Annotated in this window: 92 protein-coding genes, 1 pseudogene and 1 riboswitch (1 of these 94 cut by a window edge); of the genes and pseudogenes, 55 read left to right on the top strand and 38 right to left on the bottom strand. The window is 48.8% G+C overall.

The window, feature by feature from the left end; genetic code table 11:
- Positions 1–239 precede the first annotated feature (239 nt).
- Positions 240–494 (bottom strand): RNA polymerase sigma factor, encoded by a 255-nt coding sequence (locus ACHA8N_RS06490; RefSeq protein ID WP_147511031.1) that lies wholly within the window; start codon positions 492–494, stop codon positions 240–242.
- A 157-nt stretch (positions 495–651) separates the two neighbouring features.
- Here ACHA8N_RS06490 and ACHA8N_RS06485 point away from each other — a divergent pair, with 157 nt between their 5' ends.
- The 5 genes from ACHA8N_RS06485 (at position 652) to egtD (ending at position 5,250) form a co-directional block, all read left to right on the top strand.
- On the top strand, positions 652–1,188 hold the full coding sequence (locus tag ACHA8N_RS06485; RefSeq protein ID WP_393965150.1) for a GNAT family N-acetyltransferase: 537 nt from the start codon (positions 652–654) through the stop codon (positions 1,186–1,188).
- Positions 1,189–1,249: 61 nt separating this feature from the next.
- Positions 1,250–1,771: an NUDIX hydrolase gene (locus ACHA8N_RS06480; protein ID WP_393965149.1), complete on the top strand. Its 522-nt coding sequence runs from the start codon at positions 1,250–1,252 to the stop codon at positions 1,769–1,771.
- Between the two features lie 133 nt (positions 1,772–1,904).
- Positions 1,905–2,888, top strand: a complete 984-nt coding sequence (gene guaC, locus ACHA8N_RS06475) for a GMP reductase (RefSeq protein ID WP_034769871.1) — start codon at positions 1,905–1,907, stop codon at positions 2,886–2,888.
- 133 nt (positions 2,889–3,021) lie between these two features.
- Positions 3,022–4,293: an ergothioneine biosynthesis protein EgtB gene (egtB, locus tag ACHA8N_RS06470; RefSeq protein WP_393965148.1), complete on the top strand. Its 1,272-nt coding sequence runs from the start codon at positions 3,022–3,024 to the stop codon at positions 4,291–4,293.
- A complete protein-coding gene (gene egtD / locus ACHA8N_RS06465) occupies positions 4,294–5,250 on the top strand; it encodes an L-histidine N(alpha)-methyltransferase (RefSeq protein ID WP_393965147.1) in 957 nt (318 codons plus the stop codon).
- Positions 5,251–5,293: 43 nt separating this feature from the next.
- On the opposite strand, the gene ACHA8N_RS06460 is transcribed toward egtD, so the two are convergent.
- Both ACHA8N_RS06460 and ACHA8N_RS06455 read right to left on the bottom strand, forming a co-directional pair.
- Positions 5,294–5,632: a hypothetical protein gene (locus tag ACHA8N_RS06460; RefSeq protein WP_393965146.1), complete on the bottom strand. Its 339-nt coding sequence runs from the start codon at positions 5,630–5,632 to the stop codon at positions 5,294–5,296.
- Between the two features lie 97 nt (positions 5,633–5,729).
- Positions 5,730–6,839, bottom strand: a complete 1,110-nt coding sequence (locus tag ACHA8N_RS06455; RefSeq protein ID WP_393965145.1) for an NAD(P)/FAD-dependent oxidoreductase — start codon at positions 6,837–6,839, stop codon at positions 5,730–5,732.
- Between the two features lie 269 nt (positions 6,840–7,108).
- On the opposite strand from ACHA8N_RS06455, the gene ACHA8N_RS06450 reads away from it, so the two are divergent.
- The 3 genes from ACHA8N_RS06450 (at position 7,109) to ACHA8N_RS06440 (ending at position 9,654) form a co-directional block, all read left to right on the top strand.
- Positions 7,109–7,657, top strand: a complete 549-nt coding sequence (locus ACHA8N_RS06450) for a hypothetical protein (protein WP_028106133.1) — start codon at positions 7,109–7,111, stop codon at positions 7,655–7,657.
- A gap of 103 nt (positions 7,658–7,760) precedes the next feature.
- A complete protein-coding gene (corA, locus tag ACHA8N_RS06445) occupies positions 7,761–8,717 on the top strand; it encodes a magnesium/cobalt transporter CorA (RefSeq protein ID WP_393965144.1) in 957 nt (318 codons plus the stop codon).
- A gap of 13 nt (positions 8,718–8,730) precedes the next feature.
- Complete coding sequence (locus tag ACHA8N_RS06440) at positions 8,731–9,654, top strand: LysR family transcriptional regulator (RefSeq protein ID WP_393965143.1); 924 nt, start codon at positions 8,731–8,733, stop codon at positions 9,652–9,654.
- Between the two features lie 77 nt (positions 9,655–9,731).
- Here the strand turns inward: ACHA8N_RS06440 and ACHA8N_RS06435 are convergent, their stop codons facing one another.
- Together ACHA8N_RS06435 and ACHA8N_RS06430 are read right to left on the bottom strand one after the other, a co-directional pair.
- Positions 9,732–13,325 (bottom strand): dynamin family protein, encoded by a 3,594-nt coding sequence (locus tag ACHA8N_RS06435; RefSeq protein ID WP_393965142.1) that lies wholly within the window; start codon positions 13,323–13,325, stop codon positions 9,732–9,734.
- A gap of 254 nt (positions 13,326–13,579) precedes the next feature.
- On the bottom strand, positions 13,580–15,028 hold the full coding sequence (locus ACHA8N_RS06430; protein ID WP_393965141.1) for an NAD(P)H-binding protein: 1,449 nt from the start codon (positions 15,026–15,028) through the stop codon (positions 13,580–13,582).
- A 192-nt stretch (positions 15,029–15,220) separates the two neighbouring features.
- On the opposite strand from ACHA8N_RS06430, the gene ACHA8N_RS06425 reads away from it, so the two are divergent.
- The 4 genes from ACHA8N_RS06425 (at position 15,221) to ACHA8N_RS06410 (ending at position 19,004) form a co-directional block, all read left to right on the top strand.
- A complete protein-coding gene (locus tag ACHA8N_RS06425; RefSeq protein WP_393965140.1) occupies positions 15,221–15,604 on the top strand; it encodes a hypothetical protein in 384 nt (127 codons plus the stop codon).
- 279 nt (positions 15,605–15,883) lie between these two features.
- Positions 15,884–17,242: a phenylacetate--CoA ligase family protein gene (locus ACHA8N_RS06420; protein ID WP_393965139.1), complete on the top strand. Its 1,359-nt coding sequence runs from the start codon at positions 15,884–15,886 to the stop codon at positions 17,240–17,242.
- A gap of 403 nt (positions 17,243–17,645) precedes the next feature.
- Positions 17,646–18,377 (top strand): DUF5694 domain-containing protein, encoded by a 732-nt coding sequence (locus tag ACHA8N_RS06415; protein WP_393965138.1) that lies wholly within the window; start codon positions 17,646–17,648, stop codon positions 18,375–18,377.
- Positions 18,378–18,389: 12 nt separating this feature from the next.
- Entirely contained in the window at positions 18,390–19,004 is a 615-nt protein-coding gene (locus ACHA8N_RS06410) for a VOC family protein (protein ID WP_393965137.1), read from the top strand.
- Here the strand turns inward: ACHA8N_RS06410 and ACHA8N_RS06405 are convergent.
- Positions 19,001–19,573 (bottom strand): MDR/zinc-dependent alcohol dehydrogenase-like family protein, encoded by a 573-nt coding sequence (locus tag ACHA8N_RS06405; RefSeq protein WP_393965136.1) that lies wholly within the window; start codon positions 19,571–19,573, stop codon positions 19,001–19,003. The genes ACHA8N_RS06410 and ACHA8N_RS06405 overlap by 4 nt on opposite strands.
- A gap of 186 nt (positions 19,574–19,759) precedes the next feature.
- Here ACHA8N_RS06405 and ACHA8N_RS06400 point away from each other — a divergent pair, with 186 nt between their 5' ends.
- The 4 genes from ACHA8N_RS06400 (at position 19,760) to ACHA8N_RS06385 (ending at position 21,998) form a co-directional block, all read left to right on the top strand.
- Positions 19,760–20,395, top strand: coding sequence for a hypothetical protein (locus ACHA8N_RS06400; RefSeq protein WP_233550653.1), 636 nt, complete (start codon positions 19,760–19,762; stop codon positions 20,393–20,395).
- 314 nt (positions 20,396–20,709) lie between these two features.
- A complete protein-coding gene (locus ACHA8N_RS06395; RefSeq protein ID WP_147511045.1) occupies positions 20,710–20,907 on the top strand; it encodes a hypothetical protein in 198 nt (65 codons plus the stop codon).
- A 114-nt stretch (positions 20,908–21,021) separates the two neighbouring features.
- Entirely contained in the window at positions 21,022–21,417 is a 396-nt protein-coding gene (locus ACHA8N_RS06390) for an RDD family protein (protein WP_393965135.1), read from the top strand.
- Between the two features lie 77 nt (positions 21,418–21,494).
- Positions 21,495–21,998 (top strand): GNAT family N-acetyltransferase, encoded by a 504-nt coding sequence (locus ACHA8N_RS06385; protein WP_393965134.1) that lies wholly within the window; start codon positions 21,495–21,497, stop codon positions 21,996–21,998.
- A 105-nt stretch (positions 21,999–22,103) separates the two neighbouring features.
- Here ACHA8N_RS06385 and ACHA8N_RS06380 read toward each other — a convergent pair whose 3' ends face one another.
- Positions 22,104–22,292, bottom strand: a complete 189-nt coding sequence (locus tag ACHA8N_RS06380; RefSeq protein WP_393965133.1) for a type 2 periplasmic-binding domain-containing protein — start codon at positions 22,290–22,292, stop codon at positions 22,104–22,106.
- 114 nt (positions 22,293–22,406) lie between these two features.
- Between ACHA8N_RS06380 and ACHA8N_RS06375 the strand changes: the two genes are divergently transcribed.
- Positions 22,407–22,544 carry a hypothetical protein gene (locus tag ACHA8N_RS06375; protein WP_393965132.1) on the top strand — a complete coding sequence of 46 codons (138 nt, stop codon included), beginning with the start codon at positions 22,407–22,409 and terminating at the stop codon, positions 22,542–22,544.
- Between the two features lie 70 nt (positions 22,545–22,614).
- Here the strand turns inward: ACHA8N_RS06375 and ACHA8N_RS06370 are convergent, their stop codons facing one another.
- Both ACHA8N_RS06370 and ACHA8N_RS06365 read right to left on the bottom strand, forming a co-directional pair.
- Positions 22,615–23,103, bottom strand: coding sequence for an NUDIX hydrolase (locus ACHA8N_RS06370; protein ID WP_393965131.1), 489 nt, complete (start codon positions 23,101–23,103; stop codon positions 22,615–22,617).
- A 177-nt stretch (positions 23,104–23,280) separates the two neighbouring features.
- Positions 23,281–24,030 carry an SDR family oxidoreductase gene (locus ACHA8N_RS06365; RefSeq protein WP_393965130.1) on the bottom strand — a complete coding sequence of 250 codons (750 nt, stop codon included), beginning with the start codon at positions 24,028–24,030 and terminating at the stop codon, positions 23,281–23,283.
- Positions 24,031–24,178: 148 nt separating this feature from the next.
- On the opposite strand from ACHA8N_RS06365, the gene ACHA8N_RS06360 reads away from it, so the two are divergent.
- Together ACHA8N_RS06360 and ACHA8N_RS06355 are read left to right on the top strand one after the other, a co-directional pair.
- On the top strand, positions 24,179–24,568 hold the full coding sequence (locus tag ACHA8N_RS06360; protein ID WP_393965129.1) for a DUF402 domain-containing protein: 390 nt from the start codon (positions 24,179–24,181) through the stop codon (positions 24,566–24,568).
- 35 nt (positions 24,569–24,603) lie between these two features.
- On the top strand, positions 24,604–25,266 hold the full coding sequence (locus ACHA8N_RS06355) for an HAD hydrolase-like protein (RefSeq protein WP_393965128.1): 663 nt from the start codon (positions 24,604–24,606) through the stop codon (positions 25,264–25,266).
- A 74-nt stretch (positions 25,267–25,340) separates the two neighbouring features.
- Here the strand turns inward: ACHA8N_RS06355 and ACHA8N_RS06350 are convergent, their stop codons facing one another.
- From ACHA8N_RS06350 to ACHA8N_RS06340, 3 genes and pseudogenes are all read right to left on the bottom strand, one after another.
- Positions 25,341–26,045, bottom strand: a complete 705-nt coding sequence (locus tag ACHA8N_RS06350; protein ID WP_393965127.1) for a class I SAM-dependent methyltransferase — start codon at positions 26,043–26,045, stop codon at positions 25,341–25,343.
- On the bottom strand, positions 26,042–26,683 hold the full coding sequence (locus tag ACHA8N_RS06345) for a creatininase family protein (protein ID WP_393965126.1): 642 nt from the start codon (positions 26,681–26,683) through the stop codon (positions 26,042–26,044). The genes ACHA8N_RS06350 and ACHA8N_RS06345 overlap by 4 nt, the downstream gene beginning before the upstream one ends.
- A gap of 14 nt (positions 26,684–26,697) precedes the next feature.
- Positions 26,698–26,814, bottom strand: a pseudogene (locus tag ACHA8N_RS06340) (YciI family protein); the annotation flags it as partial.
- Positions 26,815–27,134: 320 nt separating this feature from the next.
- Between ACHA8N_RS06340 and ACHA8N_RS06335 the strand changes: the two are divergent.
- Both ACHA8N_RS06335 and ACHA8N_RS06330 read left to right on the top strand, forming a co-directional pair.
- On the top strand, positions 27,135–27,836 hold the full coding sequence (locus tag ACHA8N_RS06335; RefSeq protein WP_393965125.1) for a hypothetical protein: 702 nt from the start codon (positions 27,135–27,137) through the stop codon (positions 27,834–27,836).
- A gap of 78 nt (positions 27,837–27,914) precedes the next feature.
- On the top strand, positions 27,915–28,283 hold the full coding sequence (locus ACHA8N_RS06330) for a PH domain-containing protein (RefSeq protein ID WP_026832836.1): 369 nt from the start codon (positions 27,915–27,917) through the stop codon (positions 28,281–28,283).
- Positions 28,284–28,515: 232 nt separating this feature from the next.
- On the opposite strand, the gene ACHA8N_RS06325 is transcribed toward ACHA8N_RS06330, so the two are convergent.
- The gene (locus ACHA8N_RS06325; RefSeq protein WP_393965124.1) at positions 28,516–28,833 is read right to left on the bottom strand and encodes a hypothetical protein; all 318 of its coding nucleotides are present in this window, start codon (positions 28,831–28,833) and stop codon (positions 28,516–28,518) included.
- A gap of 86 nt (positions 28,834–28,919) precedes the next feature.
- A complete protein-coding gene (locus ACHA8N_RS06320) occupies positions 28,920–29,540 on the bottom strand; it encodes a serine/threonine protein kinase (protein WP_026832838.1) in 621 nt (206 codons plus the stop codon).
- A 143-nt stretch (positions 29,541–29,683) separates the two neighbouring features.
- Here ACHA8N_RS06320 and ACHA8N_RS06315 point away from each other — a divergent pair, with 143 nt between their 5' ends.
- Genes ACHA8N_RS06315 through ACHA8N_RS06295 form a run of 5 tightly spaced genes read left to right on the top strand, consistent with a single transcriptional unit; the run spans position 29,684 to position 33,923 of the window.
- Positions 29,684–31,162 (top strand): carboxypeptidase M32, encoded by a 1,479-nt coding sequence (locus tag ACHA8N_RS06315; RefSeq protein ID WP_393965123.1) that lies wholly within the window; start codon positions 29,684–29,686, stop codon positions 31,160–31,162.
- Positions 31,159–31,890: a glycerophosphodiester phosphodiesterase gene (locus tag ACHA8N_RS06310; protein WP_393965122.1), complete on the top strand. Its 732-nt coding sequence runs from the start codon at positions 31,159–31,161 to the stop codon at positions 31,888–31,890. Before ACHA8N_RS06315 ends, ACHA8N_RS06310 begins: the two co-directional genes overlap by 4 nt.
- A 12-nt stretch (positions 31,891–31,902) precedes the next feature.
- Positions 31,903–32,379 (top strand): hypothetical protein, encoded by a 477-nt coding sequence (locus ACHA8N_RS06305; protein ID WP_393965121.1) that lies wholly within the window; start codon positions 31,903–31,905, stop codon positions 32,377–32,379.
- Positions 32,369–32,938: a guanylate kinase gene (locus tag ACHA8N_RS06300; RefSeq protein WP_026832842.1), complete on the top strand. Its 570-nt coding sequence runs from the start codon at positions 32,369–32,371 to the stop codon at positions 32,936–32,938. Before ACHA8N_RS06305 ends, ACHA8N_RS06300 begins: the two co-directional genes overlap by 11 nt.
- A gap of 49 nt (positions 32,939–32,987) precedes the next feature.
- Complete coding sequence (locus ACHA8N_RS06295; RefSeq protein WP_393965120.1) at positions 32,988–33,923, top strand: aminoglycoside phosphotransferase family protein; 936 nt, start codon at positions 32,988–32,990, stop codon at positions 33,921–33,923.
- Between the two features lie 64 nt (positions 33,924–33,987).
- Here ACHA8N_RS06295 and ACHA8N_RS06290 read toward each other — a convergent pair whose 3' ends face one another.
- The 3 genes from ACHA8N_RS06290 to ACHA8N_RS06280 form a co-directional block, all read right to left on the bottom strand.
- Positions 33,988–35,025, bottom strand: a complete 1,038-nt coding sequence (locus tag ACHA8N_RS06290; protein ID WP_393965119.1) for a tetratricopeptide repeat protein — start codon at positions 35,023–35,025, stop codon at positions 33,988–33,990.
- Positions 35,026–35,098: 73 nt separating this feature from the next.
- On the bottom strand, positions 35,099–35,542 hold the full coding sequence (locus ACHA8N_RS06285; protein ID WP_026832844.1) for a MarR family winged helix-turn-helix transcriptional regulator: 444 nt from the start codon (positions 35,540–35,542) through the stop codon (positions 35,099–35,101).
- A 63-nt stretch (positions 35,543–35,605) separates the two neighbouring features.
- Entirely contained in the window at positions 35,606–36,685 is a 1,080-nt protein-coding gene (locus ACHA8N_RS06280) for a GTP pyrophosphokinase (protein WP_233550649.1), read from the bottom strand.
- A gap of 135 nt (positions 36,686–36,820) precedes the next feature.
- On the opposite strand from ACHA8N_RS06280, the gene ACHA8N_RS06275 reads away from it, so the two are divergent.
- Positions 36,821–37,960 (top strand): Six-bladed beta-propeller, TolB-like protein, encoded by a 1,140-nt coding sequence (locus ACHA8N_RS06275; protein WP_393965118.1) that lies wholly within the window; start codon positions 36,821–36,823, stop codon positions 37,958–37,960.
- Between the two features lie 204 nt (positions 37,961–38,164).
- On the opposite strand, the gene ACHA8N_RS06270 is transcribed toward ACHA8N_RS06275, so the two are convergent.
- A complete protein-coding gene (locus ACHA8N_RS06270) occupies positions 38,165–38,587 on the bottom strand; it encodes an organic hydroperoxide resistance protein (protein WP_026832847.1) in 423 nt (140 codons plus the stop codon).
- 107 nt (positions 38,588–38,694) lie between these two features.
- On the opposite strand from ACHA8N_RS06270, the gene ACHA8N_RS06265 reads away from it, so the two are divergent.
- Positions 38,695–39,129, top strand: a complete 435-nt coding sequence (locus tag ACHA8N_RS06265) for a MarR family winged helix-turn-helix transcriptional regulator (RefSeq protein ID WP_147511068.1) — start codon at positions 38,695–38,697, stop codon at positions 39,127–39,129.
- A gap of 21 nt (positions 39,130–39,150) precedes the next feature.
- Here the strand turns inward: ACHA8N_RS06265 and ACHA8N_RS06260 are convergent, their stop codons facing one another.
- On the bottom strand, positions 39,151–39,606 hold the full coding sequence (locus ACHA8N_RS06260) for a hypothetical protein (protein ID WP_147511069.1): 456 nt from the start codon (positions 39,604–39,606) through the stop codon (positions 39,151–39,153).
- A gap of 133 nt (positions 39,607–39,739) precedes the next feature.
- On the opposite strand from ACHA8N_RS06260, the gene ACHA8N_RS06255 reads away from it, so the two are divergent.
- The 4 genes from ACHA8N_RS06255 (at position 39,740) to ACHA8N_RS06240 (ending at position 43,616) form a co-directional block, all read left to right on the top strand.
- A complete protein-coding gene (locus tag ACHA8N_RS06255; RefSeq protein WP_393965117.1) occupies positions 39,740–40,243 on the top strand; it encodes a PH domain-containing protein in 504 nt (167 codons plus the stop codon).
- Positions 40,240–41,697 carry a PH domain-containing protein gene (locus ACHA8N_RS06250; RefSeq protein WP_393965116.1) on the top strand — a complete coding sequence of 486 codons (1,458 nt, stop codon included), beginning with the start codon at positions 40,240–40,242 and terminating at the stop codon, positions 41,695–41,697. The genes ACHA8N_RS06255 and ACHA8N_RS06250 overlap by 4 nt, the downstream gene beginning before the upstream one ends.
- A 35-nt stretch (positions 41,698–41,732) precedes the next feature.
- Positions 41,733–42,656 carry an alpha/beta hydrolase gene (locus ACHA8N_RS06245; RefSeq protein ID WP_393965115.1) on the top strand — a complete coding sequence of 308 codons (924 nt, stop codon included), beginning with the start codon at positions 41,733–41,735 and terminating at the stop codon, positions 42,654–42,656.
- Between the two features lie 162 nt (positions 42,657–42,818).
- Complete coding sequence (locus tag ACHA8N_RS06240; protein ID WP_393965114.1) at positions 42,819–43,616, top strand: protein phosphatase 2C domain-containing protein; 798 nt, start codon at positions 42,819–42,821, stop codon at positions 43,614–43,616.
- A 45-nt stretch (positions 43,617–43,661) separates the two neighbouring features.
- Here the strand turns inward: ACHA8N_RS06240 and ACHA8N_RS06235 are convergent, their stop codons facing one another.
- Positions 43,662–43,817 (bottom strand): hypothetical protein, encoded by a 156-nt coding sequence (locus ACHA8N_RS06235; RefSeq protein WP_393965113.1) that lies wholly within the window; start codon positions 43,815–43,817, stop codon positions 43,662–43,664.
- A gap of 145 nt (positions 43,818–43,962) precedes the next feature.
- Between ACHA8N_RS06235 and ACHA8N_RS06230 the strand changes: the two genes are divergently transcribed.
- The gene (locus ACHA8N_RS06230) at positions 43,963–44,556 is read left to right on the top strand and encodes a hypothetical protein (protein WP_393965112.1); all 594 of its coding nucleotides are present in this window, start codon (positions 43,963–43,965) and stop codon (positions 44,554–44,556) included.
- Positions 44,557–44,575: 19 nt separating this feature from the next.
- Complete coding sequence (locus ACHA8N_RS06225) at positions 44,576–45,796, top strand: hypothetical protein (protein ID WP_393965111.1); 1,221 nt, start codon at positions 44,576–44,578, stop codon at positions 45,794–45,796.
- 60 nt (positions 45,797–45,856) lie between these two features.
- On the opposite strand, the gene ACHA8N_RS06220 is transcribed toward ACHA8N_RS06225, so the two are convergent.
- The gene (locus tag ACHA8N_RS06220; RefSeq protein WP_393965110.1) at positions 45,857–47,338 is read right to left on the bottom strand and encodes a potassium/proton antiporter; all 1,482 of its coding nucleotides are present in this window, start codon (positions 47,336–47,338) and stop codon (positions 45,857–45,859) included.
- A 162-nt stretch (positions 47,339–47,500) separates the two neighbouring features.
- Here ACHA8N_RS06220 and ACHA8N_RS06215 point away from each other — a divergent pair, with 162 nt between their 5' ends.
- From ACHA8N_RS06215 to ACHA8N_RS06170, 10 genes are all read left to right on the top strand, one after another.
- The gene (locus tag ACHA8N_RS06215) at positions 47,501–48,373 is read left to right on the top strand and encodes an SDR family NAD(P)-dependent oxidoreductase (protein WP_393965109.1); all 873 of its coding nucleotides are present in this window, start codon (positions 47,501–47,503) and stop codon (positions 48,371–48,373) included.
- Between the two features lie 227 nt (positions 48,374–48,600).
- Positions 48,601–49,086, top strand: coding sequence for a GNAT family N-acetyltransferase (locus ACHA8N_RS06210; protein WP_393965108.1), 486 nt, complete (start codon positions 48,601–48,603; stop codon positions 49,084–49,086).
- A 74-nt stretch (positions 49,087–49,160) separates the two neighbouring features.
- Positions 49,161–50,210 carry an oxidoreductase gene (locus ACHA8N_RS06205; protein ID WP_393965107.1) on the top strand — a complete coding sequence of 350 codons (1,050 nt, stop codon included), beginning with the start codon at positions 49,161–49,163 and terminating at the stop codon, positions 50,208–50,210.
- 173 nt (positions 50,211–50,383) lie between these two features.
- A complete protein-coding gene (locus ACHA8N_RS06200; RefSeq protein WP_393965106.1) occupies positions 50,384–51,463 on the top strand; it encodes an SH3 domain-containing protein in 1,080 nt (359 codons plus the stop codon).
- A 176-nt stretch (positions 51,464–51,639) separates the two neighbouring features.
- Positions 51,640–53,310, top strand: a complete 1,671-nt coding sequence (locus ACHA8N_RS06195) for a DUF2339 domain-containing protein (protein ID WP_393965105.1) — start codon at positions 51,640–51,642, stop codon at positions 53,308–53,310.
- Positions 53,311–53,445: 135 nt separating this feature from the next.
- Complete coding sequence (gene efeO, locus ACHA8N_RS06190) at positions 53,446–54,276, top strand: iron uptake system protein EfeO (protein WP_147511081.1); 831 nt, start codon at positions 53,446–53,448, stop codon at positions 54,274–54,276.
- Between the two features lie 3 nt (positions 54,277–54,279).
- Positions 54,280–55,521, top strand: a complete 1,242-nt coding sequence (efeB, locus tag ACHA8N_RS06185) for an iron uptake transporter deferrochelatase/peroxidase subunit (RefSeq protein WP_393965104.1) — start codon at positions 54,280–54,282, stop codon at positions 55,519–55,521.
- Positions 55,505–57,187, top strand: coding sequence for an FTR1 family iron permease (locus tag ACHA8N_RS06180; protein ID WP_393965153.1), 1,683 nt, complete (start codon positions 55,505–55,507; stop codon positions 57,185–57,187). Before efeB ends, ACHA8N_RS06180 begins: the two co-directional genes overlap by 17 nt.
- Positions 57,188–57,283: 96 nt before the next feature.
- Complete coding sequence (locus ACHA8N_RS06175) at positions 57,284–57,745, top strand: general stress protein (RefSeq protein WP_147511083.1); 462 nt, start codon at positions 57,284–57,286, stop codon at positions 57,743–57,745.
- A gap of 326 nt (positions 57,746–58,071) precedes the next feature.
- On the top strand, positions 58,072–58,740 hold the full coding sequence (locus ACHA8N_RS06170; RefSeq protein ID WP_147511084.1) for a hypothetical protein: 669 nt from the start codon (positions 58,072–58,074) through the stop codon (positions 58,738–58,740).
- Here the strand turns inward: ACHA8N_RS06170 and ACHA8N_RS06165 are convergent.
- On the bottom strand, positions 58,726–59,574 hold the full coding sequence (locus ACHA8N_RS06165; RefSeq protein ID WP_147511085.1) for an alpha/beta fold hydrolase: 849 nt from the start codon (positions 59,572–59,574) through the stop codon (positions 58,726–58,728). The two genes, ACHA8N_RS06170 and ACHA8N_RS06165, sit on opposite strands and share 15 nt — an antisense overlap.
- Positions 59,575–59,687: 113 nt before the next feature.
- Here ACHA8N_RS06165 and ACHA8N_RS06160 point away from each other — a divergent pair, with 113 nt between their 5' ends.
- Together ACHA8N_RS06160 and ACHA8N_RS06155 are read left to right on the top strand one after the other, a co-directional pair.
- The gene (locus ACHA8N_RS06160; protein WP_393965103.1) at positions 59,688–60,692 is read left to right on the top strand and encodes a helix-turn-helix transcriptional regulator; all 1,005 of its coding nucleotides are present in this window, start codon (positions 59,688–59,690) and stop codon (positions 60,690–60,692) included.
- 155 nt (positions 60,693–60,847) lie between these two features.
- Entirely contained in the window at positions 60,848–61,174 is a 327-nt protein-coding gene (locus ACHA8N_RS06155) for a hypothetical protein (RefSeq protein ID WP_147511087.1), read from the top strand.
- Positions 61,175–61,398: 224 nt separating this feature from the next.
- On the opposite strand, the gene ACHA8N_RS06150 is transcribed toward ACHA8N_RS06155, so the two are convergent.
- From ACHA8N_RS06150 to ACHA8N_RS06095, 12 genes are all read right to left on the bottom strand, one after another.
- A complete protein-coding gene (locus ACHA8N_RS06150) occupies positions 61,399–62,373 on the bottom strand; it encodes a hypothetical protein (protein ID WP_393965102.1) in 975 nt (324 codons plus the stop codon).
- On the bottom strand, positions 62,370–63,416 hold the full coding sequence (locus ACHA8N_RS06145) for a DUF58 domain-containing protein (RefSeq protein ID WP_393965101.1): 1,047 nt from the start codon (positions 63,414–63,416) through the stop codon (positions 62,370–62,372). Before ACHA8N_RS06145 ends, ACHA8N_RS06150 begins: the two co-directional genes overlap by 4 nt.
- A gap of 1 nt (position 63,417) precedes the next feature.
- A complete protein-coding gene (locus tag ACHA8N_RS06140; RefSeq protein WP_393965100.1) occupies positions 63,418–64,326 on the bottom strand; it encodes an AAA family ATPase in 909 nt (302 codons plus the stop codon).
- Positions 64,327–64,475: 149 nt separating this feature from the next.
- Positions 64,476–64,691: a DUF3006 domain-containing protein gene (locus tag ACHA8N_RS06135; RefSeq protein ID WP_147511091.1), complete on the bottom strand. Its 216-nt coding sequence runs from the start codon at positions 64,689–64,691 to the stop codon at positions 64,476–64,478.
- A gap of 15 nt (positions 64,692–64,706) precedes the next feature.
- Complete coding sequence (locus tag ACHA8N_RS06130; protein WP_147511092.1) at positions 64,707–65,579, bottom strand: ComEC/Rec2 family competence protein; 873 nt, start codon at positions 65,577–65,579, stop codon at positions 64,707–64,709.
- Between the two features lie 2 nt (positions 65,580–65,581).
- Complete coding sequence (locus tag ACHA8N_RS06125; protein ID WP_393965099.1) at positions 65,582–66,133, bottom strand: histidine phosphatase family protein; 552 nt, start codon at positions 66,131–66,133, stop codon at positions 65,582–65,584.
- Between the two features lie 71 nt (positions 66,134–66,204).
- Positions 66,205–66,999, bottom strand: coding sequence for a DUF3307 domain-containing protein (locus ACHA8N_RS06120; RefSeq protein ID WP_393965098.1), 795 nt, complete (start codon positions 66,997–66,999; stop codon positions 66,205–66,207).
- Positions 66,996–67,643 (bottom strand): hypothetical protein, encoded by a 648-nt coding sequence (locus ACHA8N_RS06115; protein WP_393965097.1) that lies wholly within the window; start codon positions 67,641–67,643, stop codon positions 66,996–66,998. Before ACHA8N_RS06115 ends, ACHA8N_RS06120 begins: the two co-directional genes overlap by 4 nt.
- Before the next feature lie 235 nt (positions 67,644–67,878).
- On the bottom strand, positions 67,879–68,349 hold the full coding sequence (locus ACHA8N_RS06110) for an NUDIX domain-containing protein (RefSeq protein ID WP_393965096.1): 471 nt from the start codon (positions 68,347–68,349) through the stop codon (positions 67,879–67,881).
- A 328-nt stretch (positions 68,350–68,677) separates the two neighbouring features.
- Positions 68,678–71,083: a DNA topoisomerase IV subunit A gene (gene parC / locus ACHA8N_RS06105; protein WP_393965095.1), complete on the bottom strand. Its 2,406-nt coding sequence runs from the start codon at positions 71,081–71,083 to the stop codon at positions 68,678–68,680.
- Position 71,084: 1 nt separating this feature from the next.
- On the bottom strand, positions 71,085–73,046 hold the full coding sequence (gene parE / locus ACHA8N_RS06100) for a DNA topoisomerase IV subunit B (protein ID WP_026832880.1): 1,962 nt from the start codon (positions 73,044–73,046) through the stop codon (positions 71,085–71,087).
- A 167-nt stretch (positions 73,047–73,213) separates the two neighbouring features.
- Positions 73,214–73,615 (bottom strand): CoA-binding protein, encoded by a 402-nt coding sequence (locus tag ACHA8N_RS06095; protein WP_012370464.1) that lies wholly within the window; start codon positions 73,613–73,615, stop codon positions 73,214–73,216.
- Positions 73,616–74,061: 446 nt separating this feature from the next.
- Here ACHA8N_RS06095 and ACHA8N_RS06090 point away from each other — a divergent pair, with 446 nt between their 5' ends.
- The 7 genes from ACHA8N_RS06090 (at position 74,062) to ACHA8N_RS06060 (ending at position 83,038) form a co-directional block, all read left to right on the top strand.
- Complete coding sequence (locus ACHA8N_RS06090) at positions 74,062–75,102, top strand: tyrosine-type recombinase/integrase (protein WP_393965094.1); 1,041 nt, start codon at positions 74,062–74,064, stop codon at positions 75,100–75,102.
- 41 nt (positions 75,103–75,143) lie between these two features.
- Positions 75,144–77,774, top strand: coding sequence for a DEAD/DEAH box helicase (locus ACHA8N_RS06085; protein WP_393965093.1), 2,631 nt, complete (start codon positions 75,144–75,146; stop codon positions 77,772–77,774).
- Positions 77,775–78,123: 349 nt separating this feature from the next.
- A complete protein-coding gene (locus tag ACHA8N_RS06080) occupies positions 78,124–78,801 on the top strand; it encodes a 50S ribosomal protein L25/general stress protein Ctc (protein ID WP_393965092.1) in 678 nt (225 codons plus the stop codon).
- Positions 78,802–78,891: 90 nt separating this feature from the next.
- Positions 78,892–78,991: riboswitch (TPP riboswitch) on the top strand.
- Between the two features lie 105 nt (positions 78,992–79,096).
- Positions 79,097–79,672 carry an ECF transporter S component gene (locus tag ACHA8N_RS06075; RefSeq protein ID WP_026832884.1) on the top strand — a complete coding sequence of 192 codons (576 nt, stop codon included), beginning with the start codon at positions 79,097–79,099 and terminating at the stop codon, positions 79,670–79,672.
- Positions 79,669–81,228, top strand: a complete 1,560-nt coding sequence (locus ACHA8N_RS06070) for an ABC transporter ATP-binding protein (RefSeq protein ID WP_393965091.1) — start codon at positions 79,669–79,671, stop codon at positions 81,226–81,228. The genes ACHA8N_RS06075 and ACHA8N_RS06070 overlap by 4 nt, the downstream gene beginning before the upstream one ends.
- Complete coding sequence (locus ACHA8N_RS06065; protein WP_167498337.1) at positions 81,194–81,919, top strand: energy-coupling factor transporter transmembrane component T family protein; 726 nt, start codon at positions 81,194–81,196, stop codon at positions 81,917–81,919. Before ACHA8N_RS06070 ends, ACHA8N_RS06065 begins: the two co-directional genes overlap by 35 nt.
- Before the next feature lie 78 nt (positions 81,920–81,997).
- Entirely contained in the window at positions 81,998–83,038 is a 1,041-nt protein-coding gene (locus ACHA8N_RS06060; protein WP_393965090.1) for an NAD(P)/FAD-dependent oxidoreductase, read from the top strand.
- A 77-nt stretch (positions 83,039–83,115) separates the two neighbouring features.
- Here the strand turns inward: ACHA8N_RS06060 and ACHA8N_RS06055 are convergent, their stop codons facing one another.
- Positions 83,116–83,934: an alpha/beta fold hydrolase gene (locus ACHA8N_RS06055; RefSeq protein WP_393965089.1), complete on the bottom strand. Its 819-nt coding sequence runs from the start codon at positions 83,932–83,934 to the stop codon at positions 83,116–83,118.
- Positions 83,935–84,101: 167 nt separating this feature from the next.
- Here ACHA8N_RS06055 and ACHA8N_RS06050 point away from each other — a divergent pair, with 167 nt between their 5' ends.
- Together ACHA8N_RS06050 and ACHA8N_RS06045 are read left to right on the top strand one after the other, a co-directional pair.
- The gene (locus ACHA8N_RS06050; protein WP_393965088.1) at positions 84,102–85,346 is read left to right on the top strand and encodes a hypothetical protein; all 1,245 of its coding nucleotides are present in this window, start codon (positions 84,102–84,104) and stop codon (positions 85,344–85,346) included.
- Between the two features lie 2 nt (positions 85,347–85,348).
- Positions 85,349–86,572 (top strand): hypothetical protein, encoded by a 1,224-nt coding sequence (locus ACHA8N_RS06045; protein WP_393965087.1) that lies wholly within the window; start codon positions 85,349–85,351, stop codon positions 86,570–86,572.
- Position 86,573: 1 nt separating this feature from the next.
- Here ACHA8N_RS06045 and ACHA8N_RS06040 read toward each other — a convergent pair whose 3' ends face one another.
- The 3 genes from ACHA8N_RS06040 to ACHA8N_RS06030 all read right to left on the bottom strand — a co-directional run.
- Positions 86,574–86,804: a hypothetical protein gene (locus tag ACHA8N_RS06040; protein WP_147511102.1), complete on the bottom strand. Its 231-nt coding sequence runs from the start codon at positions 86,802–86,804 to the stop codon at positions 86,574–86,576.
- A gap of 113 nt (positions 86,805–86,917) precedes the next feature.
- Entirely contained in the window at positions 86,918–87,241 is a 324-nt protein-coding gene (locus ACHA8N_RS06035; RefSeq protein WP_028106201.1) for an antibiotic biosynthesis monooxygenase, read from the bottom strand.
- Between the two features lie 72 nt (positions 87,242–87,313).
- On the bottom strand, positions 87,314–87,625 hold the 3' portion of the coding sequence (locus tag ACHA8N_RS06030) for a hypothetical protein (RefSeq protein ID WP_393965086.1). It continues 300 nt past the right edge of the window; 312 of the gene's 612 nt are visible here — the last part of the coding sequence; its start codon lies off the right edge, out of view — the gene reads right to left on this strand; the stop codon is at positions 87,314–87,316.

Here is an 87,625-nt window from a genome sequence, read left to right as displayed (position 1 = left end):
AGTCACACTGATTATTACTACTGTGATCAATTTCATCGAGTCGAAAGTATACACTTTGTATCTCCACCGAACAACAATAATTACTTTATAATATATCACAGACAAATAAGAAAAGGAAGTAATGAACAAAAAAAAGGATAATCCGCCTAAAAAATATCCAATAGCCATGTACCGTTAAAAATAAAGGGATCATGAGATTCGCTTCGAATATAAAAAGCTATCCTCATTAAAACTTCAAATTAACTGACAGGCTGACGTGTTGATTTTGTTCGCTTCACAGCTGAAATTAAGTAACCATGTATGGAAGAATGACGACTGGGATTTTTCCAGATGTCGTGAAAGATTTGTTTTAATGTAAGTTGGACGTGTTGTTCATCCGGTACCATACGTGTAAGGACCACGTAAATCGATTTTTCGTACCGGTCATATAACAACTCGAGAGCTTGACTATTTTTTTGTTCAATTTGTTGGAATAATTCTCGATCCGTTTGCATGCTCTCCTCCTCATCAGTGTGTACATATGTTTTGTAAACACTTTGTTACTTATCAGATATCTTGTAATTTTCCCCAAAAAATAAATATCAAACACTTAAACTGCTTGATATCAAGATAATTAAAAAATCGATCGTTTAGAGGAAAGGAAGAGGCTATATGTCATCCATCACTTTACGCCATTACAAACCGGCGGATGCGCAGGCACTACTAGACTTGAATGTTAAAAACAGAAATCATTTCGAATATTGGATGCCGGTAAAACCGGTACCAGATTCCTATACTTTGGAGAAGTATAAAGAACGAATTCAACAATTGAAAGAAAATGCACAAGCTGATCGTTCTTACGCTTTTGGAGTTTTTTTAACAGAGTCGAATCAGCTGATTGGGGAGGTTTCGGCAGCTTTTGTGGAGCGTTCTCCGGCAGAGACGTGTATGATCGGGTATCAACTTGATCAGCAGTATAACGGGCAGGGGATCATGTCACTAGCTGTCCGCCAAGCTGCGCGTCTCTTGTTCGAGGAGTACCAGTTCCACCGTTTGCGGGCCGAAGTCATGCCCGAGAATATCGGATCGATCCGCGTCTTGGAAAAAGTGGGGTTCAGACAAGAAGGGATCGCAAAAAAGAGTTTGTTCATTAACGGTGCCTGGGAAGACTTCGTATTGTTTGCCCTATTAAAAGAAGAACTCGAATGAAGGGAAACGCTCGAGCACAGTCTTTTAGCCATACATCAGAATTGTCAAAGGAGAATGATTCATGCCCATGTCGACGTATTACCAGAATCTGCGTCAAAAAACAGGAAATCAATTGTTGTTCACGCCGTCTGTCGGTGCCATCATCCGCGATGCTTCCGGGCGAATCTTATTCCAAGATCCGGGAGGTCCGTTCTGGAGCCTTCCGGCGGGCGCAATCGAACCGGGCGAGCCGCCGGCAAAAGCGGTGATCCGCGAAGTATATGAAGAAACTGGATTGATTGTCCGTCCGGTCCGCTTGATCGGCTGTTTTGGAGGAGAGGCGTTTCGACTGACCTACCCGGATCAAAACCAGGTGGAGTATATCGCCTTTATTTTTGAGTGTGATGTGTTGGAAGGAACGTTAACAGCGATTGACGGTGAATCCAAACAACTGTGTTATTTTGACAGGAAAGATCGTCCACCCTTAGCGCTTCCTTATCCTGAGCATATTTTTGAAACAGGAACGGAAACTAGCTTTTTTGAATGGGAAGGAGCATGGATTGATCAATTAAAGGTGGAATACTCTATAAAAGACGAACATTGATGAAGTTTTGAATAGAAAAAATATGTTTTTTGGTGATTTTATTTTGACAAGCTTCCTAATGTTCGATATAGTATCCAAGTACGAACGTTACTATTTAATTAATAAAAAATATTCGTTATTTGGGGTGCTAGTGATGGATGTAGTATTTGATTATGAAGATATTCAATTAATTCCTGCAAAATCAATCGTAGGAAGCCGGTCGGAATGTGATACGACGGTTGAGTTTGGTGGACGACGGTTTAAGTTACCGGTCGTTCCGGCCAATATGCAGACGATCATTGACGAAAAAATTGCGACTTATTTGGCAGAGAACGGTTATTTTTATATCATGCATCGTTTCGAGCCTGAAACACGACTCGATTTTGTCCGGTCAATGCAAAAACGCCATTTGATTGCATCAATCAGCGTTGGCGTGAAAGCGGAAGAATATACATTCGTCGAGACGTTGGCACAAGAAGGCTTGACGCCGGAATACATCACGATTGACATCGCTCATGGTCATTCGGAAGCGGTCATTCGAATGATCCAACATATCAAACTGCTGTTACCGGACAGTTTTGTTATTGCTGGAAACGTCGGGACACCGGAAGCCGTTCGTGAACTGGAACACGCTGGAGCAGACGCGACAAAAGTTGGGATTGGTCCAGGTAAGGTGTGTATTACGAAAATCAAAACGGGATTTGGTACGGGAGGCTGGCAATTGGCAGCATTAAGATGGTGTGCCAAAGCGGCCAGTAAACCAATTATCGCTGATGGTGGCATCCGGACCCACGGCGACATTGCAAAATCGGTTCGTTTTGGGGCGACGATGGTGATGATCGGTTCGCTGTTTGCGGGACACGAAGAGTCTCCAGGTGAGACGCACGAAGTTGATGGACTACGCGTTAAAGAATATTTTGGTTCGGCGTCCGAGTTTCAAAAAGGTGAGAAAAAGAACGTCGAAGGAAAAAAAGTGTTTGTCGAACATAAAGGCAGCTTGTCAGAGACGTTGATTGAGATGGAGCAAGATTTACAGTCTGCGATTTCGTACGCGGGCGGTAACAAACTGCAAGCAATCAGGACTGTCGATTATGTGGTCGTCAAAAATTCAATTTTTAACGGCGATAAAGTGTATTAAGTCGGAGAAAGCGGCATCCTTCCGGGGTGTCGCTTCTTTTTTTTATTTTATTGAGAGCGCTTACTTGAAAGGGAAAAGGGTAAAGAGAATGGTGCATATTTTCAGAAAAATCCATTTAAAGGAGTGTTTTGAAGTGAGACTGGAAACCACGACTTACTTAGTAGACAAGTTTTCTGCTGTCCGCAATCAAACCTTAGCATTGATCGAACCGCTCGAACCGGAGGATTTTATTATTCAAGCCAGCCCGGATGTCAGCCCGCCGAAATGGCATATCGCACATACCACATGGTTTTTTGAGCGAATGATTCTCCAGGAATATGATGACCAGTATACGGTGTTTCATCCAAAGTATAACTATTTGTTCAATTCCTACTACAATTCGATTGGACCTTACCAACCACGTCATCAACGAGGTGTTCTGTCTCGGCCGACCGTTGAGGAAATACTTGCTTACCGAATGCATGTGGACAAAGCAATCTTGTCCCTGTTGCAACAAAAGCGAGAAACACTCGTTCAGCAAAAACTGGAGCAACTGATTGAAATGGGGCTGCAACATGAACAGCAACATCAGGAATTAATCCTAATGGACGTTAAGTACAACTTTTTCGTCAACCCCTTACTGCCTGCTTATCAAAATAAAACAGAATCTGAACGTACTCTGGACGTTGACGGTTCACCAACATTTAAACGGTTTGAAGGGGGACTCGTTGAAATCGGTCATGATGGTCAAGGGTTTGCCTTTGATAATGAAAATCCAGTCCACAAAACCTGGCTCAACCCGTTTGAGTTGGCAAGCCGACCGGTCACCAACCGTGAGTTTTTGGCATTTGTCGAAGCAGGCGGGTATGAACAGTCGGAGCATTGGTTGTCTGACGGGTTTCATGTCGTTAATCAACAAAGCTGGAAAGCACCTTTGTACTGGATGAAAAACGAACAGGGTGAGTGGTCCGTCTTTACCTTAAACGGAATCAAACCGTTATCTTTAGACGAACCTGTTTGTCATGTCAGTTTTTACGAAGCGGATGCCTACAGCCGCTGGTATGGAAAACGATTACCGACCGAGACGGAATGGGAGTACGTCGGACGGCAGGTTGAACAACGGGGGAATCTGATGGGAGAAGGGTCCTACCATCCTCGACCTGTCAGTTCCGATCTGCAAGAGATGACCGGCATGTTCGGTGATGTCTGGGAATGGACTGCGAGTGCCTATGCACCGTATCCGGGAAATCGGCCGCTTGAAGGGGCGTTAGGGGAATACAATGCAAAATTCATGTGTAACCAGATGGTGTTGCGAGGAGGCGCATGCGTGACGCCGGATGATCATATCCGCGAAACGTACCGTAATTTCTTTCCTCCGGATAAACGTTGGCAGTTCAGTGGTTTTCGGTTGGCAGGTGACCTTTAAATGAGTCAGCAGGTCAAAAGTTATGACATGTATACGAAGCAACACAACATGCGTCAGGAAGTGTTGTCCGGATTATCGCAAGACAAGAAGACACTTCAGGCAAAATACTTTTATGATCAAAGGGGGTCTGAATTATTCGAGCAAATTACGCGACAACCGGAATACTATTTGACGAGAACGGAACTCGAGATTTTATCGCAATATCAAGTGGCGATTGCCGATTGTATCGGACCGGTCCATACACTGATTGAGTATGGAAGCGGCAGCAGTCGGAAAATCAAAAGTCTGCTCAGCTCATTGCATCAGTTGGAGGCATATATGCCAATTGATATTTCCAAAGAGTTTTTGATTCAATCGGCGCATCAACTTTCGCAGGACTACCCGACTTTGGATATCAAAGCCGTATGTGGTGATTATTCGACGCCGCTGGTCCTGCCGATTGAAGACAAGCTGAAAAAAGTGATTTTCTTTCCCGGGTCAACCATCGGCAATTTTGATCCCGACGAGGCGGCTGCTTTTTTGAGTCGTTCGTGTCAACTGCTGGAAAAGGGTGACGGATTTTTGATCGGTATTGATACGAAAAAAGCGGCAAGTGTTCTCGACGAAGCCTATAACGATCAGGCGGGAGTGACGGCACAGTTCAATTTGAACATTTTACAGCATATCAATGAATCACTGGACGGAACATTTGACCTGACAAGGTTCGAACATGTTGCGTTTTATAATGAGGCGCTTGGCCGGATTGAGATGCATCTGAGGAGTCGGGTCGATCAACTGGTGACCGTCGCGGGTCTGACGTTTAGTTTTAAACAAGGTGAAACCATCCATACGGAAAATTCCTATAAGTACAGTGTGGATGACTTTCAAGTGTTGGCTAGACAAAATGGATTTACTCCGGTCACATATTTTACGGATCGAAACCAATATTTTAGTGTCCATTATTTAGAAAAGACATGACGATAAAAAAACGACCATCCGATGGCGGATGGTCGTTTCTTCGTCAGGTCAGTCGGCTTCCGTCCGGAATCGGGTGTTCCGGGCAGACCAACACGGGCATGAGCTGATCGAGAGAACCTAACTCGAGAATCCGACCGGATGAGCCGACGACGAGTCCCGGGACGTTCAGAGCGACAAGTGCTTGTTTGCCGATGATTTCTTCGTATTCAAAACGTGTTTCTTTCCAATCGAGGAACAAGGACTGTTGAAATTCTAGGAAATCGATCAGCAGTAACAGTAAAGCGGGTTCTTCGTCCGAAGTCCGAAGTGAACGAATTGTACCGACACGAATGTCGAGGGATTCCAGCTGATCAAGAGTCACAAAAGGTTTAATCGGATGCACATTCAACTCTCCTTTGATATCTCGAATTAAGAACGTTTGTTCTTGTTTATTAGCGGGTATAGACTATCAAGAAGGTAAAAGTTCGTTTGTTGTTCGCTCATTGAGGTAAATAATCCTCCAGATTGATATCGAGTTCTTGTCCTAACGCTAACTTCGCTAATTCACGCCCCAGATAAGGACCAATCGTTAAGCCGGAGGCTCCAAGTCCGTTTGCGACCAATACATTCGGATGAGTCGCGAGTCGTCCGATGATCGGTAAGGAATTACTGGTATAAGGACGAAGTCCGACACGCATCTCATTGATTTTCGAGTCTTCCAGTGCAGGGGCAACCGGCAAGGCACGTGTCAATAAAGCATGCATGCCCTTGACGGTTGGTTGGAGGTTATAGTCAAGCTGTTTCTCATGGGTAGAGCCGAGTGCCAATTTTCCATCCTCGATCGATACAAGGTACAGTCCACGTTGCCCCATGATGACAGGCCATTGTTCTGTCTGTTCCGCTGTGATGTCCAGATGGAGAATCTGCCCTTTTTCAGGACGGATGTCAAGTTCAAGATGCAACGGTTTCAATAACTCATTGACCCAGACTCCTGCCGTCAAGATGATTTGCTCCGCATAATGTATTTCATCATCAATTTGGACACCTTTCACTTGGCCATCCACGACGATTAACGCGGCATCTGCTTCGACCACCTTCGCCTGCTGTTTGAGGGCGCCGCGTTCTAATGCAGCACGTAACGCACGTCCGTCAACTCGTGCTCCGCCGGAAACGAATAATGCATCCTCGACATATTCAATCAACGGAAACATCTGTTGCACGCGATCAGCGGTCAAACGCTCGATTTGCTGAATCGCCGGCGCCTCGGGAAAACGATTTTCAGCAATGATCTGCATTTTTTCGATTTTTGATGTTTCGTGTAAAGCGATTGCGCCTACTTTTTGATAGCCGGTCGTCGTCTCACCAAGTGCCTCGAGTTCCGGAATCAAGATGTCATAATAATGAGCACCGTTATTGGCTAACCGATACCACGCCTTGTTCCGACGTTGCGTCATCCAAGGACAAATGATTCCGGCTGCGACATGCGTGGCACGACCTGCTTCTTTCCGGTCCACCAACAAGACGGATGCTCCTTCTTTCGCTAAATGATACGCGGTTGAGGTGCCGAGAATACCTGCCCCGATCACGATATGGCTGTACATGCTTTTCATCTCATTTCTAAAATAATCTAATTCAAGTGTAAAGAAAAAAACGGCAAAGAACAAATACGAGTGAACGGCTAAAAACAGCACATTCAAATATGGGGAATGATGGGAAAATAAAACTTTTTATCAGAATGTTTCGTATACTCAATATAAACCTACATTTTACACGAAATTTACGGTTAGAAGTTGCCTAATTCGGAAAGATACCCTTATAGGCATCACGTCCCGACATCATCGACTTGAGCATGGAGTCACCATTGAAGGAGGGGAAGGCAATGAACATTAGTCGCGCCATTGTACGCAAACGCTACACGGATCACACTTTGTTTTATTCTGCCATCCTAACTTGGAAGTTGCTTTTCTTCCTGCCCTTACTCATGTACGTCAATAGTGGGTCGGACCATGTTTTTCGTCTTTATTTTGTTCCTTATTTGACGGTCATTGTTTTATTTCGTGTCATGACCTACTTTGCCACGTATAAAGCTTCCTTTATGGAAATGACCGAGATGGGCTTATCTGTGTTCCTGATCATCGCAGATTTCTACTTGGTTGCGTTATTTGATATTCCATTACCGTTTGGGATGGTCATCATGTTGTTATCAATCTTGCATTTTACTGCTGCGTTCAGTCGTTTTCGTTGGTTTCGTCGTCGGCTTTGGCTCAACCGTCATTTGGAGATCTTGAATTTTCTGACCGATCATGGTGAGACGCCGATCAAGATTGCCGTGGTATCTGAAGACGAGATGCTTGTGACGACAAAAAGCGGCAAAGAGTTCACGTACCGTCATGTTTACTGGAACGGCTTTTACTTCGAACGCGGATAAAATAAAAAGACTGTAGACTCAGCGCTACAGTCTTTTTTTGATGGAAAAGGCATCGATTGTTTGCGATACTGAAGGCACAGTAACGAAAAGTAGGTGAACGTTTATGATACGTTGTCTTCTTGTGACGACCGATCATCAAGTTTTAGTGGATACGCATTTGAATCGACTTCACGAACCAAATATCAAGTGGTATTTTGTTGATTTTGACCAACCGACGGAGCATGAGAAACAACAGCTGGTGTCGGCATTTGATTTTCACCCGTTGGCGCTTGAGGACTGTTTTCAGTACTTGCAACGCCCGAAATTGGAATATTATGAAGGGTATAGCTTTTTTGTTCTGCATGCCTTAGATACGGAATCGCTAAAAGGGAAAGAAATTAATCTGTTTGCTAATGAGAAGTATGTCGTTTCTTACCATGAAGAACCATCAAGCGAGATTGATTTGGTGTTCAATACCTTTCAACGGATTCATGGCGACCATGAACACTGGACGATTGAGATTGTACATAAAATCATGGATAAGATCGTCGATGGCTATTTTCCAATCGTGCATGCATTGGAAGATAAGATTTTTTCACTCGAAGGACGTTACGAACAGCGCGGAAACGATAAACGCATCATGGAAGACATCTTTGATATTCGATCCGATTTGTTGGAAGTGGCGCGAACGATTTTACCGATGCGGGATTTGTTATACCGTGTCGTTGAATCAAGACGACTGGCGATCCATGCAAATAAAAAAGCCTTTTTCCAAGATATCTACGATCATCTGCTGAAACTCAACGACATGATCGAGTACAACCGCGAGATGACTTCCGAATTCCGGGACAATTTTATATCGCTCAATTCATACCGGATGAACAATATCATGAAGACTTTGACGATTTTTACGACGATTTTCATGCCCTTAACGTTTATTGCCGGAATTTACGGAATGAACTTTGAACATATGCCGGAACTGACGACGAAGTATGGCTATTTCTTTGCTTTAGGCGGAATGGCGATGATCTCGATTAGCATGATTGTGTATTTCAGAAAAAATCATTGGTTTGATGAGTGAGGGAGGAAAGCGGTTGGATATTCGACAATTACGATTTTTCACGACCATCGTGGATCAAGCGTACAATTTAACCCGAGCTTCAAAACACCTACATATTTCGCAACCTGCACTCAGCCAGCTGGTGCGCGATTTTGAAGAGTCAGAGCAAGTCGAACTGTTTGAACGTCATCATGGACGCTTGACCGGTCTGACCGATGCGGGTCGACAATTTTATGAAGACGCGTTAAAAGTGTTACGCCAACATCAAGTCATGATGGAGCATCTGCATGAACGATCCAATCTGATGCGAGGGAAAGTCCGGCTCGGCATTCCGCCTGTCATCTTACCGGTCCTGTTCTCGCAACTCATCCCGAAGTTGATGGCAGAACATCCGGGGATTGAGTTGGAAGTGATTGAAGAAGGGGCATTTGAATTAAAACGCCGTCTGTTGCTCGAAGAATTGGACTTAGCGATTTTGATTGAGCCGGGAGAGTCGTATGGAATCGAACGTTACCGGTTGATTGAAGATGAGGTCGTCGTCGCGGTCCGTCCCAGCCATCCGCTGAGTCAGCAACAGAACGTATCCTATCAAGAGTTGGCTACAGAACCGCTTGTCATTCTCAATGACAGCTTCATGTTGCATCATCAAATTCTGTCGCAGTTTCGAAACGTTCAGGTGGAACCACACATCTTTTTTACGTCCGGAGCTTGGGATTTGTTGATCGGGATGGTCCAGGAACTGGATGTCGTGTCGATTTTACCAGAACCGATTTTACGGTTTCATCATGCAGAAGATATCCGAATTCTTCCGTTTGACCCACCGATGTTATGGGACGTCTCTCTCAATCATTTGGCGGGAGTCGAACAACGGCCGCTCGTCCGTCACGTCCACGAGTATGTCTTACATTATTTTAAATCGTACTGGCCGCATCCTTCCGGTCGAGAGGGAACGGAATAAAAAAATCCCGGACGATTCGTGTCTCTTTCGATAAGAGGACGAAATCGGTCGGGATTTTTGTTGACGTTTGGCTGGTATCAAGACGAGGACGCCGGTAACAGCTGATTGATTTTCAGTTGGGCTTCTTTAAATGGAGCGAGCGGATTCGGAGCGCTCAAGGTATCGCGTTCGACCTCGATTTGCTTCCGTAACGTGTCTTGCAGTGCTGCATACATCGCATCGAGTAAGACGATGACGTGTTGATGGGCGATAGTACGTAATTGTTGTTCCTCGGAGTCCAGATATGCGGTGGCGTCCGGTTTCGTCATCTGCATCAAAGCGTCTTTTAATTGTTCTTTTTCGTTTCGTTCAAAAAAGACTTTGGCATTTCGGAAATACTGTTTCACGGATTCGTAAGGTGTTGGGTCAAGAAACGGTCCCGTAAAGCTTACCGCCGGCATTGAAAACGACTCGAATGGCGACAATTGGAAGGACGGGTTCAATTTCCTCGCAAACTGTTCTTCCTCTTGGAAACGTTGGTCCATGGCAGTTTTAATCCAATTGTCGATCCGGAAATGGGTCACTCGCAGTTCTTGTTCAAAATCATACCGCAAGAAGCCGAGCAATTCCTCCAAGGCTTGTTGTAAAGCCTGCTGTTTCGTGGCATTCGCAAACCGGACCGGATGATAGGCTTCTTTGAAGAAGTCCGGGAACCGGTAATAAATACGCTGATTGACATGGTGCAACAACTCATGAATTTCAGCAGCTAACGCATGCCGTAGCAAGTCGGGGCGATGATCCGCGAAATGTGTCTCAATCGTTGCCGTGATCTGGTCGAGTTCTTCCAGACGGCTCTCTTTTCGTGCAATATTGGATTCGGTTTGTGCAATCACTTGTCCCAACCGATGGACGGTTTTTTCCGTCTCATCCGATAAGGCTTGTAAGGCGAGCCCTTTCAGGTCTTGTTCCAAAAATTGATGGAACACTTCTTCGAATGCGGAAAGTCCGGATTGCTGGCTGTTTCCGGTCTGTTTTTCGGACAACGCCTGCAGGCTGGAGACACCGAACAGGCGCGGCGCCCGAATTCCGAACCGTTGCAATTCGGTCCCGACATACTGTAAGACGTCTTGCTTTTCGGACTCTTGACTAGCTAAATCAATGGCATTGACGATAAAAAACATCTTGTCGAGTTCAAACGCATCCTTGACGCGCCCGAGCTGGATGAGAAATTCGCGGTCGGCGCGAGCGAAGGCGTGGTTGAAGTACGTGACGAACAGAATCGCATCGGCATCCTTGATATATTCGAAAGCGACATCGGTATGGCGGGCATTGATTGAATCAGCACCCGGTGTATCGACCAATGTAATCCCGAGACGCGTCAGGGGACTGTCGAAATACAAGTCGATAATATCGACAAAACAACTGAGGTGTTCTTGGGCGACATATTCCGTGAACGTTTTCCGGTCAACGGTTTGAGTCGTACCGATGAACGGTTGAACAATCGGATAACCGGTCGAAAAGGCACGTAAAAATGAAGCGTTTCGTAACTCCTGTTCCGAACGGCTTTCAATCCAAGCGAGTGCGTCGGTAAGTGATTCAGCGGATGCATCGAATTTATGCAGCACGTCATTCAAATCGCTGAGCAACTCCTGCTCGGTTTTAAACAGGATCGTCGCCGTCTCATGCGGATGTTCCGGACTGACCGGATTGATCCGGTTGATCGATGCCGTCGTCGGGTTAGGTGAAACCGGTAAGACCGCATGTCCGAGCAACGCATTACAAAACGACGATTTACCGGCGCTGAAGGCGCCGAACAAAGCAATCGTAAACGTACTCGCGGTGACCCGAGTCAACTTGTCTTCGAGATAGGCGACCGTTTCTTCGAATCCGGGCACTTGTGACAAAATGTCCTGGATCTGCTTAATTTCATGAAGCGAGTAGGACGGCGCTTCTTTGGACGTTGTTGTTACCGGCTGTTCGACCGTCGCCGCTGTTTCTTTGAGTGATTCAAGTGGTGTAAACGGAACGACATCTTGTTCTGTCCGTATCAGTTTTTGTTTCCATGCTACTACTTGTTGCCGGGCAAGTTCCACTTGATCATCCGAAGGCGCGGCTGCTTGTTCGAGATAGGTCGTCATTCCTTGACGCGTCGCTGTTTCCGTCGTCAACAGTTCACGTTTTTGACGCAAGACATCTCGATCGGCCAGTAACGCCTGCACGGCTGTTCCATCCGTCTGTTCGAGTTCCACACGAACGGCGTCCCGCCACCGGTTTGTTTCTTTGACATACCAGGCACTAGTCTGGCTGACGACCCGGTTCGTAAATTGCAGGACGGATTCGCCCGTGATCGTGATGCCTTCTTGCAACGCCTCTTCGATCACGTCAAGCGGAGGATCAAGCGGAAACTGATCGATTTGTAACGACTGCGTATCCGACAACAAGCCGGCTTCTTTCAACGACTGCTTCATCAGTTTACGCAGGTGCAAAGCGACTTCCGAGGTCGTGACGGACTGCAACGCATGCAACACGTCTTCGGCAATCTGTTGCTGGGTCTCCTGCGTTTTCTTGGCACTTTTGAAAAAGCCGACTTTAAACGTCGGCTGACGTGATTCAAGAAACGTCTTCATCTTTTCACGGAGTTCAAACGGCATCAACGTCGCATTTCGAAGCAAACTTTCGCGGTGTTTGGAGAAGCGGCTGACCCATTGTTCCGGTGACATCAACTGGATTTGTTGCTCGATCTGTTCCAAGCGTGAGAAGACCGTATCCGGATGGAGTTGTTCTTCGCGTGTCAGCTGTTCCTGACTGGCTTGTTCAGCTTCTTCTACCCGGGTCTGCAAGTAGGTGACGTGTTCTTGATGCAGGCTTTCGAGCGTCGTCGCCGCGGACTGCAGAAGTTTCGGTTGAACGTCCCGGATGCTTTGCTCCACCAATTGTTTGACCGTCGCAAAATCGTTGTCCGGCTGTTCAGCTTCGCGCAAGCTTGTAAAAAAGATCCCTTTTGGTTCAACACCATGCGACGCGAATGACTGGCGGACAGAGCGTTTAAACGACGCAAACGATAACTCGTTGGACTGGTGTTTATCAATTTGATTGACGATTAGGTACAGCTCAGGAACGGAACCGAGCAATTCCTTCGTGACCATGAAATTCAATTCGGACTGAACATGATTGTAATCCATGACATAAAAAATAATATCGGCTAAGTGTAAAGCGGATTCGGTAGAAATTCGGTGTGCATCGTCCACGGAGTCGACACCCGGTGTGTCCATCAGGACCAAACCGTTTGGCAACGTCGATGCCGCGTGGGTGATGTCGATTCGTTCGACCGTTCCATCGCGTCCTAACGTCTCGAGGTGAGACAACTCATCAGACGTTAACTTGACGGACGGACGATCATGGAAATGGACGATTGCGGCATCGTGCTGATCATGTTGGACCGTTATGATATTCGCGCTCGTCGGAATCGGACTTGTCGGTAAAATCGATTCGCCCGTCAACGCGTTGATCATACTCGATTTTCCGGCGGAAAAGTGACCGGCAAAAGCAATCGTAAATTCACGTTTTAATAATTTTTTTGAAAATTTATCTAGTTTATCCAGTCGGAGTTGGTCCGACGAGGGGTGAATGAGTGTTGTCAGAAGCGCGGTCGCTTCTATCTGGTTCGTTAATCGTTCTTCGAATGAGCGCATGCGTATGAAACCCCTTTCTTACAGTCATGTTTTAGTGTAGCATGGTTATTTTGTGTTCGTCATCTGCTTAGAAGTAAGTTGTTGACGTTCAATCTATTTGAAGTATTCAAACTGACGTTTTTTTTTATGGTTTATGCTGATAAAGCAGGAGCAAACAGGCAAGAACTGTCAGATTTTATATTACTTAATGAAACAAAACATGACTGGAGTTCTCTCAAGAGGAGGACTCCAGTCATGTTGGTCGAAAGTAATGATTAATTGGGTTCAGGAACAATCATTTCGGATTCATCCGGACGTTCTTCAGTCGTTTGCATAAGTCGGAGCAGGTGTAATTTAAACAGATACATCACAAGTAAATGGATATTGGCTTGCGTCGTTTTATACAGCATCCACGGTAAAGCGGGCACATATTCATGGATGGCAATGAGACATTCTTGGGAACCCGGGATTTGACGGAACTCGATCCGGCCTTTGCTGCCTTCTTGTACTTGGGCGAATAGTCCGCCTGTAATGCGGTACGTCGCTTGTTGGGCATCTTGGAACGGTTCCTTCGTCAACTCCAGCAAGGGTTGATCCAAGAAGGGAACTTGAATCTGGACAAGCGTTTCGTCCGCCAGGTGTGACGTCAGAAATGGTTTGGCGAAAGACGACAACCAGTCGACATAATCATCGGCTGCCCAGTTCGCATCCCGGCCTTCCGGAAGACGAACCCGTTGGACGGACCGGACATCCAGCGATTCGGGCTTCTTCGATGAACCCGACGAGCCTTTTTTCTGTTGCTTCTCTTCTTGTTCTTCTTCGAGTGCCATCCGAACCGACTCTTCAAAAGAAATTTTCCCGTTACTGATTCCGTCGACCATCTTTTCGGGATCGGCGACCATTTCATGTACCATACTTTCAACGAGTGGATAAACCGTCTCTTTCGGTTCACCGGAAACTAAGGTGACCCAAAGCCGCGACAGGTTGACCGTCATGAACGGTAAATCAAAGGTCGGTTGTTTTTTGCCGATCACTTCAGCCGTTTTTAAGATCATTTCTTTATAAGTCATCGATTCGGGACCACCGATGTCGATGGCTCGATCTTTCAGGTCATTCCGTCCTACGCTTGCGCCTAAAGCATGGATTACGTCAGGCAGGGCGACCGGGTGCGTTTGATTGCGCGTCCATTCCGGAAGTAACATCACAGGCAAGCGTTTGACGAGCTTAGATAGAATCGGGAAGGAAGAACCCTTTGGTCCGACGATCAAAGCGGCGCGAATCGTCGTCACCGGTGTTCCGTAAGCTCCAAGCACCCGCTCGACTTCCAGACGGCTTTTCAGGTGGCGCGACAAATCTTCTGTTTCTTCGGGAATGATTCCGCTTAAGTAGACGATTTGCTGAATACCGTTTTCTTTGGCGGCACGGGCGTAATTGTCAGCCAAAATCAAATCCATGTCTTCGAAAGAACCTTGCGTCAGCTTGGCGGACGGCATCATCGAATGGACCAAATAGATGGCGATGTCTGCGCCCTGTAATCCGTCAATCGTATCGTTGAGTGAAAAGAGATCGCATGACCGCCATTCGACGTTCGCCTCATCATCTTTGTCGTCGCCGTTACGGGACAGCGCAATGACATCATATTTTTTCTTTAATTCATTTAATAAATTATGTCCGATATATCCTGTTGCACCGGCGAGCGCCAGTCGTTTGCGTGGTTGTGTCATTTGATTTCCTCCTTGATTAGCACTACTTGAGCAATTTACCCGAATCGACCGCTTCGTAATCCAAACAAGTGTTTTCAAAAAATAAGGCTTCAGTCGTTAAAAACAGGGAAAAGAAAAAACAGGGAACACAATCAAGGATTCAGCAGCAGTATACTCTGCACATTTACTTTTAGTTTAGGGAGAGGGACGAAGATGAATGCAGTCTGTTTCTTAGATGAACACCACTATAAACGCTATCACATGATTTTGAGACGGTTAAATGCGAGGAATCGGTCAAACCATTCGTTTCAGTCGATCTTGTTTTTGGCAACGGGTAACTTACAATTGTTGCAACTGTTCAGTGATTATTTTTTTCCGGAGACGGGTGAATTTTTTTATCAAGAGTTGCTAGCGGAACCGATTGATAACCGGATTGTCGAAGTCGAACGTCAATTGCTGGTTCAGTTGTATAATGGTCGCACGACCTTGACCGTCATCGAGGTGATCGACCAGTTGAATCCGAAAGACTTGGAACTTGCGTTAGGGGCCATTCAAATCAGATCATTCGGCGCGGATGAAGGTATCGTCCACCGGTAACAAAACTAATCCCATAGCTGACCGTAAAAGAAGTGGAATCGTTGATGATTCTACTTCTTTTTTTGTGAGTCTCATACGATTTACCAAAACAAAAGAAGAAACGCTAAAAGATGTTTGTGACACCAGTTTATTATCATAAAACGGTATCCGAATAAAAGCTAAGCTTGTTTATTAAGATTTGATTGAACGGAAATCCAACTGGAAATAAGATGTAAGTAACAGGAAAAGTATGACGACTATCGTCTGAAATCTACGATGAGACGGGAGAGGAGTGAACGTATGCAACTCAAACAATCAATTTATTTTCATTCGCCGATTTTCATTCAAAACATCTTGACGACGATATATGGGCGCGTTTTGTACCAAGAACGATATGGGAGCGTGTATCAAAAACGTTTTCAAGAATTAAAGGAGAAAGAACAATTTCGCGTCAACGCTGAAAAAGAACAATTGAACCGTCTGAATCAATTTCTGACGTTTTGTTACGACTACAGCACTTATTATAAAGAACTTTTCGACGGAGCGCGGATTTCCTTACCATTTCAACAACTTGAAGAGTTGAAGCAAATTCCTGTATTAAGCAAAGAACTGTTACGGACACGCAATGCAGATATCCACGCCAAAGTCCGGGCACCGATTCTCGGGAAAACGGGAGGGACGACCGGAAAGTCGATTCAAGTCCATTACACAAAAGACGACATGCAAGTCCGGATGGCGCACCTGGATTACTTCAAATGGACGCATGGCATTGAGCGCGGGATGCGCCGGGCCAGCTTTACCGGTCAAGTGCTTGCGGCAACGAATCAAAAATCACCGGTCTATTGGCGGATGAACAAAACGATCAATCAAATGCTGTTTACGATCAAAAACATCAATCCGCAGACGGTCGCTTCTTACATCGAACAATTGAACCGGTTTGACCCAGAATCGATTGATGGATTACCGTCCGGTATGATTGAAGTCGCCCGGCATGCGAAAAAATATGGCATCCCCTGCACGTTCCGACCAAAAGCAATTTTTCCGACGGCAGAGATGATGACGGCCGAAGAACGAAAATTGATTGAAGAAGTGTTTCATGCTCCGATTTTTGATCAATATGCCTCATCCGAAGGGGCACCGATCGTCGCTGAATGTCGCTTCGGAAAAAAACATCTGCATTACGAAATGGGCATCATTGAAGTGGAAGCAGATGGACAGATTCTTGTGACAAGTTTTGATACGCACGGGACTCCTCTCGTTCGCTACCGTGTTGGCGACCGGATGACACTGAGCGAAGAGACATGCCAGTGCGGCCATGCGGGTCCGATCATCGCATCGATTGATGGAAGGGGCCGCAGTTTTATCCAATTGAAGGACGGTCATCGTATTTTTGAAGGCGAACTTGCCGGCATCGTTCGCGCCTTTCCGAACTGCATCGAACGTGTTCAATACATCCAAGCAGATGAAAAGGAAGTCGTCATGCTGTATGTACCGGACGAACGCTGTTTTAAAGAAGAACATGAAAAAGAGCTTTATTTTGTCTTGAAGCGGTTGTTTGGGGGACAAATGGAAGTCCTTTTGCGAGCAGTTCCGGAAATCCCAAAAGAAATCAGTGGCAAGACATTGCTGATCAAGCAATTGATGGCGGACTCCCCTTAATCAGAAAAATGCCGAAAAAAGCAGATTTCCTCTGAAAACCAGACGGTCAAAGAGTATTGGAAAGCCAGCTGTTAAGTCTCGTTAAAGTATTGCCGAACAGCGTTGAATAGGATATCACGTTTGTTACATTCCGGATTGGATACGGTTTTCGTCGGAACACGAGCAGCAACTCTACTTTTTTTGAAAATCTTACTGGGCGCGGACATGGAGGTGTCGCTTCGGGCAGTTCAAGAAATTCCGCGCGAAGTCAGCGGCAAAACGTTACTCGTTAAACAAATGATGGTCTAAAAGGCGGATCTTTTCGAAGATCGGTCTTTTTTTGTCGATTCCTTCGTCCAGCTCAATGGAAATAGATGACAATCTCTTGTAAAATGGGAATCATTAGTGGGATAGGAGAAAAGACATGAAACCATGCCCTAGCATTTTGATTGTCGGGACGATGCACTTAGATCGTCCGGACAACGGTGATCTGTTGCATCCGGCGCAGATTGCAGTGTCGGATGCAGAGCGTCAACAGCAAATCCAGATACTGATCGACGTAATGTTGACGTTTCGACCAACGAAAGTGGCGCTCGAGACGACAGCGGACCGACAAGCACAACTCAATCAAGACTATGCCGCCTATCAAAAAGGAGCTTTTGAACTGACAGCCGATGAGCAACATCAAATCGGATTCCGGTTGGCCTGTCAAGCGAAGTTGCCTCAGGTAAACGGCGTCGATTGGAATCAGTCAATCGAGGGAGTGCCAAACCTCAGTCAACTCGAACAGGAAGAACCGGTTGGATTTCATCAGATCATCTCGCAGGAAACCGTGCGAATGAAACAACTGAATCAGGACATCATGCGGCTCGATTTTTTGACCTTCTTTCAGAAAATCAATCAACCAGACACGACACGGGGTATGCATCAGACCTATTTGGAACTCGCTCGACTCGGGGAGACGGGCATGCATTGGGTTGCCCGGTATTGGTATTTCCGGAATCTGATGATTTTTAAAAACATCCTCGCACTCGTCGAATCATCGGACGAACGGATTGTCGTGATTTACGGATTGGCCCATGTGCATCTACTACAGCAATTATTAACAGACAGCGGTCTGGTCGAAGTGACGACACTCGACGACCTGACACGATAAGGAGAGAAGTCAATGTTATTTCATTACCATCTGTGGACGCCGTTCGTCGAAGAGACGGAACGGTTTTATCAAAAGCTTGGTTTTCGCGTGACGCAACGAATTGGAAAACAGGACGGAACGTTCATGTCGTTTGACCCGCCACTTGACTGGGACGATTTCAGGCATGAAAAGATTCTGTTTCGGATCATTGAGATGAAACGGGGAGCAATCAACATTACGTTTGGGTACGGAAAAAAAGTCACCTTCGACCACATCGGCTTTTGGATGACAAAAGCCGAGCGGCTGGCGACACTTCAACGGGCGGAAACGTTGGGGTGGACGGTCCAGGCGAACGAACGCCGAACGTTTATTCAGACGCCTTACGGCTTTCGGATTGAATTGCAGACGCATCTGGATGCGATTGAATCACGATCGGGGGATCAACTTCTGCAGCTCGAGATTGCAACATCCAAACCGGATCTTGCAGCGATGTTACACCAGTTACTCGAGCGACCGGTTCCGGAAATCACGACGTCAGCAGCCGAGCAGACACGTTTGGTTGACGTGACGTTTTCCGGTGAGCATGCAAGACACGAGCAGGATCCAAACGGTTTGGAAGTGCGGACGGTGAGTCGGGTGCAGCGTTAATCAACGAGTGGATAGGTGACGAAGACTTTTAACGGATGCGCGTATGTCAGCAAGCGCTCGAAACATGCGACTAGATCGCGGGAAGCGACCGTTTGTTCATACAGTTGCTCGAGCTGCGGAACGTGCGGTGCCGTCTCAAAAAACCACGCAGCATGAGTGCGGTAATCCCACCCGTCACTCGAGCCGACAATCCGCAATTCCTTTTCGTAAAAAGCCGACGTCAACGATAACATCTCGTGATTCCCGTCCGACAAGATACAGAGCTGGCCGTGAGGAACCAATGCCTCTTGTAACAGAGCAAGAGCGTCCTGACGGGCCGAGCATTCGAATGCATGCGTAAACGTGTTGGAAAGTGGATCGTCGGGCTGAAACAAAGCCGTCGCGCCAAGTCGTAAAGCGAGGGCTGCCCGGACGGGATCCGGTTCAGAAACAATAATGCGTTCGACCTGATAATAGTAGCGGAGATAAAAAACAGTTAATAACCCCATGACCCCCATCCCGGTCACGAGTACAGAATCTGTCGGCAGGGGTGCTAATTTCCGTACGCCCTTCGCGGCGTCACACGACAAGATGTTCAGTACGGCAAGTTTAGCCGAAATCCCGTCCGGAACGGGAATAGCTTTTGACGCCTCGACAAGCGCGACGTCTTGATGACCAAAAATATGACAATTTTGTAAGGTGTGTACTTTTGGAAAGTAACCTGTTTACCAATCAGGATATGCTATTCTAGACAAAAGACTGAACAAGAAGAGGAAGTGGCAGACATCGAACGCATCGAAATGTCGATTCATCGTGGATTAGTGGAATTAAAAAATTTAGACAAACGAATTCAAAAAGCACAGACAAAACCATTCATCGGTGTTCATACCGGCAGTCAGGCTCCGGCAGGTTATCCGTCGGTCGTGACATTTGCCGAAGAAGCCAAAGCCAATCTCCAGTCGATTCGGGACTTGATGGAACGACGGAACCGGATCAAGTCGGCCATCACGGCGTCGAACGCTGTAACGGTCGTCCGGATTGCCGGGCGCGAGATGACCGTCGCCGAAGCCATCGACCGACGGGATGCCGGTCTGGTCTATGACCGTCAATTGTTGCAGACATTACAGACGCAACTCCGGCAGGTCGAGCAGACGATCGAGGAAGAACGTCAAGATATCACGCGTCGGGCTGACAGCCATATCGAGGCGACGTATGGTTCACGCGAGAAGGGCAATGCCGAGGAAATCGAAAAGTCACGGCGTTTGTTCCTTGAACGCTTGGAACCAAACTTGATTGATCCGTCACAGTTACGTCAAGTAATCGCTGAGCTCGACGAGACGATTGACACGTTTGAGGCGGAAGTCGATTTCACACTCTCAGAAAGTAATACAGTCACGAAAATCTTCGCCTGATGAAAAAATTCCTTGTTTGTCCGATGATCCTGCGACCAAACACGCTTGTTTTGTGCGATAACAAAACGTCGGCGCGATGCACCTCACAGCGGTTCTGAATGGAACCTCAAGTGAAAGTTCAACGCTGACAGCTCAACGGATAACGAACAATGGTCAACGATCAAATGATCAAAGCGGAAAGTTGAATGAGCAAAGACGGATAAAATCCACGGTACAACGGAATGAGAGAGGATTTGTTTGTTGCCTCTAGGAACACCGCGTGGCTGGACTGACAAGGAACCCATATAAAAAATCGACTGAAGAGGGTGGGAAAAATGTTGTATTGGTTTTTGATCGTGCTTGATATGTCGAACATCGCGCTTGCGGCACTCATCATCGGACTCGTTTTGACCGTGAAGTACGGGCGGCTGTTCGTCCGTCGGGACATCCCGGGATCCAGTAAACGAATGGCAGCTGTCCTGTACACGGGTTGTCTGTTCGGTTTGAGCAGTATCGTCCTGCTGTATGCGTGACGAGTTACCCTTTTTTGATCGGAGTCATCCGTCTCAAAGAAGGTTTTTTTGGTTGTGGCACGAAGAAAATACAAACAGCTCTACCAGTTGAAGTGAAAAAAGGAGGAACTGAGGATGGACGGATTATTAAAACGTCGGATCGGGGCAGGAATCGTTGATTTACTTGTCCAAGGAGTGGTTGCCGGTGTGCTCGAGGAAACCGTGTTGAAACGCGTCAAAAATAAGGCGGTTCATTCACTGATTACGGAACCGGCCGTCAATTTCCTGATCGAGACGACACAACTCGCGACAGGAAGCCGGCAAACCATCGGGCAACGACTGTTTCAGATTCAACTCGTCAGCGATAACGGACAACCGCTCGCTGTCAAACAGATTGCGAAACGGATTGCTTACCGGGAAACGATTGCCCCGATCAAAACATGGAAAAACCGTAAAATCTATCTGCAGGACGGATCGGTGTTACCGGAGGATGAATTTGCCGGTACACGTGTTGTGCGGAAGGGAAAGTGAAGCGATCTCCTCGCCTGTACACGTCAGGCAGAATCAGTACCGGTTTTTCTTAATCGGGAAAGAAAGAGGGGGCGGATGTGATCAAGACACTTAGTATTCAGCCGATCAACGCCGGCAATCGACAAGCGGTTCTGGCATTGGAAGTTGCTCCGACTCAACGTGATTTTATCGAGACCAATCAACAGTCCCTACAAGAAGCCAGGCAAGATCTCGTACACGAATGGTCGTGTCTGGCCTTATGTGAAGCGGATCGTCCAATCGGATTTATGATGATTGGAGCGGCGAACGAACAGGAACGGTATATTTGGTTAGATCGTTTTATGGTGGAATGGCGCTTTCAAGGAAAAGGATACGGCAAGCTTTTCCTGAAACAAGCGATTCAGTACATTACCAAACAGTATGATGTGGATGAGATTGTTCTCAGTGTTCATCCAAAGAACAGGTCTGCGTGTTTGTTTTATGAAAAAAATGGCTTTCAGAATACACAACAAATCGATGAAGCCAACGGGGAAATCATCTTTGTCTATCCGTTGGCGGGAGCGAACTACCCGTGCTTCCTGGATCAAAAGACGTTCTCATGAATCCGTCAACAGACGGGACGAGAACCCAAAAACTAAAAACACACTCCAGCAAATTGCTGAAAGGTGGACCGATTGATGGGGCGACTCATGCATCGGTCCCCTTTTTTATTGGGGTTGATCGTTTATCCACTCCAATAATTTTTTCGCCGGACGTGACAGGAAGGCTTCTTTTTTCCAAATCAAAAACGTGTTTGAGGTGACGTTCGGCAGGAGTGGCACAAAAATCAGTTCACTGCCTGTTGTATTGATGATGTGCTCCAGGCATAAAGCGTGACCAAGTCCTTCTTTGACCAAAAGTGACGCATTAAACAGTAAGTTATAAGTTCCGACGATGCGGCTTGCATTGAAATCGAGTCCCGGACGTCAAACGCTTCAACTACGAGACCAAAATCGAGAATACCTTTATCGATGAGATGTTTCGTAATTTTTTATGAAGCGGTCGAACCGGTGGCTGAATATACACGAATCGGAAAAATCACCGATTTTGAGGACATTCAATCGCTGTTTGCTCCCGCAAGTGTCCAGATTCGTTTTCTGAAGAAATAGGAAACATAAAAAAGACTTACATCTGGTCCCTGACCGGTTGTAAGTCTTTTTTAAATTGATCTTTTTGTGGTCATTTCAGGGACAGAGGCGAAAAGGAACTATCCAAATTCCATAACCGGTCTCCCAGTTGTTTAAGCAACTCGTTGGCCCGGCGTTCGATTGCCTCGGGAAGTGTCGCTTGGCTGAAGTAGCTCAGATTCAGACTTTCCCCGTCGAGCATCGCAAGCGTCCCCGTGACGTCTTTTGCATGATAGAGATGAATGACGCTGTATGTTTCATCCCCGTTCGGATACTGGAAGTAAAAGCGGGGACCGGAAAAGACGCCGATCAGTTCCAGTTGAGTCGTCTGTAGACCAGTCTCCTCCTGCAGTTCACGGATGGCGACTTCTTCGAGTGTTTCGCCGAGTTCCATCGATCCGCCCGGCAGTCCCCAGTCGTGTGTATCGGACCGGTGTTGGAACAAGACTTCCTGTTGATCGTTCGTTACGAGGACCGTCGCACCGACGCTGATGATCGGACGACTCCCGATGGTCTTGCGTAATTCTGAGATATACCCCATGTGGAGACCTCCTTCAAGATCTGTAAGATTGGCTTTGATGTAACCAGTATTTGCACAGGACGGAACAGCATCCTTGTTCGCGATCACGTCCCAATCATTCAGCTGGATTGAGGTGGATCGTATGTGGTGACAGGACATCGGTAAGTTGTTGAATACTCATGTTCGGTCGCTCCTCCATTACCGGATGAATCCACCCTCTGCATGAATGATCTGTCCTGTGATCCAGGCGGCGTCTTCACTGACGAGGAAGGCAATGGTCCGCGCGGCATCACTCGGTGTACCGATCCGTCCGAACGGAAACTGCGATTGGAGCTGCGTCCGGACGTCATCCGTCATCCACGTCGAATCGGTTGGTCCGGGATTGAGCGCGTTGACGGTAATCCCAAGCGGCGCGACAGCGAGCGAAAACGAAGTCGTAAACGCTGAAATCGCCCCTTTTGTCGCTGCATACGCGAGTTCATCCGGCATCGGACCGAGATCCTGTCCGGACGTCATATTGACGATGCGACCATTCTGTAAACCGGCTTGCTCGAACTGACGGGCAAACAGGACCGATAACAGCAGCGTGCTCCGGATGTTGACGGAGTAGTGGGCATCGAGTGCTGCAATGTCCAAGGAAGCCAGATCGGTCTGCGTCGAGTGAGCGGCATTGTTGATCAGCACGGACGGCGTACCGACTGTTGAGAGCGTATGGGTGAAAACACGTTCTGTCGCATCCGGTGCCGACAGGTCGATTTCGAACGCCTCGCTTTGGGTACCGTTTGCCGCCAGCTCTGCTTGAAACGTCTTGATCCAGGAAGGATCGGCTTTCCAGTATGTAAAACAAATCGTCATCCCTTGAGCCGCGAGCTTTCGGCAAACCGCCGTGCCGATATCATCGGGATGGCTCGCACCGGTAATGAGTGCGAGCCGGGGTGAATATGACATAACAACGCCTCCCATGTAAGTCCGTCTATGTGTGTCATTGTACCGTGATGAAAAGAAGGGCGTCCAGAAAAAAGAGGGATTTTTTTACAAAATGTAATAGAATCCATCCGTTTCCAAATGCTATGATGAAAAAAAGAGGTGGTTCAACGTGCTGAAACGGAAATACGCAGCGCGCTCGTCATGGAAGCGGATGATTGAACGAAATTACCGGGAGCTGTACATGGAGACGGAATCATTCACCGGGTATGTAACACGGCTTGATATGATTCAGGTGACGCACCCGTTGCATGTTCGGTATTCAGAACAGGTGATTCAGCTTGTTGGCGACGGCTATTCCTGGCTGCAACAGTTTCCGAGCGGAAAAAAACATGTCGTCACGACGATGTTTGATGAACACGGAAAAATCGTTCAAACATATGTCGATATTTGTCTTCGTCACGGACGGGATGCGAACGGGATTTACTGGGATGATTTGTTTTTGGATCTTGTGCCCGGTACGCTTGCTTATGCGCATCATGCCTTACTGGGCGATTCGTGATCTGAATGATCTGAACCATCAAGGAGGTTGGAAACATGAAACAGGCGTACATATTTGATATGGACGGGACGTTATTTCAAACGAATCGTATTCTTGGCTATGCCTTGGACGACGCGTTCACGTTCTTGCGTGAGCAGGGACGCTGGAGCGGAGAGACCCCGCTTGCGAAATATCAATCGATCATGGGAGTACCGTTGCCGGAAGTCTGGCGGACGCTGTTGCCGACGCATACGGATGACGAACGGACTGTTGTTGATCAAATCTTTCAAGGTGCGCTGATCACCCATATTGAACAAGGGCACGGTGCGTTGTATCCGGGTGCCGAAGCGACACTTATGGCTTTAAAAGCAGCGGACCATCCTTTGTACGTCGCAAGCAACGGCTGGAACAACTATTTAGCTGCGATCGTTACGTATTATGAACTGGATCGGTGGTTAGACGGTGTCTACAGCATCGAAGACGTGGCGTCGTTACAGAAAAGTGATTTGGTACGGCACATCTTGTCAAACCATCAGTTGACGCAAGCGACGGTCGTCGGAGACCGGATTTCTGACTTTATGGCGGCACGGGCCAATCAATTACCGGCCATCGGCTGCCGTTTTGATTTTTCGAATGAAACGGAACTGGCAGAAGCTGATTATATCGTCTCCGATTTACGGGACATCCTAAAGCTGAGTCTTGCTCCGCTCTTGAAATGAGATGATCTAGTTTCAACACGACACAACCGGTGCCTCCTTTGAATGCAAGGGGACACCGGTTGTGTTGGATTGAGTCATCTCTTTTGGAAAAGCGCTGTCCACAGTCCGGAGAGCCCGAAGACCGGATCGGTCGGGGCAGCTTCCTGCATCAACCGGATTTCCAGGACGTCGAACGTATCGAAAATCGAGCGGAGTTTGTCTTCCGTGAAGCCAAGACCACCCTGCAGACTGCGTTGACGGTAAACGTCCCAGTCCGTCATGTCGGACCCGCCGTACTGTCCGCCCTCGACGAAGCAGGTTAAGGCAAAGCAACCGCCCGGTCGTAACGCATCGGTGACGATGCGGATATAATCGTGTCGCCGGTGCGGGGCGATATGATGGAAACAGCCGGAGTCGTAGACGAAGTCGTAAGCACCGTCTTCAATCGAGAGTTCAAACAAGTTTCCTTGCCGGAACCGGACATCAAGTTGGCGCTCGTTTGCCCGTTCATTTGCCCAATCAATCGATGTCTGAGCAAGGTCAATCGCGTCGACCTGACTTCCACGTTCGGCCAGATACAAGGCATTGCGTCCGGGACCACTTCCGAGTTCGAGGACACGCGTCAGCGGAAGTTGTGTTTGTTCCACGTAAGCGACAAGATTCTCATCCGGTTTATCGACGAAAAAGGGAATCCGTTTCGTCCGGTCTTCATAAAAGTTATCCCAAAACGCGGTCGGTTCCCGCAGTAAAGCATCCAGCATGTTCAGGATATCGTCCTGCGTGCGAATCGTTTCCTTCATCGTGGCTCCTCTTTTCTCACCGGCAGGTTTCTCAGACGGACGGCAGTTGTCAGTGTGTCTTCCAGGTGTTCCGCCCGCTTGTCGATGAAGGTCGTCCAGAACGTTTCCCCGATTCTTGCCAGTTCGTCCGGTGAATAGACGCCGGGTTCAAAATGACCCCAACAGCCGTCCGTTGTCAGTTGATCCCAAAAAACATAATCAGCGACCGGGTAATGCGACAGCGGAACGTCTCCCCCCATCGGTTTTAAATCGACGAGTTCCGGATACTTGAAGTTGATCTGTTTGACGAACGCCGATTCCCAGTAGGCACCTCCGTGTCCGTTGCAAAGGACAAATTGATTAAACCCTTGACGGAACAGATTGACGATGATTTCTTCTAGCATCGCCGATAACACCGTCGGACTGACGGTGACGGTTCCCGCTTGATTGGCATGTTCTTCGGAGGTATTAAACGGCAGGGTCGGCAAAACATAGGCGTTTAAGCGTTCGCCGAAAACGGTCGCATACCGCTCGGCAATCAATGTATCAAGATGCATCGGCAAATACGGTCCGAACTGTTCCGTCGCACCGACCGAAAGAATGGCAATGTTCGTCTGGCTGTCTTGGATGACTTGTGTACTGTTTTTGTAGCTGAGCATGCATCAATTCTCCTTTATTCAAATACTTGACGTAATTCGATTTGTCCTTCGCCGTGACCTTGCGGATCCGGCATACGTTTGGCCCAGGCGATCGCTTCCTCTTTTGACGACACATCAATCAACAGGAAACCAACTCCTGATTAAAGGCCGCCATCGCCTCTTGGAGCGATAGATCCGGAAGTAAATCGGCTTCCGACCGGTGAGACGCTTTGACGAGCAACAGGAATAACATGAATTAACCTCCAAACGAAAGTAAAAAATAGTGATGACCGTATCTCTTATCTAGTATTCGAAAAGCAGTCAAAAATCCCTGCTGTATCAACTAAAAAATGGATGTAAAAAACTTTTTCGACGGAATAGATAAGGAAAATGATTGCCAATTTAATCGTGTTTAATTAGCATATAAATGGAAGTTGTGAAATCAGAAATGATCATGAAAGGAAAGTAGGACATGATATATTGTATCGGATTATTTTTGTTGGGGGTCGTCGGGTTGACGGCGCGCGGGTTGTATTTTGGGATCTTCGACATCACGGAGTGGGCGAGTCTATCGTTGCTTCTGCCCGCCGCCTCTGGAGCGGGGTGGATCGAACGGATCCAACAAAAGCGGGACGGGACCTTTTGCGGCTTAGACGCCGGATACGCTTCACGCCTCGGTGAACGATTATCGACAGGGGTAAAACAGATCTATCGGGCGGATGTTTCGTTCGGTACGTACCGGCGGGCGTTCCATAAACCATGGCACCGCTGGTTCATTGCTTTTCCGAAGGTGGAAGGGTTTTTTCTGAATTTGGTGTTCGACGTGTCAAACCAACAACTGGAGCTAGTCGAGAAACCGAATCAACGGTTGTGGAGCAATCAGACGGAATGGTGGATCGAGGAGGGGGGAGCGACTGTCGGTGAAATCAAAACGGATAATACGCTCCGTCATGCGGCCGCCTTCAGCGAAGTGTTGCAGATGACTTACCGAACGGAACAGTATCAGATCCGGTCATCCAAGTTATCGCGGCGCGTAGAGGTGTTGCAGCAAGGCGCAACGATCGCCACGAGTAAACGGAAACGGAATCTTTTGACGTTTGATGTTTCCAAACCCGATACGCACGTCGCGCTCATCGCCGGAATGGTCTTGTTTCGTTTCCATTATCGGGGATGACGCCTCCCGGGTGAAGGGCGGAGTGTGATATCCTAAGACAAAGCAAGAGAATCAAAAACAGAAAGCAGGCGATTTGTGATGAGCAATCCACTGAGTCAACTCGCGTGGACCTTCGTCTCTGAGTGTGACATCCCGCATGACGTGCAAGGATTATTGATTCAAGGCGAACAGGCATTGTCCGCCTACAAGACGATCCGTGACGTCGCCGTCTTCACGACCCACCGGTTGATCATTCGGGACGCGCAAGGACTGACGGGAAAAAAGGTCGAAGTCTACTCGATTCCCTATAAGTCAATCAACATGTATTCGACGGAAAACGCCGGCGGGATGTTTGACATCAACTCCGAAGTTCAACTGTTCACCCGGGCCGGAACGATTAAGATCAATCTCAATAAAAAGGTTGACGTTCGAAAAATCGATCTGTTGATTGCCAATGCGATTTTATAAGGAGGAAAGCGTGATGAAAAGAACGTTCAAGAAAAAACGTGTGATCCTCTTATTGACGTTGCTCGCCGCCATCTGCCGACCTAAACGAGTCCGTTAATTTTATTTCAACTCCCGTAATTTATGCTTAAATGTACAAAGCGTAACGACGGGTAATCTTCATTTGCTGAATCCGTCACTCTGAATAACAGGGAAACAGCACAAAAACGCTTCTGCCGATAAAAAAACGGATCCATCAGGGACCCGTTCCGCAACTGACCGTATAGTGATGATCTTGTTTTTTGCTATAACAAATGGTTGGGGTCATCCCCGTCTCACTGTCATGATCGTACCAGATGACGTCGTACATGCGCCCGTACTCCGGATCGATCATTCTTCTGTCGAGAAGGGCGCTGTAACTCTGATATGGATGCCCTTGTTCGTACAGATAATGGCGAATCGCTCCGCGCTCTGTATCGTTCGAAAAGATGACCGGCGACAGCAACGGTAAGACGATCAATAAGGTGAGTAGAGAACCACCCATCCACAGCCCAATTTTTTGCCAACGCTTCATTTGAATATCACTCCATTTTAGTTAAAATATTGAAGTTATATGTAGAAACAACGACCGACAGTCACTCGATTGTCGGTCGTTCTGGTTTACCCCGTCTTTCGCATCGATTCAAACAAGCGTCCCTTGTAGACGTCTGCGATCGTGTTCAAGAAGGACTCAGAAAATCGTTTTGGGAAAAATGGTTTCGCATAAAAGTACTGATAGGCCCGTTTTAAGTCGTCCCATTGTGTACACGGATCCGTTTGTCGGAATCGCGCGACATCGATGATTCGGGTACCGGTCGGCGTCAATAAGATGTTGCGTAAGTGAATGTCGGATGGATTCAAGCCGACCGATCGTGCTTCTGCTAAAGCCTGATCGACGGTCTGGATGACATCGTCTGTAATGAGCGTGCCGCTGATCAAACATTCGAACAACGTTTGCCCTTCGATGTATTCGATGACAAGATAATCCGCGCCATACTCGTATTGTTTGGCATACGTCGTAAAAGGGCTTAATTGTTCATAAATCGATCCTTCGATTGCTGCAAGATGCCGATGCGACGGGAAAAACTTTTTGATGACCCGGTCCGTTCCGACGATCCGAAATACAAACGCACTTCGCCCCGTCCCGATCCACTCCAGTTCATCCGGATAAGAGGAGACCGTATAGCCATCTTGTATCTCTGTCAGATGGATCGCAAAAGCCAGTTCGGAATCTGTCTTCACACATGCCACTTCCTTTCTCTTCTTTTAATTATACGCTGTTTGGTGTGAGAAGGTTTCATAAAACGACTCCTGTGTGAAAGTTTTGAACATTTTGTGATATGCTGAAAACGTACAGCAAATACTTAGCTCAAGGGGGCATTTTTATGACTACTTTACAACAATGGCGTGACCATTTTGAGGCGCTTCGTGCCTATGACGAAGCCGTCGCTTTACTTTATTGGGACATGCGGACATACATGCCGGAACAATCGGCCGACAACCGTTCGAAATCAATTGGATTCTTATCGACGGAAAGTTTCCGCCGCCGGACGGGGACAGCGTATCAAACGTTGCTCGAAGCCATGGGACAAGAGAAGCTGACTGGAGTGGAAGCGGTCTCGTACGCAAAGGCGAAACAAGCATACGATCGGGACTCGAAGATTCCGGAGGCGGAATATCAGACGTTTATCACCTTGATTTCGGAAGCGGAAAGTGTCTGGGAAAAAGCAAAGGATGCGGATGATTGGGACCTGTTTGCTCCGTACTTGGAAAAGATTGTTGCGATGGAACGTAAGTTTGTCGAATATTGGGGTTATGAGAACCATCCGTACGATGCGTTGCTGCACGATTATGAGCCGGGAATGAAGGTCGCGGAACTTGATCCGTTGTTCGCTGAACTTCGTCAAGCGATCATCACCCTGTTAAAAGAACTGGACGGGAAAACGTTCCCGACGCTTGACTGGTCAGCCGACCGCGAGACACAGATTCGACTGAATCACGATTGGTTAAACGATATCGGCTATGATTTCACGGCCGGACGCCTCGATGAGACGGTTCATCCGTTCCAAACGACCATCAACCGGAAGGATGCCCGTGTCACGACGAAGTACGATGAAAATGATTACCGCAATTCCGTGTTCGGGACGATGCATGAAGCGGGACACGCGACCTATGAACAAGGCATCGCACCGGAACTCGATGCGCTTGGACTGGGGGAAGGCGCGTCGATGGGGATTCATGAATCGCAGTCACTGTTCTTCGAAAACTTCATCGGTCGAAACCAAGGGTTCCTCGCAGCACGTTACCAGGGGCTGCAACAAGCGATTCCTTCGTTAGCAGACGTTCCGTTTGAGACATTTTATGCGGCTGTTAATGAAGTCAAACCGTCCTTGATCCGGATTGAGGCGGACGAGTTGACGTATGCGCTCCACATCATCATCCGCTACGAACTCGAAAAACGATTGATTACGGGTGAGCTCGAAGTCAAAGACTTGCCGGTTGAATGGAACCGTCTCTATAAAGAGTATCTTGGGGTCGATGTCCCTTCAAACGCAAAAGGTGTCCTGCAAGACGTCCACTGGTCGGGCGGATCATTTGGTTACTTCCCGAGTTATGCCCTCGGACTCGTCTACAGTGCGCAGCTGAACGAAGCATTACGTCGTGACGTGGCCGATGTCGATCAATTGATTGCGGACGGAACGCTGCAACCGATTAAAGGATGGCTCAATGAACACATCCATCAGCACGGAAAAGCGAAGACACCGGCGGAACTGATTCAAGCGGCGACCGGACAATCGATTTCCGTCCAACCGTTGATCAACTATTTGACAGCGAAGTACACGCGGGTCGTCGAGGCATTATGATGCGTTGGTTTGCCCATCGGGGAGCAAGTGATCAGTTCCCTGAAAATACGCTGGAAGCCATCGAAGCGGCGATTCCGTTCGTGGACGGGATCGAATTTGATGTCCACTTTTCACGGGATGGTGTCGGTGTCATCATTCATGATGAGACGGTCAACCGGACGACCGACGGAACGGGACGCGTTGTCGATCTGACGCTCGCGGAACTGAAACAGCTGAACGCCGGTGCGCGCTTCAAAGGAAGTAGCGGACCCGTCCGGACGACGATTCCGACACTCGACGAAGTCTTGGCGTTACTCGCTCCGACAAGCGTGATCCTGAATATCGAGCTGAAGACGGATACGATCCGTTATCCGGGCCTTGAAGCCTATACACTCGAACGGTGTCGTGCCCATGGCATCACAAGCGACCGATTGATTTTCAGTTCGTTTAATCATTATTCGGTCGCGACGGTCCGCGAGCTTGATCCGGCGATTGAAACAGCAATTCTGTTTCCTTATCCGCTGTACCATCCGGAACAACAGGCAAAACAACTCGGGGCAAAGGCGATTCACCCGGATTACCGCCGCGTCACGCGAGACGACGTCATCCTTGCGCATCAGGCGGGAATCGAAGTCCGCGTCTATACGCCGAAAACCGCGGCTGATGTCAAACAGATGATGGCGCTTGGTGTTGATGCCGTCATCGTCAATGATCCCAAAACGTTTAAGGCGAGCTTGTCCATCCACTAAGGAGGAAGCGTCATGCGCAAGGAGCATATGTTAATCATACTAGCGTCAATCACGGCGCTCGTCATCGGTCTGCAGATTGGTTTTGCCAGCCTGCCGGCGCCGAAACCAAAACAGGTCGAGGAGTCGGTGACGAAACCGGATGATTTTCAGGCAGGACTGCGTGACGCAAAAACCGAATTAAAGATGGTACAACGCTTTGCCTTGACGAGCACGATCAAGCATGACCGCTCAAACGAGACGTGGATCTATGCCAGTCAAACCCCGACCCGGATCGCGGTCGATTGGTATTATGTTTCGAGTTATCCCGAGAGCAACGTCCAGATGACCCGAAACGACGTCTCGCGAATCGTGACGTACGACCGGTACCTCGTCGTCGTGCGTCCGATTTACGGGATTGTCGAAGACAGTGAACTGGAACAGTTTGCGCTGCGTTTTTCAAGTTATTTTATGACACTACGACAACAAAAGGAGGATGACGATGTCAGGTAAAATCATTCTGTTGATTGGTGGATCGGGCAGCGGAAAGTCTTCCTTGATTAAACGGTTACGCCATGAATATGAACGTGTCCGCTTTATCCCGTCCGTCACGACACGGCCGAAACGTCCGACGGAACAGGATGGGGAGAGTTATCATTTCGTCGACGTCAAGACGTTCCAACAATTGATTCAAGACAATGGTTTCATCGAGTACGCGCACGTTCATCGCGCCTGGTACGGAACACCGCGCCAAGCGTATGAAGATGTGCTGGCGTCCGATGGAATCGTCATCAAGGATATCGATCCCAAAGGGGCGACCGCCTTTAAAACGATGTTTGCCGATCAAGTGATTACGATTTTCGTCTCCGTTCCGCCGGACTTGATGAAAGAACGTCTGTTGATGCGGGGTGATACGCCGGAGTTCGAAGCCCGGCTCATCGATTATGCCGATGCGTGGAAAGAGCGTGATCATTACGACTACATGATTGAAAACATTGACTTTGAACAAGCTTATGCCGATCTGCTCGGCATCATTTCCGCCTATATTCCGGGACAACCGTCCGAATCGTAACAGCAGGGAGACTCCCTGCTGTTTTTGACTGTTTCAAAAGGAGGTACTGATGGATTCGATTTTAGACAGCTTACAACAACAACCGGCTTTAAAAGATTTTACGTGTTGGCGGCGCCTTTCGACCCGGTATGGTAATGATCCCAAATATACAGCGCAGGACGAAACAGGAACGTCGATTTTCCACATCAATCCGTTACGGGACGTGGAGCGAAAACGACTTGAATTCCGCCTCCTGCAACAGATGCATCAGGACGGTTTGGCAGTGCCGGAACCGCTCGACCTCATCGTGATACCGGGTATGTCTTGGTGCTGCAACCGGTACCGCTATCTGGAGGGAATGACGGTCCGGCAACTGTTCCCTTTGGGGCAGGAGTCGGAGTATCGTCTGGGACTTGAAGTAGGGCAGCAGTTGAAGCGACTGCATACCTACGCTGCGCCGTCAGCGCTTGAACCTTGGGCGAACCGTTGTCTCGCCAAACATCAGCGGTACGTCGATCAGTACCGGCAAGGTCGGATCAGAATCCAAAACGATCAGCCCCTTCTTTCCTTCATCGACCGCCATGTCGAGTTGCTGGACGGTCGACCGAACCGGTTCCAGCACGATGACCTGCACCTCGGTAATCTGATTGCGGATGAGGGTCGGTTCGTCGGATTGATTGATTTTTCGAATCATGATTTTGGGGATCCTTGGCATGATTTCGTCAAGATGGGATTGTTTCAGGTCGAGGAGAGTGTGCCGTTTGCCGTCGGTCAACTCGACGGATATTTTGACGGGGAGGTGCCGGAAGCGTTTTGGGTGCTATACAGTGTTTATCTTGCGATGGCGGTCTTTTCTAGCGTGGTCTGGACCGAGCGACATGCGCCGTTGGAAACGGAACAAATGGAACAACGCCTTGCCGGTATAGTGGCGGCTCATCACCAGTTCGAACAAGTGATTCCGGATTGGTACCAAGACTTCATCTACTCCAATTCGGAAAATGCATGAAACCACTACAACAAACGTTTCCTTGATGAAGACGACTTCGTCAGGGAAACGTTTGTTGTGGTATTCAGCTGTCCCATGTTTCATCGAGGTGCTCTGCATAAAAACGGAGCGCCCGTTCATAGGTCAGGATGTCTCTGTCAGCGGTTGTGTCAAGGAGTGTCCGGATGAGCAGTTCCGTCGATTCGGACGCCCGATCGAGATTATGTAAGGTCAACGAATAAAACGTTTGGAGCACGGGATGGTTCGGAAATCGGACGAGTCCTGCAGTCAAGGTCTGTTCCGCCTCCGCGTATCGTCCAAGCGCCCGGTAGGTGCTGCCGAGTCCGATATACGCTTGTTGTAAATAAGGCGGGGTTAAGCCACTGGTGATTGCTTTGACATAATAAGGAACGGCAGCCGACTCTTCACCGAGACTGTCGTGGCACCAAGCCATCTGGTAATTGACGAACGGATCATCCGGTGCTTGCCTGATGTAAGTCGCGACGACATCTTTTGCAACGGCGTACTGTTTTTCCTGCCGTAACCGACTGACTTCCGTCCAGTCAAAAGGAGGTGTTCCGGTCGGCGGCACTTCCGTTTTTAGACGGACGAAAATCCGTTGCTCCGTCCAGGTGTGGTTGTCGGGGAACCAGACTTTTCGGATGCCGTCGTCCTGCAGACCGAGACGACGGGCCAACTGCACCGCGACCGAATCATCGAGGGGAATCCGGACTTCGATCCGCTGATACTGCAATGGAGCAGACGCCAGCGACAAAGCAGCAGCGACGGCTTCGTCGGCATATCCTTGACGGACAAAGGGAGCGTCGATCGAAAAGCCGATTGTTGCCGCCGATAAGCTCTTTCGGGCGAGCGTCGAAAAAGTAATCGTTCCGAGGTGGACCCTGTCCGTCGTTCGGAACACACCGAAGCAATAGCCAAGGTCATCTGCCGCCCGCTGTTGTTGTTCTGCGACCCATGTTTTGAACCAGTCTTCTGTAAAAACGGTCTCATCCGGTTGTCCGGAAGAGGGGACGGCAGATTGCGCGAGCCAACTCGGATAGTCCGTCAGTTGGTATGGACGGATCGTCAAGCGCTCCGTCTGTGTCATGAGTGTGCCTGTCATCACTGAATCACTCCTTTTTTGAGATAGGAACAAAAAAACCTTCAACCGGATCGGCTGAAGGGTTGAATGAAGATTAAGCCTGTTGTTCGAGTTTTGTCAGCAATGTCCGGAACGTATCGAGTTCGGCATCGGAAAAGTCAGCGAACACATCAGACAGATATTCCATCTTCATCGCCTCCAGTTTCCCGTATAACTCGATGCCTTCTTCTGTGGCCCGAAGTTCGACGACACGACGGTCGAGCTCACTCCGCTCACGCGAAATCAATCCTTTTTTCGTCAATTCATCCGCAAGCGCCGTAATCATGCTGGCTGAAAATTGGAATTCATTGGACAAAGCCGACGCGATTTGCGGACTGCTTGTGCAAAGTGACTTCAAAATAAAGAATTCATTTCGCGTCAAGTACGTCGTAAACATGCTTCGGACGTCTTTTTTGATGGCGCGGTAATTCATGCGTAAACCCTTTTCTGTATCCACGATCAATTGGTCGCGGTTTGCTACTTCTAGTGTAGTGGCCATAGTTTCACTCTTTCTGTACCGTAGTTTCTTCTTCCGAGATTTAGTATAGTGAAAAATTTTAGTTTAATCAATATTTTTCTCTTGAATCATCTGTTTTGTTAACGGTTGGACCTGTTTGATGATTTCCTCGACATTTCGGAGTTCAGGATAGAAGCGGCGGAAGAAATAATCGATCCGATGCGGATCGTTGCCGGCGATTGTCACCGCCATGCAGATGTAGGCAATCCCGATCCCTTGGCGGGGCAGGAAGGGGTTCGGCATGACCTGGGCACATTTCAAGGCGAGCGGACTGTGGACGGAAACGGCTTCGATCAATTCGCCGTAGTTCCGGATATCGACATAATGGAACATTCGGATCAGTTCGTTGATCAATTGTTGATCGGAGTCAAGCATCATCTGGGACGTGACCAATTGTTTATCCAGATCATTGATGACAGCGGAATGATCAATGAAATAATTTAAGTTGTCGGACGTGATCCGGACTTGGTGGGGATCAGACAAAATCTGTTGGACGGTCTCGTCTTCGAATTGTTTGAGCTGTTTTTTGATGTTGACGAACTCTTGGTCGGCGATTTCAAGCAGACCGGCGACCCGGCTGAAACTGCGCCGCACTTCCGCCGGCACGCTGTTCGGATTTTTGTAACCGAGATCATGTTCGATTTCAGCCCACGCGTGTTGAAGGATGGAGCGGATCTGAATCTCGGCTGTATGGTCCTTGAAACGGCCGTATTCGCTGAGCGCGAGTCGTTGGTCACTGAGGGCGGCGACGAAGTGGACCGACAGATAGCCGAACTCTGTCGTATCGAGTAACGTCGATTTATCGACGGATTGATCCCGGTCGATCGAAAACTCATTTTCGATGATCCGCGCCGCTTCCCGGACATCATCGTGAAAATACGTCACGATCCGGATCCCGGTCAAGTCATGGACGTCCCGGAGCGACTGGTATTTATTTGGTTGTCGTAACACTTTTTGATACAAGCTTTCCGATTCCTTGGTCCGCGCAACAATCGAATGGTATTTGATCCCGGCAGCGTCTAAAAGTTCGGATAACAACACCTTTAATTTATCCGCAAACGCGTCATAATCTTCCTTATCGTTTACGTATTCCAGCATCATCGTATTTAAATCTTGTGATTGCACGGATTTCACCTTCCTCATCAAGTCTCTTCTAGCCATATTGTAGCACTCGTTTTCGATGGACGCACGGGAAGACCCTGTTTCAACGACTGCCGTTCGTGGGAAAGAAAGAATAGAACATCTGGGAGGGGTGCTACAATGGAAATCTTGGACGCACGGGCGTTGCCGGCCGATCATTCCGATATCTTACATGTCACACCATCGTCAGTTTATTTCAGACGCCGACTCGACGAAAATCAATTTCATATCAGCCGGTTTGATTTGGAAGATCAGGAACAAATCGATTTGACGACGGACGTGTTGCGCGATCATGGACCAACCCGTCCGTTCGTCAAACAAGGCAAAGTGTATTGTTTAAACGAGCAACACCGGGATGATGGCGGGGAAACCCACCTGCTTGCGATCGATCTGCACTCGGGGAAAAGCGAGCAGCTCGCTGTGTGGAACTTACTCGGTGATTTGACACTGTACTGGGTCTTGAACGCCCGTTATATGGTCCTGTTGCATGTCGATCAGACGACGACGGCTTTTCTGTATGACGTGACGACAAAAACCCAGCACCCGATCAACGATGAACGGTTGTACGGCATCACGGAAAACTACCGGGAACTGTATTTTTTCCTCGTCAGTTTAAACGAGACGGATTATATCGTCTGCAATGCCCGGCTCGATGAGTTTTCATTTTATGACGCGCTTGAGAGCGGGGTCATCTCGCCGGAAGATCCGATTGATCACTCCGAAAGTGTGCTGATTGCTTCGCTTGCTACGATTGTCCAGGAAATCCAGCAAGGGGCTGACCGCTTGTCGTTTCAGACGTTACTCCGCCTGGACGGGGAAGGGGACACCGTTCAATATTTAGGGGAACAGGGTGGTCACCTTGTATTCAGTGCCTACACCGAACGATTAAATGAAGAAGTGTTTTATCAGATCAACAATGAATCGGACATCACGGAACTCGGACGGGTCCTGTGGAGTGATTATGAACCGCTGGACTTTACGTATGACGACGTCGAGTCGACGATCTTCATCGTCAACGATCGGTCCGATGAACATCATGAAGTCATGAATCTGCGGACCGGCGCCCGCTACTTGGAACGGGATCCCTTTGAACGGGTGTTACGCGACCGGTTTTATCTGCATGAATCGATCGGCGATGACGCCGAACCGATGGTGACGGTATTTGACAGCGAACAAAATGTCCGTCACCGGTTTGAGGATGCCTATTATATGATTGTTTCCGGAGAACTCGTTATCTTGTCCGTCAAACAGTTGCAATGATCCACCGAACGATTGGCGGAATCACACTGTGAATTCGAGCAGTGTGATTTTTAAACTGAAGGAACATTTATTTCATATACCGTATATATTAACAAAAATAGTAAAGAAAAAGGCGAAAAATTATATTGTTCCTCTTTGTAAGTACAACAAAAAACTCTTTCATCTTAGCCAATTTGACCAAGATGAAAGAGGAGAGTGGTATGCTTATTCTGCGTCTGATGTCCGTGTGAAGATATCGACTTGAATGTTTCCAGCTGTTGCACGTGAGTACGGGCAAACAGTGTGCGCGATTTTCCCGAGTTCAGCAGCTTGTTCTTCCGATACACCACGGACAAGAACATCGAGTTCAACCGACAGGGTAAAACCGTCTGCTGCTTCGTTTAGGGTAACGTGAGCAGTGACTTCGCTGCCGTCATGTTTGATGCCTTGTTTACGGGCAACAAGGTTCAAGGCAGAGTCGAAACAAGCAGAGTATCCGGCAGCAAATAATTGTTCCGGGTTTGTTGCTTCTTTTTTAGATCCTGGTACAGGCATCGCGAGAGCGACGTCTAAGATTCCGTCTTCCGATACGACGCGTCCGTCGCGTCCTCCTACAGCAGTTGCAGATGAAGTGAACATTGGTTTCATGGTTGTAACATCCTTTCGTTTTTAGGTATTCTTTTTAAGTAGCTTACAATTAGATTTTATACAATCTAATTTAAAATACAACTATTATGCTTGAAGGAGGTTTCTTGATGTCAAATCCACTCTTACTTGATGAACAATTATGTTTTCCTTTTTATGCGATTTCACGGGAAATCACGAAACGGTACCGTCCGTTGCTTGATCCGCTTGGATTAACCTATCCGCAGTATCTGGTCATGTTGGTTTTATGGGAAGAAGATGAGCAATCGCTCAAAGCAGTCGGTGAACGGTTGCACTTGGATTCCGGGACGTTGACGCCCTTATTAAAAAAACTGGAAGTGTCCGGTCTGATTCGGCGTGTCAAGAATCCGGCAGACGAACGGCACATCAAAATCACGTTGACAGCTGAAGGACGGGATCTTCGGCAACAGGCCGAACGTATTCCACTTGCCTTAAAAGAAGTGCTCGGGGTATCGGAAGAAGATCTTGAACTGGTCAAACAGACCTTAAACCGGCTGACATTAAAAATGAACGGAACTGATTAAACAGTCCCGTTCATGTAATGCTTATTTACGGCGGAAACCTTCTTCTTCCAGATAGTTTGCCGCTTCTTTATACGAATTAAAGGCTCCGTCGAGTAACTCGCCGGCATAGACCAACCATGTATCGAGATCTTCGTTTAATAACGTCAATTCGAATTGGTTGTCATTGATCCATGTTTCTTCTAATGTTTCGACCGTCTCGACGGTTTCCAACGCCTTGATGGCATCTTGAAGTAAGAGGATTAAAGCCGGCTCCGAAAATTCACGGATGTTGACGAATCCTTTCCGGTCTTTTTCATATCCTGGTAAACCTGCTGCGTAAACAAATCCGTTCCCGTTTGGATGCAGGTGATAGACGACGATTTTTTTCTCAAACTGACTTTCCGGGAAGTGGAAGTTGACACGATTCAGGGAAACTTCTTTCCGGACAAGTTGTGGGAAAGTCTCGATGATGGTTAATTTTTCTTCAAATGTTAGCATGGTTCCTCCTTGAAATACATTTCTACTCTCTTATATATGCGATGATTCGCAGGGAAATGTCAACGTCTGATTGATGACACTGAAACTTCAACGGGTCTCCTCCCGTATGAAAAAACGAAAGGTAGGAGATTTTATGCAATCAAATCACCCAAACGAGGATTGGCAACGTCTGCCTCAGGCCTCGGTAACCGCCGAACGTCAATACGTTGGAATCAAGTATACCATTGTTGCCCTCCTCATTGGAGTCGCGACCGTCGTCCAAATCACCTGGCTTGATCTGTCTCCTTGGTGGATGTGGATTGCCGCCGCCGTCGTCGGTCTGTTGTTCATACTGCAGTTCGTCTATATTCCGCCGATCCGTAAAAAATATTTTAAGTTCCGCGTCGATGAGGAATTTTTAATCGTCGAATCCGGCATCTTCATCTTACATCATGTCGTGACGCCGCTCGTCAAAGTTCAAATCATCGATACCTCGTCGGGACCGATTTTACGTCGTCATGAGTTAATGAACATGAACGTTCGCACCGCGTCGGGAGAAATCGATCTGCACGGACTCGAGGTGACTCAGGCGAAGAAACTGCGACAGCAGATCGAACGGATCGCGAAACTTGAGGAACAAGAGGAGGAGACGTTATGACACGGCGGGTCCATCCTCTGTTCATCCTGATGACGACCTTGACGCATCTCCGCTCGCTTGTCATCCCGATTGCGGTCATTTTGTTTAATGATTTGAAAAATGACGGGTTTGGTGTTTACACGGCAATTGGCGTCGCAGTCGTCAGCCTGATCATCCTGTTGTTCGGAATCGCGTCCTGGTATTTCTACACGTTCACCTTAGACGACCAATCGATTCGGGTCAACAAAGGGATTTTTCGGAAAAGTGAGCGGACGACAAAACGTCAGCGGATCGAGTCGATCGGGATCAATCAAAACGTCCTCGAGCGTCTGCTTGGACTGGCGACTTTGACGGTCGAAACATCGTCAGACGGCGGCAAACCGGAAGTCGAGCTCAAAGGGGTCCGGTTGAAGTTTGCCAAACAATTGAAATCGACAATCGGATCGATGGATCAGATTGATTCGTCAGAACACTCTTCCTCGTCCGATACGTATTCCGTCAGCATGACAGAACTGTTGCTGGCCGGTGCCTTGTCCGGCAGAATCGGTCTTGCCCTGGTCGGGTTTGGTGCCGTTTATCAATTTATCAACCGCTTCATTGAAAAGTACATCAGTCAATTGTTCAACGAATTACTCCATCTGTCGCTACTGGTGTTAGTTACGATTGGTCTTTTGATGTTAGTGATCATCTACATCGGCTCCATCCTCGTCTTTGCGTTACGGTACGGATCATTTCAAGCAACCTTATATCAACAACGGTTGACCATCGGGTACGGTCTCTTGAACCGGACGGAAGTTGTGTTTCATCAAGATAAGATCCAAGCGTTCGTCATTGAAGAGAACTGGATCAAACGTCGATTTAAGCGAGCTCATCTCTCCCTGCATATCATCTCCGCCAGCGGGGAACAGGAAAAGCTGTTGCTCCATCCCTTCATCCGCGTCAGTGACATCGATGGCTTTTTAGAACGGTTTTTACCGCGGTTTAAGCAACTTGTACCGGAACGACGTGCTGCCGATCGCGGATTTTTCTACATCGTGCGTTGGCCGTTGCTCGGTTATGCAAGTCTGTTCCTGACTGTAAACGGCGCCTTATACTACTGGTTGCCGGAAGCGATCCGGTACATCGGCCTGGTGCTGTTCTTATTTTTGCCGCTGTATTACGTCCTCGCCCGGTCCGGTTACCGTCATACGCGTTACGGTTATGAAAATGACCTGTTCGTTTTACGAAAACAACTTGTCAACCGGGAAACGATTTATGCGCCCCGTCTGAAAATCGAAGCTTTTTCCGGGCACGTCTCCCGTTTTTTGGAAGAGAAAAGCATTTTGAAATTCCGAATCACGCTGCGTGGTTCAACGGGGTTTGATGCCGGATATTTCACTGCAACCGAATTTAAAGAGATCTTGAACTGGTACCAGCAAACATTCTTAAAACCGTTGCCGCCGGCAGCAGGTCCTGAGGCAAAGGACGGCGAATAAGTGTAGGAAACATAGGACGGAAGGGAGTTTACAGCGTGCGCAGATGGTTATTCGTCATCCTTATCCCCGTACTGATCATCAGTGGATTGATTCTGTATGATGGTCACCGGATTCAACAGACGCTCAGTGGACAGTCCGATGCGTCCCGCCTGTTAGCAAGCGAAAGCAAAACGTCTGATGAGAAGCAAACCGATGATCAAACGTGGTTTACCGAACAAGACGTCGTATCGAAAAAGCTGACGACATCAGGACCGGAACGTGTTGGTCAGTACCTTGCCGCAACAGAGGCTTCTGACAAAACAGTCATTGTTCTACCTGACGATACACCACACCAGGCCTCCCTGTTTTCACTGATCCGCTTGTACCACGAACAATTGGGTTACCATGTCCTGCTTGTCGAACGACAAGACACGGAGGCACGGAACTCTGGTTGGTTGGACCGGTTGGATTTGATTGATTGGACAAACCAGCTGATTGCGGAAAATGGACCGACAAGCCAAATTTTATATCACGGACTAGGTGTTGGAGGCGCGACGGCCTTGTTGGCTGCCGGGGAGACAGATGTCCCGAAACAGCTGAAAGTCGTCATCTCGGAAGGAGCTTACGCCCGTCTCGACGATTGGTTGGCATTCCGTGCCAAAGAAAATCTCCCGTATCCCGCGGGTCCGTCACTGGCTGCTGCCAGTACGTTCAACAAATTCCGACAGGATTTCTTTTATGGGGATGTGTCCGTCACGCGACAGACCTCACGCATCATGGTTCCGACCTTATTCATTCACGGAACGGACGATCAACGTGTCCCGTCGCGGATGGCCTATGAACTGTACCAAGCGAAACCCGGTCTCAAACAGCTGTACCCGGTCCGGGGAGCAGGACACGACGACACGTCTTCCAAAGATCCAGAGAATTATCAAAAACGGCTCCGGTTGTTTATCGAACCTTTCGTCACACCGCTATAAACCATAGAGGCGAGAACGGCAGATGTTGCATCCGCCGTTCTCGTTTTTGTATTGACCTGATTTGAAACAGGATAAATATACCAGCTTCATGTCCGTATGCTACGCTGTCTCTATTAAAAAGAAACAAGCGTACGTAGTGTCTTGTTTCGAAAGGAGCAAGCCATGACAGGAACTCAGTTGTCTTGGGTAGGAAATGAATCGGCGTTCGTCGATCAGATAGACATTCAAACCATCGGTCACGTCGCGGTCGGCAGGTTTGGCGGATGCAGTCGGGCAGGGCAAACGAAAAATGAGGACGGATGTTTGATCTGGCTTGGTGACGATTGGGAATTCACGCTGGTGCTCGACGCCCACGATACAGCAGAGAGCGCCAGTGCAGTCGTGCGGCAGATGACACGGCATCAGCAGGAAATCGAACAAACGTTACATCAGCCGGTCGAACAGGCATTTTCGTCACTGGAACAGTTGTTGCTCGGACTTTTGCAGGACGAAGCTTTTCGGACGACCTGCCGGAGCGTACAAGGGGAGACGGCCTGTTTGTTCCTTGCGCGAAAAGGAAAATATTTGTGGTGGTTATCGGTCGGCGACGTGCTGGCATATCTGTTCCACCCGGACTTGAGCCGGCATCGTCAGTTCAAACTGAACGAACGTCAATTTTTTGAATGGATTGGGCGGGTCAACACGTTTGATTTACCGGTTCCGTGTTACACGCGCGGCATCCGTGAGTTACGGCGCGGCATCAACCGTATCCTGGTGACGACAGACGGTTTGGTCGAATGTCCCGGAACACCATTCGAAGATCCGGAGACGATGGCGACGCTGTTTGCGAGACAACCCGAAACGGCACTTGCTACGCTGCTTGAAACGATTGAACGACACGATGTCCGGGACAGTACAACGATTGTGACCTGGACGGTGACGGTGGAGGAAACCGTCACGATGCCGGGCAACGCAAAATAAAAGCATGACCCGTATTTCCGTCGCTGGTGGAAAGGGGTCATGCTTTTATTCAGTTGGTTCCATCGGAGACTCAGTGATAGCGGTTTGTTCTGACGGAACGATGTCTGTCTCCGGTGTTTCATCCGCATCGGTCGACGGCAACACGATGCCGACGCTCGCCATGACGGCAAGTAAGGTAGTATTCGTTAAAGTTTGACGCATCTGTTTACCTCCACTTCTAAAGATAAAGTAATATTTCTCACTATTCTGAATATTTATGGCGGATTCGTCAAGTAATCGCCATCTTCCTTAGAAGTATTTTTCCCGTTAAACCGTTATACTTAAACATGAAAAAGGGGGATCTCGCTTGAAACTAACTAAAGCCAACACACGTATTTTAGAGTCGTTGTTACCACGACTCAACCTGAATGTGGAAGAACCGGAGCGGACGGAAATCGAACACCGTCTCCAAGCCGATTTGTACGAAGCACAACGGTCGCAAAAGCCGTTCGAAACGGTGCACGGACAATCGCCGGAGGAACGGCTCGATCAAATGATTGCCGAAATCCCGGAACGCCGCCGCGCCGAGACGCAAAAACGGTGGACCCGCAACTATGTCTCGACGATTCTGATGTTCATCTTCATCGAAGGAATCGACGGCATTTTTCAATTTGCGTTAGCCGACTATATCCTCTTTTCTATCATCGCATTATTTTTAATCGATGCAATGTCGATCTTAATCACGTCACCGAAAATCCGTCTCGTCAAAAAGCGGGTCTGGGCACAATTCATTATCAGCTTCATACTGTTCGCGACGTATAAAGCTGTTCTGATTACGTTCGTTCCGAATCCGGACGTCTTGATTCAAGTCAGTGGAACTGCTTCGTATGTGATTGGAATCGCCGGATTAGTCGGACTGTACATTTACTGGTCAAAGAATCCGCTTCGTAAACGAGCATAATCAGCAAGGAGGGAAAAACATGGAGTTCACGCACTGGAAAAGACGTATGCAAGACCATTTTGAACGGATGGGATTTGATTTACGGATTGAACGACTGGCGATGCAGGATATGCTGAAGCTCGAGGCGACACACGGAGCGTTCCTGTTTTTCCCGATCACGATCACTTTATATGAACGAATGGGTTGGCAAATGGTGGCGATTGAATCGCACCATCCGGAAGAAGTTGACGATTTGTTTGCGGAAGCACAAGTCCAATCGTTGTTCCAGATGACGATGATGACCTTCGAAGAAGAAGAACGTGAATTCATCTTAGGTTTTTACAGCAATACCGGGCGTTACTTAACGGACCAGGTCTCTTCGACCGGTCAACTGATCCGCGTCATCGAAGAGGAATGGAACGATGGAGAAGTCCTACGGATTTCGACGTTTGAGTCGTTTCCGGGCTTGTTCGTCGCTCCGTCATTTGCGCATCAGACCTATGCCTTTGCACCGGACGGGGACGATTGGCAAGTCTTGGTCGGTCGGACCGGTCGACCAGCCACTGATTATCGATTTGATGGTCACGTCTTAGTCCCGCACTGCGTGCCGGAGGGAGAACTGTTCACACCGGTTCCCATCCGCGTCCCGATTCATCAGTTTGAGGATGTACGCAAGCAACTACAGACCGAACAGGTCGAGATTCAGACGTTTTTACAACAGGCGATGGAAACGATCCGTCAATATGACCCGTCATTTGGGTTTGCCTGGCGGGGAACAGTCACGTTCTTCCACGGAATCCCGGTCAATCCGTTTGCACAGCGCTTGTGGCTCGAAGAAGGGCAGAAGCGCTTTCGCGTCATGCAACAAGGATCCCGCCGGATTTTGGCCATCGGTGCCACGTCCGGTGAGACGATTCAACTGCTCGATCAAGCGGTCGGTGCCGGTGAGCCGGACGGGACACCCGTCAGTGCCGTGGGACAGCTTCTGTTAGGAATTTGGCAACAATTCGAGTCCGATGAAACGACCTATTTGACCGCGGTCGACTGCCAAGGAATATCGCGGCAACAAGTCGAAAACCGAATTCGTCACAGCCTGGCGCGCCGCGAACCCATCGAATGGATCGACCGGGCACAAAACGGGAACGACAGCTGCCGCTTTGGCGGTCTGACGCTTACCTTTCCGCACCGCCCGCCCGGAGTCGTCCAGATCAGACGCACCGATGAATCAGCTGCTGTAGCAGAGCAAGCTGATACAACATGATACACGCTCGAAAAAGCGCTTGTCGTCTCTCGATTTACGGAGAGCGGACAAGCGCTTTTTTTAATCCGAAAACGGCTGTCCGAGTCCGAGGGAGGCAATCAACTTCCTGATCCGTTCTTCCGACTGCTTCGGTGTCAAAATCAACAACTGATCTCCGCCGATCAGCCGGGTTTGTCCCCGTGGGGTGATGATGGTATCGTTTCGAATCACCGCGACGACCAGCAAGTCTTGCGGCATCTCGATTTCTTGCAGGGTTTTCCCGTCGATGCGGCAAAACGACGGGACACTGACTTCGACAATCTCGGCGTTCGGATTGGCGACGGTCATGAACTGAATCAAAGGTTCAACATCAATCAGCGGTTTGACATCAAGCTTCATCAATTTGACGATCCACGGTAAGGCCGTCCCCTGCAACAGAGCGGATGTCATGACTGTAAAGAAGACGATGTTGAACAACAGGTTCGCTTCCGGCAAACCGCTTGATAACGGATAGGTCGCCAAGATGATTGGAACGGCACCGCGTAATCCGGCTGCCGTGATGACACTTTGTTCCCGGACGTTATAGGGAAACGGCAGTAGGGACAAAAAGACGGCGAACGGTCGGGCGATCAGTACCAGCGTCAGGACGATGACAGCGGAGACGAGTAGCGTTTGTGGATCGAGCAACTGTTTCGGAAAGACAAGCAGACCGAGCATGATGAACATCCCGACTTCCGCCAAATGGGACAAACTGCCGCTGAAACGGACAAGGATGTCCCGGTAAATCAAATCGTGATTGCTGAGCCAAATGCCTGTCACATACACGGCGAGGAATCCACTAGCGTGCAAACTCGTCGCCACGCCATAGGAGAGAAGGGCGCCGCTGATCAACAGCGTCGGATAGAGGGCGGAAGATTGAAGCTGAATCCGGTTCATCAATGTTGTTAAGCCCCAACCGATCACGAGACCCATCAGGAGTCCAAGCCCCATCTCGTAAAGCAACGCCACGATCCCTTGACCGATCGAAAATGCAGCCGGACTGAGGGCGAACTCCGTAAAGAGGATTGTCAGGAAGACGGCCATCGGATCGTTGGTTCCGGACTCCGCTTCCAGTGTGTGTTTGACTTTTTGGTCAATCGATTGTCCGTTGAGCAATGAAAAGACGGCTGCCGCATCCGTCGACCCGACCAGTGCTCCGATCAACAACGCAATCGGCCAACTGAAATCAAGCAGGTAGTGCGCAACGACTGCAATCAATCCGGTCGTCACGAGGACGCCGGTGGTCGCGAGCGATAATGCCGCCGGTAACACCGGCTTAAAGTTTTTCCATCTGGTGTTAAGTCCGCCGTCAAACAAGATGATGACCAGAGCGATTGTCCCAAACAGCCGTGCTTGTTCAAAATCCGCAAAATCAATCCATCCCGTGACATCGGTTCCGGCGAGGATTCCGACAAAAACAAACAAAATCAGGGTCGGGACATTCAGACGAACGGCAAATTTCGTCGTGATGATCGCGAGTAACAGTAAGATGCCGGCAAGTAACAGGACGGTCGCTTCGTTCACATGCACTCACTCCCTTTAAATGAAAGGTGTCTTTTCTTTAGTATACGTCATTCTTTTGCACCGATTCGGAAAAATAGTTTTCAAGAACATGTGTACAAATCCGAAAAAAAAGGAAAACAGGTAGCATATGGTATCACCGATCCGAAAAGAGGAGGCAGTTTCATGAATATTTGTGTGGTTACAGGAGCAAATTCCGGTATGGGCATGGTCACGATTCAAGCATTACTCGAACGTGGGGACCGGGTCATCGCGACCGTCCGCTCAGCCAAGAAGGCGACGTTACTCGTTCAATTGTTGCGCGAACATGGGGTCTCCCATACGAACTTGGAGGTTGAGATCGTCCAACTGGATCAACTGAACTCGGTCCGTCAATTTGCGGATCTGCTATTTGATCGAATCGGTCGCATCGACCGGCTGATTCTGAACGCCGGTGTCATGGTCCCACCGTACCACCGGACGAAGGACGGGTTCGAGTCTCAGTTCCAAGTCAATTACCTCAGCCACTTTTATTTAATTGAACGGTTGCTCCCGCTTCTTGAACAAGGGCAAGATCCCCGCGTCATCTCCATCTCGTCACTTGCCGGTGAAGGTGGGTTGATTCGGACGGACATCGAACTCGAAGCGATGGCGCATGTCAAAAAGGAACAATACAATCCGATGCGGTCATACCGGGAATCAAAATTGTTACAGATGGTGCACATGCGTGAACTGGCGGAACAACACGGAGACCGGGTGACGTTTGTCAGTGTCCATCCGGGCATCGTCAATACGGACTTATTCTATCGTGGAAAATACGGAAAAATGCTCAAAACCGTCTTAAAGCCAATTGCTCAAATCGGGTATTGGACAGGAAAATTGTATACGCCGGAATACGGAGCCAAAACGGCGTTGTACCTTGCAACGACGGATGACCGTCTTGAAAACGGAGGGTATTATGCGGATTCCGCACCGCGTCTCAGTAATCCGGTCGTCGAAGACGAGACCTACCGCCGACAAGCGCGACACCTCTCGAAACAATGGGTCGGGTTAACGTAACCAAAAAAGGTCTACCGACTCGTGGGGAGTCGGTAGACCTATGTTGTGCAGACTGGGGGTCTGATCACGCTCCTAGCATACAATATAGGAGTATATAATTTTGAAATATGAAAAAAATAACAAATTGATGCTGTTTTTTAAAATTTCCATGTAGTTTGTGCAAATCGGTTTTCTTCTATGTTCACTTTCGTTAGGATGAAGGAGAATTTTTTTTCAGGAGGACTACTATGATTCGACAAGCTACAACACAAGATGTAAAACAGATTGCGGCACTTCTCAGACATAAGGCCGAATTATTACAAGCAGGCGGAAGCGAACAATGGTCCGCGTATCTGAAGGCAGATCTGGACGCGCTCGTCGCAGCAGATTTTTCAGCAGGACGTTTGTACGTGTATGAACGGGACAGCCGGCTTCTTGGTTCGATTGCGCTGTTGCCTTCACTCGATTGGGATAAAGCCTTATGGGATGATGCGGAAGGTTTATATATTCACCGGATTGTCGTCAGTGAATCGGCAAAAGGATTGGGTGTCGGAAAACAGCTGATCCAGCATGTCATTGCTGTCGCGATAGCTGAACAGGAACGTCTCCGGTTGGATTGTGTCGCAACGAATTCGTTTTTAAATACGTATTATCCGTCCTTCGGGTTTGAAAGCCGGGGAATTCGTGACGGTTTTTCGACATATGAGTATCCGGTTGCCGTCCTTTCGCACTGAGACCCTCTTTAGTCAGGACAAGTGACGTGTGCTTTGGTATGGTTAGTAAAAAGAATGATTCGAGGAGTGATCAGATGCGTCTTCAGATTGGTTTCATCGGTTTTGGAAAAAGTACGACCCGTTATCATCTACCCTACGTCATGATTGAGGAAAATTTTGACGTGACGTGGATTTACAATCGAAAAGCAAAACCTGATCTCGAAAAAACGTATGCTGATCAGTTACCCGGCGTCCGCTTTACGACGGATCTCGACGCGATGCTGCGGGATCCGGAGTTGCAAGTCGTCGTCATCAATACACCACCCGCCACGCATTTTGCCTATGCCCTACAAGCGTTACAACACGGAAAACACGTCCTGGTCGAAAAACCGTTTACGGTGACGGAGCAGGAGACGACGCAGTTGTTCGAAGTCGCCAAGCAACAGGGAGTTAAACTGTTGGCCTATCAAAACCGGCGTTTCGACAGTGATTTTCAAGTCGTCGAGCAAGTCATCCGGTCCGGTAAACTGGGACGTCTCGTCGAAGTTGTCTCGCATTTTGATCTCTACCGACCGGAAGCGGCACCGGCCATCGCGACAAACGAGAATGGCGCATTGTACGGTCTCGGCGTCCATACGATTGATCAGATTGTCGCCTTGTTCGGAAAACCGGACCAAGTCGGCTATGACATCCGTTCGGTCCGCTTAGCCGGGAATCCGGATGATACGTTTGCACTTGATTTTTATTATCCGGAACTCAAGGTCAGTGTCCGGACGAGTCATGTCGCTTTAGCCGGTGCACCACGCTGGATGTTGCACGGGACAAACGGTACGTTCATCAAACAACACGTGGACCGGCAAGAGCTCGATCTGAAGGCCAACTACTTCCCGGGAGAAGAAGGCTTCGGAGAAGATTCGGAAGATGATTACGGGCGACTGCTGTATCATGATGACCACGGTCACTTGCAGGATGTCCGGATTCCAAGTCCGGTCGGTGATTACGGGAAGTTGTACCGGGCCTTTTACGACAGTATCGTCCACGATGCACCTTTACCTGTCACCGAAGACGAGACAAAGCTCGTCGCACATTTGATGGAACAGGGCTTTTCACAACCTTCTCCGTTCATTTTGAATGTTAAAAAATGAATTTTTTTCGATATCAATATAATTACATCTCAGCAATCTGTCTAGGCAGAGCTGAGATTTTTTGTTATAAAGGAAAAGATATCACGATTTTTCAGAATTTTCTTATGGAATATTGATTAATATTTCAAAAAGATGGGAAAACCTGTGTATATTACATCCAAAGGGGGTTTATCATGAAAAAAATCATTTCGTCCTTCATCATCGCGGGGGTGTTGATCGGCTTGTTTAGTCCGTCGCTCATCGCAGAAGCCGCCACGAAGTTGACCGTCACGACAGATGTGTTGCGTGTTCGCGAAAAGCCGTCGACGACAAGCAAGATTCTCGGAAACATTACGAAAGGTGCCGTCTACACGTCGAATGGCACATCCGGCAGTTGGTACAAGATCACGTATAAATCACGGACCGGTTACATACACAAGGACTATGTCCGAACGTCGACGACCTCGAAATATGCGTCGACCGGTGCCCGTTATACGACGGTTGGCACATTGAACGTCAGAACAGGTCCAAGTACAACTTCTAAAACGATTACGCAATTGAACAAAGGGGTCAAAGTGGCTTCATACGGCACATCCGGCAGTTGGACCCGTATTTTATACAACGGGAGCTACCGTTATGTCTCGACACAATACTTGACGAAGACTGCTCCAAGCAGTTCAACGAAACAATTAAACGTACCGTATTACAATCAGTACTCATTGGGTTATCCATCCGGTTGTGAATTCGTTTCGTTGAAAATGGCACTCGAGTACAAGAAAAAAGCGGTCTCTGCTGCTTCGCTGTACAATCAAATGCCAAAAAGCATGAAAAATGCCACATACAAAAACGGGAAATACTACTGGGCGGATCCGGAAAAGATGTTTACCGGAAATCCTGCCGGAACCCTCGATTATTACAAAAACTGGGGCATTTACCCGAAAGGCATCCTGCCGCTCGCGAAAAAATATCGGAGCGGGGCAGCCGATATCTCAAAACAAGGGGTCAGTAAGATCGAAAGTGAAATCCGGAGCGGAAATCCGGTCATCGTTTGGGCGACGGTTGATTTTAAAAATCCATATGGTTACTTCTCATGGATCAAGCCGGACGGCAAAACGTTTACAGGCTACCGTAACTACCACGTCATGCTCGTAACGGGTGTCTCAAGCAACTCGTTTACTGTGTCGGATCCATACCGTGGAAAATATACGGTCAGCCGGTCACAATTTACGTCTGTCTACAATACGACAGGACAATACGCCTTATCTGTCCGTTAATCTGTCTGCCGGTGAAGCTTTCCGCTTCACCGGTTTTTTTCTTTTGTATCCATAGGGATCAAGAGGTAACAGCGTTACGGATTTTAAAGAAATGGGAATTGATTAAAAAACGAGTAAAATAATAACAACCGCTCGGGGTTCACCCAGCACGTCATCCAGAAAGGACCGGTGAGAAGATGGATGAAACACGTTTGGAACAGCTTGAGCAAGAAGTCGCACAGTTAAAGGCACGACTCGATCGTTTGGAGCAACAACCGGCGGCAGACGCAGACATGAAAGGCGAACCGGTTTCTTCTGTCGCCCGTCCAGCCGTCCGTCCGGCGTTCGTCAAAAAGCAACGGACACCTGTCGTCAAGAAAGCCCGGACACGGGACGAGTGGGAAAATGTTTTGGCAACGGTCTGGTTACCGCGGATCGGGGCGATTTTTGCGGCAATCGGCGCGATTTTCCTGTTTTCGTACGCTTCCATGGCCGGTTTGATCAGTCCGGCAGTCCGGATCGGGAGCGGGGTCGTGATCGGACTGCTCGTCATGGCACTTGGTGAGTTTCAGTATGAGAAGAAACGGCGGGAGCTCGGTGTCGGGCTTGTTGCAACAGGAACGATTGTGTCCTTGTCCGCGTTATTCGCCGGTATGGCCTTATATCAATTTTATCCTCCGTTACTCGCATTTTTACTGGAAATCGTCGTACTCGCGATTGCGTACGGATTGATGTTGTGGATGCGGTCAACGGCGTTGTTGATTTTAGTCTCGATCACCGGCTTTTTATTACCGTTTCTCCAATTAACGGATGAGCCGAACGTCTTCTTGTTTTTACTGTATGAAGTCCTGTTGTTTACGGCATTGTTGTTTGCCGTTCTTCGTCTGCAGGCAGTCAAAGCATACCCGGTTACTGCCGGTATCTTTTTCCTGGCGTTGATTTTCGGCAGTCTCACTGTCAATTTTGAGACACGCCCCTTGATTGATGAAATCACCTTACTCACGGCATCCTTCATGGGCTATCTCGGTCTTGCATACGTTGGGACCAGACTTCCGATCACTTACAATTATCCGAGCTGGCTGGCGGGCGGGTTCGTCCTGCTCAGTCTGTCCGTGGTCGATTGGCCGTTTGTTTACGGACTCGCGGTTCTGTTTGCACTACTCGCTTACGTCGTCGCGAATCAAACGAAGGATGCGTGGCAAAACGGCGTTGGACATCTTGCTATCTTGTTTGCCATTTCGCAATTACCGGTCGATCCGCTGAGCTTCGGTGATCAATTTCGTTCGGCTCTATATGCCGTTACGATTGCCGGACTGTGGTTTATCAAACGGCAGGAAATGCCGTACCAACGCTTTTTCGGTGTTGCCGTATATTTGATGTTTGTCCTGTATACGATCGGTACGTATGAATCGTATCGGTTTAACGATCAGTCGTACGCAGTCTCCGTGTTCGGTTTGACGGTCGCGACGACCGCCTTCATTGTCTTGCTCGTCCGGACGCATGGGGAAGCAATCTGGCAGAAGTATTGGCAGGTCGTCTTATTTTTTGCAGCGGTCGGTGTCTTCGTGACCTATACGTTGATCGTGATGGAACTGCCGTTTTATGCCACGCTTGATCAGACGGATCGGAGCACGACGTTGTCTGTCGCCTACATCCTGTTATCGTTTGTCCTTGTAGCGATTGGTCGTGTCCGTGGAACGGCGGCCTGGCGTCTGTCGGGTCTGCTGTTGCTGACAGTCAGTGCCTTCAAATTGTTGTTGTTCGACTTATCATTCTTGTCTTTGATTCAAAAAGCCTTTGTGTTTATCGGCTTCGGAATCGTCGCATTTGTCATTTCGCGGACCTATTTTAAAAAACGCGACTCTTAAATCGTATGGAGTCCTCTGCCTGCAGACAGCATCCTCTACAGGCAGAGGATTTTTTTATCGAAATATATTGATAACGATTATCATTATCGACTATACTGATTGATGAACTTACTTAATAATCAGGGGGAACCATCCATGCGACATACAAAAACACTGACGATCGGACTATTATCGATGACGGCTTTACTGGCAGCATGTAATGAACAACCAACGCCAACAACACCTGCTGCGGCCAAGCCGGATCGATTCGAGCAAGTTGTTTCGGATTACCGGACATATGCGATTGCGGAACTGGAGCAATTTACGAAACAGACGGAAGCGTTCACGACAGCGGTCAAAGAAGGAGACTTGAAACAGGCGAAAGCACTTTATGCGCCAACACGGATGCATTATGAACGGGCGGAACCAATCGCGGAAGTATTCGGGGATCTTGACCCAAAAATCGATGCCCGTGAAGGGGACGTCAAAGCGTCGGAGTGGGGTGGCTATCACCGGATCGAGCAAGGATTGTTTGAAAAAGGAACAACAAAAGGATATGAAGACTATGCGGATCAATTGATGAAGGATGTCCATCTGCTCCGGGCAAAAGTCGAGACGGTTGAAGTGACGCCGGAACTGCTCGTCACCGGTGCGACCGACTTATTGAACGAAGTCTCGACATCAAAAGTCACAGGCGAAGAGGACCGGTATTCGCATACCGACTTATATGACTTCGCAGCCAACGTCCAAGGCGCCGAAAAAATTTATCAGTTATTGGATCCGGCGTTAAAAAAGCAGGATTCCGCGCTGTCGAAGGAAATTGCGGCCCGCTTCAACGATGTCAACACCTTGTTGGACGCCAAAAAGAAAGGTGACGGCTACGTCCTCTATACCGAATTATCGAAAGCCGACGTCAAACAATTGAGTCAAGCCATCAATGAGTTGGCAGAGCCGCTCTCGAAAATGGGCATCGTACTGGAGGGTTGATCGATGACACGAAACGCGATCGAAGAGGGCGTCACACGGCGTGACGTCTTAAAAGTAGCTGGATTGACCGGTCTTGGGGCTGCCCTCTATGCAAGCGGCATCGAACGTTTTTTACCGCGTGCCTTGACGGCTCAGGCGACGGACCAAGTCCCGTTTTACGGTAAATATCAAGCGGGTATTCTGACACCAGCTCAAAATCATGTTCAAGTGGTCGCTTTTGACGTCCAGACAACCCGGCGCGATGAGTTGATTGATCTCTTAAAACGTTGGACGCGGGCATGTGCCCGGTTGACAGCCGGACTGCCGCTCGGCGACTCGGACAGTGCGTATGTCCCGCCGGAAGATACGGGAGAGGCAGATGGACTGTCGGCGAGTCATTTGACGTTTACATTCGGCTGCGGCCGCAGTTTATTTACGGACGACCGGTTCGGAATCGGTCATAAACGTCCTGATCTTCTCCGGGAATTGCCGGTCTTTGACCTTGATCAGCTGGATCCGAAATGGTCGGGTGGTGACCTTGTCGTCCAGATTTGTGCCGACGATCAACAAGTCGTGTTCCATGCCTTACGAAACTTGACTCGGATCGGTCGGGGCGTCGTCAAAATCCGCTGGACCCAAGCCGGTTTTCAACGGTCAAAGGTGGCGGATGCGGCAGGAGGGACACCTCGGAATCTCTTCGGATTCAAGGATGGAACCGGTAATCCGGACTCGTCGCAGGCTTCCGTCCGGAATCAACACCTCTTTTACCAATGGCAGGACGGCTCGCCGTGGTTGACGAACGGCAGTTTTCTGGTCGTCCGCCGAATTCAGATGCATCTCGAGGTCTGGGACCGGACAATCCTGAAAGAACAGGAGCGGACCTTCGGACGGGAACGCGCATCCGGAGCTCCGCTCGGATCCAAAGAAGAGTTTGCTGCGGTGACGCCAAGCCAGCGGACGGCGCGCGGTGAAGCACCACTTCCAAAAGATTCACACACCGCGGTCGCACACGGATCAGGAACAGAACAGTTGTTACGCCGCTCCTATTCCTACCAGGCGGGCATCAATGAAACGACCGGAGCCCTCGATGCCGGACTGTTATTTTTATCATACCAACGGTCACCGGAACAGTTCGTCACCATCCAACGACGGTTGGCGGCGTCCGACCGCTTAAATGAATACATTACCCACCGTGGCAGTGCTGTTTTTGCCTGTTTCGGCGGGATTCAAAAAGGAGGCTACATCGGTGATGCGCTCTTTGCTTAACGTGTTCATGACGGTACTCCTTTGTACGACCGTCGGAATTTCGGTTGTTCATGCGGATTCGAAAACCGATGCGCTCTACGTCTCGATTGGTCAAGCCCTGTCGGCAGCCAACGATCAGGACCGGAGCAGTCTTAAGACTGCACTGCAGACGCTTGAGCAGCAGGTTGACCGTTTACCGGTCTCTGCCGAGCAAAAGGTGATTCAACAACGATTGACGGCCGTACAAAAGCAGACCTCTCTGCCGGCAGTCAGACAGCAGCTGACGAAACTGTCGACGGCTGTCCGTGCACTGGAAGAAACGGGACGTCCGAAATCAGATCCTGCTGCTGAAAAACGGCTGACAGAGTTGTTTACTTGGACGAAGCAGCTCAGACATGCTGGATCGATGTCCGAACGGAAGAAGCTACAGTCCGATTTACTGGCGGCCTGGACCGACCGCGAAACGGTTGTCCGAGAGACGAGCATCGGACATTACGGTCAAGTCGAAATGGGATTGTCCGCGATCCGGATTGCTTTGGCACGTGAAACATTTGATCCATCGGAGCTGAATCAAGCACTGGATCAGTTTGATGCGAGTATCCGCTCCTTCCTGCAAGGGGATGCCGTTGAAACGGTGAAGCAGACGGGACTCGCTGAACTGGTCGCGTTACTCAAACAAGCGGATCAGCAACTCGAGGATCAGGATATACCGGCAGCCGAGAAGACACTGACAACATTTATTAAGCGTTGGCCGAGCGGGGAAGGGGAAGTTCGTACGCGGAGCAGTTCTTTATATACGACGATTGAATCAGATGTGCCTGTTCTGTTGTCGCGTTTAGATGAAACGACGATGGAGTCCACCCGGACCGACTTGGCACCAATCATTACCTCACTTCAAGTGTTGACAGAGAAAACCACGTACTCCTTTATTGATGCCATGTTCGTCATGTTGCGGGAAGGTCTGGAAGCATTGCTGATCATCAGTGCCCTCGTCGCATTCACCCGGAAAGCCAAGCTCGCGGGTGAACGTCTCATATGGAGCGGGGCTGTCATGGGGTTAGTAGCAAGCGGAGGATTGGCCTTATCGATTCAACGTTTCTTCTCAACAGCGCTTGCTGCGGTCGGTCGGGAACAGATCGAAGGCTGGACGGGGCTCCTCGCCGTCTTTATGATGCTGCTGGTGGGATCATGGTTGCATACGAAAACTGCTGTTTCCTCAAGACAGACGGAACTGGCGGCATCATTTGCCGGTCATTCCTTGTTTGCGGTCAGTTTTTTGACGATTTTCCGAGAAGGCGCTGAGACGCTGTTATTTTATGCGGGAATGGCGCCTGCGATGACGCCTGTCGCCTTGTCTGGCGGAATTGGTGCTGCGATTCTTGTGATTACGCTCGTTTCCATTCTTGTGATCTATTGGGGTGTCCGTCTGCCGGTTCAGCGGCTGTTTTTAGCGGCGACCTGTCTGATTTATCTGATGGCGTTTAAGATTCTTGGAGCCAGTCTGCATGCCTTGCAACTGACGGGAATCGTGCCGATACACGTCGCGCCATACGTGCCGACGGTTTCTTGGCTCGGTTTTTATCCTACGTATGAGACGCTGATCCCTCAAATTGGATTATGTGTCCTCATCGGACTGACGGTGTTATGGAAACGCCGTACTCCGGCACGACTGCAAAAGGTCGTTTGATTCGTTTTTTAGATGCATGTTTTATTCATTATGTTTCGGGAATAACTTTATATCGAGAGTAAACACAGTTGGCTCGCATAAAGGAGAGGAAACAAAATGATTGAAACACGAATCGTACGAAATATGACGGCCGTTGATGCGGAAGTGACTAGCTTAAAATCAAGCGGTTATTCGAATAAACAAATTTACATTTTCGCGAAGGATGAAGAATTGGCGGAACGAATTGCGAATGATACACAAACACTTGCGTACCGCGTGACGAAAAAATCATTTTTCGAAACGTTGATGGCGACCGTCCGCAGTAACCGGAAAGATCGGATTGCCCAGTTGTCAGAGCTCGGAATGACGAAAGACGTCGCCGAGGATTTGGAAGACGAAGTTCGCCATGGTCGAATCGTCATAGTCGGTTCAAAGTCAGATCTTCTGAATCCAGCGTTTGCCGCATCTTATGTAACAGACGAAACGACAGAGTACGGTGCCGGTGTTCCGAAACTTGAAGAGGAAGAGACGACAACAACGTTGCCCGCTGATCAAAATGTCAAAGTAGATAAAGACTGATGCACTAAAAAGGAGGATGCCGCCCGCATCCTCCTTTTTAGGTGATATTTCGTATGTCTAATACCCCTGTTAAGACCGGGGTCTTTTCCGGAGCGCTGTAAGTAATACGTCGCTCTCCTTCCAACGGCATCATTTAAAGATCCTGAACGTGTAAAGATCCTGAACGTGCTGCAATCAAAACAAAATATTCCCTGATTACTTTTGACGTAAACCTTCTTAAGCGAAAAGTGAAAGGCATGATAGTATTCGATCAAGTGGATGGTTTTGAATGTCCGATTTGCGGCAAAAGACAAGAAGCATGCCAGGAACAGAGGAGGAACTGTCTGATGGAACGAAGTACATTGATCGCCCTTGAAAAACATTTATACGCCAGTCAATTAGAACTGGACGGTTTAGCCCGGTTGATCACGAAACAATTGATGCAACTCAGTCAAGTTGCAGGTTCTGTGGAGCATTTCCGACGGATGAGCTTTGACCTGTACCGAAAACGGGAAGCGCTTGATCGAATTGCTCCTCAGGTGTTGTATGAAACAGCACTTGATTATGAAGATTTTTTGGAAGAAGAATTCGATGAAATCCCGCTTTCTTGGGCACTTCGTCAGGATGAAGCGGAAGCACTCGATCAATTGTGGTGGTTTGAGTTTTTCCGGATTCAAGCGGACGTCGAAGATTGGTTGAGTCTGTACTTGATTCGCCGGATTCGGGAAGATATCCGGTATGTCCCGCCTGTCATTGAAAAGAACGCGTACGCGCTGTCGGATGATGCGCGGCAAGTCTTTTGGCGGTTGCTACAACGTTCTGTTGCTAAACCGTCTTCGAAAATCAAAGCCAATCAATTGTCCTGTCGCATGGGGATATCGGAAATTGCCCGATACGCCCGCTTTAATTTAGAACGGACCCAACTCGCAATCGAAGAGTTGACTGCACGAGGCATCATTTCGATTGAGGAAGAGGATGAGAAACTAAAATTACGCGTGCGGCTACAAGTGATTTAAGGCAATGAACCGTTCAATCATCCGTTCATCACGGCGGGCGGACGGTCCAATCCAAATTAAATGTCCGGGACTGTGTGATTCGATGAACTGGGCATGTGCGATCGCCCGTCGCGCGTAAAGCGCATGTTCAAACGGAACCGCCCGGTCTGCTTTCGAGTGGACGATCAAGACAGGGCAGGTGATGGTTTGTAAAAGCGGACGGTCAATCTGTTGTGTCAAATCAAACAAGACGCCCCGCCCGGGTCCATTCTGGAGTCCGACTTGATACAGTAATTGTTGGTCGGTGCCGGATAGCTGCCGGCGGATGTCGTCACGTTGCAACAAACTGGTCATCTCGACCATTCGGACAGAAGCCTCTTGCGGAAATTTCGTCAATTTATCTTTTACGTAATACCACAATAACTGTTGAGCGACTTGCAATGGCCGTTGCAGAAACGGTTTTACAAGCCAAGTCTGATAAGGAAGCGAGATTTGATGCGTCATGGCACATGCAAGTACAAGAGCGCTTACGGCCGGGTTATGACTGGCTAGTGCAATTGCGGTCGGTCCACCGGCTGAGATGCCGTACACGGTATAGCTTGTAATCTGTCGGGACAGCAGCCATTCCCGATAAAATGCCGCCAACTCGACGGGAGAAGCGGCGACGTCTAATGAGGTTTTTCCATAGCCTGGACGTGACGGGACGATCACCCGGTAACCGGCATCGATCAACCGTTCGACATGATACACTTCCCGGTAATCGGACTGTGTTCCATGAATCAACAAAACAACGGGACCGCTTCCACTGTCCCTGTAATCAAACCGGTGATTCTTCCAATCAGCAATATGTTGCATCCAAATTCTCCTATCTCTTAAAAATTTCCATATTATTGTTATTGTTTTTTCCTGTTTAAGGTATAATTCAATTATAATCAAATATCTTATGGATAGGAAATGAGGATACGCCTGTGTCAAATGAAAAATTATCCAACCGTGACCGGTTGTTGGCAGTTCGAGAAATCTTTGAGCATTATTCGGATGAAGAGCATACCTTGACTTTGGAAGAACTTAGCATAGAGTTGTCCAAGCGGGGGCTGATTGAGAAGTTATCACGTAAATCACTAAAAGAAGATATTGCAGCACTCATAAAGTCCGGATTTGATATCCGTGCGGAAGAAACGAAAAACGGATTGGCAATTCCATATCATCTGGTCAGCCGTCCGTTTGAACAACACCACCTCCGGCTGTTGGTAGACGCAATCGCAAGTGCCAAATTCATTTCAGAAAGTGAAACGGAGATACTTGTTCAAAATATCCATACTTTGACGAGTAAGCGCCTTGCCGAAACATTAACTCCCGTCATACATACTGTCAAAAAACCGAAAGGCGTCATTCCTTTTTCAATTGATACGATCCAAAAAGCCATCACCGGAAAAGACATCATCAGTTTTCAATATCAGGGTAAATTTAATGAGCGGACGCGGAAGTTCGAACTCCGAAAAGACGGGGATTACTATCTCGTCGCACCGGCACATCTGATTGTTGACAACGGGAACTATTATTTGATTGGTCGCGACGAACGAGTCAATGAAATCCGGACCTATCGCGTCGACCGTATCGTCAATTGTAATGTGTTTGAACCGATTGAGACACCTGTAGTTGTCGACTCCTCGTATTTGAGCAGCATGTTCAATATGTATGGTGGGGAGCAGGAACAATTGACGTTGAAGTTCCATGAGCATGTCATGCCGACCGTGGTCGACCGATTCGGAACAGATATCCGCTGTCGTCGGTTAGAAGGGCAGTGGTTTGAAGTCAAAGTGAGTGCGTTGTTCTCACAAGGATTTATGATGTGGTTGATTCAGTTTGCAGAGCAGGCTGAAATCGTTGAACCCGCAGCATGCCGGGAGGCTTTTAAAAATAAAGTCCTTGAACTCGCGAAAGTGTATCAAACGCCGGTTGCGTCACGTTAATTCCAAAACAGAAACGACAAAAAGACGTGTAGATTTTCGGAAATAGAAAAGCTGCTCTTTTTGTCGTTTTTTGTCGTATATTCATATTTGAATATTTTTAAGACGTTTTTCCGATTACCATTAAGGATATCTTATTTTTTTGCAGGAGGGACGTCATGCAACAAATGGAAAAACAACGGACAGGAAGTGTGATTGCGGTCGTATCATACCTCTTCTTTATTTGTTTATCGTATACTTTGTGGTATTTATTATCGATTTTTGCCTTTAATATATTGTTTAGCTCAGAACTTCTCATGTCGATGGATCTTGTGGTGTTCGGATTCAGTCCTTTATTCGCTCTCGGTATTACGATATTTTCCTTGAAGATGTTGAAGCGATACAGCCAACCTAAGTTTTCTCCGTACATACTTGTGGTGTATAGTGTCTTGACTAGTGTCTTGATCTATTACTCTGTTCTTTATTCGATACTGCCCCGGATCTGATGAAGCTTGCATGGTCTCGCCTTTTGGAATATGCTACCTGTAGAGTATCAGCATGTCTTGGAGGAGGGGATACGATGAATACACAGTATATCCTGGACTGGATGCCACTCGTGCTTCCGGTTGCTGCCATCGTTTTTATTGTCATCATCGCGCGTAAAGCGTCTAAAATTGATTCTAAATAACAAGAAGAAGGTGTTCCGGTGTCGGAGCACCTTCTTTTTGGTTCAGCGTTCGATTTGTTCCCGGACATATTTCCGGAACAGTTGCAGATCGTACGCCGGCTCACTGCGGCTGAATTCAATCCCGTCGAGAAGACGTGCATGGGAAGCGGCTTCCGGAAACTCGATCCGCGTCAACCACTCGACGGTTGTTTCATCATGACGGCGCGGAAAAGCCTGTTCGAGTTGCGAGGCGATTTTCAAGAGCGGATGCTGACTGTGTTTTTTGACAGGAGGCGGTTGCTTCGTCACCGTCATGCGGACGACCGGTTCTGCTTCCGTTGTGATGACTTGTCGTTTTCGAATCAAATAGAAGGTGATACCGACGGCGAGAATCGCCAAGACAATCCCTGCCATGTTCAGATAAAACAGCGTGTCGGAACTCATGCTGGCCGCCTCTAGACTTTTCTGCGGAGCAATGTTGGCTACATCGGTCGCATTTTTCGCCGTCTTTTGATCAATCCGTTCTGCGAGCGGCAATGTCCAGGTAAAGAGTGAGCCGAACGCCTCAAGTGCCGGACGGGTCAAGTTCGCAACAGAACCAAACAGGGTTTCTTTAAGCAATCGAATCAAGATGACGAGGACGAGACTGCCCCCGAGAAACAACGAGACATTTGCAATGATTCGGCGCCATTCTACGAGATGTTGTCTTAAGAATGGAATTGCCCATAATAGACCTAGTAGAAGATAGGTGCCTAACGGCGGAGAAAGTCCGGGGAACAACAGGCATAACCCGCTCATTCCCGTCGCACTGATGGCAAACTTGTAAGGATAATCGACGGTCTCGAGTCCTGCACCGAAGGCAATGGCAAGTAACAGCAACATACTGATCAGCGGAGAGACGAATAGAAACGCAATCGCCGCTGCAAGTTGCAGTCCAATCCGGATGTTGCGTGCTGGGATTGCTGCAAGCAACGGAAAAATCAGAATGACGAGTGGTGCTGGTAACAGACTGATGATGAGAATCCACCAAAGAATCATGCGCTCGCCCCCTTATGCCGATGCCCAAGATGAATTTCTGCTGTCGTCGAGGGAACAGTCCGTTGGAGACGTTTTGTAAAATAGCGGCGCTCGAGCGGCAGATCGTATTCCGATATCCGGGCGAGGCATTCCATCGTCCGCAGAAACTGGTCTTTTCCTTTTCCAGAGGGAACGTGATACCACTGTCCCTCCCGGTTGACCATCGAAATCCATAAGCTGTATGACGCCCCTTGTTTTTCAAGTTCTCGGATAATCGTCGCAGCACGGGAGAGTAATTTTTCAAAATCACCGCGTAAGGCTAAACCGTCCGCGGAGAGACCGTCAATGATGACCGCATAATCATGGTTGCGCATCCGATCATATTGATAGGAATAGAGTTCTCCGGTCTTTGCATAAGCAGACCAATAGATCGTCTTCGCATCGCCTGCATACGGTACGACGGAATGAAAGCTCGAGCGGTCCGTAAACGGACTTGACCGGTCAATCGTCTCGCCGGGAATCTGACGTTCGTTCCATTCGACCGATGCCGGCGCAAAATCAGGGAAAACATGACCGAGTTGTTGGATTGGTAATGTCAAGTACAGCGTCATCAGATGGAACGGATCGGAAATCATGATATCAAGCGACTGGATGCGAATCGTTCCCCGTTTGGCTGCCGTGACGTTGATTTGAAACGGCACGTTAGCCTGACGCGGTACAAAGACATGTTTCCGCCAAAACTGGCTGCTGGCATCTTCGATTCGGACTTGTTCCCCGAGAAGGCCAGACATGGTCACCTTTCCAAGTGAAAACCGTGTCGGATTATGAATTTCGAATGGGATGACGAGTGCATCGTCCCGGAAAGCCCGAACCGTTTCGACGAGCCGGACGCTCACGCGTTCTCCAAGGTACTCAAGATATCTTGGTAAGAGATAACCGTACAACGTGTACGCGACGAGTAGTGTCGCAATCAGGATTGAACCGTACAGTGTACAAATGCCGGCCGCGACGGCAATCCAAAATAAAATCATCGGATGAAAGGACTTCGGTGTGATCAATTGCATGTTACACCTCAGTCGGAACAGTCAACGACTCCAAAATCTGTTGGACCAAACGACCATTTGTCATCTTTAGCGTTGCTTCGAGCGTCAGAACGAGCCGGTGGGCAAGCAACGGATTCGCCAGTTGCTTAATGTCTTCTGGGGTAACATACGTCCGGTCATGCATCCAGGCCCGTGCTCTTGCAGCTTGCAGAAGCGCCAGAGTAGCTCGGGGGCTTGGACCGATTTCAACGTCCCGATGCGCCCGTAAGCCATCACAGACGTCAAGGAGGTAGTCTTCGACGGTATCTTCGATCGTGACAGCCCGTACTTCTTGTTTCCAGATATTCAGTTGCTCAAGCGGCAGTTGGAATGTACTTGGTTGTAAGTGAACCCCCTGCAACAAAGCTTTTTCAACCCGTCGATCGAGCGGTGCAAACGACAATTTAAACAAAAAGCGGTCGAGTTGTGCGTGGGGGAGTGGAAACGTCCCCTGACCGTCAAACGGATTTTGAGTCGCGATGACTAAAAAATGTTGCGGTAACGTATAAGAGGTATCTCCGATCGTGACCTGTGCTTCTCCCATCGCTTCTAGCAAGGCGGACTGCGTCCGCGGCGTCGTCCGGTTGATTTCATCGACAAGAACGATGTTTGCGAACAGCGGACCAAACCGTTGTTCGAACGAACCGGTCAATGGATTAAACAATTCCATTCCAAGCAGATCGGTCGGTAACGTATCTGCTGTACATTGGACGCGGGAAAATTTCGCATCGAGTGTGTTGGCAAGTGATTTAGCAAGCGTCGTCTTTCCGGTACCCGGCCGGTCTTCGAGTAATACGTGACCTTCCGACAATAGACCGATCAGCAGATGATCTATGACATGTTCTTGTCCGAGGACCGCTTGCTTTAAGTTCGTTCGTAATTGTTGGAACATGGATAAATCCCCCTTTTTGTTTACTATTTCTAAAGTTTACGAAAATTCAGATAAAACTGCCAGTAATTTAAGCAGGTTTCCTAGAATTACTGGTTTGACTAGGAGAGAAACAAAAAAATCCTTGACCACGGACGGTCAAGGAACGGCACTCAGTCTTCAAACAGTTCATCCATTAAGTCATCGATTTCCTGACGACGGTTGTTCGTTTCCTCCCGGAGAATCCGGATTGAACGACCGCGCCATTCGAGCCAGTCTCCTATTGTTGCGGCATGAGGCAGACGCACGCGGGGAACTTGAATCGTTTCACGATGCTCTGTCTCACAAATCGCCTGTTCTCCGTCAAATTCGGTGATAGTCATCTTCATCGTGCACTTTCTCCTTTACTCGGGACGTAAGTCGGTCCGGCTTTTGACTTGAATCATCTGACCGTCTGATGTGTACTGAATGGTACCCGTCCGGTCTGTCCGGTCCATTGTGATGCTTTCCGCTGCCAGAGCGTTCATGACGGTCGGACGTGGATGATCGTAAGCATTGCCTTCACCGGCTGAAATCAACGCACGCGCGGGATGGACCGCTTGTAAGAACGGGATCGAGGAGGACGTATCGGCGCCATGATGACCGATTTTTAAAACGTCGGCCTTTAAATCAATCCCGGAGTCGAGTAAGTCCTGTTCCGTTCGAATCGGAGCGTCACCCATGAAGAGAAAGGTGTTATCCTGATGAACGAGCTGGACGACCGCGCTCCAACTGTTTAAATCACTTGTCCCGTCACGGAGTGGGGCGAGTAACTTTAAACGAATGATCTCACTCGGAATCACGACCCCGGCCTTAGCCGTTTTGATGGTCACGCCTTGCCGTTTGACTGCGAGTAGAAAATCACGGTAGGTTTCTGTCGTGTGATTGACACGTGGGGCATAGACGTGATCGACAGGCAGAGCATCAAGGATTGTATCCAGTCCGCCGATATGGTCTGCGTCCGGATGCGTCGCGATGACTGCCGTTAAGCGGGTGATGCCAAGCGTCTTGAGGTAGCGGACAACATCGTCCCCTTTCCCGTTGTTCCCGCCGTCAATCAGAATCGTGTCGTTTTTCGTCTGAATCAATGTACTGTCGCCTTGACCGACGTCAAAACCATAGACGTTGAGGACGGAATCCGTATCCGGACGATCACCAGGTAGCGGTTCATCGTCGCGTGTCATATAAAAGACGACAATCAGACACAAGGCAAGCAGCAGAACGGAACCCCATTTCATGTCTATCCCTCCCGTTTCTCAAACAGATACAACATGCCGTTACGGGGATGACCGAAGCGGGGACCGACGTATCCTCGTTTTTTTAATGCAGTCCGCATCAGGATCATCATCCCGCCGTGCCCAACGAGTAAAATACGTTCGTGTTCCTTCTGTTCAAACGTCAATTGGTTTAACAGGATCGTAATTCGCTCGTTGGCATCCTTGATTTCTGCTTGAATTCGTTTGCTGAATGGAGCGACAAGTCGTCCGATCAACGCCCAGGCGAGAAAGGGTAAACGGATCTTTGAGCGGATGGTCGGGAAGGGTACTTCGCGTAATAAGTCCGTCACGATGATATCGTCTTCATAAACGCTTTCCGCTGTTTGGACGGCGCGTGGCATGCTGCTCGCGTAACAAATCGTCCAGTCGATGTTTCCCAGTTCAACCGGTTGGACATCAATCGTCGAGACGTCATAACGCTCAATCCAGGCTTCGATATCGGCTGCGCTGATCCAACCTTTAGTCGGGTAACCTTCCGTTACCCGGTGGTGTCTGACTAATCCAATCTGTTTCATGATTTTGCGACGGTCTTTTGTGTCAAGAAACCGTCCACCTCTCTTTCTCTCTATCGTCTTGTCTCGCTGCATTATAGAGCAAGGCGGATGGCCATACCGCACAGCAAGGCACCGAGAATGCTTAATAAACTGCCGATGATATAATATTCCGCAAATCGACGGTCGTCAAACTGTTTAAAGCGGGCTAATGCCTTCAAGGCAATGATGAATCCAATGGCGCCCGTTGCATTCACTGCCACCAAACAGACGATGATGGCCCGTTCGACAAGTCCAATATAGCGGCCGACACCGTTAATTTCCGTCGTATAGCTACGGGCGGAATCTTCGACCTCATGGGTGACGGAACGCTTCAGACCGTCCAGTTGTTCTTTCCGTGTGACCTTTCGTTCAAAATGCGATTCAATCAAGCGGGGGGCAAAGGGTGCAAGAAGCGGGGCAATTCCGCGTCCGACCAGTTCGGTCGCAATCAGGCCCCAGACGCTGATCCATAGGATTTGATCCGGTAACGTAAACGATGTCGGCCAAACAACGGGTGTCAAATACACGACGAGGCCTGTCACAATCCCGATATGGAGCAACTGATCGACCCAAAAGGCAACGGCCGGATGCAACAGACGTTTTAAGGGCGAACCGTCCAGTAAGGCATGTGTCCCGATGATACCACCGCCGATGATACAGGCAGTCGGTCCATTCATGTCATTCATCTGGTAGAAGATTCCGAGGACGACAGCTGTCCCGATGCTATGTATCGCGAGATGTTCGAGTAATACTCGGAGCTTGCGTTGTTTGGACTTCGCCATCCGTTGACTCTGTAACGGGAAGTCCGCCAGCAGGTGTACGAGGAGCAGGCTTAACAGTAGAGTCATCCGATCGCCTCCCAGACTTGCAGCTGCTTTAAGGCGTCGATCAACGCTTTTTCGAGGCGCTTACGTTGTTTACGTTGGGAACGCGCCACAAGTTTCGCAACATTCATCCGGGCATCTTTTTCGTGAAAGCCCATCTTCAAGCCAATTTCTTCATAGGTGGCGTCCGGATGCTGATCCATCAGCCGGTGCAATTCGATTTGTCGGTCTGTTTTACCGAAATAAGCAGGATACAGCATCTCGATATAACCGTTCAGCAGGGCGGTCGGCAAATAGGGTGGTCCGGCAAAGGAAATCCGGTTTGCGGTCTGTTTTGCCGCTTCCTGGGCCTCAAAAGCGAAAATAAGGGCACTCCCGTTTGCTTCATCAGCATGTGTCGTCGATAACGTCTCATATTGACCGAATCCAATCCCGATATAACCGTTTAACGGTTGATTCAGCAGCATCAATATAAGCGGATAACTGACGGCATATTCGTTGAATACGCCAAGCAGACTATCACCGGACTTGATTTGAAACGGTACGAGTGCTGTCGGGAATGCACGGTTCAACTGATCGGCTAATCGGTGCAGATCGGTTAACAATTGTTCTTTACTCGAATAGGCACGGGAATTTTGAATATCAAATGAAATCGCAACAGCTTGCATACACATCCTCCTTGTTACCGAAAATACGGTTACTTATCGGTTGTTACCGTTATAAAGGTAACAAATAGTTTGTTACTGTATTTAGAGTAACAGGGAAGGAAGTAAAAACAAAGAACAATCAAAAAATTTTATTTTTTCGATAAGTTAACATAACATATATTATCAATAGTTAATAAACATCGTCTCATAATTAAGGTAAACTCAATATAGTGAGACAAAACAAAAAAACACGGGGTTAACCGTGTTTTCGGCAATCGTAATGATGTGTCCGTTCCAATCGATTCATCAAGCGATCCAAGAAAATATGATGTCGGCGTTCGAGCTGTGTGATGCGTTCCAGCGGCAACCACGCGAAATGGAAAAAATCACCGCAATCTTGACCGTCACCAGCAACACAATGCGTCCAACGATTTTCCTGACATTCTATATGAGCATGATAGAAATACGTGTAATGAACCCGCATTCGTTCCGGATACCGCATTTCCTCTTCGCCGACGTATTGGACGGTTGCTAATGAGAGACCACTTTCTTCCAACGTTTCCCGTACAGCCGCTTCTTTGGCGATTTCAGCATCTTCGATGGTACCGGCAGGAATTTGCCAATCACTGTCTGGAGCTGATTGCGGATGAAATACAAGTAGTTCCCATCCCTCTGGTTGTTCCCGTGTGATATAGATTGCTACTTTTTCGCGTCTTCTGAATTTCATCTTCATCACCTCTCCAGTTCGGCAGATTGCACAAAAGCAGCCGGGGAACATGTCCGTAGCTGCTTGATGAAAGAGATATAAGCTAAAGCTCCGAACTGCCCGCTCCACGTTTTTGTGGCGATCATGCCTTGACCATTTTCTTTTATTGTAGCGGTTATCGACAATCGTTTCAATTTGTAAACGACTGAATTGCTGATAATTCGAAGAAAAGTCTGAAAAAGATGCCGGAATGGGCGCTGGAAAGCCAGAAACGAACAGCAATCGGCGAGTTTTCACCCAATTGAACAAAAAAAGATGCCCCTCGTTTAAAATGAGGGGCATCTGACCATCAAACGGTATACCAATCGATCAAGGCACCGAATTTCTCTTCATCGTACGCAAATGAGCCGTTCGACAAGCGATCCAGATAAGACAAGGATTGGATTTGAATCGTCTTTTCTTGCTCTTTTCCGATCAAGATGACTTCTTTTGCTTGGGTGACATCAATCAAGGCCGCAACTTGGTGAGGTTTTGATTTTAAATCACGCAGCAGTTGCGTCCCGCGTAAGGCGCGATTCGACACTTGGAACTGGTCGGCAAGCCGCATTTTCTTCAGTGCACCCCGCTGCGTCAAGAGGACGATGTTCGGCGCTTGTTTGAAGCCAATCGCCCCTGCGACGACATCTTGGTCCCGCAGATTGATCGCTTTCACACCAGCCGCCCGGACACCTACGACCGGGACATCGTCTTCCGTGAACCAGAGACCAAATCCATGCTGGGTCGTTAAGAACAATTGCTCTTGTCCGGTAGAAACCTTCGCATACAAGACTTCGTCATCAGACCGTAAACGGACACCTTGGAGGGGTTTTGATTTCCGCTGGGCGTTGTAATCACTCAGCTTCGAGCGTTTGACCATTCCTTGGCGCGTGACGAACAGGCAGTGTGATGTTTCATCAAACGTCCGGACGAGATCGACGGATAAAATCCGGTCGCCCGGATCAAGCGGAACGAGATTGGCGACGTGTTGTCCCCCGTCCTTCCACTTCGTATCCGGCAACTGGTGGACCGGAATCAAGAGATAGTTCCCTTGAACCGTCCAAACGATGACATGATCCGTCGTCATGGCTTGTCCTTGATACAGCAGGCGATCCTGCTCTTTCATCTCCGGCAAGTCGTTGGTCGCTCCGAATGAACGCATCGAAGACCGCTTGATATAGCCGTTTTTCGAGACGAAGACCATCGTTTCTTCGACCGCGATCATGACTTCCGTCTTCAGTTTCAACTCTTCGACTTCCGCTTCGACCGTTGATCGTCTGGCGTCAGCCACCTGTTCTTTCAAGACGGTCAGTTCTTTGATGATCAACCGATTTCGCGTTTTTTCGTCGTTGAGAATCTTTTCGAGACGGGTGATTTCTTTTTCGAGCTTCGCGGCTTCGTCCTGTAATTCAACGATATCGGTGTTCGTTAACCGGTACAACTGAAGCATGACGACAGCTTCCGCTTGGCGGTCCGTGAACTGGAACCGCTCGATCAGTTTGTCTTTTGCTTCCGATTTGTTGGATGCGGAACGAATCAAAGCAAGTGTCTCATCGAGGACAGAAATCGCCGTCATCAAAGCAGAGACAACCTCTTGGCGGCGTTTCGCCTGCTCAAGATCAAATGTCGTGCGTCGGATGACCACATCCTTGACGTGGCTGAGATAGGCGTCAAGTAAGGCCAGAACGCCCATCTGACGCGGTGTCCGCTCGTGAATCGCCACCATGTTGTAGTTGTAGGCGATTTGCAGATCGGTCTGCTTCAAGTAGAAATGGAGCACTCCTTCGGCATCCGCTTCTTTTTTCAGTTCGATGACGACACGGAGTCCGTCACGGTCCGTCTCATCGCGGACTTCCGCCACTCCTTCGACTTTGCGGTCGAGGCGGAGTTCTTCCATCCGTTTGACGAGGTTGGCTTTGTTGACTTCATACGGCAGTTCCGTGATGATGATTTGCTGGCGTCCGCCGCGTAACGTTTCGATCGTCGCCCGTGAGCGGATGATGACTTTCCCACGACCGGTTTCGAACGCTTTTTTGATCCCGTCAAGCCCTTGGACGACACCGCCGGTCGGGAAATCAGGACCTTGCATATGCGTCAGTAAATCATCGACGGTATGCACCGTTCCAGAGATTCGGCCAATTGCCGCGTCCAACACTTCACCGGCATGGTGCGGCGGGATTTCCGTCGCATAACCGGCCGAAATCCCCGTCGAACCGTTCATCAGAAGGTTCGGTAAGAGGGACGGCAATACAAGTGGCTCCTCTGTCGTATCATCAAAGTTCAATGTGTAATCAACGGTCTGTTTATTGATACCGTCGAGGATCAAGCTCGAGACTTTCGATAAACGGGCTTCCGTATACCGCATCGCAGCCGCACTGTCGCCGTCGATCGAGCCGTTGTTTCCTTGCATGTCGACTAACGGATACCGGAGTTTCCACTCCTGACTCAGACGGACCATCGCTTCATACACCGATGAATCGCCGTGCGGGTGGTAGTTACCGATGACGACGCCGACCGTTTTGGCGGATTTTCGGTAGGCGCGGTCAAACAAGTTGCCTTCCGTATGCATCGCGTACAAGATACGGCGTTGCACCGGTTTCAACCCGTCGCGGGCGTCCGGTAAGGCCCGGTCTTGGATGATGTATTTCGAATAACGTCCGAACCGGTCCCCGACGACTTGCTCGAGGGACAGGTTGAGGATGTTTTGCAGGTTAGACATATCAGTTCACACTCTCTTTCGTCACATGTTCATTTTCAATGATCGAGAGGTCTTCCGTCAGCCCAAACGCTACATTGTCTTCAATCCAGCTTCGGCGGTGTCCGACGTTATCGCCCATCAGGACAGATACACGTTTTTCAGCGACAGCTGCATCATCGATCGTGACACGAATCAACGTCCGTGTATCGGGATCCATCGTCGTTTCCCAAAGTTGCGGTGCATTCATCTCACCCAGTCCTTTGTAACGCTGGATCATATACCCTTTGCCGAACTTTTTCGTTGTTTTAGCAAGGGTTTCTTCGTCCCAGACGTACTCGAACTTCTCGGATTTGCCCTTCCCTTTGGAGACGCGGTAGAGCGGTGGCAAGGCGACGAAAACTTTTCCGGCATCAATCAACGGACGCATGTAACGGAAGAAGAACGTCAATAACAAGACTTGAATATGCGCCCCGTCGGTATCGGCATCCGTCATGATGATGACTTTGTCGAAGTTGCAATCGGACAGGTCAAAGTCTGCTCCGACGCCGCTCCCGATCGCATGGATGATCATATTGATCTCTTCATTTTTCATGATATCCGCGAGCTTCGCTTTTTCCGTGTTCAGGACTTTCCCGCGTAACGGTAAAATCGCTTGGAACGTCCGGTTACGGCCCTGTTTCGCTGAACCACCGGCAGAATCCCCCTCGACGAGGAATAATTCGTTTTTCTCGGCGTTTTTTGACGCGGCCGGTGTCAATTTCCCGTTCAGGATGCTCGAACGTTTCTTTTTCTTGCCGTTCCGGGCTTCTTCGCGGGCTTTACGCGCTGCTTCCCGGGCCTGAGCGGCACGGATCGCTTTTTTGATCAGGAGTGTCGCCGTTTGCGGGTTTTCCTCGAGATACGTCGACAAGCGGCGTGTAATGACGGCGTCACAGCTCGTCCGGGCTTCCGGAGAACCAAGTTTTGATTTCGTTTGTCCTTCGAACTGCAGGAATTCTTCCGGAATCCGAATGGACACGATCATCGTCAACCCTTCGCGGATATCGTTGCCGTCGAGGTTTTTATCTTTTTCCTTAAGCAGCGTGTTTTTGCGGGCGTACTCATTCATTACCCGTGTCATCGCTGTTTTGGCACCGACTTCGTGGGTTCCGCCGTCCCGTGTCCGGACGTTGTTGACGAACGACAGGACGTTTTCCGAATAGGCATCCGTGAACTGGAACGCGATATCGACTTCGATGTCATTTTCCGTTCCTTCAAAGGCGACTGTCGGATGTAATGTATCTTTGTCGTCATTTAAATAGCCGACGAATTCGCTGACTCCGTCTTCGTATTGGAACGTGTCCGCTTTTTCCGACCGTTCATCGGTCAGTGTGATTTTCAGACCTTTCAGCAGGAAGGCCGATTCACGCAGACGTTCCGCCAACGTATCGTAATTGTATGTCAACGTGCTGAAGATTTTTCCGTCCGGTTTGAAATAGACGCTTGTTCCTTTTTGACGGGTCGTTCCCGTTTCAAGCAAGGTCGTTTTCGGAATTCCCCCGTCTTCGAATGTTTGCTCAAACTGTTTCCCATCGCGGTAAATCGTGACTTTTAACTGCGTCGACAGAGCGTTGACAACAGATGCCCCGACACCGTGCAGTCCGCCCGATGTTTTATAACCGCCTTGACCAAATTTCCCGCCGGCATGAAGCACTGTGAAGATGACTTCTGCCGTCGGTTTTCCGGAAGCGTGCATCCCGGTCGGCATACCGCGTCCGTGGTCACGCACGGTAATTGCATTATCTTTATGGATGATGACATCAATCTGTTCCCCGAATCCGGCTAGTGCCTCGTCAATCGCATTATCAACGATCTCATACACCAAATGGTGAAGTCCGCGATGATCGGTCGAGCCGATATACATACCCGGGCGCTTCCGGACTGCTTCGAGTCCTTCGAGCACCTGTATGGCATCATCATTATAATTGTTTAAATCTGTCGCCATGTTTTTCACCTCAAATAGAAAAACGTCGAATATTCCAAACGTTCGTTCGTTTTTCTAGTAGTCTGTATCTAATTGTAGGCATCTTCTTGCTATCTGACAAGGATAATCTAGAAAACAAGAAAAAAAGACACCTACTGTCAAGGAGTAGATGTCTGGTTGAATCACGATCACAAGTACTGGTGTTCAATTTTAATACAACGATTTTCGATGTATGGAATACCGGCTCCGAGTGCTAAACTTTCCGCTTCGACACTCGATAATCCAAGTTGGTTCCAAATCATGCCGACGTCACCGTGTGCGACGGCATCTTTTGCGACATCCGCCAGAAATTCCGAACGGCGGAAGACATCGACGATATCGATGTGTCCCGGGATGCTAGCGACACTCGGATACACTTTCTGACCATTCCATTCGTTTAAGGTCGGATTAACCGGAATGACTTCGTAACCATGTTGAACCAGGTAGTCCGCAATCCAATTGGCCGTTTTGCCAGAGTCGCTTGAAACACCGACGACCGCAATTCGTTTTGCGTCTTTTAATAACTTACGCGCTTGTTGATCTGAAATCATGTCATGTCCCCCTCGTGTTAAATACAAGATAGTCTTAGACTATATACCCCATTCGATTTGGATTAAGCCTCGAATCGGGAACATTCACAACGTCCGAAACCGGGAATTCACCAAAACGTCCTGTGTGAAATCGAGACGACCAACTCCCTGTTGGAAGGGAGTTCACTGCAACTGAGAGCGAATTCGAAACTTTCGATTTGTTCACGTTATTCGGTTTACATAATACTATTATTGTCTTTTTGATTATTGAAAAGTATTGTTTGATTATTGAAAAGGATTGTTTGATCATTTGCATCGAGTCGAATGGTTACCTGTCTCGACTAATTTCGCTGCAACTGAGCGCTCCCTGTCTGACAATTTAACGTTGCGTGAAATAACTATTTCACGCAAACTAGTGTACCGTCTACCAACGTTTGGTATAGTAGTAACAGAGAGGGGATAGAATGATGAGTTTGTTTAAAAACCTAGGAAAAACCGTAAAACCGATACCTCTTCCCGCCCACACGACGGATCTTCCGGGATATGTCCGGATGCCGGATTTCATCCGGTCTTATATCGACCATTTGGCGTCGAAGAATTTCTCGAAAGCGACGATGCGGCGGTACGTCTATGATTTTGATTCGTTTTTTCAGTTCGTCGCGGAAGCGTCGGGAGAAGCAATTCAGGCGCGGGATATCACGCAGGACGCGTTTCTTGAAATTGACGGGTCCGGGATTGCCGCTTATGCGGAATACTTAGCGTTAACAAAACAAAATGCCCCTAGTGTTATCAATCGGAAACTGTCAGCACTTCAATCCCTGTTCCGGCATTTGATCGATATCGGTGTCCTTTCGGAAAATCCGGTCGCAAAAATCAATCGTCCGAAACAGGCGAAGCGGGATCCGGTTTACTTAACGAAACGCGAATGGGACGAACTGATGCAGCTGTTGCCGTCGAACGTCGAGATGAATGCCCGGGAAGCCGCGCATTATGAGCGGGATCGCGTTCGGGACGTCACGTTGTTTCAGTTGCTCGGGTACAGCGGGATGCGGCTCAGTGAAATGACGCAATTGACTTGGAGTGCCATCGATTTTCACGAAGGGACGATTCGGGTCATCGGGAAAGGCAACAAGGAACGGGTCATTCCGCTTGCGAAGCCGGTCCGGGTCGCCTTACGGAAATACGCCGCGCATTACAGTCTGACGATGCGGGGAGCAGAACCGATTTTTCAGAAACAAGGCAAATCGCTCAGTCCCCGGGCGGTCCAACATATCTTAAAGCGCCACGTCGACCGTCTGCGTCCTGTTTTGCCGTTTTTGGAGCGGAAACAGATCACGCCGCACAAATTACGGCATACATTCGCGACGCGCCTGGCGACCGGCGGGGTCGATGTCTTGACGATTCAACAATTGCTCGGACACGAGTCGGTTGCGACGACGCAGGTCTATGCCCATATCGGTGATCAAGAGAAAAAACGGGCAATTGAATTATTTGATAGTGAACGATAATTGTATTATGTCACCTACATCCTAAGGAAAGGAGCAACGGGATGAATTATGGACTAAGTGAACGAAAAATCAAACAAATGTCGGATACCTATGCTTTCCGTCGTGGCAAACGGTATGTCGCCGCTAAAAAAGTCACGTTGCGAAACTATCAATCCGGTGACTTGCTCGTCGAAGCCGCTGTTCAAGGCGAAGACCTGTTCACTGTCACCGTCCGCGTCAAGGAACACGGTGTGGATGCCGGCTGCAACTGTCCGTCACTTGCGATGGATCAATCATTTTGCGGACATATCGTCGCCGTGTTGCTAGCGATGCATCATGTGCAAGTCTACGGCACACCCGGTGGAAATCAATCATTGATCCGTCCGTTTGCGACAACGCGGCAGACCGAAGATGCTGCGGTGAGAGCTTATTTGCAAACATTAAGTAAAACGGAACGGGCAAAAATCAGGTTTGATGTCAGCGGTTCGGCGATTGTGATGGAAAGCATCACGGCGCAACAACGTTTTATCATCAGTCCCATGTATTTTGACCGACTTTTGCAAAGGCGTGACCACTTACGGAATCTTGCCGACATCTGGCTCAGTCTCCCGCTTAAACAACGGCTCGTCAGTGGTCCGCCGACGGTCGAGCTGGCGCTGGACCGGGAAGCTGGTGGACTTGAACTGCTTGTGATGTTTAGCTATCAAGGGGTTCGGATCAATCCATTACAAGAGACAGACCGGCTCGGGCGCGATGGATCGCTCGAAGGGGCCGTCCTCCGCTACGTGACGGAGAGTGGTTTCCTGGAGCGGAACGGTCGCTATCGTTTAGAGGAAGAAGCGGCGGAATATCAATTTCTGAAAGGTTTGCTCGATTCCCGTGTCGTTTACGGTGAACTCGTCGTTCAAGTGACGGAAAGTATCCGCCAATCCTTACCGAACGGACCGTTTCATCCGCGGATTGATGTCGACACGACGGACCGCCTGGATTGGTTAACCTTCCGCTTTTCCATGGACGGGATTCCGGAAATGGAACTGAAACAGGTCTTGCAGTCGCTTGTCACCCGGAAAACGTATCACCGGTTAAAGAACGGTCAGTTTGTCTCGTTTGAGACCCGGGCGTTTGAACAGTTGCAACGCGTCTTTCGACAACTCGAAGCAGCAGAGCAGGATCAACTTGAAGCGGTGTTGCGCGCGCCGGCTCTGCCGAACCTCAAACATCTGGTCGGTGCCTCCTTCTTGCATGTCCATAAGCAATTAACAGAACGATGGCTCGAGCTGAAAAATGGAACAGGAGTCTACCTGAACTTCCCGGAAGTACTCGACCGCCACTTGTATCCATATCAGCGGGCAGGGATCCAGTTCATGGCGAATCTCGCCGGACATGACGGGCACGGGATTTTAGCGGATGAGATGGGACTCGGGAAAACGATTCAGGCGATTGGGTATCTTGAGACGCTGCCGCCGGGTCGGGTCTTGATTGTCGCCCCGGCCTCCCTGCTCCATAACTGGCAGGCGGAACTCACGCGATTTGCCCCGACGAGAACGGTCCATCTGTTGACCGGAGCGCGGAAGCACCGCTTGGACCAAATCGAGACAGTACCAGCGGACGGGATTTTTCTGATTTCCTATCCGGCGTTACGAGCTGACATAGAGGCGCACCAGACTGTCGAATACGACGTCGTCATTTTCGATGAGGCACAACATCTGAAGAATCCGGCGTCACAAACCGCTGTCCGCTTGCGCCGTCTTCGGGCGAAACGTCGGTTTGCCTTGACCGGAACGCCGCTTGAAAACCGGACCGATGATCTCTGGTCGATTTTTCGGGTCATCTTCCCTTCCTTGCTGCCGGACTTACAAACGTTTCAAACGTGGTCGCATGACGAGATCAAACGATTCATCCGACCGTTTTTGATGCGGCGGACCAAAGATGAGGTGTTGCAGGATTTACCGAAGAAGCAGATTGTCCATCACTATACAGACCTTGGTCCGACACAGAAAAAGCTTTATGCCTCCTACTTATCTAAACTGCAACTGGAAACGTTGCGTCATTTGGATGAAACGAAACGTGAGGACCGGATCAAGTTGCTCGCCGGTTTGACCCGCTTACGGCAGATTTGTTGTGATCCGGCGTTGTTTGTCGAAGATTATACAGGCGAATCCACAAAACTCGAACGTCTGCTGACGTTAATCGAGGGAAAATTAGCCGCCGGACACCGGATCCTGATTTTTTCCCAGTATACGAAGATGCTGGCTCGGATTCGGGAACGACTGGCAGCACGACAACGTGCCCACTTTCTACTGACGGGTGAGACACCGGTTGAGGATCGGGTCGCACTGTGTGACCGGTTTAATGCCGGTGAAGTCGATCTCTTCCTGATTTCCTTGAAGGCCGGCGGGACCGGTCTGAATCTGGCGACGGCAGATACCGTCATTTTATACGACAGTTGGTGGAATCCGGCCGTCGAGCAACAAGCGGCTGATCGGGCTCATCGATTGGGACAGCAGTCGCCGGTCGAAGTGATCAAGCTATTGATGACCGGGACGATCGAGGAAAAGATGGCGGAATTACAAGATCGCAAAGCGACGATGATTGATGCCGTCCTATCGGATCAGAAGCCGGATGTTTTAACGATTCGTGAACTCGTTCGTCTGCTCGATCCCCCCTCTTTTGTCGATTCAGCAGGTGATTAACCACACAAATCAAAGAAAATCTTAAAAAAATGAAGGACCTTCAATCCGTTGTCTATCAACAGGTTTGAAGGTCTTTCGACAATCAAATTCAGAAAAAAGGTTTTAAGTTTTGAAAGACAGGGGTATATCTACATTAGCACCGTACAATACGGTCGCTTTTCAATTATTGTTTCTCAATATCAGCGTAATGACCTGGGAGAGAAATGCTACTTACTCACTTCGTTTTTCATTTCTGAATGAAATCCAGTTGAACTAGCATTTAGCGCATGAATTTCTGTTGGAACCTATTGTTCCACTCCTACATTCATTACCTTTTGAGGGCTATACCAAATTCAAGGGGGAAATGAACATGTCAGTAACATTAAAAGTAGAAGAACGCGAAGTACGCCCACGCTCACTTAGAAAGCAATTACGTCATGAAGGAAAAGCTCTTGGTGTCGTGTATGGCTACAAAGTGGAAAGCACACCGATTTCATTCGACGAAAAAGAATTGGTCAAAGTTGTCCGTGATCACGGCGAAAACGTCTTGGTTGCTCTTCAAATCGGCGGTAAAAAGGTCAACACGTTGATCAACAAACTCGATATGGACATCTTTACACCAACAATCAAACACGTTGAATTCATCGCTGTTAAAATGGATGAAGAAACAGAAGTCGAGACGGATATCGTCCTCGTCGGCGAAGCAGCTGGCGCGAAACTTGGCGGATTCCTTTCACAAACACTCTTTAAAGTAACAGTTGCCGCAACACCAGATAAATTACCGGAACGCATCGAAGTGGATGTAACGGAACTTGCAATAGGAGATTCGATTACAGTCGCTGATCTTCCGGAAGAAAAAGATTTCCGTGTCGTCACAGAAGGTGACATCCAAGTTGCAGCGGTCGTTGAATCGACACTTGAAGCTGAACTTGAAGAAATCGAAGAAGCAGAAGCTGAGGCACAAGCGGCTGATGCGGATACAACGACAGACGATTCAGAACAAACTTCTGAAGAGCAAGCTGAAGAAAACAAAGAAGGTAAAGAGTAATCTTTTCTCCCCTCCCCTCGTGGAGGGTTTTTTATGCATATTGACAAGTCGCGGCGACAGCCGTACAGTGAAGAAGGTATACATCATTAACACATCCACTAGGGGAGCCCATTCGGCTGAGACGATTTACTTCGGACCCTTTGAACCTGATCTAGTTCATACTAGCGTAGGAAAGTGGAGCGGAATCCTCGTGCTCTTTTTCTGCATCCTGCAGGTTACACGACCGCTCTCTTTTCATAGAGGGCGGTCTTTTTTGTGGTTTCTTTGTGGATGTGCATTCAAAGGAGAAGTGATTATGAACAGTTGGAAAATGAAAGAAATCATCGTCATGATGATGCTCGCCGTGGCTTGTGGTGTCCTCTACTTAGGGTGGTCGACGTTATGGTTGCCGATCTCGGCCATCTTCGGACCGGTCGGAGCAAACTGGATGTTCGGCATCTGGGTCATCGCCAGTCCCCTTGTCGCCTACATCATTCAAAAACCAGGCGCGGCATTGATTGCAGAAGTCGTCGCCGCTGCCGTCGAATTGTTTACGGGGAGTCACTTCGGTTTATCGGCGCTGTTGATTGGATTTGCACAGGGAATCGGAGCCGAGATTGCCTTTGCCGTGTTCGGCTACCGGACATTTAATACGTTCACCTTGATGTTGTCCGGTGTCTTTGCCGCCGTCGGAAGTATGGTCTACAGCCTCATCGTGAATGGATTTGCCTATTATACGACGACGACACTGCTGTTGACGTTTTCTCTGCAACTCGTCAGCGGAGCATTGCTCGGTGGATTGCTTGCAAAACTAATCGTCGACGCGCTCGTTAAAACCGGGACACTGAACGGTTATGCGATCGGACGGCAACGGAAGCAGCGTGCCGCATGATGCAGTGCGCGCACCTGTCCGTCCGTTATCCAGACCAGGATTCCGCGGTCTTACACGACTTGACGATTACGATCCAAAAAGGAGAAACGACCTTACTCGTCGGTCCAAGCGGCAGTGGCAAGACGACCTTTTTACACGTTCTTGCCGGTCTGTTGCCGGACACGATTGAAGCAGATGTCACCGGTCAATGGTCGACCGAGGGAGCGGTCGGGATTTTGTTCCAACAGCCGGACGATCAGTTTTGTATGCAGACGGTCGGAGCGGAAATCGCCTTTAGTCTCGAGAATCGGCAGATCGCTCGCAGTGAGATGGAGGAACGCATCCAGTTGCTGCTGGCGCGAGTCGGACTTGATCTTGCCTTGACGACACCGATTGCCGAATTGTCCGGTGGGATGAAGCAACGGCTCGCGTTGGCCTGTGTCCTCGCCCTTGAACCGGATATCTTATTACTGGACGAACCGACGGCACAACTCGACCCGAGTGGTCAACGGACGATGATGCATCTGATTGAAGAATTGCATCATGATCCTGACTTGACGCTCGTTCTGATCGAACATCAGCTCGATCAGTGCGTGACGTTTGCCGACCGGGTACTTGTCTTTGAAAGTGGTCGCTTGTTGCTTGATGGCACGCCATATGACGTGTTTCATCAACAGCGGGACGTCATGACGGCGCTTGACATTGCGATGCCGCTCCTCTACCCCTACGGACTTGAGACCTTACCGGAACTGTCCGGACAAGCCTGTCATCTGAAGAAACGTCCGGTTGAACGTCGAGCGGTTGGAACGGAGCGGACATTTGAGCTGACGCGTGTCCGTGTCAAACGAGGGAAACGGACGATTCTTAACGATTTTTCATGGACGGCCTTTTCCGGTCAATGGATCATGCTCGTCGGACGCAACGGGGCTGGAAAAAGCACGGTCCTTGAGACACTGGCAAAATTGCTTCCGTCCCAAGGCGATATCCGCTTATTCGACACCCCGCTTCGGAGATGGTCGGACCGGACGTATTATCAACAAGTCGGCTTTGTTTTTCAACAACCGGACTTCCAGTTTCTTAAACAGACGGTCACGGACGAACTTGCCATCAGCTGTGCCGTCTTTGATCCGGAACGGGTCCAGACAGCCTTGTGTCACTATCGACTGACCGATGTCGCCGATCAGTCTCCCCTCGCGCTCAGTCTCGGACAAAAAAGACGGTTGAGTGTCGCAACGATGTTACTGGAACGAAAAGCTGTTTTGTTGCTCGATGAACCGACCTTTGGACAAGACGCTGAGACGACGGCACACATCATCGACGTGTTGCATCAAGCCCGGGAGGCAGGAACGACCGTGATCATGGTGACGCACGACATGGAGCTGGTCCACCGTTACGCCGACCGTGTTGTCGTCATCGGCGAGGAGCGTGTCCAGTTTGACGGGACGCCGCTGGAGTTGTTTCAGGAAGAAGCACTTTTGGAACAAAACCAACTGTTCCGTCCGGTATCGTTTCTGTATCAACGACTTGAGGAGGTGAAACACCGTGCAGGAAAACGACACACCGCTCGCGCGTATTAATCCGGCAGTCAAGCTCGGCACGCTCCTCTATGTGATGGTGTTGCTGATTACGACGTCGAGTCTGCAGGTGACGTTTGCCTTATCAGTACTTGCTGCCGTCGGGGTCTGCAGTTCCGGTTGGCGTTTGCGGACGCTCCTTCTGCGCTTGGTTCCCTATGGTCTCTTGTTTTTGTTGACGTTTTGGATGATGGCGGCGTTTGGCAAAGGCAGCACCGAACTTTGGACGTTCGGCTGGTTTCGGATTACGGAAGAAAGTCTCGATCATGCCTGGTTGATTGCGACCCGGATGCTCGCTTTTGTCTTCTTGAGCTTGACGTTCGTTGCGACGACCGATCCGACACGGTTCGTCATGAGTCTGATTCATCAGTGCCGCCTGCCGGTTCGTCTGGCCTACGGTTTTTTAGCCGGTCTTCGCTTCATTCCGATCTTTCGGCAAGCGATCCGGACCATTCGTCAAGCCCGGCGTGTCCGCCGGCAACGGTCGATTTGGCCCTGGCAAACGTTTTTTGACATCAGTCTGCCGCTCTTTACGACGAGCATCATCCGGTCGGAACAGATTGCGATTGCGATGGAAGCGCGTCAGTTCCAAACGAACCGGACGTATTATGTCCGACCAATCGTCACCCGCTTCGATCTGTTGTTTTTTGGTCTCGTCAGCAGCATCGCGACGTCGCTTCGTCTTTTTGTCTGACCGGCGGGAGATTACTTCCCGCTACATCAGGGAAATACCATCTCAGGTGTAAAGAAATCAAAAAAGTGGGTGAACGTCGTGAAACGAATCATTTTAGTAGGTGCGGGTCATGCGCATTTAGAATGTATTAAACAAGGCAGTCATCCGGATGTCGACTGGATCGTCATCAATCCTTCACGTTATCAATATTATTCCGGGATGTTCTCGGGTTTGGCGGACGGGACCTATACGCTCGATGAGACCCGGATTGATGTCAAAGCGTTGTGTGAGCGCCACGGGAAGACGTGGATCGAGGACCGGGTCACTCGGATTGACGCAGCGAATAAACAGGTGATATGCCAGTCCGGACAGATTCTGTCGTATGACATCGTGTCGTGTAACATCGGCTCGCGTGACTGGGAGATTGCCGGTGCACCGCGTGTGACGATAAAACCGAACTACCGGATTGATCAAGCGCTCGAGGTGTTCAGGAATGCCGTTTCCCCTGTCATCGTCGGCAGTGGCGCGGCTGCAGTCGAGATGGCGGCGTCTTTTCGGTCCGCCGGCAGTCCGGTGACGCTGATTCACGAGGAACCCTTGCTCGCAGGTCATCCGGCTGGTCCGAAGGTTGCGAAACGGCTTGATCAACTGGGCGTCAAACGAATCGTCGATCGGTTTGATACGCTGGAAGGTCAAACGGCGTGGTTACAATCCGGTCAGTCGCTCGAGACGGATGCCCTGTTATTTTTAGGCGGTGCCCGTGCGAGCAAACTGTTTCAAGAATCGGATTTGTACTGTGACGCGCGGGGTTTCCTGCTCGTCCATGAGACATTGCAGGCACTGGAGGATCCGTCGATCTTTGCCGTCGGTGACTGTGCGACGCTGACCGCGTATCCGGACACACCGAAAAACGGGGTGACGGCCGTTCGCCAGGCACCGGTCTTGTTGACAAACCTACTTCGGTTCGTGAATCAAGAGCGCCTGATGACGTTTCGACCACAACGGCGTTATTTGACGATCCTGGCCCTCGGCAGTAAACAAGCGACATTACTGTACGGGCGTCATCATCAGACCAATCATCTCAGCTGGTGCCTCAAACAATGGATTGACGAGCGATTTATCAAGAAGTATACAAACTAAATCTTGCTGATGAAACGAACAAAACCCCATCTGCTTCTCCCGGAGGAAAAGCAGATGGGGTTTTGTATCCTTTACAGTTAGACCGTTTGGTTTGATTTGACGTATGAAACCAGTGTTTCCGTGAATTTTTCACGTTCGTCGAGGAACATCCCGTGTCCGCTCTCTTCAAATACTTCGAGGCGTGAACCTGTAATGTTTTCGTGCATGACTTCCGCGAATTCAAACGGGCAGACTTGGTCTTTTTTACCGTGCATGATAAGCGTATCCACCGTAATCTTCGGCAGACCGTCGCGTAAATCTTCATCACGTAAGGCAATCGCCGATTGGATCGTTCCGTGAGACGAAGCGACGACACTCAAATTATGGAACCATTGTTGAAGCGGCTCCGGATGTTCTTTCGCAAAGAAGATTTCCCCGAATCCTTTCAGCATCGACGGACGATCTTGCTTCGTATCTTCGATCAACGCATCGACTTCGTCTTTTGTCATCCCGTACGGGTAACCGTCGCGTTGTGTGAAGACCGGCGCTGCCGCTCCTGCGAGAACCAGTTTCGAGACTTTCGACTCGCCGTGGTTCAAGAGATATTTCAAGGCGATGCCGCCGCCCATCGAGAAACCGAGCAAGGTGACGTTCGTCAACTGCAATTGTTCGATGACTTGGTTGATGTCGGAAGCCATCGTTGTGTAATCATATCCGCTGGCTGGTGCGTCTGATTTTCCGTAGCCCCGGTAATCGACGCCGATATAGCGGTATCCTTCTTCAAGAAGGCGGTTTTTCTGATATTCGAACATATTATTGTTTGCTGGCCATCCGTGTAATAGAACAACCGGTTGTCCTGATCCGATATCTTCTACATAAATCTTCGTTCCATCGACTGCTTGAATAAATGTACCCATTTCTGAAAAACCCCCATTGAATTAATAGTGTTGTTTCCGTGCACAATTAGAAGATACCCCATTGATGCATAAAACTAACATCTTAACGTTAAAAGGTTTTCAATTTTGAAATTTATTGGAAATAAAACGAGACATACATGGTAAAATATTGTTAAAAGAATGAAGAGGTGAGGATCATCAAAAGACGGATACTCAGCATCAGTCTCGTCAGCAGTCTGTTCCTGACGGGATGCGGATCAGAACAATTATTGCAGTTAGAACGCAATCCGAATTACTGGGAAGCTATCAACTTTTCAGATGAGTTATTTGAACCGGTGCCTAAAAAACAGTCGGCTTATCTGTTAAAAATATGCGAAAACACAAAAAAGGCCGCTTCCCTGCCGAAACAATACCGAACGCTTGGTGAATATGGACTTTACTTCAACTTAGAACAAGTTGGCACGTATACCCCGCCGATTGAATTGCAATACATCGCGACAGGAGACACATACTACTTAACGTGTCGTTCACCAAAAACAAATCAGCTGACGGCGCATCCGATTCAATTAAAAAACCATCCTTGGTTGAAACCAACCTCCGGTCAGGAGCGTTCACCAATCAAAGAACCGGTTTTAACCGTCCGTACATATAACAAAGCAGAAAAACGAAAAGCCGAGGCTGTGGATGTGTCACAGCACGTACAACGTCTGTCCATCGAGTTTCCGGTAACAGGACAGCTCGTGTTTTCGGAAAAAGACGAAGACGGTCAACAGCAATCCCTTTTTGGATTACCGGCATCGTTTTTCCAACCGAAACTTGAGCTGTCGTTCGAAAAGACGACGGATGGTCTGCCGTCCACGACATATGCACTGATGATCAAGTCAGATCAGTACTTTAATCAAGAAGACATCGTCAAAAGCATCGGTGAACACTCTGTTGATTTGACCTATCACCGGCTTCCCGACGTCTTACGGGCAAACAAGACGATTCCGTACGTGACATTCCGGTCGAAAGACGCGGAAAAGCCGCTGAATAAGACGATTTCTCTGCGTTATGAGACAAAAGTAAAAGACATTCGTGTCCGCGGCTTTAACGGGATCGGAAATGATAATAAAGAAATCCATGGATTCCTGCATTCGAACGATGCTGCGCTTAAGGAAGGAAACTTCCGGCAGCTGTCTCTGTTACCGGACAAACTGGCGAAACGGATCTCGAATGATTTAAAGGGAGTGACGCTTGAAAAAGTCCAAGGAAAGCGGGCGGATATCCGGTATATGACGTTGATTCAAAACGGCAAAAGCCAATCGTTCGAACTATATTTAAAAGCACGCGCCAAGAAAACGGATATCTATGTCAAAGATACAAAAACGAAAAAAACAGCGAAACTGTCCGGCGAAGTCGCAGCCAATCTCCTGACAGAAGTGGAGGAATAATGATGCGTCAACTGATTCCTGTAGTGATTGGAGCCGTCTTGTTAAGCGGATGTAGTCCGGACGCAAAACCAATCGAGTACACTTACTTACCGGAAGTGTACGACACGTTGAACCTGACGGACCTCAAGGAGGATGATCCGAAGCTTGGTGCCCTCATCAAACAGGTGTGTGCGACCAAACGAGTGGCTCCTCCGAAGAATTATGCAGTCGGCAAACAATATTTCGTTAATCTCGTCAGCCAGTTCCCGGAATCGATGGGTGAGCAAGCCGTCTATTTGAAAACGAAACAGGATCGCTTCTTGTATTGCCACGATTCTGTGTCAAAACCCGGGTATCACAAGTTGACTCCAAAACAGGACCGCTTCTCCTCAAAACATCTGGTCACCCCTCAAAATCAGGTGGCGTTTCACCCGTTGTCTTCTAACTTCGAGGAAAGTATTCGCATATCCGGCAGATCCTTGATGAAATCGGCGCGCGAACTGACGGTCCCGACAACCGGTTACCTCGTCGTCCGGGCAACAAATGAACAAACGAAGCAGACGGTCGTCACGAACATCATGGAGCTGACACCGTTTGTCGGGACCGTCCCGCTTGTCCTTGAATCAAATTTTCAAATTCAAGAACCGTACGAAGTCCAGCTGAACCTGATGGGACAAATCCGTTATCGCGCGTCGATCCATTCGTCGAAAGAGCAAAGTACGATCCAGTTCAAGGAGGGATCGCATACAGACGGCACTTACGGTACGGTCACGGTCAAAGAAAAAAGCGGAAAGACGACCCGCTACAAGCTGACGGTTAAGCAGGAGCGGCAACTCCCCTCTGGTCTTGACATACCGCCGGACGAGCTTTACGATGCGGACTATTCTTTACCGCGTTTCGCCATCTTCCATGACCGACCATTCGGAAAGCTGAAATTTGAAGCGGACAGAGGTCTAAATCAGGCAGATCCCTTCCCGCTCGAGGGTTATATCGAGACGTCACTCGAAGAATCAAAACAGTTGGTCCGGTTGATTGAGGACAGTGAAGAGACGAAGCGGAAAGGACAGTTGGCCAAGCGGAAGTATTTGACGTTACTGAACAAGGGGAAGGCGCAACAGTTTAAGATTTATCTCGACCGGCGAGTTAAAAAAACCGATGTCTATCTCGAAGATGTTCACCGAAAGATCAGTTTTAAGCTATCTGCTGTCGGACGCGACTTGTTACTGGAGACCTATCACATCAAATAACTTAAAACACCAGATGTTCGACGGCGTAGATGACCCCGCAAAACAAGATGAAGGCGATCCCTTCGTGCAACCACTCTTCGCGCGTCAAGCGTTCCCGTAAAAAAGACGCACAGGTAATCAACAGTACAAAAAAGTACAGGTAGACAAAAGCGCCGGACAAGAAAAAACCGATGATGAAAATCATGCCGAACAAGACCGTCAAACCCGAAACGATGCCTTTACGTGTTGTCATCTTCCGTCACCTCGGATTTCAGTGGTTTTGTACTTTTTACCCGCTTTTAAGCCATTCCATTCCAACGAAAAAGACCCGCTTTTTTTCCTGAGTCAGGAAGAAAGCGGGTTAATTCATGCGTGCGTATGATCGGCGACGACGGCATATTCCGTGACAGCGTTCGACAGGACAAGCGGCTTGACTTCCGATGTCCCCTCGTCCCGTTTTTTATGAACCCCTTTATACGCTTGACTGGCTTGCCAGGCATGGAAGTGCTCCTGTTTTTCCCACGTCGTCATAATCGTGACGACATCGTGTTCCTCTTGACTGAGGTCGACCAATACCTGCATCCGGACGAACCCTTCCATCTGTTCAATCCCTTTTGTTGTTTGAAAACGTGCCGCGACTTGATCGGCTTTCCCGTTTTGCACACGTAATTGATTCATCACAATCCACATCATAACGTCCCCCTTTTTTACGATTGCTTTCAGTATAACGGATGGGCCAGTTTCCCTCCCACCCGGACGTCTTCAATCAAGCGTATTCGACAAACGGCGTGCCTGTTCGTGTCCATCCGCATCGATGGCATGGATGTCAAAAAACAACGACCGCGGAAAAGCTTCCGGCAACGGTTGAATCGTATGGAAATGATCTTTCCGGTTGATGTCAAATGTCCGCGTGATGCCTGTGAGCGGCAACGTCTGCTCCTGTTCGCCGTTTGATGTGACTTTATACGGATCAAACGTCAATTGCTGCATCGTCTGTGACGGATTTTCACCATAGGCGACAAGATACCGTTTTTGATCCACTTCCAGCAACCGTCCCTCAAACCAGTCGGTCGG

Source organism: Exiguobacterium sp. S22-S28, assembly GCF_043359615.1.
Classification (GTDB): domain Bacteria; phylum Bacillota; class Bacilli; order Exiguobacteriales; family Exiguobacteriaceae; genus Exiguobacterium_A.
This window is presented reverse-complemented; position numbering and strand designations above follow the sequence as displayed.

Coding starts and splice junctions, on each gene's coding strand:
- ACHA8N_RS06040 (WP_147511102.1), bottom strand. CDS start 86,804: ATGACAACACGTAAAGGCATCGTTTCGGGTTTGACGGTCTTGTTCGGC.
- ACHA8N_RS06450 (WP_028106133.1), top strand. CDS start 7,109: ATGAACATTAGTCGCGCCATTGTACGCAAACGCTACACGGATCACACT.
- ACHA8N_RS06235 (WP_393965113.1), bottom strand. CDS start 43,817: ATGCGTCAAACTTTAACGAATACTACCTTACTTGCCGTCATGGCGAGC.
- ACHA8N_RS06335 (WP_393965125.1), top strand. CDS start 27,135: ATGATATATTGTATCGGATTATTTTTGTTGGGGGTCGTCGGGTTGACG.
- ACHA8N_RS06315 (WP_393965123.1), top strand. CDS start 29,684: ATGACTACTTTACAACAATGGCGTGACCATTTTGAGGCGCTTCGTGCC.
- ACHA8N_RS06110 (WP_393965096.1), bottom strand. CDS start 68,349: ATGAAATTCAGAAGACGCGAAAAAGTAGCAATCTATATCACACGGGAA.
- ACHA8N_RS06310 (WP_393965122.1), top strand. CDS start 31,159: ATGATGCGTTGGTTTGCCCATCGGGGAGCAAGTGATCAGTTCCCTGAA.
- ACHA8N_RS06370 (WP_393965131.1), bottom strand. CDS start 23,103: ATGGGGTATATCTCAGAATTACGCAAGACCATCGGGAGTCGTCCGATC.
- ACHA8N_RS06035 (WP_028106201.1), bottom strand. CDS start 87,241: ATGTGGATTGTGATGAATCAATTACGTGTGCAAAACGGGAAAGCCGAT.
- ACHA8N_RS06150 (WP_393965102.1), bottom strand. CDS start 62,373: ATGATTCTTTGGTGGATTCTCATCATCAGTCTGTTACCAGCACCACTC.
- parC (WP_393965095.1), bottom strand. CDS start 71,083: ATGTCTAACCTGCAAAACATCCTCAACCTGTCCCTCGAGCAAGTCGTC.
- ACHA8N_RS06225 (WP_393965111.1), top strand. CDS start 44,576: ATGGAGTTCACGCACTGGAAAAGACGTATGCAAGACCATTTTGAACGG.
- ACHA8N_RS06300 (WP_026832842.1), top strand. CDS start 32,369: ATGTCAGGTAAAATCATTCTGTTGATTGGTGGATCGGGCAGCGGAAAG.
- ACHA8N_RS06170 (WP_147511084.1), top strand. CDS start 58,072: ATGGAACGAAGTACATTGATCGCCCTTGAAAAACATTTATACGCCAGT.
- ACHA8N_RS06095 (WP_012370464.1), bottom strand. CDS start 73,615: ATGATTTCAGATCAACAAGCGCGTAAGTTATTAAAAGACGCAAAACGA.
- guaC (WP_034769871.1), top strand. CDS start 1,905: ATGGATGTAGTATTTGATTATGAAGATATTCAATTAATTCCTGCAAAA.
- ACHA8N_RS06135 (WP_147511091.1), bottom strand. CDS start 64,691: ATGAAGATGACTATCACCGAATTTGACGGAGAACAGGCGATTTGTGAG.
- ACHA8N_RS06200 (WP_393965106.1), top strand. CDS start 50,384: ATGAAAAAAATCATTTCGTCCTTCATCATCGCGGGGGTGTTGATCGGC.
- ACHA8N_RS06425 (WP_393965140.1), top strand. CDS start 15,221: ATGAATGCAGTCTGTTTCTTAGATGAACACCACTATAAACGCTATCAC.
- ACHA8N_RS06080 (WP_393965092.1), top strand. CDS start 78,124: ATGTCAGTAACATTAAAAGTAGAAGAACGCGAAGTACGCCCACGCTCA.
- ACHA8N_RS06210 (WP_393965108.1), top strand. CDS start 48,601: ATGATTCGACAAGCTACAACACAAGATGTAAAACAGATTGCGGCACTT.
- ACHA8N_RS06350 (WP_393965127.1), bottom strand. CDS start 26,045: ATGAAGGAAACGATTCGCACGCAGGACGATATCCTGAACATGCTGGAT.
- ACHA8N_RS06215 (WP_393965109.1), top strand. CDS start 47,501: ATGAATATTTGTGTGGTTACAGGAGCAAATTCCGGTATGGGCATGGTC.
- ACHA8N_RS06355 (WP_393965128.1), top strand. CDS start 24,604: ATGAAACAGGCGTACATATTTGATATGGACGGGACGTTATTTCAAACG.
- ACHA8N_RS06415 (WP_393965138.1), top strand. CDS start 17,646: ATGAAACCATGCCCTAGCATTTTGATTGTCGGGACGATGCACTTAGAT.
- ACHA8N_RS06265 (WP_147511068.1), top strand. CDS start 38,695: ATGTCAAATCCACTCTTACTTGATGAACAATTATGTTTTCCTTTTTAT.
- egtD (WP_393965147.1), top strand. CDS start 4,294: ATGAGTCAGCAGGTCAAAAGTTATGACATGTATACGAAGCAACACAAC.
- ACHA8N_RS06290 (WP_393965119.1), bottom strand. CDS start 35,025: ATGACAGGCACACTCATGACACAGACGGAGCGCTTGACGATCCGTCCA.
- ACHA8N_RS06250 (WP_393965116.1), top strand. CDS start 40,240: ATGACACGGCGGGTCCATCCTCTGTTCATCCTGATGACGACCTTGACG.
- ACHA8N_RS06085 (WP_393965093.1), top strand. CDS start 75,144: ATGAATTATGGACTAAGTGAACGAAAAATCAAACAAATGTCGGATACC.
- ACHA8N_RS06205 (WP_393965107.1), top strand. CDS start 49,161: ATGCGTCTTCAGATTGGTTTCATCGGTTTTGGAAAAAGTACGACCCGT.
- ACHA8N_RS06255 (WP_393965117.1), top strand. CDS start 39,740: ATGCAATCAAATCACCCAAACGAGGATTGGCAACGTCTGCCTCAGGCC.
- ACHA8N_RS06145 (WP_393965101.1), bottom strand. CDS start 63,416: ATGCAATTGATCACACCGAAGTCCTTTCATCCGATGATTTTATTTTGG.
- parE (WP_026832880.1), bottom strand. CDS start 73,046: ATGGCGACAGATTTAAACAATTATAATGATGATGCCATACAGGTGCTC.
- ACHA8N_RS06420 (WP_393965139.1), top strand. CDS start 15,884: ATGCAACTCAAACAATCAATTTATTTTCATTCGCCGATTTTCATTCAA.
- ACHA8N_RS06165 (WP_147511085.1), bottom strand. CDS start 59,574: ATGCAACATATTGCTGATTGGAAGAATCACCGGTTTGATTACAGGGAC.
- ACHA8N_RS06120 (WP_393965098.1), bottom strand. CDS start 66,999: ATGACTCTACTGTTAAGCCTGCTCCTCGTACACCTGCTGGCGGACTTC.
- ACHA8N_RS06490 (WP_147511031.1), bottom strand. CDS start 494: ATGCAAACGGATCGAGAATTATTCCAACAAATTGAACAAAAAAATAGT.
- ACHA8N_RS06390 (WP_393965135.1), top strand. CDS start 21,022: ATGGACGGATTATTAAAACGTCGGATCGGGGCAGGAATCGTTGATTTA.
- ACHA8N_RS06435 (WP_393965142.1), bottom strand. CDS start 13,325: ATGCGCTCATTCGAAGAACGATTAACGAACCAGATAGAAGCGACCGCG.
- ACHA8N_RS06305 (WP_393965121.1), top strand. CDS start 31,903: ATGCGCAAGGAGCATATGTTAATCATACTAGCGTCAATCACGGCGCTC.
- ACHA8N_RS06410 (WP_393965137.1), top strand. CDS start 18,390: ATGTTATTTCATTACCATCTGTGGACGCCGTTCGTCGAAGAGACGGAA.
- ACHA8N_RS06260 (WP_147511069.1), bottom strand. CDS start 39,606: ATGCTAACATTTGAAGAAAAATTAACCATCATCGAGACTTTCCCACAA.
- ACHA8N_RS06175 (WP_147511083.1), top strand. CDS start 57,284: ATGATTGAAACACGAATCGTACGAAATATGACGGCCGTTGATGCGGAA.
- ACHA8N_RS06395 (WP_147511045.1), top strand. CDS start 20,710: ATGTTGTATTGGTTTTTGATCGTGCTTGATATGTCGAACATCGCGCTT.
- ACHA8N_RS06075 (WP_026832884.1), top strand. CDS start 79,097: ATGAACAGTTGGAAAATGAAAGAAATCATCGTCATGATGATGCTCGCC.
- ACHA8N_RS06045 (WP_393965087.1), top strand. CDS start 85,349: ATGCGTCAACTGATTCCTGTAGTGATTGGAGCCGTCTTGTTAAGCGGA.
- ACHA8N_RS06375 (WP_393965132.1), top strand. CDS start 22,407: ATGAGATGTTTCGTAATTTTTTATGAAGCGGTCGAACCGGTGGCTGAA.
- ACHA8N_RS06090 (WP_393965094.1), top strand. CDS start 74,062: ATGAGTTTGTTTAAAAACCTAGGAAAAACCGTAAAACCGATACCTCTT.
- ACHA8N_RS06325 (WP_393965124.1), bottom strand. CDS start 28,833: ATGAAGCGTTGGCAAAAAATTGGGCTGTGGATGGGTGGTTCTCTACTC.
- ACHA8N_RS06070 (WP_393965091.1), top strand. CDS start 79,669: ATGATGCAGTGCGCGCACCTGTCCGTCCGTTATCCAGACCAGGATTCC.
- ACHA8N_RS06055 (WP_393965089.1), bottom strand. CDS start 83,934: ATGGGTACATTTATTCAAGCAGTCGATGGAACGAAGATTTATGTAGAA.
- ACHA8N_RS06455 (WP_393965145.1), bottom strand. CDS start 6,839: ATGAAAAGCATGTACAGCCATATCGTGATCGGGGCAGGTATTCTCGGC.
- ACHA8N_RS06365 (WP_393965130.1), bottom strand. CDS start 24,030: ATGTCATATTCACCCCGGCTCGCACTCATTACCGGTGCGAGCCATCCC.
- ACHA8N_RS06130 (WP_147511092.1), bottom strand. CDS start 65,579: ATGAAATGGGGTTCCGTTCTGCTGCTTGCCTTGTGTCTGATTGTCGTC.
- ACHA8N_RS06430 (WP_393965141.1), bottom strand. CDS start 15,028: ATGACACAACCACGCAAACGACTGGCGCTCGCCGGTGCAACAGGATAT.
- ACHA8N_RS06330 (WP_026832836.1), top strand. CDS start 27,915: ATGAGCAATCCACTGAGTCAACTCGCGTGGACCTTCGTCTCTGAGTGT.
- ACHA8N_RS06155 (WP_147511087.1), top strand. CDS start 60,848: ATGCAACAAATGGAAAAACAACGGACAGGAAGTGTGATTGCGGTCGTA.
- ACHA8N_RS06240 (WP_393965114.1), top strand. CDS start 42,819: ATGACAGGAACTCAGTTGTCTTGGGTAGGAAATGAATCGGCGTTCGTC.
- ACHA8N_RS06275 (WP_393965118.1), top strand. CDS start 36,821: ATGGAAATCTTGGACGCACGGGCGTTGCCGGCCGATCATTCCGATATC.
- ACHA8N_RS06485 (WP_393965150.1), top strand. CDS start 652: ATGTCATCCATCACTTTACGCCATTACAAACCGGCGGATGCGCAGGCA.
- ACHA8N_RS06270 (WP_026832847.1), bottom strand. CDS start 38,587: ATGAAACCAATGTTCACTTCATCTGCAACTGCTGTAGGAGGACGCGAC.
- efeB (WP_393965104.1), top strand. CDS start 54,280: ATGACACGAAACGCGATCGAAGAGGGCGTCACACGGCGTGACGTCTTA.
- ACHA8N_RS06295 (WP_393965120.1), top strand. CDS start 32,988: ATGGATTCGATTTTAGACAGCTTACAACAACAACCGGCTTTAAAAGAT.
- efeO (WP_147511081.1), top strand. CDS start 53,446: ATGCGACATACAAAAACACTGACGATCGGACTATTATCGATGACGGCT.
- ACHA8N_RS06115 (WP_393965097.1), bottom strand. CDS start 67,643: ATGCAAGCTGTTGCGATTTCATTTGATATTCAAAATTCCCGTGCCTAT.
- ACHA8N_RS06140 (WP_393965100.1), bottom strand. CDS start 64,326: ATGTTCCAACAATTACGAACGAACTTAAAGCAAGCGGTCCTCGGACAA.
- ACHA8N_RS06345 (WP_393965126.1), bottom strand. CDS start 26,683: ATGCTCAGCTACAAAAACAGTACACAAGTCATCCAAGACAGCCAGACG.
- corA (WP_393965144.1), top strand. CDS start 7,761: ATGATACGTTGTCTTCTTGTGACGACCGATCATCAAGTTTTAGTGGAT.
- ACHA8N_RS06285 (WP_026832844.1), bottom strand. CDS start 35,542: ATGGCCACTACACTAGAAGTAGCAAACCGCGACCAATTGATCGTGGAT.
- ACHA8N_RS06125 (WP_393965099.1), bottom strand. CDS start 66,133: ATGAAACAGATTGGATTAGTCAGACACCACCGGGTAACGGAAGGTTAC.
- ACHA8N_RS06195 (WP_393965105.1), top strand. CDS start 51,640: ATGGATGAAACACGTTTGGAACAGCTTGAGCAAGAAGTCGCACAGTTA.
- ACHA8N_RS06180 (WP_393965153.1), top strand. CDS start 55,505: ATGCGCTCTTTGCTTAACGTGTTCATGACGGTACTCCTTTGTACGACC.
- ACHA8N_RS06480 (WP_393965149.1), top strand. CDS start 1,250: ATGCCCATGTCGACGTATTACCAGAATCTGCGTCAAAAAACAGGAAAT.